This window comes from Brevibacillus agri, assembly GCF_004117055.1.
Lineage (GTDB): Bacteria > Bacillota > Bacilli > Brevibacillales > Brevibacillaceae > Brevibacillus > Brevibacillus agri.
Genome location: NZ_CP026363.1, coordinates 3,301,126 through 3,415,625, shown reverse-complemented (window position 1 = coordinate 3,415,625; position 114,500 = coordinate 3,301,126). Strand labels below are relative to the sequence as shown.

Annotated in this window: 114 protein-coding genes, 3 tRNA genes and 2 pseudogenes (2 of these 119 only partly in view); 99 read left to right on the top strand and 20 right to left on the bottom strand. The window is 54.8% G+C overall.

Annotation, left to right across the window (positions count from 1 at the left end; genetic code table 11):
• The 10 genes from BA6348_RS16680 to BA6348_RS16635 form a co-directional block, all read left to right on the top strand.
• Positions 1-498 carry the 3' portion of a zf-HC2 domain-containing protein gene (locus BA6348_RS16680; protein WP_051353869.1) on the top strand. It extends 153 nt beyond the left edge of the window, so only the last 498 of its 651 coding nucleotides appear in the window; its start codon lies beyond the left edge, outside the window; it ends in the stop codon at positions 496-498.
• Positions 499-600: 102 nt separating this feature from the next.
• Positions 601-1,545 carry a tetratricopeptide repeat protein gene (locus BA6348_RS16675; protein WP_122953150.1) on the top strand — a complete coding sequence of 315 codons (945 nt, stop codon included), beginning with the start codon at positions 601-603 and terminating at the stop codon, positions 1,543-1,545.
• A gap of 130 nt (positions 1,546-1,675) precedes the next feature.
• Positions 1,676-2,794, top strand: coding sequence for a hypothetical protein (locus BA6348_RS16670; RefSeq protein WP_005831257.1), 1,119 nt, complete (start codon positions 1,676-1,678; stop codon positions 2,792-2,794).
• A gap of 9 nt (positions 2,795-2,803) precedes the next feature.
• A complete protein-coding gene (locus BA6348_RS16665; protein WP_005831255.1) occupies positions 2,804-3,019 on the top strand; it encodes an IDEAL domain-containing protein in 216 nt (71 codons plus the stop codon).
• Between the two features lie 88 nt (positions 3,020-3,107).
• Entirely contained in the window at positions 3,108-3,533 is a 426-nt protein-coding gene (locus BA6348_RS16660; protein ID WP_005831253.1) for a DUF2487 family protein, read from the top strand.
• A 222-nt stretch (positions 3,534-3,755) separates the two neighbouring features.
• Positions 3,756-4,274 carry a Rieske (2Fe-2S) protein gene (locus BA6348_RS16655; RefSeq protein WP_005831251.1) on the top strand — a complete coding sequence of 173 codons (519 nt, stop codon included), beginning with the start codon at positions 3,756-3,758 and terminating at the stop codon, positions 4,272-4,274.
• A 1-nt stretch (position 4,275) separates the two neighbouring features.
• The gene (gene qcrB / locus BA6348_RS16650) at positions 4,276-4,947 is read left to right on the top strand and encodes a menaquinol-cytochrome c reductase cytochrome b subunit (protein ID WP_005831250.1); all 672 of its coding nucleotides are present in this window, start codon (positions 4,276-4,278) and stop codon (positions 4,945-4,947) included.
• Positions 4,948-4,976: 29 nt separating this feature from the next.
• Positions 4,977-5,774 (top strand): menaquinol-cytochrome c reductase cytochrome b/c subunit, encoded by a 798-nt coding sequence (locus BA6348_RS16645; protein WP_005831249.1) that lies wholly within the window; start codon positions 4,977-4,979, stop codon positions 5,772-5,774.
• Positions 5,775-5,849: 75 nt separating this feature from the next.
• Positions 5,850-6,449 carry a DUF1405 domain-containing protein gene (locus tag BA6348_RS16640; RefSeq protein ID WP_005831247.1) on the top strand — a complete coding sequence of 200 codons (600 nt, stop codon included), beginning with the start codon at positions 5,850-5,852 and terminating at the stop codon, positions 6,447-6,449.
• Between the two features lie 49 nt (positions 6,450-6,498).
• A complete protein-coding gene (locus tag BA6348_RS16635) occupies positions 6,499-7,314 on the top strand; it encodes a sporulation protein YpjB (protein WP_026557099.1) in 816 nt (271 codons plus the stop codon).
• Between the two features lie 90 nt (positions 7,315-7,404).
• On the opposite strand, the gene BA6348_RS16630 is transcribed toward BA6348_RS16635, so the two are convergent.
• On the bottom strand, positions 7,405-8,262 hold the full coding sequence (locus tag BA6348_RS16630; protein WP_005831244.1) for a YitT family protein: 858 nt from the start codon (positions 8,260-8,262) through the stop codon (positions 7,405-7,407).
• Between the two features lie 232 nt (positions 8,263-8,494).
• Between BA6348_RS16630 and BA6348_RS16625 the strand changes: the two genes are divergently transcribed.
• The 37 genes from BA6348_RS16625 (at position 8,495) to BA6348_RS16440 (ending at position 50,781) form a co-directional block, all read left to right on the top strand.
• Positions 8,495-8,842, top strand: a complete 348-nt coding sequence (locus BA6348_RS16625) for a nucleotide pyrophosphohydrolase (RefSeq protein WP_025843800.1) — start codon at positions 8,495-8,497, stop codon at positions 8,840-8,842.
• Positions 8,835-9,587: a 4-hydroxy-tetrahydrodipicolinate reductase gene (dapB, locus tag BA6348_RS16620; protein ID WP_005831240.1), complete on the top strand. Its 753-nt coding sequence runs from the start codon at positions 8,835-8,837 to the stop codon at positions 9,585-9,587. Before BA6348_RS16625 ends, dapB begins: the two co-directional genes overlap by 8 nt.
• 50 nt (positions 9,588-9,637) lie before the next feature.
• Positions 9,638-10,048, top strand: coding sequence for a methylglyoxal synthase (locus BA6348_RS16615; protein ID WP_005831238.1), 411 nt, complete (start codon positions 9,638-9,640; stop codon positions 10,046-10,048).
• Positions 10,045-10,746 carry a bacillithiol biosynthesis deacetylase BshB1 gene (gene bshB1 / locus BA6348_RS16610; protein WP_005831237.1) on the top strand — a complete coding sequence of 234 codons (702 nt, stop codon included), beginning with the start codon at positions 10,045-10,047 and terminating at the stop codon, positions 10,744-10,746. The genes BA6348_RS16615 and bshB1 overlap by 4 nt, the downstream gene beginning before the upstream one ends.
• Before the next feature lie 20 nt (positions 10,747-10,766).
• Complete coding sequence (gene bshA, locus BA6348_RS16605; protein ID WP_005831236.1) at positions 10,767-11,882, top strand: N-acetyl-alpha-D-glucosaminyl L-malate synthase BshA; 1,116 nt, start codon at positions 10,767-10,769, stop codon at positions 11,880-11,882.
• A gap of 158 nt (positions 11,883-12,040) precedes the next feature.
• Positions 12,041-13,270: a CCA tRNA nucleotidyltransferase gene (locus BA6348_RS16600; protein WP_122953151.1), complete on the top strand. Its 1,230-nt coding sequence runs from the start codon at positions 12,041-12,043 to the stop codon at positions 13,268-13,270.
• On the top strand, positions 13,260-14,243 hold the full coding sequence (locus BA6348_RS16595; RefSeq protein ID WP_122953152.1) for a biotin--[acetyl-CoA-carboxylase] ligase: 984 nt from the start codon (positions 13,260-13,262) through the stop codon (positions 14,241-14,243). The genes BA6348_RS16600 and BA6348_RS16595 overlap by 11 nt, the downstream gene beginning before the upstream one ends.
• A gap of 267 nt (positions 14,244-14,510) precedes the next feature.
• On the top strand, positions 14,511-15,365 hold the full coding sequence (gene panB / locus BA6348_RS16590) for a 3-methyl-2-oxobutanoate hydroxymethyltransferase (RefSeq protein ID WP_005831230.1): 855 nt from the start codon (positions 14,511-14,513) through the stop codon (positions 15,363-15,365).
• Positions 15,362-16,225: a pantoate--beta-alanine ligase gene (gene panC / locus BA6348_RS16585; protein WP_005831229.1), complete on the top strand. Its 864-nt coding sequence runs from the start codon at positions 15,362-15,364 to the stop codon at positions 16,223-16,225. Before panB ends, panC begins: the two co-directional genes overlap by 4 nt.
• A gap of 61 nt (positions 16,226-16,286) precedes the next feature.
• Positions 16,287-16,670 (top strand): aspartate 1-decarboxylase, encoded by a 384-nt coding sequence (gene panD, locus BA6348_RS16580; protein ID WP_007785399.1) that lies wholly within the window; start codon positions 16,287-16,289, stop codon positions 16,668-16,670.
• An 83-nt stretch (positions 16,671-16,753) separates the two neighbouring features.
• Positions 16,754-18,235, top strand: a complete 1,482-nt coding sequence (locus BA6348_RS16575) for a tetratricopeptide repeat protein (protein ID WP_122953153.1) — start codon at positions 16,754-16,756, stop codon at positions 18,233-18,235.
• A 92-nt stretch (positions 18,236-18,327) separates the two neighbouring features.
• Entirely contained in the window at positions 18,328-21,228 is a 2,901-nt protein-coding gene (gene dinG / locus BA6348_RS16570) for an ATP-dependent DNA helicase DinG (protein WP_122953154.1), read from the top strand.
• Positions 21,229-21,269: 41 nt separating this feature from the next.
• Entirely contained in the window at positions 21,270-22,160 is an 891-nt protein-coding gene (locus tag BA6348_RS16565) for a ComEC/Rec2 family competence protein (protein ID WP_025843805.1), read from the top strand.
• Between the two features lie 14 nt (positions 22,161-22,174).
• Complete coding sequence (locus tag BA6348_RS16560; RefSeq protein WP_005836584.1) at positions 22,175-22,798, top strand: redox-sensing transcriptional repressor Rex; 624 nt, start codon at positions 22,175-22,177, stop codon at positions 22,796-22,798.
• Positions 22,799-22,813: 15 nt separating this feature from the next.
• Positions 22,814-24,118, top strand: coding sequence for an amidohydrolase (locus tag BA6348_RS16555; protein ID WP_005834622.1), 1,305 nt, complete (start codon positions 22,814-22,816; stop codon positions 24,116-24,118).
• A 374-nt stretch (positions 24,119-24,492) separates the two neighbouring features.
• Entirely contained in the window at positions 24,493-25,188 is a 696-nt protein-coding gene (locus BA6348_RS16550; RefSeq protein WP_122953155.1) for a hypothetical protein, read from the top strand.
• A gap of 30 nt (positions 25,189-25,218) precedes the next feature.
• Positions 25,219-25,698, top strand: a complete 480-nt coding sequence (locus BA6348_RS16545) for a cell wall elongation regulator TseB-like domain-containing protein (RefSeq protein ID WP_025843806.1) — start codon at positions 25,219-25,221, stop codon at positions 25,696-25,698.
• Between the two features lie 159 nt (positions 25,699-25,857).
• Positions 25,858-26,385, top strand: coding sequence for a hypothetical protein (locus BA6348_RS16540; protein WP_007785387.1), 528 nt, complete (start codon positions 25,858-25,860; stop codon positions 26,383-26,385).
• Positions 26,378-27,892 (top strand): AAA family ATPase, encoded by a 1,515-nt coding sequence (locus BA6348_RS16535; RefSeq protein WP_025843807.1) that lies wholly within the window; start codon positions 26,378-26,380, stop codon positions 27,890-27,892. The genes BA6348_RS16540 and BA6348_RS16535 overlap by 8 nt, the downstream gene beginning before the upstream one ends.
• 181 nt (positions 27,893-28,073) lie before the next feature.
• Positions 28,074-30,512 carry a WIAG-tail domain gene (locus tag BA6348_RS16525; protein ID WP_242507366.1) on the top strand — a complete coding sequence of 813 codons (2,439 nt, stop codon included), beginning with the start codon at positions 28,074-28,076 and terminating at the stop codon, positions 30,510-30,512.
• A gap of 191 nt (positions 30,513-30,703) precedes the next feature.
• Positions 30,704-31,993 carry an asparagine--tRNA ligase gene (gene asnS, locus BA6348_RS16520; RefSeq protein ID WP_005834608.1) on the top strand — a complete coding sequence of 430 codons (1,290 nt, stop codon included), beginning with the start codon at positions 30,704-30,706 and terminating at the stop codon, positions 31,991-31,993.
• A gap of 116 nt (positions 31,994-32,109) precedes the next feature.
• Positions 32,110-32,793, top strand: coding sequence for a DnaD domain-containing protein (locus BA6348_RS16515; RefSeq protein WP_005834606.1), 684 nt, complete (start codon positions 32,110-32,112; stop codon positions 32,791-32,793).
• A 111-nt stretch (positions 32,794-32,904) separates the two neighbouring features.
• On the top strand, positions 32,905-33,333 hold the full coding sequence (locus tag BA6348_RS16510; protein WP_005834604.1) for a hypothetical protein: 429 nt from the start codon (positions 32,905-32,907) through the stop codon (positions 33,331-33,333).
• Complete coding sequence (locus BA6348_RS16505) at positions 33,314-34,492, top strand: glycosyltransferase family 4 protein (protein ID WP_122953156.1); 1,179 nt, start codon at positions 33,314-33,316, stop codon at positions 34,490-34,492. The genes BA6348_RS16510 and BA6348_RS16505 overlap by 20 nt, the downstream gene beginning before the upstream one ends.
• A 122-nt stretch (positions 34,493-34,614) precedes the next feature.
• On the top strand, positions 34,615-35,661 hold the full coding sequence (locus BA6348_RS16500; RefSeq protein WP_007785370.1) for a glucose-1-phosphate thymidylyltransferase: 1,047 nt from the start codon (positions 34,615-34,617) through the stop codon (positions 35,659-35,661).
• A complete protein-coding gene (locus BA6348_RS16495; protein WP_007785367.1) occupies positions 35,658-36,461 on the top strand; it encodes a glycosyltransferase family 2 protein in 804 nt (267 codons plus the stop codon). Before BA6348_RS16500 ends, BA6348_RS16495 begins: the two co-directional genes overlap by 4 nt.
• Positions 36,458-37,408 (top strand): NAD-dependent epimerase/dehydratase family protein, encoded by a 951-nt coding sequence (locus BA6348_RS16490; RefSeq protein ID WP_025843809.1) that lies wholly within the window; start codon positions 36,458-36,460, stop codon positions 37,406-37,408. The genes BA6348_RS16495 and BA6348_RS16490 overlap by 4 nt, the downstream gene beginning before the upstream one ends.
• 25 nt (positions 37,409-37,433) lie before the next feature.
• Positions 37,434-38,510: a glycosyltransferase gene (locus BA6348_RS16485; protein ID WP_005834594.1), complete on the top strand. Its 1,077-nt coding sequence runs from the start codon at positions 37,434-37,436 to the stop codon at positions 38,508-38,510.
• Between the two features lie 9 nt (positions 38,511-38,519).
• Positions 38,520-39,806 (top strand): UDP-glucose dehydrogenase family protein, encoded by a 1,287-nt coding sequence (locus tag BA6348_RS16480; RefSeq protein WP_122953157.1) that lies wholly within the window; start codon positions 38,520-38,522, stop codon positions 39,804-39,806.
• A 153-nt stretch (positions 39,807-39,959) separates the two neighbouring features.
• Positions 39,960-41,771 carry an oligoendopeptidase F gene (gene pepF, locus BA6348_RS16475; protein ID WP_007785361.1) on the top strand — a complete coding sequence of 604 codons (1,812 nt, stop codon included), beginning with the start codon at positions 39,960-39,962 and terminating at the stop codon, positions 41,769-41,771.
• A 255-nt stretch (positions 41,772-42,026) separates the two neighbouring features.
• Positions 42,027-43,250 carry an efflux RND transporter periplasmic adaptor subunit gene (locus BA6348_RS16470; RefSeq protein WP_005834589.1) on the top strand — a complete coding sequence of 408 codons (1,224 nt, stop codon included), beginning with the start codon at positions 42,027-42,029 and terminating at the stop codon, positions 43,248-43,250.
• Between the two features lie 3 nt (positions 43,251-43,253).
• On the top strand, positions 43,254-46,349 hold the full coding sequence (locus tag BA6348_RS16465) for an efflux RND transporter permease subunit (RefSeq protein WP_122953158.1): 3,096 nt from the start codon (positions 43,254-43,256) through the stop codon (positions 46,347-46,349).
• 130 nt (positions 46,350-46,479) lie between these two features.
• Positions 46,480-47,268, top strand: coding sequence for an SDR family oxidoreductase (locus BA6348_RS16460; protein ID WP_005834586.1), 789 nt, complete (start codon positions 46,480-46,482; stop codon positions 47,266-47,268).
• Positions 47,269-47,313: 45 nt separating this feature from the next.
• Positions 47,314-47,805 (top strand): YajQ family cyclic di-GMP-binding protein, encoded by a 492-nt coding sequence (locus BA6348_RS16455; RefSeq protein WP_005834584.1) that lies wholly within the window; start codon positions 47,314-47,316, stop codon positions 47,803-47,805.
• Between the two features lie 93 nt (positions 47,806-47,898).
• Positions 47,899-48,381 (top strand): hypothetical protein, encoded by a 483-nt coding sequence (locus tag BA6348_RS16450; protein ID WP_005834582.1) that lies wholly within the window; start codon positions 47,899-47,901, stop codon positions 48,379-48,381.
• A 119-nt stretch (positions 48,382-48,500) separates the two neighbouring features.
• A complete protein-coding gene (locus BA6348_RS16445; RefSeq protein WP_005834580.1) occupies positions 48,501-50,159 on the top strand; it encodes an AMP-binding protein in 1,659 nt (552 codons plus the stop codon).
• Between the two features lie 109 nt (positions 50,160-50,268).
• Positions 50,269-50,781, top strand: a complete 513-nt coding sequence (locus tag BA6348_RS16440) for a GNAT family N-acetyltransferase (RefSeq protein WP_025845614.1) — start codon at positions 50,269-50,271, stop codon at positions 50,779-50,781.
• Positions 50,782-51,009: 228 nt separating this feature from the next.
• On the opposite strand, the gene leuD is transcribed toward BA6348_RS16440, so the two are convergent.
• Entirely contained in the window at positions 51,010-51,603 is a 594-nt protein-coding gene (gene leuD / locus BA6348_RS16435) for a 3-isopropylmalate dehydratase small subunit (protein WP_122953159.1), read from the bottom strand.
• Positions 51,600-53,030 carry a 3-isopropylmalate dehydratase large subunit gene (gene leuC, locus BA6348_RS16430; protein WP_025845610.1) on the bottom strand — a complete coding sequence of 477 codons (1,431 nt, stop codon included), beginning with the start codon at positions 53,028-53,030 and terminating at the stop codon, positions 51,600-51,602. Before leuC ends, leuD begins: the two co-directional genes overlap by 4 nt.
• A 115-nt stretch (positions 53,031-53,145) precedes the next feature.
• On the opposite strand from leuC, the gene BA6348_RS16425 reads away from it, so the two are divergent.
• The 4 genes from BA6348_RS16425 to BA6348_RS16410 all read left to right on the top strand — a co-directional run bounded on the left by BA6348_RS16425 (position 53,146) and on the right by BA6348_RS16410 (position 56,590).
• On the top strand, positions 53,146-54,033 hold the full coding sequence (locus BA6348_RS16425; protein ID WP_007785346.1) for a LysR family transcriptional regulator: 888 nt from the start codon (positions 53,146-53,148) through the stop codon (positions 54,031-54,033).
• 93 nt (positions 54,034-54,126) lie between these two features.
• Positions 54,127-54,474: a thioredoxin family protein gene (locus tag BA6348_RS16420; RefSeq protein ID WP_005834571.1), complete on the top strand. Its 348-nt coding sequence runs from the start codon at positions 54,127-54,129 to the stop codon at positions 54,472-54,474.
• 29 nt (positions 54,475-54,503) lie between these two features.
• Complete coding sequence (locus BA6348_RS16415; protein WP_007785344.1) at positions 54,504-55,412, top strand: RluA family pseudouridine synthase; 909 nt, start codon at positions 54,504-54,506, stop codon at positions 55,410-55,412.
• Between the two features lie 59 nt (positions 55,413-55,471).
• Positions 55,472-56,590 (top strand): YheC/YheD family endospore coat-associated protein, encoded by a 1,119-nt coding sequence (locus tag BA6348_RS16410; protein WP_122953160.1) that lies wholly within the window; start codon positions 55,472-55,474, stop codon positions 56,588-56,590.
• Between the two features lie 124 nt (positions 56,591-56,714).
• Here BA6348_RS16410 and BA6348_RS16405 read toward each other — a convergent pair whose 3' ends face one another.
• From BA6348_RS16405 to BA6348_RS27030, 3 genes and pseudogenes are all read right to left on the bottom strand, one after another.
• A complete protein-coding gene (locus BA6348_RS16405; RefSeq protein ID WP_005834566.1) occupies positions 56,715-57,674 on the bottom strand; it encodes a carbon-nitrogen hydrolase family protein in 960 nt (319 codons plus the stop codon).
• A 457-nt stretch (positions 57,675-58,131) separates the two neighbouring features.
• Positions 58,132-59,022 (bottom strand): annotated as a pseudogene (locus BA6348_RS16400) (aminotransferase-like domain-containing protein); the annotation flags it as partial.
• 43 nt (positions 59,023-59,065) lie between these two features.
• A pseudogene (locus tag BA6348_RS27030) lies at positions 59,066-59,155 on the bottom strand (IS3 family transposase); the annotation flags it as partial.
• 308 nt (positions 59,156-59,463) lie between these two features.
• On the opposite strand from BA6348_RS27030, the gene BA6348_RS16390 reads away from it, so the two are divergent.
• Entirely contained in the window at positions 59,464-59,904 is a 441-nt protein-coding gene (locus BA6348_RS16390) for a hypothetical protein (RefSeq protein ID WP_100228564.1), read from the top strand.
• 861 nt (positions 59,905-60,765) lie between these two features.
• Positions 60,766-61,959 (top strand): transposase, encoded by a 1,194-nt coding sequence (locus BA6348_RS16385; protein ID WP_007787630.1) that lies wholly within the window; start codon positions 60,766-60,768, stop codon positions 61,957-61,959.
• Between the two features lie 485 nt (positions 61,960-62,444).
• Here BA6348_RS16385 and BA6348_RS16380 read toward each other — a convergent pair whose 3' ends face one another.
• Positions 62,445-62,894 (bottom strand): NUDIX hydrolase, encoded by a 450-nt coding sequence (locus tag BA6348_RS16380; protein ID WP_242507365.1) that lies wholly within the window; start codon positions 62,892-62,894, stop codon positions 62,445-62,447.
• An 86-nt stretch (positions 62,895-62,980) separates the two neighbouring features.
• Positions 62,981-63,433: a GNAT family N-acetyltransferase gene (locus BA6348_RS16375; RefSeq protein WP_122953446.1), complete on the bottom strand. Its 453-nt coding sequence runs from the start codon at positions 63,431-63,433 to the stop codon at positions 62,981-62,983.
• 278 nt (positions 63,434-63,711) lie between these two features.
• Here BA6348_RS16375 and BA6348_RS16370 point away from each other — a divergent pair, with 278 nt between their 5' ends.
• From BA6348_RS16370 to BA6348_RS16360, 4 genes are all read left to right on the top strand, one after another.
• On the top strand, positions 63,712-65,079 hold the full coding sequence (locus BA6348_RS16370; RefSeq protein ID WP_026557108.1) for a D-serine ammonia-lyase: 1,368 nt from the start codon (positions 63,712-63,714) through the stop codon (positions 65,077-65,079).
• A gap of 335 nt (positions 65,080-65,414) precedes the next feature.
• On the top strand, positions 65,415-66,071 hold the full coding sequence (locus BA6348_RS16365) for a helix-turn-helix transcriptional regulator (protein WP_005833544.1): 657 nt from the start codon (positions 65,415-65,417) through the stop codon (positions 66,069-66,071).
• Positions 66,072-66,286: 215 nt separating this feature from the next.
• Positions 66,287-66,445, top strand: coding sequence for a hypothetical protein (locus BA6348_RS26795; RefSeq protein ID WP_005833543.1), 159 nt, complete (start codon positions 66,287-66,289; stop codon positions 66,443-66,445).
• Positions 66,446-66,598: 153 nt separating this feature from the next.
• Positions 66,599-67,048 carry a hypothetical protein gene (locus tag BA6348_RS16360; RefSeq protein WP_005833542.1) on the top strand — a complete coding sequence of 150 codons (450 nt, stop codon included), beginning with the start codon at positions 66,599-66,601 and terminating at the stop codon, positions 67,046-67,048.
• Between the two features lie 134 nt (positions 67,049-67,182).
• Here BA6348_RS16360 and BA6348_RS26790 read toward each other — a convergent pair whose 3' ends face one another.
• The 3 genes from BA6348_RS26790 to BA6348_RS16350 all read right to left on the bottom strand — a co-directional run bounded on the left by BA6348_RS26790 (position 67,183) and on the right by BA6348_RS16350 (position 69,535).
• Complete coding sequence (locus BA6348_RS26790) at positions 67,183-67,353, bottom strand: hypothetical protein (RefSeq protein WP_157797561.1); 171 nt, start codon at positions 67,351-67,353, stop codon at positions 67,183-67,185.
• Between the two features lie 129 nt (positions 67,354-67,482).
• Positions 67,483-67,959 (bottom strand): GNAT family N-acetyltransferase, encoded by a 477-nt coding sequence (locus BA6348_RS16355; protein ID WP_122953445.1) that lies wholly within the window; start codon positions 67,957-67,959, stop codon positions 67,483-67,485.
• A gap of 166 nt (positions 67,960-68,125) precedes the next feature.
• Positions 68,126-69,535: an amidase family protein gene (locus tag BA6348_RS16350; RefSeq protein ID WP_423734674.1), complete on the bottom strand. Its 1,410-nt coding sequence runs from the start codon at positions 69,533-69,535 to the stop codon at positions 68,126-68,128.
• A gap of 181 nt (positions 69,536-69,716) precedes the next feature.
• Here BA6348_RS16350 and BA6348_RS16345 point away from each other — a divergent pair, with 181 nt between their 5' ends.
• Positions 69,717-70,421 (top strand): HAD family hydrolase, encoded by a 705-nt coding sequence (locus BA6348_RS16345; RefSeq protein ID WP_005833539.1) that lies wholly within the window; start codon positions 69,717-69,719, stop codon positions 70,419-70,421.
• On the opposite strand, the gene BA6348_RS16340 is transcribed toward BA6348_RS16345, so the two are convergent.
• The 3 genes from BA6348_RS16340 to trhO all read right to left on the bottom strand — a co-directional run bounded on the left by BA6348_RS16340 (position 70,379) and on the right by trhO (position 72,241).
• The gene (locus BA6348_RS16340) at positions 70,379-70,846 is read right to left on the bottom strand and encodes an NUDIX hydrolase (RefSeq protein WP_007779659.1); all 468 of its coding nucleotides are present in this window, start codon (positions 70,844-70,846) and stop codon (positions 70,379-70,381) included. The two genes, BA6348_RS16345 and BA6348_RS16340, sit on opposite strands and share 43 nt — an antisense overlap.
• Positions 70,847-70,864: 18 nt before the next feature.
• Entirely contained in the window at positions 70,865-71,068 is a 204-nt protein-coding gene (locus BA6348_RS16335) for a hypothetical protein (protein WP_005833535.1), read from the bottom strand.
• Positions 71,069-71,299: 231 nt separating this feature from the next.
• Complete coding sequence (trhO, locus tag BA6348_RS16330) at positions 71,300-72,241, bottom strand: oxygen-dependent tRNA uridine(34) hydroxylase TrhO (protein WP_005833533.1); 942 nt, start codon at positions 72,239-72,241, stop codon at positions 71,300-71,302.
• 220 nt (positions 72,242-72,461) lie between these two features.
• Here trhO and dut point away from each other — a divergent pair, with 220 nt between their 5' ends.
• Complete coding sequence (gene dut, locus BA6348_RS16325; protein ID WP_005833531.1) at positions 72,462-72,998, top strand: dUTP diphosphatase; 537 nt, start codon at positions 72,462-72,464, stop codon at positions 72,996-72,998.
• A 119-nt stretch (positions 72,999-73,117) separates the two neighbouring features.
• On the opposite strand, the gene BA6348_RS16320 is transcribed toward dut, so the two are convergent.
• Positions 73,118-73,420: a DUF3846 domain-containing protein gene (locus BA6348_RS16320; RefSeq protein WP_005833530.1), complete on the bottom strand. Its 303-nt coding sequence runs from the start codon at positions 73,418-73,420 to the stop codon at positions 73,118-73,120.
• Between the two features lie 128 nt (positions 73,421-73,548).
• Here BA6348_RS16320 and BA6348_RS16315 point away from each other — a divergent pair, with 128 nt between their 5' ends.
• From BA6348_RS16315 to BA6348_RS16285, 7 genes are all read left to right on the top strand, one after another.
• A complete protein-coding gene (locus BA6348_RS16315; protein WP_122953444.1) occupies positions 73,549-73,773 on the top strand; it encodes an oxidoreductase in 225 nt (74 codons plus the stop codon).
• 293 nt (positions 73,774-74,066) lie between these two features.
• Positions 74,067-74,522 (top strand): hypothetical protein, encoded by a 456-nt coding sequence (locus BA6348_RS27390; protein WP_242507364.1) that lies wholly within the window; start codon positions 74,067-74,069, stop codon positions 74,520-74,522.
• A gap of 162 nt (positions 74,523-74,684) precedes the next feature.
• A complete protein-coding gene (locus BA6348_RS16305) occupies positions 74,685-75,752 on the top strand; it encodes a sulfate ABC transporter substrate-binding protein (protein WP_007779654.1) in 1,068 nt (355 codons plus the stop codon).
• 40 nt (positions 75,753-75,792) lie between these two features.
• Entirely contained in the window at positions 75,793-76,629 is an 837-nt protein-coding gene (gene cysT / locus BA6348_RS16300; protein WP_122953443.1) for a sulfate ABC transporter permease subunit CysT, read from the top strand.
• A 12-nt stretch (positions 76,630-76,641) separates the two neighbouring features.
• Positions 76,642-77,508 carry a sulfate ABC transporter permease subunit CysW gene (gene cysW, locus BA6348_RS16295; RefSeq protein WP_005833522.1) on the top strand — a complete coding sequence of 289 codons (867 nt, stop codon included), beginning with the start codon at positions 76,642-76,644 and terminating at the stop codon, positions 77,506-77,508.
• The gene (locus BA6348_RS16290; RefSeq protein WP_026557116.1) at positions 77,505-78,620 is read left to right on the top strand and encodes a sulfate/molybdate ABC transporter ATP-binding protein; all 1,116 of its coding nucleotides are present in this window, start codon (positions 77,505-77,507) and stop codon (positions 78,618-78,620) included. Before cysW ends, BA6348_RS16290 begins: the two co-directional genes overlap by 4 nt.
• A gap of 377 nt (positions 78,621-78,997) precedes the next feature.
• On the top strand, positions 78,998-80,611 hold the full coding sequence (locus tag BA6348_RS16285) for an ABC-F family ATP-binding cassette domain-containing protein (RefSeq protein ID WP_005833515.1): 1,614 nt from the start codon (positions 78,998-79,000) through the stop codon (positions 80,609-80,611).
• Between the two features lie 102 nt (positions 80,612-80,713).
• On the opposite strand, the gene BA6348_RS16280 is transcribed toward BA6348_RS16285, so the two are convergent.
• Both BA6348_RS16280 and BA6348_RS16275 read right to left on the bottom strand, forming a co-directional pair.
• A complete protein-coding gene (locus tag BA6348_RS16280; protein ID WP_005833513.1) occupies positions 80,714-80,905 on the bottom strand; it encodes a hypothetical protein in 192 nt (63 codons plus the stop codon).
• A complete protein-coding gene (locus tag BA6348_RS16275) occupies positions 80,898-82,577 on the bottom strand; it encodes a PucR family transcriptional regulator (protein ID WP_122953442.1) in 1,680 nt (559 codons plus the stop codon). Before BA6348_RS16275 ends, BA6348_RS16280 begins: the two co-directional genes overlap by 8 nt.
• A 170-nt stretch (positions 82,578-82,747) precedes the next feature.
• Here BA6348_RS16275 and BA6348_RS16270 point away from each other — a divergent pair, with 170 nt between their 5' ends.
• The 17 genes from BA6348_RS16270 to BA6348_RS16190 all read left to right on the top strand — a co-directional run bounded on the left by BA6348_RS16270 (position 82,748) and on the right by BA6348_RS16190 (position 99,553).
• A complete protein-coding gene (locus tag BA6348_RS16270; RefSeq protein ID WP_005833510.1) occupies positions 82,748-82,951 on the top strand; it encodes a DUF3311 domain-containing protein in 204 nt (67 codons plus the stop codon).
• Positions 82,948-84,441, top strand: coding sequence for a sodium:solute symporter family protein (locus BA6348_RS16265; RefSeq protein ID WP_005833509.1), 1,494 nt, complete (start codon positions 82,948-82,950; stop codon positions 84,439-84,441). Before BA6348_RS16270 ends, BA6348_RS16265 begins: the two co-directional genes overlap by 4 nt.
• Positions 84,442-84,480: 39 nt before the next feature.
• Entirely contained in the window at positions 84,481-86,103 is a 1,623-nt protein-coding gene (locus BA6348_RS16260; RefSeq protein ID WP_025847584.1) for an amidohydrolase, read from the top strand.
• Complete coding sequence (locus BA6348_RS16255) at positions 86,100-87,368, top strand: M20 family metallo-hydrolase (protein ID WP_122953441.1); 1,269 nt, start codon at positions 86,100-86,102, stop codon at positions 87,366-87,368. Before BA6348_RS16260 ends, BA6348_RS16255 begins: the two co-directional genes overlap by 4 nt.
• A gap of 279 nt (positions 87,369-87,647) precedes the next feature.
• Positions 87,648-88,505, top strand: coding sequence for a carbon-nitrogen hydrolase family protein (locus BA6348_RS16250; protein WP_005833506.1), 858 nt, complete (start codon positions 87,648-87,650; stop codon positions 88,503-88,505).
• A gap of 27 nt (positions 88,506-88,532) precedes the next feature.
• Positions 88,533-89,201, top strand: a complete 669-nt coding sequence (locus BA6348_RS16245; RefSeq protein ID WP_005833505.1) for a GNAT family N-acetyltransferase — start codon at positions 88,533-88,535, stop codon at positions 89,199-89,201.
• A gap of 48 nt (positions 89,202-89,249) precedes the next feature.
• The gene (locus tag BA6348_RS16240; RefSeq protein ID WP_005833503.1) at positions 89,250-89,921 is read left to right on the top strand and encodes a GNAT family N-acetyltransferase; all 672 of its coding nucleotides are present in this window, start codon (positions 89,250-89,252) and stop codon (positions 89,919-89,921) included.
• 103 nt (positions 89,922-90,024) lie between these two features.
• Positions 90,025-90,270 (top strand): hypothetical protein, encoded by a 246-nt coding sequence (locus BA6348_RS16235; RefSeq protein ID WP_005833501.1) that lies wholly within the window; start codon positions 90,025-90,027, stop codon positions 90,268-90,270.
• Positions 90,267-91,568, top strand: coding sequence for a sigma-54 interaction domain-containing protein (locus tag BA6348_RS16230; RefSeq protein WP_005833500.1), 1,302 nt, complete (start codon positions 90,267-90,269; stop codon positions 91,566-91,568). Before BA6348_RS16235 ends, BA6348_RS16230 begins: the two co-directional genes overlap by 4 nt.
• Positions 91,569-91,719: 151 nt before the next feature.
• Positions 91,720-92,589: an energy-coupling factor transporter ATPase gene (locus BA6348_RS16225; protein WP_025847587.1), complete on the top strand. Its 870-nt coding sequence runs from the start codon at positions 91,720-91,722 to the stop codon at positions 92,587-92,589.
• The gene (locus BA6348_RS16220) at positions 92,586-93,446 is read left to right on the top strand and encodes an energy-coupling factor transporter ATPase (RefSeq protein ID WP_007779611.1); all 861 of its coding nucleotides are present in this window, start codon (positions 92,586-92,588) and stop codon (positions 93,444-93,446) included. The genes BA6348_RS16225 and BA6348_RS16220 overlap by 4 nt, the downstream gene beginning before the upstream one ends.
• 12 nt (positions 93,447-93,458) lie before the next feature.
• On the top strand, positions 93,459-94,295 hold the full coding sequence (locus BA6348_RS16215; protein ID WP_007779607.1) for an energy-coupling factor transporter transmembrane component T family protein: 837 nt from the start codon (positions 93,459-93,461) through the stop codon (positions 94,293-94,295).
• A gap of 61 nt (positions 94,296-94,356) precedes the next feature.
• Complete coding sequence (locus tag BA6348_RS16210) at positions 94,357-94,914, top strand: ECF transporter S component (protein WP_005833497.1); 558 nt, start codon at positions 94,357-94,359, stop codon at positions 94,912-94,914.
• A gap of 3 nt (positions 94,915-94,917) precedes the next feature.
• The gene (locus tag BA6348_RS16205; RefSeq protein WP_005833495.1) at positions 94,918-95,877 is read left to right on the top strand and encodes a P1 family peptidase; all 960 of its coding nucleotides are present in this window, start codon (positions 94,918-94,920) and stop codon (positions 95,875-95,877) included.
• 52 nt (positions 95,878-95,929) lie between these two features.
• Positions 95,930-97,147: a M20 family metallopeptidase gene (locus tag BA6348_RS16200; RefSeq protein ID WP_005833494.1), complete on the top strand. Its 1,218-nt coding sequence runs from the start codon at positions 95,930-95,932 to the stop codon at positions 97,145-97,147.
• Positions 97,148-97,420: 273 nt separating this feature from the next.
• Complete coding sequence (locus tag BA6348_RS16195; RefSeq protein ID WP_005833492.1) at positions 97,421-99,202, top strand: M3 family oligoendopeptidase; 1,782 nt, start codon at positions 97,421-97,423, stop codon at positions 99,200-99,202.
• 108 nt (positions 99,203-99,310) lie between these two features.
• The gene (locus tag BA6348_RS16190; protein ID WP_005833491.1) at positions 99,311-99,553 is read left to right on the top strand and encodes a hypothetical protein; all 243 of its coding nucleotides are present in this window, start codon (positions 99,311-99,313) and stop codon (positions 99,551-99,553) included.
• 65 nt (positions 99,554-99,618) lie between these two features.
• Here BA6348_RS16190 and BA6348_RS16185 read toward each other — a convergent pair whose 3' ends face one another.
• Positions 99,619-100,527: a C40 family peptidase gene (locus tag BA6348_RS16185; protein WP_025847594.1), complete on the bottom strand. Its 909-nt coding sequence runs from the start codon at positions 100,525-100,527 to the stop codon at positions 99,619-99,621.
• 187 nt (positions 100,528-100,714) lie between these two features.
• Between BA6348_RS16185 and BA6348_RS16180 the strand changes: the two genes are divergently transcribed.
• The 7 genes from BA6348_RS16180 (at position 100,715) to ppsA (ending at position 105,647) form a co-directional block, all read left to right on the top strand.
• Positions 100,715-100,791, top strand: a tRNA-Asp gene (locus BA6348_RS16180).
• 33 nt (positions 100,792-100,824) lie between these two features.
• Positions 100,825-100,900: transfer RNA gene (locus BA6348_RS16175), tRNA-Thr, on the top strand.
• A gap of 11 nt (positions 100,901-100,911) precedes the next feature.
• Positions 100,912-100,998 (top strand) — tRNA-Leu (locus tag BA6348_RS16170).
• Positions 100,999-101,170: 172 nt separating this feature from the next.
• Positions 101,171-101,452 carry a helix-turn-helix domain-containing protein gene (locus tag BA6348_RS16165; protein WP_005833488.1) on the top strand — a complete coding sequence of 94 codons (282 nt, stop codon included), beginning with the start codon at positions 101,171-101,173 and terminating at the stop codon, positions 101,450-101,452.
• Positions 101,413-102,204 carry an ABC transporter substrate-binding protein gene (locus BA6348_RS16160; protein ID WP_122953440.1) on the top strand — a complete coding sequence of 264 codons (792 nt, stop codon included), beginning with the start codon at positions 101,413-101,415 and terminating at the stop codon, positions 102,202-102,204. The genes BA6348_RS16165 and BA6348_RS16160 overlap by 40 nt, the downstream gene beginning before the upstream one ends.
• Positions 102,205-102,229: 25 nt before the next feature.
• The gene (locus BA6348_RS16155) at positions 102,230-102,730 is read left to right on the top strand and encodes an ABC transporter substrate-binding protein (RefSeq protein WP_242507363.1); all 501 of its coding nucleotides are present in this window, start codon (positions 102,230-102,232) and stop codon (positions 102,728-102,730) included.
• Positions 102,731-103,034: 304 nt separating this feature from the next.
• On the top strand, positions 103,035-105,647 hold the full coding sequence (ppsA, locus tag BA6348_RS16150) for a phosphoenolpyruvate synthase (protein WP_122953439.1): 2,613 nt from the start codon (positions 103,035-103,037) through the stop codon (positions 105,645-105,647).
• Between the two features lie 75 nt (positions 105,648-105,722).
• Here the strand turns inward: ppsA and BA6348_RS16145 are convergent, their stop codons facing one another.
• A complete protein-coding gene (locus BA6348_RS16145; protein ID WP_141333628.1) occupies positions 105,723-106,121 on the bottom strand; it encodes a hypothetical protein in 399 nt (132 codons plus the stop codon).
• A gap of 84 nt (positions 106,122-106,205) precedes the next feature.
• Here BA6348_RS16145 and BA6348_RS16140 point away from each other — a divergent pair, with 84 nt between their 5' ends.
• The 9 genes from BA6348_RS16140 (at position 106,206) to BA6348_RS16100 (ending at position 113,757) form a co-directional block, all read left to right on the top strand.
• The gene (locus BA6348_RS16140; protein ID WP_122953438.1) at positions 106,206-106,823 is read left to right on the top strand and encodes a VanW family protein; all 618 of its coding nucleotides are present in this window, start codon (positions 106,206-106,208) and stop codon (positions 106,821-106,823) included.
• A 149-nt stretch (positions 106,824-106,972) separates the two neighbouring features.
• Entirely contained in the window at positions 106,973-107,506 is a 534-nt protein-coding gene (locus tag BA6348_RS16135; RefSeq protein WP_122953437.1) for a hypothetical protein, read from the top strand.
• A gap of 72 nt (positions 107,507-107,578) precedes the next feature.
• The gene (locus BA6348_RS16130) at positions 107,579-108,205 is read left to right on the top strand and encodes a fumarylacetoacetate hydrolase family protein (protein WP_122953436.1); all 627 of its coding nucleotides are present in this window, start codon (positions 107,579-107,581) and stop codon (positions 108,203-108,205) included.
• Between the two features lie 283 nt (positions 108,206-108,488).
• The gene (locus BA6348_RS16125) at positions 108,489-109,394 is read left to right on the top strand and encodes a C40 family peptidase (RefSeq protein ID WP_122953435.1); all 906 of its coding nucleotides are present in this window, start codon (positions 108,489-108,491) and stop codon (positions 109,392-109,394) included.
• Positions 109,395-109,636: 242 nt separating this feature from the next.
• On the top strand, positions 109,637-111,217 hold the full coding sequence (locus tag BA6348_RS16120) for an acetate--CoA ligase (protein ID WP_007783498.1): 1,581 nt from the start codon (positions 109,637-109,639) through the stop codon (positions 111,215-111,217).
• Positions 111,218-111,328: 111 nt separating this feature from the next.
• Positions 111,329-112,174, top strand: coding sequence for a transglycosylase domain-containing protein (locus BA6348_RS16115; protein WP_051998912.1), 846 nt, complete (start codon positions 111,329-111,331; stop codon positions 112,172-112,174).
• A 133-nt stretch (positions 112,175-112,307) separates the two neighbouring features.
• On the top strand, positions 112,308-112,514 hold the full coding sequence (locus BA6348_RS16110) for a hypothetical protein (RefSeq protein WP_141333629.1): 207 nt from the start codon (positions 112,308-112,310) through the stop codon (positions 112,512-112,514).
• A gap of 38 nt (positions 112,515-112,552) precedes the next feature.
• Positions 112,553-112,795: a YuzF family protein gene (locus BA6348_RS16105; protein ID WP_005833474.1), complete on the top strand. Its 243-nt coding sequence runs from the start codon at positions 112,553-112,555 to the stop codon at positions 112,793-112,795.
• Positions 112,796-112,863: 68 nt separating this feature from the next.
• Positions 112,864-113,757 carry a manganese catalase family protein gene (locus tag BA6348_RS16100; RefSeq protein WP_005833473.1) on the top strand — a complete coding sequence of 298 codons (894 nt, stop codon included), beginning with the start codon at positions 112,864-112,866 and terminating at the stop codon, positions 113,755-113,757.
• A gap of 95 nt (positions 113,758-113,852) precedes the next feature.
• On the opposite strand, the gene xerS is transcribed toward BA6348_RS16100, so the two are convergent.
• Positions 113,853-114,500, bottom strand: the 3' portion of a protein-coding gene (gene xerS, locus BA6348_RS16095) for a tyrosine recombinase XerS (RefSeq protein ID WP_005833472.1). The gene runs 465 nt beyond the window's last position; the window shows 648 of its 1,113 coding nt (coding positions 466-1,113); its start codon lies beyond the right edge, outside the window; the stop codon is at positions 113,853-113,855.

The following is a 114,500-nucleotide window of genomic DNA, read 5'->3' as shown; positions in this document are numbered from 1 at the left end:
GCGATGGACAAGGAAGAGTACCATTCGGTTACGCCTTCCCGTTCCATTGTAGATGCGGTCATGGCCCGGATTTTGTCTGAGGAGCAGTGGGCGATCCCGATTGGCAGAAAAATTTTCAGCGTAACAGCCAGAATGCGACGTATGGGGGCAAGTGTAGCCGTACTTTTGCTGCTGTTGTTTACGTTTACGCTATATGTGAATACAAGCTCCACGGAACAGGCTAACGCCCTCGTCATTAACGGGGAAGTGATGGCGATGAACACGCCAAAGGCACAAGTCATCTCTTCTTCCATGCAAACAGATGATGGTACATACGTTGTAGAAGCACAGCCGCTCTCTTCCCAGGGAGATGCGCTTGCGAGTGCGACGGCTTCCATCGTTCCGCTGGATGGCAAGCCTGCGACAGCGGATGCAGCCAAGCCTAACTATTCGATCGTGCTCAGTGTTTTCGGGATTTTGATAACCGTGTTGACAATGAGCTGGCTTACTCGTGCATAATGGTATAAGATCATTAAGGAAAGAAAAGACCGTCCTCGGACGGTCTTTTGTGGCTATTCATCGAGAATACGGCCGAAGCAAAATACATATGAGGTGAACACGATGCCAAAAAAATGGCTGTATGTCATAGACGAGGCAATCAAGCGGATTGAAAACGACGAGGTGGAGCTGGGCTTGACCGCCCTGCAAAAAGTGCAGGAGCACGGATCTGATCTTCCGGATGTGATGATGTATTTGGCCGAGGTGTGGTACCGGCTGGGACATTTGGAAGTAGCGGGCAAGCTGTTGTCGGAGGTGCTGGAGAAAAATCCGGGCATGGAGCCTTCCTTGCGCAGAGAGTGCCAACTGTTGCTCGCAGAAATTGCCCTTGATTCCAGCGATTTTGAAACCGCGCAGCATTTGCTCTACGAATGCAAGGAATCGGGCTACGAAAGCATTCAGCTTGACCTGTTGCTCGCCGATTTGTACGCGCTGCAAGATTTGGATGAGGTGGCGGTGAAGTATCTGGAGCAGGCAAGGCAAAAAGAGCCGGACAACCAGGACATTTTGGCGGCACTCGGCAATCTGTACTTCCGCACCGGCGAAGACGACGTAGCGATGAAGCTGTTGGAGGAGGCAGGCCACGAGAGCCTCGATCTGCTGCTGACAAAAGGGCGCTCGCTGGCGCAAAGCGGCCAGTTTGAGCAGGCGTACCAGGTGTTCCGCCAGGCGTTGGTGCTCGATCGCTCGCCGGAAGTGCTGTACGGAGCAGCCTTGATGGGCTTCCATGTGGGACGTCTGGAGGAAGCCGTGGAGCTGGTGACCACCCTGCAGGCGATTGACGAGGAATACGTCGCCGCGTACCCTTTGGCGGCAGACATTTACTTGTCGCTCGGCAAAACCGAGCAGGCCATCGACGCCTTGAAGCAATACGTGACGCTGTCCGGCTTCGACCTCGACCAGATTCGCCGCCTGATTGCGCTTTTGACGCAGGCAGGACGGTACGACGAGGCGAAAGAATACCAGCAGTTGCACGACCAATGGGATCACGAAACAGACGAAGAATAGAGCGAAAAAAACGCTCGCGCATAAAAAAATCGACGAACAGGAAGTCACTCAGGTGGCTTCCTGTTTATTTTTCCGCTTATTGGCAAGAATGAGGGATACAAGAAAGCCATCGCAAAGAAGGGATGCACAGATGAACTTGGCTGAGATCTTGGTGTACACCGATATCCGGCAGCTCCATCAGATTGCCAATCACTACGGATGCGAATGCAACCCTCATTCCAAAAACGAGCTAATCACCTCGCTCTTGTCCAGCCTGCGCCATCGGTTGACAATCGCGCAAGAAGTAGCCCAGCTATCCTCGGCAGAAACGCATTTTTTGCTGCAACTGCTACTCGACAAGCGAACCGTCATGTCGCTGGAAGATTTGCTGGCCAAAGCGGGAGTAGCTCTGGAGAGTGCCAAAGAAAAAAAGCAGGAAGAAGCAAGAAAGTTCGTGGCCGCGGCCATGAAAAGAGGATGGATCTTCCCGGCGAAAAGCAAGACGATCGGGCAGTATCAAATTCCGCTCGACATCCGTGAGCCGTACATACAAGCCTGGCTCGATCAGTGGCGCGAACAAAACACGCTGGTCGTTCCGGGACCGGAAGCGTACAGGGATGAAGGAACGGCTCTCTGCGACGATATCATGCAATTTTTACAATTCCTTCAGCAAGAGCCTGTACCGCTTACGGCCGAAGGAGGCATGTACAAAAGGCATCAGCAGCAGTTGTTTCAATTTTTGTACGTGAAGGAAGAACCGCTTTTGCCGCAAAAATGGCGCTTTGGCTACGGACTTCACTTCGATGTGTACCCGGACCGGTTTTCGTTGCTCTACGATTTCTGCTACTACCACAAGTGGATTGAGGAAGCGGAAGGAAAAGTGGCGATTACGGAGGCGGGCCGCGAGCGGCTGGAGCAGCCGTACACCGATCAGCTCTACCACGATGTGATCCGTTTTTGGATGAGGTTGTACAAGCGGGCGATCCCGAATTTGCCGATGCTTGTCCAGTTGATTCCGCTGCTTGCAGCCGGTGGCTGGGTAAGGCAGGAATCGCTGATGAACACGCTGCTTGCGTGGATCAAGGAGTTTTACTACGATGCACCCGCAGATATTTTGGTCAATCGCGTCTGCAAAATGATGGTGCACCTCGGATTGCTTCGAGTCGGCCAAGACGAGCATGAACAGTGGTTGTACACTGCCACCTATGCGAGCCAGACTTGGCTTCGAAAATACAACGGCTTTACGGAAACGACTATTTTATTGAAGTGAGGGATGGGTATGGAGTGGCCAAATTTCTATTCCAACGCGTACGGAACGAACAATCAAATGGTATCCGGGTTGCTTTCTGAGATGGTAATCGACGAGCAAATGCGTCAATACCGCAAGCGGGCGCTTTACCAGGAAATCGATGAGGCGTTGGCTACGAAAAACAAAGAGCTGTTTATCCGCTTGACAGACGAACTGAAAGAAATCATGGCCTACGAAAAGGCCTGAACCTTAGCAGGAAGCGATATTGCGAGTCTCCGCTGATTCATGGTACGCTAGTTTCCGGAAATCTACGCGAAGAAGAGGAGACGACCCTATGCAATGGAATGTAAACGAGTTTGAAAATTGGGAGGAGCTGCGGCCTTATGTGGACACCGCGCTGCTCCCTCTTTATTTGTACCGGGACGGGATCGAGGTAAAAGAGCACGTGCTGCGCATGAACTACTTGCTGAATGTGGCGGCTGGCATCGAGCAGCGCCTGAAGGGAAGGATTCTGTTGTTTCCGCTCAGCTATCGCTTCGCCTGGGAGGAGCAGGAGCAAAAGACGCCGCCGGGCTTCGCTTTTTCCGTTGGACTGCATTTTTCCGGGGACAAAATCCGGCTTGGCGATCAGGGAGAGGCAAGTACGCTCATGCTTCCGGTAGGCGAGGAAGACTTGGATTCGTCGTTGCGCTTTGAAGTGACGGTCGATGTGCTGACCAAAGAAATTATTCGTTTGTGGCAGCAAAAGAGTGCGCAATAGAGAAAGCGTTTTCCGGTAATACTACAGGAAAACGGGAGGGACAAGGAGCAAATTTTGACAAAATGGCAACAATCTCTCCGCAGGCGGTGGTTGGGTTCAGACATGTCCACTGGACATTCTTGACATCTTTATAGGCGTTAGCTATGATTGGGATTGACCTAGTGTATATGTATGAAAACGCCATCGTAGCGCTATTTTACAGGATAAGGAGGGAAAAAAGAGATGGGAGACAAACGCGAAATTTCCAGACGTACATTTTTGAACTACGCACTCATGGGAACTGGCGGGTTCCTTGCTGCGGGTATGATTACCCCTATGATTCGTTTTGCGGTTGATCCTTTACTGCAAGGACATGCAGGTGGAGATAAAGTGGCTGTTGGTTCACCAGATGAGTTTGGTCCGGAACCAAAGCGCGTTGAGTTTAAAGTACATACCAAGGACGGTTGGTATGAATCTGAATCTACTTTATCTGCATGGATTACGAAGAATGACAAGGGTGAAATCCTCGCTCTGTCCCCGATCTGTAAGCACTTGGGCTGTACAGTAAACTGGAACGAAAGTGCCGATCATCCGAACCAGTACTTCTGTCCATGCCACTTGGGCCGTTATACCATTAACGGCGAACACATTCTGGGGACACCACCAACGGCATCTCTTGATGAGTATGAAACAGAAGTGAAAGACGGCAAGTTGTATTTGGGTAAAGTAAAGGCAAATCCTCGTCCGGGGGTGAACGGCTAAGATGTTGCAAAAAATGTATGATTGGGTCGATGAGCGCCTGAATATCACTCCAATGTGGCGTGACTTGGCCGACCACGAAGTACCTGAGCACGTGAACCCGGCACACCACTTCTCTGCGTTCGTTTACTGCTTTGGGGGCCTAACGTTCTTTATTACCGTTATTCAAATCTTGTCTGGTATGTTTTTGACGATGTATTACGTGCCAGACATTATTAACGCATACGAATCTGTCAAATACCTGCAGAACGAAGTAGCGTTCGGGGTAATCGTACGCGGTATGCATCACTGGGGCGCGAGCTTGGTCATCGTGATGATGTTCCTACATACGTTGCGTGTTTTCTTTACAGGTGCATACAAAAAGCCTCGCGAGCTGAACTGGGTTGTGGGCATGCTGATCTTCTTCGTCATGCTGGGACTTGGCTTCACAGGTTACCTCCTGCCATGGGACAACACCGCATACTTTGCGACAAAAGTAGGTCTGGAGATTGCAAACTCCGTTCCGATCATCGGTCCATATGCGAAAATGTTGCTGACAGGCGGAGACATCGTAGGGGCACAAACTCTTTCCCGCTTCTTCGCGATTCACGTGTTCTTCCTGCCTGGCGCATTGCTCGGCCTTTTGGGAGCACACTTTGTCATGATTCGTTCGCAAGGTATCTCGGGTCCACTATAATCGGTCTTCGATAAAAAGGAGGAAATAGCATGGCAAAACAAGACAAAGATGCTACCTTCGTCGGAGATTCCCGAGTATCGGCGAAGCGTATCCCTAACATTTCTCCATCCTACTCCGATTTTCCGGGAAAAAATGAGCCGTTCTGGCCTAACTTCCTGCTGAAAGAGTGGATGGTGGCAGCAGTTTGCTTGGTTGGCTTCCTCGTGCTGACGGTTTCCCATCCGTCGCCGCTGACAGACAAGGCAAACCCGAATGATACGTCATTCGTTCCATTGCCAGACTGGTACTTCCTGTTCCTGTACCAAATGCTGAAATACCCTTGGGCTGCGGGTGACTGGGTAGTCTTCGGGACCATCGTTGTACCAGGTATCGCATTTGGTGCTTTGCTGCTCGCGCCTTGGCTGGACACCAGCAAAGAGCGTCGTCCATCCAAGCGTCCGGTTGCTACAGGCTTGATGCTGACAGCTCTCGTAGGGATTTTCTACCTCACTTGGGCAGCCGATCATGAGCACTCCCTCAACCATCCGTCCAGCAAAGATGGTGGCGGTGCTGGTCACGGCGGCTCCAGCGCGGCTGCGCCTGCACCTGCTGATACCAGCTTTACAGCAGATGCAGTTTGGAAAGCGCAAACAAGCTGCATGGGTTGCCACGGCAAAAACATGGAGGGTGGCATGGGGCCAAATCTCCAGAAGATCGGTGAAAAATACGATGCAACGCAGATTGCCGACATCATCAAAAACGGGAAAGCACCTGGAATGCCAGGCGGCTTAATCAAGGATGATGCGGAAATCGCTAAGCTTGCTGAATACATGGCAACCTTGAAATAAGCTAATAAGGAAAAAGCTGGCTGACGATGCGGTCAGCTTTTTCTTTAGCGGCGTACACAGCGGGAGACGATAAACATGATCTGGATATGGGAGTGGTTTATACATTCTTTGGGGAAAAGATGGTTTCTATGGACGCTGTTTATCGTAAACCTGCTGGGAACTATATACGGATTCATCTGGTATAAAAACCAACTGGCAGAAACGCCAGCGTACTTGACTCCTTTTGTTCCAGACAGCCCGACAGGTAGTGGACTATTCACGCTGGTACTCCTTACTTATTTGTTGGGTCGCCATATCCCGGTACTAGAAGCGTTGGCAGGAATCACCAATTTCAAGTACGGTGTATGGGCCGTCTGCATCATCTTAGCGGGTTGGATGATGGGGAATGAAGTGCGTTGGACAGATGTGATGTTAATCTTTTCCCATGCAGGCATGGCGGTTGAATCAGTTTTGTATGCACGCTTTTACAAATTAAGCATCCTGCCAGTGGGGATCGCTGCCTTGTGGACACTGAACAACGACTTTTTGGATTACGTCATGGACATCCATCCGTGGTTGCCGAGTGTGCTTGACCCGTACGAAGGTTTTGTGGGACTGTTTACCGTGCTTCTCAGCCTGATTTCCATATCCGTCATCTGGCTCGTAAACACAAAGCACACGATAAACAAGGTCTAATCTTGTCCTCCTTTCCATAGGCTGTACTAGGGGAAGGAGGTTTTTTGCGTTGAAGAAAAACATCCGCTTTTTAATGTTTTTTCTCGCGATCGGGCTGTTTTTGTCGTGGCCGATCCACAGCCTGTACTCGAAGCTGAACCAGCCGATCGAGGAGCAGCAGCTAGTGGCACTGGATCAGATCGCGAATGAATTTTTGACCTACGCCAAAAAAGGGGATCTCGAAGGAGCGCAGCAGCGGATTATCCAACTGGCTGAGAAGTTTCCCAACCAGCATTTGACCTATCCGATTCGGATTGAAAGTCTGAACGCGGTTACCCAATCGATTTTGGCGGCTAAAAAAAGCTTTGCCTCCACGAACGTAAGCGAGCAGCAGTTGTTGTGGCACGCCACGCAGGTTCGTGTAGCGATTGACTCCCTGACGCACGAGCATCAGCCGATGTGGCGCAGCTATTATCCATCCCTTGTGACACAGGTGCAAAATTTGCAGCAATCCGCCGTGGAACGCAATTACAACCAGTTCCGCGAGCAGTTTGATGAAAACTACCGCCTGTTTTTGGCGATCAAACCGGGAATGAGCATCCAACTCCCCGAGGATCAGCTCGCTTCCATCTCTGCGGCGTATGACGTCATCTCCAAAGAGATGCGAAACGCGCAAATGGATTGGCAGCTCGTCAGGGAAGCTTTGCGCGATTTGAACGGCTCGATCCAGACAGCGTTTGTCGGCGAGGAGAAAAGTACGTTTGCCCGCCTGATGATGCGGCCTGACTCGCCACTGGCGATCCTGTTTTCGATCTCAATTGCGTTGGTCGCTGCCTTGGCGTACGTGGCCTGGAAAAAATACAACGGGGAAATCCGTTCTGCCTAATGAAGCGAAGCGCATACAAAAAAACCTTGCCGAAAAACAGGCAAGGTTTTATTTTTGGTGCAATGTCGGCCTTCCTTACTCGCGTCACGCTTAGTCATGCAAAGGCTTCTTGTTTTCATCAAGCGTAAAGCCTTCGCCGAGCACTTCGTGAACATCGTTGACGATGACGAATGCGTGCGGGTCGATCTCCTGCACGATCGTTTTGAAGCGCATGACCTCGTTGCGGCCGACGACGACGTAGATCACTTTCTTTTCTTCGCCGGAGTATGCGCCTTTACCAGCCAGGAGCGTTACGCCTCGGCCCAAATCGAGAATTTGCCGGGAGATTTCTTCTGCGTGGTTGGAAATGATCGTCAGCGCTTTTCCGGCATAGGCACCGTCCTGTAAAAAGTCGATGACGCGGGCGGCAATAAACACGACGACGAGCGTGTACATCGCGCTCTCCAGGTTCAAGTATACGAGCGAAGCGCCGATGACGAGGATGTCGCCGAAAAACAGCGTTCTTCCCATGCTCACGCCCATGTACTTTTGCAGCAATCGGGCGATGATGTCAACGCCGCCAGTCGTTCCGCCGTAGCGGAAAATAATGCCCAAACCGACACCGACAGCCACGCCGGCGTACAAGGATGCGAGCAGACGATCGTGCATCACGAGCGGCAGCACGCCATCAAACGCCGAGAGGAAGACAGAGAGCGAAACGGTCCCTAAAATAGTATAGAAAAAAGCAGTGCGGCCGAGAATTTTCCATCCTAAAATGAACAGCGGCACGTTCAGGGCGAAGAAGACGATCCCTTGGTCGATAGCGGGAAACAACAGCTTGAGTAAAATGCTGATCCCCGTGATCCCGCCCTCGGCAAGGTGGTTGGGGATATTGAAGGCGTTAATGCCGAATCCCATAATGGCAGAACCGATAATGATAGCGATGATGCTCTTCCAACGTATGTTCATAGTGTCCTCCTGTTTTGCCGGAGCGAAAAATGACGCTGTTGATCGTCCGACATGTTGTGCAGTAGTGCGGGCGAAATACTCAATACCTTAGGGCCATCCGAAAGCCATTATAAATGAACGATTATTTGATTGTCCATATGTTGGAAGACGAAGTATTGAGATTTGGCAAACGCAGCCTTTTTGTGTACGATAGGTGAAAGAGAGAAGGATGAAAAACAAAAGGAGTGGGCAGATGGAACGGCAAAAAACCATGCAGGAAATGCAGCAGGAAGTGGACCAATACATATCGCAATTCAAGGAAGGGTATTTCTCGCCGCTTTCCATGCTGGCGCGCATGACCGAAGAAGTCGGGGAGCTGGCGCGGGAGATCAATCACTTTTACGGCGAAAAGCCAAAGAAGAAAGACGAAGGCGAGAAAACCGTCGAGGAAGAGCTGGGAGACGTGCTCTTTATCGTGATCTGCTTCGCGAACTCGCTTGGCATCGACCTGCAGGAAGCGTTTGATCGTATTATGCACAAATTCAACACACGCGATAAAGATCGCTGGACAAGAATTGAGGAGAACAACCAACATGGATAAACAGATTCGCGTAGCGGTTGCAGGCGCAAATGGCCGCATGGGCCAGGAAGTAGTGAAAATGCTGGCGCAGGACGCGCAGTTGATCTACACCGGAAATTTGGATACTCGCCTTGGCAGCGAAGAAATCAACAAACAGATGGAAGAAATGAAGCCGGATGTGCTCGTCGATTTTACCACGCCGCACAGCGTCTACAAAAACATGGAGCTGTGTTTGGCCCATGGGGTGCGGCCAGTGGTCGGGACTACGGGCTTGACTCCAGAGCAGTTGCAGGAAATGACAGATCGCTACAAAGAGGCGGGGCTTGGTGCCATCATCGCTCCGAACTTTGCGATTGGCGCTATTTTGTGCATGAAATTTGCCGCGATGGCAGCCAAATATATGCCGCATGTGGAAATCATCGAGCTGCACCATGATCGCAAGCTGGATGCGCCGAGCGGTACAGCGTTGAAGACAGCGGAGATGATCGCCGCGGTACGCCAGGAGCTGAAGCAGGGGCACCCGGAAGAAGCAGAGACGATTCCCGGCGCACGGGGAGCGGAGTACGAAGGTTTCCGCATCCACAGTGTGCGCTTGCCGGGAATGGTCGCTCACCAGGAAGTGCTGTTCGGTTCGACCGGGCAAACGTTGTCCATTCGCCACGATTCGATCAACCGCGAGTCGTTTATGCCAGGCGTTAATTTGGCGATTAAGGCCGTCATGAGTATGTATGGCTTGATCTACGGTTTGGAACATCTGATTGATTAAACGTTTGATTAAAAAAGCGATCTCTATCGAGACATAAGGGAGAGTTTCTCGTGAAAATAGCATTGATTGCCCATGATCGAATGAAAGAAGAGATTGTCCAACTGGCCATGGCCTACGAATCCATCCTGGCGGAGCATGAGCTGTACGCCACAGGAACGACGGGCGGAAGAATCATGGATGCCACTTCGCTGAAACTCACCAGGTTTTTGTCCGGCCCATTAGGCGGCGATCAGCAGATTGGCGCGATGATTGCCAAAAACGAGATGGACCTGATTATTTTCTTGCGCGATCCGCTTACCTCCCAGCCGCACGAACCGGATATTATCGCGCTTTTGAGACTGTGTGATGTGCACAAAATTCCGTTTGCCACCAACCTTGGCTCTGCGGAGATTATGCTCAAGGCGCTGGAACGGGGAGAGCTGGCTTGGCGTGACGTGCTGCACAAGGAGAACGAAGCATGAGTACACGCGAACTCGACATTTTGGCGATTGGCGCCCATCCCGATGACGTGGAGATCGGGGCGGCAGGCAGCCTGCTATTGGCGGCAGCTTCCGGCAAACGGACAGCGATTCTCGACCTGACTTACGCTGAACTGTCGTCCAACGGTACGGTGGAGCGCAGACAGCAGGAAGCGGCTGCGGCCGACAAGCTGCTCGGAGTGTGTGCGCGCTACAATTTCGGATTGCCTGACCGCGGGCTGGAAGCTGTCAGGGAGCAAGCGATCGAGCGTGTGGTGAAGCTGATTCGGAAGACGCGTCCGCGCACCGTACTCGCCCCGTATTTTTCCGATCGCCATCCCGACCATGAGAGCGTAAGCCGCATCGTGCGCGAAGCCATCTTCAACGCGGGCATCCGCAAGTACATGCCCGATCCGGAGCTGCCGACGTATCGTCCCGCTCAATTTCTGTACTATTTTATTAATTCGACGGTAACGCCGCAGGTCGTGGTCGATATTACTACGGTTTTTCCGCAAAAAATGGAAGTCCTCCGTTGCTACCGCAGCCAGTTCGAGCTGGAAGAAGGCAGCGTGCAAACACCGCTCACGAACGGGTATCTCGAATCCGTCGAGTACCGCGAGCGGTTGTTTGGGCAGCAGGCAGGCGTCCGTTATGCCGAAGGGTTTGTCAGCGCTGCGCCGTATGTATTGACCAGCTTGTGAGAAGGAGTGACACCTAAGAAATGAAGATCGGGATTACGTGTTATCCATCGCTGGGAGGGTCCGGGGTCGTTGCGACGGAACTAGGCAAGCTGCTGGCGGAGCGGGGGCATCAGGTGCACTTCATTACGGGCGGGATGCCTTTTCGCCTCGGTGCCTTCCACCCGAACATTTTTTACCATGAAGTAGAAGTGAACCATTACGATGTATTCAAATACCCTCCCTACGACTTGACGCTGGCAAACCGGATGGCGCAGGTGGCCAAAACGGAAAACCTGGACTTACTGCACGTACATTATGCCGTGCCGCATGCGCTGTGCGCGTTTTTAGCGAAGCAGATGGTCGGGGATCATTTGAAAATCGTGACGACCTTGCACGGGACGGACATTACCGTTTTGGGCTATGACTCGAACCTGAGTGACATGATCCGCTTTGGCATCGAGCGCAGCGATCTGGTGACGGCTGTGTCCAAAGACTTAATCAGGCAGACAAAAGAGCTGCTGCACGTCGAAAAAGAAATCGTTCCCGTGTACAATTTCGTCGACAAGCGCCGCTACTATCCAAAAGAAGTAGAGAAGCTGAAAAAGGTGTTCGCGCCGAATGGTGAAAAAATTCTCATGCACATCTCCAACTTCCGCCCGGTCAAGCGTGTCCCGGACGTCATTGAGATTTTCGCGCGGGTCAAGGAAGCAATGCCTGCCCGGTTGATCCTGATTGGCGAAGGGCCGGAAATGGGGGCGGTCCGCAAGCAGATTGCCGAGCAAAATTTGACGGACGATGTCTGTTTTCTCGGCAAGCAGGAAGACGTCGCGGAAGTGTTGTCCATGGCCGACCTGATGCTGTTGCCGTCGGAAAAAGAAAGCTTCGGGCTCGTTGCGTTAGAAGCGATGGCTTGCGGCGTGCCTGTTGTGGCGACGGTTGCCGGCGGGATACCCGAAGTCGTGGTCGACGGCGTCAATGGCTTTTTGCGCCCGATTGGGGATGTCGAAGGCATGTCGCAGGCAGCGATTCGCCTGTTGCAAGACGAAGCGTTGTACCGCGAGTTTTCCGCAAACAGCATCGAGCGCTCCTGCAAAACGTTTTGTCACGAGACGATTGCCTCCCAGTACGAGGCTCTCTATACAAAGTTGCTCGGGTAAGCTTTTTTGCCGCAAACGGTCACGCTCACTGGCGGGACAGATTGCTTTTCGCCAGTTGATGCAGTTTGGATACGAAAATAAAGAGCCCATACAAAAATCTCATGCGTATCGCCTCCTTATGTAATCAGGTGAACCATGCGAGAAAGGGGGGAAGTGGCATGACGCTCCATCTGGCTAACCAGATTCTGGAAACGTTGGAGAAGCACGGCTTTGAAGCGTATTATGTCGGCGGCTGCGTCCGCGATTGGCTGTTGTCTCGGCCGGTGCACGATATAGATATATGTACGAATGCCCATCCTAGCGACGTCATCCGCTTGTTTCCCGATCACGTCCCGACCGGACTCAAGCATGGAACGGTGTCCGTGAGAATCGAAGGGCAGTTTTTTGAAGTGACGACGTACCGGACGGAAGGCAAGTATGAAGACTACCGCCGTCCTGCTGATGTCCAGTTCGTTTCCGAGCTGAGACTGGACCTTGAACGCAGAGACTTTACGATGAATGCGATGGCGATGAACCGCGCAAAAGAGCTGCAGGACCCGTTTGGCGGGCGGGCGGATATCGCGCAAAAGCTGGTGCGGGCCGTAGGCGAGCCGCTGGAGCGTTTTCGCGAGGATGCGCTGCGGTTGTTGCGGGCGGTACGGTTCGCCTCCCAGCTTGGCTTTTCCATCGAGGCGCAGACGCTTGCCGCTATGCAACAGACGGCTCCGCTCCTGTCGCATATCGCGGTGGAGCGCGTCCGCGAAGAGCTGAACAAAATGCTCGCCAGCGATTCGCCGCAAATCGGCTGCGCGTTGATTAACAAAACAGGGCTGTTCGGGTACGCTCCTGGCTTGCAGCGGCTGTTTCGCGATGCGGCTTCCGAGTTTTGGCGGGCTGTCCATGTGGAGAGTCTGGCGCAAAAATGGTCGCTTTTGCTCTATGCGGCGCGTTTTACTGCGGCGGAGTCCAAAGCGTTTTGCCAGTCGCTGCGGATGTCCAAACGGGAGACGGAGACGATCGTCGGCTTTGTGGAGCTGTTGGAGCGCATCCAGCCAAAATGGGACGCGCCCGAGACTGTCGAGTGGGGACAGTTGCTGCTTGATGCCGGCTGGGACACGTGCGAACAGCTTGCCGGGATATTGCAAAGCTGCTGGTGGAAGCAGCCAGCGCAGACGCACAGCCTGATGCAGACATTGGTCGAACAGTATCGGGCCATGCCTGTGAAAACGATGAAGGAGCTGGCGGTGACAGGGCTTGACCTGCAAGTCGCGCTGCAAAAGAAAGCGGGCGAGTGGATTGTCCACGTGCTTCGGGCGCTGCTTGCGCAGACAGCTCTCCACGGCTTGCCGAACACGCCGGAGGCTCTAATCGAAGCTGCAAAGAAAGAGGTAGCGCAAGATGAACATTAAACAGGTCATTCTTCAAGCATTTCGCGACCAGCCAGGGCGCTTTATCTCTGGCGAAGAATTGAGCCAGACGTGCGGCTGCTCGCGAACGGCCGTCTGGAAGCATATAGAAGAGTTGCGGCGGGACGGCTACGAGGTCGAGGCGGTTCGCAAGTCGGGCTATCGTCTGCTGGCCGCGCCGGATCGGCTGTCAGCCGCGGAAATTATGGCAGGGCTTGCCACGACAAGGATCGGACAGCACGTCATCGCCCACGACGAGGTCGTCTCGACGCAGCCGCTCGCGCATGAGGCGGCGGCAAAAGGGGCGCAGGAAGGCACGCTTGTTTTGGCGGAACAGCAGACAGGCGGCAAAGGGCGGCTGGGACGTCCGTGGCACTCTCCGAAAGGGACAGGCATCTGGATGAGTCTGATCGTCCGTCCTGCGATTCCGTTGCCGAAAGCGCCGCAGATGACCTTGCTGACGGCGGTGACCGTCGCGAGGACGATTCGGGAAGAAACCGGACTAACGGTCAAAATCAAATGGCCGAACGACATTTTCATTGGCGATAAAAAAGTGTGCGGAATTTTGACCGAGCTGAATGCGGAAGCAGACCGGGTCAACTATTTGGTTATCGGCATCGGGCTGAACGCCAACAGTGTACAGGCTGACTTCCCGGAAGAGCTGCTTTCGATCGCCACGTCGTTGCGAATCGAGTCGGGCACCCCGGTCAAGCGCGTCGCGTTCATCCAGCGCTTTTGCCAAAACTTCGAGGAAGAGTACGACCATTACTTGCAGGAGGGCTTCCAGCGGGTGAAAGACGAATGGGAAGCCAACTCCTACTCGATCGGCCGCTGGGTGACGGTGCAGACGATCTCGCAAAAGCTGGAGGGCCAGGCAATCGGCCTCGATGAAGAAGGCGTGCTGATGATCGAGGATCGCGCCGGACAAATTCATAAAGTGTATTCGGCCGACGTCAATTATCGTGCAAATGTGTAGATGATTTGCTATACTCCAAATGGGAGGCTGTATCTGTGGCAGAACGGTACTCCCGGAGTATTTTTGGCATGATTGGTGTATCAATAAGGCAATAGTGCAAGGACAAAAATCTGCTCAGAGCCTTTGTGGACCGAGACAGAAGGAATCCGTTTATGACAAGACAAGTATGTCTCTTTGGCATGGACAACCTTCTCCGCATTTGAGCGAGAAGGTTTTTTTGTTCCTCTCCATCCACGAAGCCTTGGCGCGAAAGAGGAGAAGACGCAAATGGCAAAACAAGTCACGACTTCCGACATCCGCAAAAAGAAAGAAGCGGGCATCCCGATTTCGATGGTGACAGCCTACGATTTTCCATCTGCGAAGCTGGTGGAAGAAGCAGGCGCGGACATGATCCTGGTTGGCGACTCGCTGGGGATGGTCGTTCTGGGCTACGATTCGACCGTGCCGGTGACGATGGACGACATGCTCCATCATACGAAGGCGGTCACGCGAGCGGCCAAGCGCGCTTTTGTCGTCACGGACATGCCGTTTCTCAGCTACCACGGAACGATTGAGGAAGCGGTGAAAAACGCGGGCAGACTAATGCAGGAGGGACTGGCGAAAGCGGTGAAGCTGGAGGGCGGAAGCGAGCTTGCGCCACTCATTACCCGTCTGGTGCAGGCAGGCATTCCCGTCGTCGGGCACATCGGCCTCACGCCGCAGTCCGTGCATCAGCTTGGCGGCTACAAGGTGCAGGGACGAGATTTGGAGGCGGCGAAAAAATTGCTGGACGACGCCTTGGCGATTCAACAGGCAGGGGCTTTTGCCATCGTGCTGGAATGCGTGCCGGAAGAAGTAGCGAAAATGATCGCCGAAAAACTGGAGATCGCGGTCATCGGCATCGGTGCCGGGGCAGGCTGCGACGGTCAGGTGCTGGTGTTCCACGACCTGGTTGGCTACGCTTCCCAATTGACCCCGAAATTCGTCAAGCGCTACGCGGACATCGGCACGTCCATCCGCGAAGCGGTCGCCGCGTATATTAAAGAAGTCGAGCTTCGGCGTTTCCCTGGACCCGATCACGTTTTCCACGCGTCCGAAGAAACGATCAAGGAGCTGTACGGGGAAGGAGTGACCCAGGCATGATTCAAACGATGCAGCAAATATCCACCATCGAGGAATTGCGCGTTCAAATAAAGGCAGCACGACTGCAAGGAAAAACGATCGGCTTCGTGCCGACCATGGGCTTTTTGCATGAGGGGCACCTCAGCCTGGTCAAAGCGGCCCGGGAAAAATGCGACCTGGTGGTCATGAGTATTTTTGTCAATCCGCTGCAATTTGGCCCAAACGAAGATTTTGAGCGCTATCCGCGCGATATCGAGCGCGACAGCCAAATGGCGGCGGGGGCGGGAGTCGATCTCTTGTTCACCCCGTCCGTGGAAGAAATGTACCCAAGGCCGATTTTGACGACGGTATCGGTCGCAAATGTCACGACACCACTGTGCGGCGCTTCCCGTCCGGGCCATTTTGACGGGGTATCGACGGTCGTACTGAAGCTGTTTTCCATCGTCCAGCCTGACTACGCCTTTTTCGGGCAAAAAGACGCCCAGCAGGTGGCTGTCGTCACGCAAATGGTCAACGATTTGTCCGTTCCAGTCGAAGTAATCCCGTGCCCGATCGTCCGGGAAGCGGACGGGCTGGCGATGAGCTCGCGCAACGTCTACTTGTCGGCGGAAGAGCGCGAACAGGCTCTCGTCCTCTCGCAAAGCTTGCGGCAGGCGGCGGCATGGCTGGAAGAAGGGCTGCCGCTGGAACAGATCAAAGCGCGCATCAGACAGATGATCGCAGACAAACCGCTCGCCGAGATCGACTACGTAGAGATTTTGCGCTATCCCGATTTGCAGCCTGTAGAAACCGAACTGCCGGGACAAGCGATTATCGTGGCGCTGGCCGTTCGCTTTGGCAAGACGCGCCTGATTGACAACCTGATTGCCGCGATCCGTTGACCGATAGGGACAGGCGATTAGCGGATACTTATTTTCGAGAACGCCAAAGGAGGAAATGCCTGTGTTTCGCACTATGATGAAGGCGAAAATTCATCGCGCTACCGTGACGGAAGCCAACCTCAACTACGTGGGCAGCATTACGATCGACAAAAATATTTTGGATGCACTGGATATTTTGCCGAACGAAAAAGTGCAAATCGTCAACAACAACAACGGTGCCCGCCTGGAAACGTACGTCATTGAAGGGGCGCCAGGCAGTGGCGTGATTTGCCTGAACGGCGCAGCCGCCCGTCTCGTGCAGGAAGGCGACATCGTCATCATTATCGCCTACGCCATGATGACAGACGAGCAGGCGCGCACGTACAAGCCGCGCGTGGCGATTATGGACGAGCACAACCGGATCAAGGAAATGCTCGGCGAGGAAGTGCACGGGACCATCGTCTAGGCGAGGGCCGCTTGTACGCATAGAGCCACCTGCCTTGTGAGACAATGAAACTACTCATGCCTCACAAGGGGGTGGCTTTTCGCGTGAAAATCGAAGACTGGTTTCAGACGCTGCGTACCAAAGCGCAGAGCATCGAAGAGCGGTGGAAGGAAGCCTCGGAACAGGAGCGGCTTCAGCTCGCCGACCAACTGTTTTACTTGCGCCAGGTCAGCGATACGGTCGTAGATCTGTGGCTGCAGTTTGAGGAAAAGTTGTCCAACGCCATCCGCCATATCAAGCAAATGGAAGGGCAGCTTCCGGCCGCAACGCAAGAGGAACAGGCCGAAACGGCCATGGCAAAAGAAGGGGAAGCACTCGTTCAGAAAGAGGCGGGCAAAACGGCTGCAAAAGAAGCGGGCAGTGAGGTCAAACACGGCAAGCTCCCGCAAGAAATGCACGCGTATGAGCCTGTCTTTCGCCGGGGAGAAGGCTTTTACCATTTGCGCATGTTTCAGGACGCCAAAAAATGCTTCGCCCAGCTCGTGCAGGAGTCGCCGGACTGGGAGAGCGGGCGGCTGTACTACGCTTACAGCCTGCTGTTTTGCGACGAGATGGAAACGGCTTTTCGCGAGTTTCGCCTGCTCGCCAAGTCGGCAAGCTCTCCGACCGTCGTCGCCATCAGCTACAATGCGATCGGCTGCCTACTCGCCGAGGAAAAGCAGTGGCTGGAGGCGGCGCAAGCCTTCAAAACCTCGCTGGAGGCAAAGCCCGACCAGGAAGAAGCCAGGTACAATCTCGCGCTCTGCTACTTGATGGACGGAGATGCCCAGGAAGCGCTCGATGAAATCGAAGGCTACCTGCAAAAGCACGAGCACGATTGGGAGGCGCAGTTGCTCTGGCTGCGCGCCGCCCATTTGCTGTTTCAGATGGACGAGACGGCTGAGCTTGCCCCGCCTGCCAGCCTGACGTTGCCGAATCGCGAGCTGGACAGCGAGACGCTGCAGGAAATGGCGCATCTGTACGAAGCGGTGGGCAATTATCACCGGGCGCAGATTTGCTATCATTTTTTGACCGAGCGCCTGCCAAAAGAAGGCTGGGTGTGGCACGGACTGGCGTGGAACACCTGGCTGATCGCAGGCAGCGAACGGGGGCTGACCTTGATGAAAAAAGCGATCAGCCTGGCGCCGGGGCAGGACGACTTCGTCTTCAGCTACGGCTGGATGCAGTTGTTTGACGGGAACATCCCCGGCGCCATCCTAGCGTTTCGCCACATGCTGGAAAAAGACAGCGAAAATCGCCTCGGCCAGTCGGGGATGATCTCCGCTTTTGAAAAAGTGGGAGAGACGCGGGAAGCAAAGCGGCTGGCCAAGCAGTTTCTGGACGATTCAGACCCGTATATCCGTTCCCTTGGCTATTTTCATTTAGGCAGACTGGCGATGATCGAGGAAAACTGGCGGCTGGCCGAGCAGTATTTCCAACGGACGCTTCCGCATGCCGACCAGTTCCGCGAAATCCCTATTTACTTGCAATTGTGCGCGAGCAAGCCCGGCGGGCAAGCGGCAGAAAGCGAGCTTGTGCAGCCGTAATTGCAGCCTGGAAGCAGGAATCATTCGCATCGTTGCCGAATGTGAATGAGTGCGGATGACAGGTTCCCGCTCAGGTTACGAGGTGACAACGCTTGAATCGATTACTTGTAGTAGATTTTGAAACGACGGGGAGCCATCCGCGGCAGGGAGACAGCATCATTCAGATCGGCGCTGTGGCCATCGACGACGGCCAGATCACAGAATGCTTCTCGACCCTGATTCATCCCGGACAGGACATCCCCCCTTTTATTACCCAGCTAACGGGAATTACTAACGAGATGGTGGCCGATGCCCCGACGTTGGAAGAGGTATTTCCTCAATTCTTGCGACTATTGGATGGACGGGTCTTTGTGGCCCATAATGCAAGCTTTGATCTCCAATTTTTACAAGAAGCCCTGCTGAGTCAGGGCTATTATGCGTTTGACGGATACGTGCTCGACACGGTGGAACTGTCCCGCCTGCTGTTGCCGATGCAAAACAGCTACAGGCTCGGGGAGCTGGCGTCAGAGCTGGCCATCGAGCACGACAATCCTCACCAGGCCGACAGTGACGCGCTGGCAACGGCCCAACTTTTTTTGCACTTGCTCGATATTTTGCAGCAATTGCCGCTCGTGACCATTCAACGGCTGCAAATGCTTGTTTCGTCGTTTCGCTCGGACATCCACGTCCTTTTGCGGCAAATGGAGATGGAAAAGCTCACGGAGCTGCCCGAGCTGGGGGCTGAGTCGGCAGAGGAAAACACGCAGTTGTGGGACATTTATCGCCAGCTCGCCATAAAAAAGCGCAAGGAAAAGCTGAAAGCGAGCTTCCAGCGGCCCGAGGGCGATCTGGTCCGGGCAAAAGCATTCGGCGAGCAACTGGAAAAGCTGATGGACGAGCAGGGACAGATACAGGTGAGCATGAGCGGCTTTCAGCGGCGGGAAGCCCAGGAAGCGATGATGCACGCCGTTTTTGACGCGATGCAAGACGGTGTGCACCTGTTGGTGGAGGCAGGGACAGGTACGGGCAAGTCGTTGGCCTACTTGTTGCCAGGCATCATCTGGGCGCACCAGAATCGGGAGCAGTTGGTGGTCAGCACGAACACGATCCAGTTGCAGGAACAGTTGTTCCATAAAGAGATTGCGACCTTGCAGCAATCGCTGCCGTTTTCGTTTACGGCTTCCACGCTGAAGGGCAGGGGCAACTATTTGTGTCTGCGCAAGTTCGAGCAGGCGCTGGAGGAGCCGGTGGAAGGCAGCAGCCAGGAAATGCGGCTGGCAAAAGGGCAACTGCTCACCTGGCTGACGCAGACCGAGACGGGCGACGTGGAGGAGCTGAGCATGCCGCCGAGCGGACAGCTTTTGTGGCAGCAAGTCAAAAGCGACACCAGCTCGTGCCTGAACCGCGCCTGTCCGTGGTTTAGCCGCTGCTACTACTTCCAGGCGAAAGAACGGGCAAAGGAAGCGGATGTCCTCATCGTCAACCACGCCCTGCTCATCAGCGACCTGCAAGCAGAGAACCGGATTTTGCCGCCCTATGAAGTTGCGATTATCGACGAGGCGCATCATTTGGAAGATGCGGCGACCCAGCATTTGGGCAAGCAGTTGACGACGACCCAACTGCTGTTTTTGCTCGACCGGGCTTCCGTAGAGGACGGCGGCGCGATCGCACGCTTCGCAGCGGAGCTGGAAAGCTGGCAGCCTGCAGTCGCACAGGAGCTGTCCGCGCACCTCTCCGAATGCAAGAAGCTGTCTGCTTCCTTGCGGGAGAAGGCCCAGCAGTGGACCCAGTTTTTGTTCGCATGGGCCTCGCAGCGCGCGGAAGAGACGACGGATGCCGGCCGAGAGACAGTGCGCTACCGCGTAGCTTCCTTCACCGGAAAGCATGAGAAAATCCGCAAGGCGACGAAAAAGCTGCTCGATGGCATGACGGCATTTGCTCTCCATCTGGAGCAAATGGTACAAAGCATTCCCCAGGAAGAGAAGCCGCCGTTTTCTATCCGCAGCCTGCAGACCGATCTGCTCGGGCTGGTGAAGGAATGGCAGCAGATGATGGAGCTTTTGCATTTCTTTTTACTCGTGCAAGACGAAGAATACGTCTACTGGATGGAAGTCGAGTCGCGCGCGGCGCGCAAGCAGGTGCATCTGTCTGCGGCCTTGCTGAACGTGGCCGATTCGCTCCAGGAACCGCTGTTTTCGCAAAAGCGCAGCCTGATTATGACTTCGGCCACCTTGACTGTCAAAAACAGCTTTTCTTACGTCATGAGCCGCTTCGGCCTGGACAAACTGCCGGCCGAACGGGTGCGCACGCTGTCGCTGCCTTCTCCGTTCCGCTACGAAGAACAGGGGCTGCTCTTGATCCCGTCCGATTTTCCGGCGCCCGGCAAAGAAAACGATCAGGCGTATCTCGATGCGATTGTCCAGGGCTGTGTCGATATCGTCGTGGCGTCGAAGGGCAGAACGTTGATCCTGTTCACGTCGCACTCGATGCTGCGGCTGGTGTACCAGGCCATGAAGGAGCGGCTGGCCGAGGAGGCAGAGCCGTACACGCTGTTCGGGCACGGCATCGACAGCAACAACCGCAGCAAGCTGGTGCGCCTGTTTCGGACGATGGAGAGAAGCGTGCTCCTTGGGACGAGCAGCTTTTGGGAAGGCGTGGACATCCAGGGCGAGTGGCTGAGCAGTCTGGTCATCGTACGGCTGCCGTTTACGCCGCCGAATCACCCTGTCTACCAGGGACGCGCCGAATCGCTCAAGGCCGAGGGGAAAAACGCGTTTATGTCGCTGTCGCTGCCGCAGGCTGTCATTTTGTTCAAGCAAGGGGTCGGAAGGTTGATCCGTCACCATTTGGACCGCGGCGTCGTGGTCGTGTTCGATACGCGTGTCGTCGAATCGCGCTACGGCCGTTCGTTTTTGCAATCGCTCCCGCCGTTCCAGGTCGAAACCGGCTCCTGGGCGACGCTGCGTGAGCGGATTGCGCCGTTCCTTAGTATGCAATCCTTGTCAGATTCATAAAATGAAGCAATAGTCTAGCAGGGATTTAGGTGATAAAATAAATGTTATGGAAAAAAAAGCGGGCCTGGCTGTTGCTCGTCACGTGTGTGGCTTTGCTGTGCTCGTGCTCGATCGACAACCATTTGCAGGAAGCCGTGAAGGTAGACGACCCGTTTGCTACCGAGCGCGTGGAGGAGTTTACGGGTCTTGTCATTACGTATTGGGCGCTTCCTCATGGCGAAAGCACGCTGGTGCGGATGCCGGGCGGAAAAACGATGCTGATTGATACAGGCAGCGCGGAGGATTGGAGCACGTTGTCCGCGCATCTGTCTGCCGCGAAGGTGACGCGCCTCGACTATCTCGTTTTGACGAACGATCAGCCCGAGTATGCAGGAGGATACCCTTTTTTAAGCCAGCAAATCATCATCGACTCGGTCATTTTGCCCAAGCTGATTTCGCCCTCGATCCGCCAGTTCGTCCCGCTCCACAAGGTTCCGAAGCAGAAAGAGCTGGAGGAAAATCAGGAGCTCATTCTCGATACCGACGTCACGCTGGAGGCTTTGTTGCCGAGCGAACCGCTGTTTTTGTCTCCGCAAAACAATTCGCTCGTCTTTTTGCTCAAGCACGGCCAATTGCGGTTTTTGTTTGCGAGCGGGATCAACGAAAAAGCCGAGGAACGCCTGATTGAGCGCCATCCGGACCAGCTCAAGGCGGAAGTGCTCAAGGTCGGCGACCAGGGGAGCAATCAAGGCACCTCTCAGCCGTTTCTGACGCGGGTCGACCCCCAGATTGCGGTCATCCAGACAGGCAAGGAGCGCAGCGAGGTCGGCCAGTCCGAGGTGCTGGAGCGGTTGGGCGAATCGTGGGCGGAGACGTATGTAACAGGCAGGGACGGCTCGATCGTCATTTTGTCCAATGGGAAAGATTACAGGGTATTCAAGCAAAAGAAATAGGGGGAAGACCGAACGTGGCTAAACACGAAAAGATTTCGGAAGCGGTCGTCCGCCGTTTGCCGATTTATCTGCGTTACCTCAGCTATTTGCAGCAAAACGAGGTGACCACTGTTTCCTCCCAGCAAATGGGCAAAAATTTGGATGTGAATCCAGCCCAAATCCGAAAAGACCTGGCTACCTTCGGCGATTTCGGGAAAAAAGGGATTGGCTACGACGTCAATTACCTGGTGGAAAAAATACGGCAGATTTTGAAGCTGACAGAGGAAGTTCGCGTCGCTCTGGTAGGAGCAGGCCATTTGGGGCATGCGATCAGCAACTACAACGCTTATTTAAAAGATAACATGCGGATTGCGGCCATTTTTGACAACGATCCCGGCAAGCTGGGAAAAGTAGTGGCGGGTATCCCGATCCAGCCCTTGCACGAGCTGGCGGACACGATCGCAGCAAAAGAGATCAAGTTGGCGATCATTACCGTCCCTGCGCCGGCAGCGCAATCCGTATGTGATCTGTTGATTCAAGCGGGTATCAAGGGAATCTTGAATTTTGCTCCTACGACAATTCGCGCGAAAAAAGATGTGCGCATTCACTATGCGGATGTGACATCCAATTTGCAGAGCCTGGCCTATTACTTAACGTAAGAATGGAGTGTAACCATGAAAAAAACTATCCTCATCCACGCAACAGTGATTACGGTAAACGAGCAAAATGAAGTGATCCACGACGGAGCGGTCGCTTTCGAGGGCGACAAGATCACGTATGTAGGACCGACGCCTGAGGATCTTTCCGACGCCGGCTACGATGAAGTCATCGACCAAAAAGGCGACTTCATCCTGCCAGGTCTGATTAACACGCACGGACACGCGGGCATGTCGCTTCTGCGCGGCTATGCCGACGATTTGCCGCTGCAGCAGTGGCTGGAAGAAAAAATGTGGCCGCTGGAAGCGCAATTTACCGCCGATTCCGTCAAATGGGGCACGCAACTGTCGCTGATCGAAATGATCCGCACAGGGACCACTACGTTCGTGGATATGTACGATCACATGGATGAGGTAGCCAAGGCTGTCGAGGCGTCCGGCATGCGCGCTCGCCTGTGCCGCGGCATGATCGGCCTGTGCTCCGAGGAAGAGCGACAAACCAAGCTGCGCGACGCGACTGCGTTTGCCAAAGAATGGCACAACCAGGCAGACGGCCGCATCACCGTCATGATGGCGCCGCATGCGCCGTACACGTGCTCGCCTGCGTTCATTACGCAAATTATCGAAAAAGCGGACGAGCTGTCCTTGCCGCTACACATTCATATGTCCGAAACTGCCTGGGAAGTCGGGCAAAACGAGAAAGACTACGGCCTGCGTCCAGTCGCTCACCTGGAGAAGCTTGGCATGTTCAACCGTCCTACGCTGGTTGCGCACGCCGTACATTTGACGGATGAAGAGATTGACATTTTGGCAAACTATCAAGTGAAAGTTTCCCATAACGTCGTGAGCAACCTGAAACTGGCGAGCGGGGTTGCGCCTGTGCCAAAAATGCTGGCAAAAGGCGTGAGCGTCTCGCTTGGCACAGACAGCTCGGCGAGCAACAACAACCTCAACCTGTTTGAAGAACTGAAGCTCGCGGCGATTTTGCACAAAGGTGTAAACAACGATCCGGTTGCGGTGCCAGCCGAGGAAGCGCTGCGCATGGCGACACGCTACGGCGCAGACGGCGTATTCCAGGCGGACACGCTCGGCAGCATCGAGGTAGGCAAGCAGGCTGACCTGATCGTTCTCGACAGCCATCAAGCCCATTTCCACCCGGCGCATGAGCCGATTTCCCATGTCGTCTATGCCGCAAATGGCCGCGACGTCAAAGATACGATTGTTGCGGGCAAATTTTTGATGCGCAACCACAAGCTGCTCACGATTGACGAGGAGCGGGCGATTTACGAAGCGAACCGCGTGTTCCAGCAGTTGAAACGGTAAAAGGCTCCTGTCTGGTGTGGGACAGGAGTAAGGGAGTGTAGGTGTAGGTAGGGGAATATGGGTACTACATGCCGTGCTCATTTTCGCCACAGCTCTGTCAGGGGATGATGGCGAAAATGCAGTGTGGGTGTGTGCGACAGTTGACGCAATGGAGAAGACAATCCAGCCCAGGAGACGCGGTATTCCTGTAGCAAAAACCCAAGTATGTCAGGAGATGCGTTTTGTTGCGGTGACTTCACGCGCTCACCTCCTTGCGGGTGTATAAGTAGTATGACCGCCCGGCCCCGAGCTATGATTAGCAACTTTTCCGTGTCGTTCTAAAACCTTCCCGTATAGCATAGGCTAGAGACAAAAATGGGACAGGGGGGACGGAGATGTACATCCGGCCCAAAAAGCTGTGGTGGCTTTTCCCGATCTTTCTCGGTCTGTTTGGTCTGGGGATGGCGCTCGGTTCTGCAGGTGAATGGATTCATTCGGCTGCCGGGACAGGGGGCGATCAGGTGTCGGCAGCCAAACAGGAGCCGTATTCGGTGCCGCAGTTGCTTGCGCAATTGACACAGGACGAAGAGCGGGCGTTTCTCGTTTACATGCACGACCAGGCATTGAACGGGCGCTATGTACGCGAGACGTTCAGTCTCGACGGGGAAATCGGGGGGCACAAGCTGGCCATCAGCCGTAACCACGAGCAGCCGGTTTCCGTAAGAATAGACGGACAGGTGCAGGATCACGCTGCCTTGCCCTACGCTTTGTTTACGCCGTATGAACATGCGACGCTGTTGAAAAGTGTGCTGCCATCCGTCTCGCCCCAGCCGATTGCGGATACGTCGGGCAGCGACTGGAGCGGCTATCGCCTGGCGGTGCCGCCGGAAAAGGTGACGTCGCTGCTTTCGATGTGGCTCGGACCGTCTTTTCCGATCGCTGACATCACGCCTGAGCTGGCGCGCGGGATCAGCATCGAGTACCAGCTATGGTATGAGCCGGATACAGGCACGCTTCGCCAGTTGGAGCTGGAAATGCAAATCAGGACGGCGGCTGGCGTCAGACAGGACCAGCTTCGCTTCCGTTTGTAATGTCAACCGCATAAAGGAGTTAACGGGAACGTGCTAGTGAGAATCATTGTGGGAGCGATCATCGCGCTTTTGGTGACAGGAGCGGGATTCGCCTATCATCTGACTGCTTCCGTAGCAGGAGAGCGCAACCAGTTCGAGGCGACTGTCCGCGAGTGGGTACAGGCGCGGACGACGATCGCCGAAATCGAGTCGATCGACGAATACCGCGGGACGGAGAGTTACGCGGTCGTCATCGGCAAAAACAACGCCGGTACGCCTGTCGTCGCCTGGATGACTGCGGAAAAAGTAGCGTTTGATCGAATGGATCTCGCTGTGCCGCGCAAAAATGTCGAGGAAGCAGTAAGCAAGGCGTTTCCGCAATCAGAGATTACCCATATCGTCCCCGGACTTGAAAAGGACAAGAAATTTTGGGAAGTCACGGTAAAAGACGCAAACGGCCGCTACCACTACTTGCACTACGATTTGTTCAGTGGGGCTTTGCTCGCTTCTTACGTATTGTCGCCTACATGATCGCTTCATAAAAAGAACGGAGGACAGGTCTTTTCCGCTGAGGAAAAGGCCTGTTTGGCATGCGATCCAACATCTGTATAAAAAATTGATATACCCATGTGATATACTGGTTTTGTTGACAAGAGAGAACAACGAGAACGCGATATGGGGGGAGTAGCAGTGCAGTTGAAAAAAAGTGCGATCGGATTGTCCTTGCTGGCGACACTTGCTCTCCTGTTCGGAGGCTGGTTCTTGTATCAGAAGATAGAGATTGAGGAGCCTATCCGCGCAGAAATCGGTCAGATGCAATCCGCCACCTTGGGCCATTTCCATGTGAGCAAAGACAAAATTCAAATAGATTTGAAAGTAACCAATCCAGAGACGTTTCCGGCGGAGTACCGCAACCTCGTTGCCAAAACGGAAAAGATTGCAGGCAACAAGCAGGTCGCGATCGTAGTCGCGAACCAGTCCGAAGCGATGACAGACATTTGGAAAAGCGGCCAGTTTGTGTTCACGGAAGCGATGGACTTGCACCAATACAGCCGCATCCCTTCTCTGATCGAGGAGTGGAAACAGGCGAACAAGCTGGATGAAGCGTCTGCTTTGATGGATGATGCAAACATTTACGTTTACTTGAAAAAAGGAACGGAAGATTTCTACACGATCATTCCCCGTTCCGAGGCAAAAGAGGTGACGGCACGTGGGTAAAGAGCTGCTGATCGGCGTCGTTCCTGCGGTGTTGGTTTTTCTCGTGTTTCTAGGGGTGAACATTACGCCCTTTGTGCTGTTCGCCGCTGTGCTGGGCGCGATTTACTTCCTCGTCGTTCGCCAGCAAAGCGGACAGGGAGGCAATGTCGCGCTCGGCGGCAAACGAAAGCAGAACAAGCACGAAATTCCGAAGTCGGACGTGCAGTTTGCCGACATCGGCGGTCAGGAGCGGGCCAAAAAAGAGCTGAAGGAATCGCTTGACTTTCTCGTGTACAAAGACAAGATCGAGCAGTACGGCATTCGCCCGATCAAAGGCGTGCTGTTGACCGGGCCTCCCGGTACAGGGAAAACATTGATGGCAAAAGCCGCAGCGAACTACACCAACTCGGCGTTCGTGGCGGCTTCCGGCTCCCAGTTCGTGGAGATGTACGTAGGGGTCGGGGCGCAGCGCGTGCGCGAGCTGTTTAAAGAAGCGAAGACGATGGCGGAGAAAAATGGACAGGACAGCGCGATTATTTTTATCGACGAGATTGATGTCGTCGGGGGAAAACGGGATGGTCAGCAGCAGCGGGAGTACGACCAGACCTTGAACCAGCTTTTGACCGAGATGGACGGGGTGGCGACGAGTGACAAGCCGCGCATTCTGGTCATGGCTGCGACGAACCGCAAAGACATGCTCGATGCAGCGCTGCTTCGACCAGGCCGTTTTGACCGTCACATTACCGTAGATTTGCCTGACAAGCCTGCACGCGAGCAGATTTTGACCATTCATACGGCGAACAAGCCGCTTGGACCAGATGTCGTTTTAGAAAAAGTGGCGCAAGAGACGTTCGGCTTCTCCGGTGCGCAACTGGAAAGCGTCGCGAACGAGGCAGCGATTTACGCTATGCGCGACAAAAGCGACAAGATCATGGCGAAGCATTTTGCCTACGCCGTAGACAAGGTCATGCTCGGCGAAAAAGTCGACCGCCAGGCTTCCGAGGAAGAGAAAAAGCGGGTAGCGCTGCACGAGCTGGGCCACGCGATCGTGAGCGAAGTGGTGCGCCCAGGCTCAGTCTCGCAAGTCACGCTGAGCCCGCGCGGCAAGGCGCTCGGCTACGTCCGGCAAAATCCGATGGAAGACCGCTATCTGTACACCAGAGAAGCGTTGGAAAACCAGATCATGGTCAGTCTGGCCGGAGCGGTTGCAGAAGAAATCTACTACGGCGGACGCAGTACCGGCTCCAAAAACGACTTCGAACAAGCGCTGGGCATGGCGCAGGAAATCGTTTCCAGCGGGATGTCCGACCTCGGGATCGTGCATTTGCAGTACGTCGACAAAAACCGGATTCACGACGAAGTGGATCGGCTGCTCTCCCGTCTGCTGGAGGATACGCGCAGCCTGCTCAGACAGTATGACGCTGTTTTCCAGACAGGTCTGGGCACGCTGATGGAAACGGAAGTCCTGCAAGGCGATGAGTTTAGAGCCCTTTTGTCCCAGACGAGACAGGAAGCGGCTGTGTCGTAATCAGAGCGTGATGCGTTACCCAAAACCTGCCAGCCAACGATTGCCGTTGGTTTGGCAGGTTTTTTGGCATGCGTGGCGAGCGCGCGTGGGGAAACAAATTTCGCGGAGCGGTGCCAAAAGCCTATGGGTTGAATATGTTACACAATGATACGGGAATGACATCAGGAGGCAAGGAGACTCTATGGCGAATGTGAACCGAAAAAAAACGAGCAAAGGTCTGGGAAAAACATTTCGGCAGACGCTGCATGAAATTCCGCTGATGCAAACTTCTTCTACGGTGGAGCGCGACTGGGTGGCTGATCTGGAACTGGAGCTGGAGCTTTCGGAGAGCGAACCTGTCAACAGCGCGAAGCCAAGCGCCCACGCAGCCAAAAGTCCACTGCAACAGCCGCTGCAGAAAATGCCCAAGCAGGGGGCGTCCTCGAATCAGACGACCTTTTCGAAAATTATCAAGGAGCGCAACGACGACAGGGTACAATCGTTTGTCTACACCGACGACTTGACGGATCAGTCTGTCACCACGGAGAAAATCGCCAATCGAGCTGTCGATTCCTCCAAAATCAAACCGGGGACGATTGATACCGCGCTGCTGAAAGATTACGCCGTGGACAGCACCAAGCTTGCGGACAAGAGCGTGACCTCGAACAAAATTGCGCCCGGCGCCGTTTTGGGCGAACATCTGGGGCGCCATGTCATCACGAGCGACAATGTGCAGGACCATTCGATTAGCGGTCAAAAGCTGGTCAACAACAGCATTACTTCCGAGAAGCTCGCTGACAAGACGATTGACTCGATGAAGTTTGCCGAAGCAGCGATCCAGACCAAGCATATCCAGGAGCAGGCGATTACGACAGAGCTGCTCCAGGACCAGTCTGTCACCTCGGATAAAATCAAGATGGGCAGCATTCAGACACGGAACCTCGCCAATTACGTGATTAACTCCGTCAAGCTGGAGGACGGCGCAGTCACGACGGACAAAATTCGCGACGGGGCGGTGACCTCGACCAAGTTGGAGGAAGATGCAGTCGAGTCCCAGCATATTCGCGAAAGGGCTATTTTGCGTCATCATCTGGCGGAGAACAGCGTGGATGGCGACAATATCGCGCTCGGCTGCGTAACGGACCAGCATATCGCCTTTCACGCCATCTACAGCCAGCATCTGCAGTCGGAGGCGGTCACCAGCGACAAAATCAGCCCGTATGCCGTCCTGACCGAGCATCTCGACCATGCGAGCGTCACGTCGGAAAAAGTCGCCAAAGAATCGATTGGCAGCGTACACATTCAGGCTGGCAGCATCCAGACGAGCCACTTGCAGGATGGGCAGGTGACCGCGCGAAAAATCGGGGAGCAGCAGGTCACGACAGGAAAAATCGCTGACAGGGCCGTCACGGTCGATAAATTGGCGAACAGAAGCGTGGGCGACCAGCAGTTGATCGAAGAGAGCGTCAACACGAGGCATTTGGCAGACGGGGCCATCTGCGCGGAAAAAATAGCGCGGCGCTCGATTGAAGAACAGCATTTGACCGATCGCGTCATCGGCAGCAACCATCTGCGGGATTACGCGATTCAAACCCAGCATTTGCACGAGCACGTCGTCACTACCTCGAAGCTTGCGCCGGAGTCCGTCTCGACAGACAAGGTGACCGATCTGAGCATCACCGCCAACAAGCTCGCCGATGCTGCTGTGACTGCCCCCAAACTGGCGAAAGACGCGATCAAGGCGAGGCATCTGGGCAAGGGAGCCGTCACGGGCGAGAAGATCGCGGAAAAAGCGGTGTCGTCCCAGCATCTCGCCAATCAATCCGTGCAGAACGAGCACATCCAGCCGAAAGCGATCTCGAAGGAAAAATTGCAGGAGGGCAGCGTCACCCGCGACAAGCTGGCCGATCACGCTGTCGACGGAAGCAAGCTGGATTTGCATGCGATCACAGGCAAGCATGTAGAAAAGGGCAGCCTGAACGGCGAGCATCTCGCGAAAGGAACGCTGTCTGGCGAACATCTCGCTGCGCAATCCATCGAGGGGCAGCATCTGCAAAAGCACGCTGTCAGCGAGGAAAAGCTGGCCGATCATGCGGTCACGAAAGCGAAAATTGCGCCGCGGGCGATTGCCGAAGAGCACCTTGCCGACAAGTCGATCACGCAGGAAAAGCTCGCTTTTCAAGCCGTAGAGACTCTAGGCCGCATCGGGACGACGTTGCAGCAATTCGGCTTTGTCCCGTTCCGCATCCCGGCGCAGCGCCAGACGGCAGATGTCACCGTGCGCGTGCCGCTACCGTATGCCGATACGCACTATTGCCTGGTGGCGATGACGAATCAGGCAGGAGTGTCGGTTTCGCTGAAGTACACAAAGCGCACGTCGGCCGTACTGACTGTTTTTCGCCATGAGACAGAGCAGGAAGACAGCGGAGTGCTGCAATGGATTGCAGTCGGGGAAAAGGGAGAGCCTGTGCACGATGAGGTTTCTGCCCTGCATCTGCACCGACACGAGGAAAACGTCCTGGAGGATGAGTGGGACGAGAGCGACGGCGAAGCCGATGAAGATCACAGCGAAGAAGAAGGGGGCGAACTCGACGGCGAAGCGGCTGGCGACACAGAGGATACAGACGACGTGAACGGCTAGCTTGCAAAACCGGAGGGCAGGGGAGGTCATTGGCGAGCAAGCCAGACGATCTCCCTTGCGCTTGTTTACATAATAAAATTATGGTAATCACCGGACGGGGAGACTTTCATTGAATTTGCCGTTCCCCAATAGTATAATTGTTGGGTACACTTAGTCTGTAGTGTGGCATGGTAAATGGAGGGAATTATTCGATGTTGACGACGATTGCCCGGGTAGGGCAGCATGTTGGACAAGAAGTGCGCATTGGATGTTGGCTGTACAACAAGCGCAGCAGCGGCAAGATTCAGTTTCTGCAGCTTCGCGACGGCTCCGGCTTCATCCAGGGCGTAGTAGTAAAAGCAGAAGTAGCGGAAGACGTATGGGAAAAAGCATCCCAACTGACCCAGGAAAGCTCTTTATACATAACCGGTGTTGTTCGCGCAGATGACCGTGCTCCAAGCGGCTTCGAGCTGACGGTAACAGGCGTGGAGATCATTCAGATTGCCCAGGAATACCCGATTTCGCTCAAGGAGCACGGGGTAGACTTCCTGATGGATCACCGCCATCTGTGGCTGCGCACTCCTCGTCAACGTGCGGTCATGGCGGTTCGCTCTGAAGTGATTCGCGCTGTTTACGAGTTTTTCCATGAAAATGGATTTGTCAAAGTAGACCCGCCAATCCTGACACCGACTTCGGCAGAAGGAACAACGAACCTGTTCCACACCAAATATTTTGATGAAGATGCGTATTTGTCCCAGTCCGGCCAACTGTACATGGAAGCGGCGGCAATGGCACTGGGCCGCGTGTACTCGTTTGGACCGACCTTCCGTGCGGAAAAATCGAAAACCCGTCGTCACCTGATCGAATTTTGGATGATCGAGCCGGAGATGGCGTTCGTCGACCACGAGGAAAACTTGCGCATTCAGGAAGCTTTTGTGTCCCACGTGGTGCAATCCGTCCTGAAAAACTGCCAGCAGGAGCTGAAAACGCTGGAGCGCGATACAACCAAACTGCAAAACGTGACGGGCTCCTTCCCGCGCATCACGTACGATGATGCGATCAAGCTGTTGCAGGAAAAAGGCAGCGAGATCAAGTGGGGCGACGACTTCGGTGCGCCGGACGAGACGCTGATCGCTGACCACTTCGACAAGCCGGTGTTCATCACGCACTATCCGACCGAGATCAAGGCTTTCTACATGAAGCCTCATCCAGAGCGTCCGGAAGTGGTGCTGTGCGCGGACATGATCGCCCCGGAAGGCTACGGCGAGATCATCGGCGGCAGCCAGCGCATCGACGATCCGGAGCTGTTGGCGAAGCGCTTCGCCGAGCATGAGCTGTCCGAGGAAGCTTATCGCTGGTACATGGACCTGCGCAAATACGGTACCGTTCCTCACTCCGGCTTCGGTCTGGGCCTTGAGCGGACGATTGCCTGGATTTGCGGACTGGATCACGTGCGCGAAACGATTCCGTTCCCGCGCATGCTGTACCGTCTCTACCCGTAAGGTTTTTCGTTTTTTCCATACACCCTGTTGCGAGAGGGCAGCAGGGTGTTCCTATTGTATGGCAGCGCGTTTTACGCCCTTCCTTTGTTAATCCAACCCAGAGGTGAACATGCGTTATGGATTCCCATATATTGCAACTGTTGCAAGAAGGTGCAACATCCGTCTCCAACCTTCTTCTGAAGATGTACAAACGAATGTCCCTGGCAGACGACGAAATGATGCTGCTCATTCATCTGCTTTCTTTTCAGCAGGAGGGGAACCGTTTTCCGACCTTGACTGAGCTGGAAGAACGCATGTCCATGTCCAGCATGAGATTGATCCAATCGCTGCAAAAGCTGCTGAAGGAAGACTGGATCAGCATCGACGAGTTTATCGACCCGCATACGGGGCTGCGCCACGAGCAGTACAATTTGACCCCGTTGTACAAAAAGCTGTACCAGACCTGGCGCGAGCAGCAGGCCGATCCGCGGATGCTGGCGCCGTTCAACGAAGCCGCGGCCACGGTAGATTCCGAGCCGGTGGCGATTTACTCCCGGTTTGAGCAGGCTTTTGGTCGGCCCTTGTCTCCTTTTGAATTGGAGAGCATCCACATGTGGACAGAGCAGGACGGTTATCAGGAAGAGCTGATTTTAACAGCATTGCGTGAAGCCGCAACCGTAGGCAAGCTTCACATTCGCTACATCGACAGAATCCTTCTGGAGTGGCAAAAACAGCAAATTACCACGGTCGAGCAGGCACGGCTGTACAGCCTGAACTTCCGCAGACAAAACCAATCCAAAGACTATCGACAACCGCTTTGATGCCAGCTATCAAGGCGGTTTTTTCTATTGTCTGTCTCCTATGTACACGTACCCATTTTCCGCGTTTGTCATAGCATATTACGTAGAAGCACGTTGCAGGAGGGAAGACTTATGGAAAAACGCAAAAAATGGGATCTGCCGCATTGGGTCACGCCAGGAGTCTTTTCTGGCCATTTTGTGGTCGATGAAGCGGTAGAGCGCATCTCGATTGTGAAACCCGGTGAAAAAGGACAGGAGGCCGCCGTGGAAAAAGCGACAGCGACGGAACAGACCGCTTGCGAGCAGCCCGCAGAGGCGCGAGAGCTGGTGCTGGAGCCGAAGTTCGAGATCATGATGAGAGAAACCGACGTGGTGACGACCGAGCAACTGGAGAAGCTGGAGCAGGAGGTTGCCGCCTTGAAGGAGTCGCTTGCCGCCTGGGAAAAACGGTGGAAAAAAGCCGAGGAAGAGCAGGCCAAAGAAAGGCAATATTTGTATCAGGTGGTTCTTTCCTTGAAAAAGGAGTGGGAGAGCGAGCGTAATGAACATCGCCATAATTAGCCCGGGGCCCTTTTCCGTGCCACCCGTCAAAGGCAGCTCGGTGGAGCACGACATCGACGAAGTGACGAAGATGATCGATCCCGAGCACAAAGTGACGATCTACACCCGACGCTGTACGACCTACCCAACGTCGTCCGTGGAGGACAACCGGGAGTTCATTCGCTTCCCCTACGATGGTCCAACGCCTTATTTGCGCAAGATCATCAAGCATATTCGCAAGCATAAACCGGATGTCATTCTCGTCGAAAATCGGCCGATTTACGTCTTGCAACTCAAAAAGCATTTTCCCAAAATTCCGGTTTTCGTCAACATGCATTCGCACGTCTACGGCTCTCCCGCCATGATTAGCAAGGAAAAAATGAAGCGGGTCGTCCGGCTGTCGTCCGGATTTATTACGAACAGCGAGTTTTTGCGCCAGCATTTTATCAAGGCGTGCAAAATTCCTCCACACAAAATTCACGCCGTGCATCTCGGGGTAGACGTGTCGCCGTACCAGGTGGCAAAGCTGCATTACACGATCAAAAAGCTGCGCAAACAGATCGGCCTAGCAGCGGATGACCGCGTTTTGTTTTACGCGGGAAGGCTCATGCGGGGAAAAGGCGTCCACATTCTCATCAAGGCGTTTCACCAGGTCAGCAAGCAAGACCCTCGCGCGCGGCTCGTCATCGTCGGCGGAACCGGCTACGGCAGCAATCGCTTAAATCCGTACGTGCGCGAGCTGAAACGGCTGGCGAAGCCGCTCGGCGACAAAGTACGCTTCGTCAATTTCGTCCCCAGCGCGCAGATGCCGCTGTATTACCAGATTGGCGATGTCGTGGCGACACCCTCGATCTGGAAGGAGGCCTTTTGCCGCGTCAACCTCGAGGCGATGGCATCGAGCAAGCCTGTCATTTCCACGACGCGGGGCGGGATCAAGGAGGTTGTCACCCATCAAGGCAGCGGGTTCCTGATTCCGCCCAAAGAGTGGGAAAAAGAACTGCCCGCCATCTGGGAGCTGCTCTGGAGCACGCCGCACGTGCGCACGGAAATGGGCAAACAGGCATTGCTTCGCGCAAAGCAATTCTCCTGGTACGCCACGGCGCAAGGCTATTTGAATGTGTTTGAAAGCGTGGTCGGCAAGAAGCCAAAAGAAAAGCAGCCGCTGCTCAAAACGGGATGATTCACTTGTCCAGCCGCTAGGTTATTGCCCTTTCTTTGTGCCAGGTGGACGTCTGCCCTGTCCAGATATCATGAGGCGCATACCTTATAAGTATCGCAGAGCACAACTGGGGAGTGATACTTGTGAAAGGGTTAATCTTGTGTGCTGGACGTGGTACGCGACTGCACCCCTTTTCCTATTCGCAACCAAAAACCCTCCTCCCTGTGGCCAATCATCCGGTATTACACTACTGCATCAGCAAACTGCGTGAAGTGGGTGTGCATGACATCGGCATCGTCATCCACCCTTCCCAAGTGCAGATTCCTCCCTTGGTGGGCAATGGTAGTCAATTTGGGGCTACCATTACTTTTATCGAGCAGGAGGTGCCGCTTGGAATCGCACATGCTGTCCATTTAGCGCACCCGTTCTTGCAAGACGAACCGTTTATCTTGTTACTTGGTGACAACTTGTTGATGGATTCGCTGCACGGGCTAATGCGTGCGTTTACCAGTGAAAAATCAGACGGTGTTGTGATGCTAAGTGAAGTGGAGAGACCACAGGATTATGGGATTGCCGAAGTACAGGAAGGGCGTCTGGTCTCCGTGGAAGAAAAACCTCGTCAGCCGAAGAGCAATCTGGCTGTCATTGGCGCATACCTGTTTACCCCACCCATTTTTGAGTCGATTGCTACACTGCAGCCATCCGCCCGTGGTGAATATGAAATCACGGATGCGATCCAGTCCATGATTGATCGCGGTTTTCATATTGCGCATGCACTTACGAGCGGCAAGTATTCCGATGTGGGAACCATTGATCGTTGGCTGGAGGCAAACCGTTGGATGCTGGCAAAAGATTTGGGTCAGACTCACCAGATTGGCCAAAGGTCCGTCGTCACAAACTGCGAGATTATCGGACCTGTGCTGATCGGGGAAGACTGTCACATTGAAAATTGCCGGCTCGGTCCGTACGTTTCGATTCAAAACGGGGTGCATCTGAAAAATTGTGCGCACATTGAGAACAGCATCCTGTTGGAAAACAGCTCGCTCATGGACGTCGCCTGGAGCGTTACGGACAGCGTTTTCGGAAGGTCGTCTCATTTGACAGGACAGTCAGCCAATTCGAGCGGTGTCTTCATTTTAAGCGACAAGTCATCGATTCGCATTCCAGCCGTGAAGAGGGAGGACACATGAACCCAACCTTTACTGTGGTCATCCCGACGTACAATCGCGCCAAGTTCATCCGCAAAGCGATCAACAGTGTCTTGAAGCAGACGACAAAAGACTGGAAGCTGTTAATCATTGACGATGCCTCTACCGACAAGACGAGGAAAAAGGTAGAGAAGTATTTGTACCATCCGAACATCATGTACTACCGGATGGAACAAAACTCCGGCATCGGAAAAGTGATGAATCAGGCCTTGTCTATGGTCGACACGCCATACCTTTTGCAGCTTGATTCGGACGATTGGCTGCCAAAACGGACGCTGGCTGTCATTAAAAAGTACATTCGCAAGAGTAAAAAAAGTACAGCGCTCTACTACGGCAACGTCAAAATATGGCGAGTGCGGCGCGGGAAATACTACAACCCGTTTCTCGTCAAGCACAAGCATTTTCGCAACAAATACCAGTTTTTGAAGTACAACCGCTGGATGGTGGCGCCGCGCTGCTATCGGGTCGAAGCGCTTCGGGAGGTCGGAGGTTGGGATACCTCCGACAAATACGAAGGCCGAATCATGGAGGATCGGCGCATCATTTTGCGGCTGATTGAAAAATACCGCGTCCGGTTTATCAATCGCAAGCTGTACAACCGGACGAAGCACAAAGGACAGCTTACCGACAACAAGATGAAGCGGAGACGCAATCATTTACGCAAAAAAACGTTCAATTATTACCTCAAACGCTGGGGCAACAAATACAAAGCGGTCTACGGCTACAAGGATGGCTATCTCGTCATTAAACGGTTGAAGAAAGTGAGGCGGCGGAAGCGATGACAAAAGCACTTGTCACCGGTTGTGCTGGTTTTATCGGGTCGCATCTGACCCAGCGCTTGCTAAATGACGGGGTGACAGTGATCGGCATCGACGGCTTCGTCGATAACTACGACGTTGCTGCCAAACTCCGCAATCTCGCAGAGATCGGGAGCCATCCCGCCTTTACTTTTCATTCAACCATGCTGCAGGCAGAGCGGTGGAAAGACTGGCTGGACGGAGTAGATGTGGTCTATCACCTGGCTGCGCTGCCCGGCGTGCGGAACAGTTGGGGCAAGGCATTCGCGGAGTACGTCAGTCACAATATTTTGGCTACCCAACTGCTTCTGGAGGCGTGCATGCAAAGGCCAAAACCGCCTGTCATCGTCGTCTCTTCTTCCTCTTCTGTGTACGGCACGATGCAAGGGACGCTAACGGACGAATCTGCTCCGCTGCGTCCCGTATCGCCTTATGGCGTCACGAAGGAAGCGATGGAGCAGGTGTGCTCCGTCTACGTCAAAGCGTACGGACTGCCGATCACGATGCTGCGCTACTTTACCGTGTACGGCCCGAGACAGCGGCCGGACATGGCTTTTCACCGCTTTTTCCGGCAAATGATGAAGGGAGATCCCGTCGTCGTTTACGGAGATGGGCAGCAATCGCGAGACTTTACCTACGTTACGGACGCCGTAGAGGCAAACATATTGGCGGGGCGCCACGCTGCACCCGGCGAGATATTCAATGTAGGTGGAAATCGTGAAGTAAAATTGATCGACGTGCTGAACATCATGGGCACGCTGATGAACATCTCGCCGAAAATCAGCTTTCAGCCCGGTCCGGCAGGCGACTCGCTGCGCACTTGCGCGGACATTCGGCTGGCTGAGCAGCGCCTGGGCTACCGTCCGCAAGTTTCCTTGGAAGAGGGGCTTCGTCGGCAGTTGGCGGATATGCGTTTTCAGCCGAGGAGCTAAAACTCGAAAATAGGAGGCCAGTTGCATGCATCGGGTCCTCGTCTATCGGAGAAAATTCCTGCCCCGAAGCGAAACCTTCATCTACGAGCAATTGCTTGGGCACCAGAGAGTCAAACCTGTCGTGCTGACCAGACAGCGGCCGTTCAACCGCAAACAGTTTCCGTACTCGCCGGTCTATGTGCGCAAGGCAATGGCGGGCCTCTCCGGGTGGCTGAAGCGAAAAAAGATCAAATGCTTGCATGCGCGGTTTGGCCCGGCTGGCCTGGAGCTGCTTCCGTACGCCAAAAAGGCGGGACTGCCGTTGATTACTTCTTTTCACGGCTTCGATGCGACCAAGCGCGTGCGGGAAAATCCGGGCTATCGCCGCTCGCTGAAGCGACTGTTTCGCAAAGGCAAGGCGTTTACCGTCGTCAGCAATCATATGAAAAAGCGGCTGATCCGCCTGGGCTGCTCGGGCGACAAAATCACGCTGATCCGCTCCGGCATTGATCTGCGCAAATTTCCGATGCTGCCGCCCCAGCCGGTCCACGATGGCGAGTACCGGCTGCTCAGCGTTGGCCGCCTGACGGAGAAAAAAGGCATGGACACGTTAATCCAGGCGTTCGTGCAGGTGCACAAAAAGCATCCGAAGGCCAAGCTGATTATCGTCGGCGACGGCGAGAAAAAGAAAAAGCTGCGCAGCATGATTAAAAAATACAAGCTGGAAAAGCAAGTCGTCCTCAAGGGCGCTTTGCCGCATCAAGCGGTGCAGCGCGAGCTGGCGCGATGCCATCTGTTTGTCATCGCCTGCAAAACGGCCAAAAACGGCGACCAGGAAGGCATCCCGAACGTGCTGATGGAAGCGATGGCGTCCGGCAGGCCCGTCATTTCGACGTATCACGCGGGCATTCCCGAACTGGTGGAGCACGGGGAGTCCGGCTATCTCGTCCCGGAGCGCTCTCCGGCGAAGCTCGGACGGATGATAAACCACGTGCTCGCATCCGCGCACGAATGGCCGGAAATGACGGCGCGGGCGAGGATGAAGGTGGAGAAAAACCACGATATTCACCAGCAGCGTCTCAAACTGGAGGAGCTTTATTTGCGTGTGATGAAAAAACGATGAGGTGAAGTGATGAAAGTTGCCGTTATCGGTACCGGCTACGTAGGGCTGACAACCGCTGTCTCCCTGGCCATGAACGGCCATCAGGTGATCGGCATCGATCTGGTCGAAGCCAAAATTGTCAAACTGAGGCAAGGAATCTCGCCCATCTACGAGCCCGGGTTGGAGGAAGCGCTGAAACAGGTGCTGGAAAACGGCACCCTCGCTTTTTCCACGAAGCTGCAGGAGGCAGCAGACGCGGACGTTTTCTTTGTTTGCGTCGGCACTCCGGAAGCGGCTGACGGGACCGCCGATTTGCGCTATTTGTACAGTGCCGTAGCTGCGATCGAACAGATGCATCAAGCCTCCCCGAAAAGGCGAGTCGTAGTCGTCAAAAGCACGGTGCCAGTGGGGACGGGCGACAAGGTTGCCGAGCTGCTCAGCGGCTGCAGGGAGCTGTCGGTCGCGTCCAATCCGGAGTTTCTGCGAGAGGGCAGTGCGCTGTACGACGCGCTGGCGCCTTCGCGGATTGTCATTGGAGCGGGCGAGCCGGAAACGAGAGAGGTCATGGAGGAGCTGTACAAGGGGGTGGACGCTCCGCGCGTGGTCACGACCCGCGCGAACGCCGAACTGATTAAGTACGCCTCCAACGCCTTTTTGGCGACGCGCATTTCTTTCATGAATGAGCTGGCGCGGCTGAGCGCGGCACTGGGAACCGATATCGTGACGATCGCGCACGGCATGGGGCTGGACAGCCGGATCGGGCCGGAGTTTTTGCGGGCGGGCGTCGGCTATGGCGGATCCTGTTTTCCGAAAGACACGATTGCCTTGCTGCAGCTCGCTGCGCAAAACGGCATCTCGCTCGGTATTTTGGAGCAAGTGCGCAAAGTCAACGCCACGCAGCCCGTCTGGTTTTTGCAGCAGTTGCAACCGTTCGTTCCGGACTGTCGCGGCAAGCGGATCGCGGTACTCGGATTGGCGTTCAAACCGGATACGGACGACATTCGCGAGGCGCCGTCCCTGGCCGTCCTGCAAGCGCTGGAGGAAAAGGGAGCTGCGGTTTTCGCCTACGATCCGATCGCAACCGACGCCGTGCGGCAGAAGTTTCCGAACGTTACGTACACCAAGACAGCCGAAGAAGCCGTGCAAGGCGCACATGCCGCGCTTTTAATTACCGAGTGGAAAGAGTGCGTGCAGCTCGATTGGGAACAGGTCTACCAAAAGATGGCCCAGCCCGTTTTGCTGGACGGACGCAATGCGTGGCCGGCCAAAATCGTCAAGGAAGCCGGATTTCGCTATGTGGGCGTAGGAAAAAGCTGACTTTTCCGCAGGAGAAGCTCAGCTTTTTTCTTTTGCCGCGAAAAAGCAGGTGCCAACTGTGCTAATGATTTGAACAAGATGGCATAATACGGTAGGATAGTCACATATGAATGATTTGACCATTCTTGTGCAAATGACGAGGGAGTGATCGCGGTGAACAAAAGCAAAACATTGCCAAAACGAAGTGACGTCCCCGCTGAATACAAGTGGCGGTTGGAGGATATTTACGCGACCGACGCGGACTGGGAAAAGGATGTGCAAAAGGCGAAGCAACTGACCGAGCAGATTGCCGCTCTGAAAGGGACGCTGGCGCAGTCCGGGAAGCAGTTGCTCGCAGCGCTGACCTTGCAGGACGAGCTGCTGAAGACGCTCGATACCGTGTACGTGTACGCGCGCATGCGCCGCGACGAGGACAATGCGAACAGCACGTATCAGGGACTGACTGACCGTGCCACCAGCCTCAGCACGCAAGTGTACGGGGCAATCGCGTACATACAGCCGGAGATTTTGGCGATCCCGACAGAAGAGCTGGAGAAGTGGATCAAGGAAACAGAGGGACTCGCGCATTACCGGATTTTGCTGGAAGAGATTACGCGCTTCAAGCCGCATACGCTTTCCGCGGAAGAAGAGGCGCTTCTGGCGAACATGAGCGAGCTGGCTTCTGCCCCGACCAAAATTTTTGGCATGCTGAACAACGCCGACATGAAGTTCCCGATGATTACGGACGAAAACGGCGAAGAGGTCGAGCTGACCAAAGGGCGCTACACGCAGTTCATGGAGAGCAAGGACAGACGCGTGCGCAAGGAAGCTTTCCAGGCGCTGTACGCCACGTACGGCAAGTTCCGCAATACGATCGCGGCGTCGCTGACTTCTGCGATCAAAGGCGACGTCTTCTACGCCCGGACGCGCAAATATCCGTCCGCGCTGTACGCGGCTCTTTTCTCGGACAATGTGGACTTGTCCGTGTACGACAATCTGATCTCGACGATCCGCGAGCATTTGCCGCTCATGCACCGCTACATCGCTCTGCGCAAAAAGCTGCTCGGCGTAGAGGAGCTGCACATGTACGACCTGTACGTGCCGATCGTGCCCGAGGTCGACATGAAAATCCCGTACGACCAGGCGGTAGCCACGATCAAGGAAGCGCTGCATCCGCTCGGCGAAGAGTACGGCCGCGTGCTTGCCGAAGGCTTTTCCAACGGCTGGATCGACGTGCACGAAAACGAAGGAAAGACGAGCGGGGCGTATTCGTGGGGCGCGTACACGACCCATCCGTACGTGCTCATGAACTACCAGGATAACGTGAACAACATGTTTACGCTGGCGCACGAGATGGGCCATGCGCTGCACAGCTACCACTCCAACCAGGCGCAGCCGTACACGTATGCGGACTACAAAATTTTCGTGGCCGAAGTGGCTTCGACGCTCAACGAAGCGTTGCTGATGCACCACTTGCTGCAGACCACGACAGACAAAAAGCAGCGGATGTACTTAATCAACTACTACCTGGAGCAATTCCGCGGCACCGTTTTCCGGCAAACGATGTTTGCCGAGTTCGAAAAGATCGTACACGAGAAGGAGGAGCAGGGAGAGCCGCTGACAGCCGATTCGCTCAGCGCGATTTATCGCGAGCTGAACGTCGCTTACCACGGACCGGAGATGGTCGTGGACAGCGAGGTGGACCTGGAGTGGGCGCGCATCCCGCACTTCTATCGCAACTTCTACGTCTACAAGTACGCCACCGGGTTTTCGGCCGCGACGTCCTTGTCCAAACAGATTTTGGAGGAAGGCCAGCCGGCTGTGGACCGCTACCTGCAATTCCTCAAGGGCGGCAGCTCCGACTATCCGCTCAATCTCTTGAAAAAGGCGGGCGTGGACATGGCTTCTCCGGCTCCGATCGCGGAAGCGTTGAGCGTGTTCAAAGGCTTGCTGGACGAAATGGAACAGCTTCTCGCAGAAAACTAAACAGCGTCACCGCATGAAAAGGCAGTCAAGCTATCGGGCTTGGCTGCCTTTTCCTTTTTTTTACAAAATCTTAGCGAGAAGTCCAAAAAAAGGTAACGGTCCTGCATATTGTTCGTATATACTTATGAACTGGTGGGGATTGTGTTCTCCGTCTCGGGGCTGAGGCAAATTTCCAACCGCTGACTGTTTTGCAGGAAAGGTAAAAACTGGCACAATTACGCAAGGGAATGATTGTGAACATTTGGAGGAATCATTGTGAAAAAACGGGCATCGATCATTATGGCCTCTCTCTTGCTGGTTACAGCCGGCTGCGGAGGACCGGCACCAGAGCCTCCGGCGCAGGTGGAAGCCAAAGCGAAAGTCGTGGAGGTCGTCAAAGTACAGAAGGGAGCACAACCTGTTTTCCTGCGGGTAACGGGAATGGTGGAAGCAAAGCGCGACGCGGAACTGCCCTTTGGCACTGGGGGAACGATTTCGGCCATCCAGGTGAGCAAAGGGATGAAGATTGCACAAGGACAGCTTTTGGCGACACTGGATTCGCGCTACTACCAAAAAGAAGTCGAAGCCGCTGCCAGCCAGGTAGAAGAGGCGGCCGCCCGCAAAACGAAAGCGCTGAAGGGCGCGACAGCAGAAGCGATCGAGCAGCAGCGCCTGCAAGTGCAAAGTGCCCAGAGCCGTCTGGAAAAGGCGAAACAAGACCTCGCAGCAGGCGAGAAGCTGTTCGCGGGAGGCGCTATTTCGCAAACCGAAATAAATGATTTGCGCCGCGCCCTGACCCAAGCGGAAATTTCCGCCCGCGACGCCCAGTTGTCGCTCACCGAGCTGCAACGCGGAGCGCAGCCAGAGGACATCGCGATGGCGAACGCTTCGATCAAGGCGGCAGCCGGACAGGTGGAGCGGGCGAAAAAGAGTCTGGATGATGCGAAAATTCACGCGCCTTTTGCCGGAACGGTCGTAGACGTTTACAAGCAGACTGGCGAGCAGGCTTCTCCAGGCGAGAAAATCGTCCATCTGGTCGACTTGACGGAAGTGAAGGTCACGCTCGACGTCACCAACGATCTCATCAGCCAGTTCCAGGAAAAGGCGAAGGTGCAGGCAGTATCTGACGACGGGAAAAAGAGCGAGGGCACGATTACCTTCGTCTCGCCTGTCGTGAGCAAGGAGACGGGCAAGTACCGCGTGGAAGTGACGATTCCGAACCCAGACGGCTTCTGGCGCGGGGGAATGGCTGCGACGATTGAGGCGCCGCGCAAAGTAAACGGGTTCCTCGTACCGCTGGAAAGCGTCGGAGTCAGCTCTACCCAGCATTACGTCATGGCGGTGGAAAACGGCCTGACCGTGAAAAAGGAAGTCAAAACCGGACAAATTGTCGACGATCAAATCGAGATTCTCTCGGGTGTCAAAGAAGGCGACCAGCTTTTGCGCAGCGGTATTACTTTCTACGTCGAGGGGCAAAAAGTAGAGGCGAAGGGAGAATAGCGCATGAACAAGATGATTCTCTTTTTGCTGAAGCGGCGCCTGATCGTCTATCTGTTTACCTTTTTGCTCGTCATCGCCGGTCTTGGCTCCCTGCTCAGCTTCAACGTTGAGTTGGTTCCGAAAACGAACTTCCCCGTGCTCTCCGTCAACATCTCAGGTGGGGCGCTGCCTCCGGAAGAGATGGAAGAGAAGATTACGAAAAAAGTAGAGCAGGAACTGAAATCGATTGCGGATATCAAAGAATATTCGTCTACGACAGGTACCGGCTACGTCAACGTGCAGATTACGGCCACGGAAGGGCAAGGCGAAAAAGTCAAGCAGGACGTGCAAAATGCCGTGAACCGCTTGCGCAACGGGTTCCCGAAAGCCGTTGACAGCGTCAGCGTGAACCAGATGAACTTCGGGAATGAACAAATGATCGACTACGCGCTGGTCGGAGCCGATCCGCAGGCGATGCTCAGCCTGGCGAAAACGACGATCAAGGACCGGATCGAGGAAGTGTCCGGGGTGAAGGAAGTCGCCGTATCGGACCGCAGCTTCGAAAACAAGATCGCCATCACTTTGCGTCCAGACAGGCTGAGTGCGTATCGGACTACCCCGTCAGAGGTGATCTCGCAGCTTCAGGAGACGAACTGGAAGCAAGCGATCGGCACGCTGGAAAACACGGGCTTTGACACCGTCGTCATGATTGACAACACGTTCAACTCGGTTCAGGAACTGAACGCGTTGCCGATTGTGACGCCAAACGGCACGGTTACGTTGGAACAGCTCGCGACGGTCGAGGACTTGCGTGGAAAAGTGAAAGATTCGGTAGCGCTGACGAACGGAAACGTATTCGTGCACTTGAGCGTTTCGCGCGCGGATGGCAGCGACCTGATTACGACCCAGCGCAAAGTCGAGGAAGTCGTCCGCGGGATCAATGCGGAAGCGAATGGCAAATACCAGATGAAAGTCATGTTCGAAGCCGTTTCGTACATCGAGCATGCGGTGACCAACCTCAGCCGTGACGTTTTGATCGGTGGCGCGCTGGCGATCATCATCTTGTTCGTGTTCCTGCGCAACTGGCGGGTGACGCTCGTCATCGCGACGACGCTGCCGCTGTCCGCGCTCATGACGTTTATCGCCATGAAAATCGGCGGCTACAACATCGACATGGTCAGTCTGCTCTCGCTTAGCTTGTCTGTCGGCCTGATTGTCGACGCCGCAATCGTCGTCCTGGAGAGCATTTACCACTTCCGGGAAAGAGGCGAGGAGCTCAAGCAGGCGATTATCAAAGGAACGCGAGAGGTTTTGACGCCGGTCTTCACCTCGCAGCTCACGATCATCATCGTCTTTTTGCCGCTCGTCTTTGCTGACTTTGAAGACTGGCTCAAACCGATTTTGGCGACGATTGCCTTTACGGTATCTTCCGCCATTATCGCATCGACCATCGCCGCTTTCTTTTTCGTTCCCGTCTTTTCCGATCGTTTTTTGCAAAAAGACAAACACGTCGCGCTGGAAGGCGAAGGAAAAGAGCATGTGGTTAATCGGTTGTTTAACAGCCTCTTGCGACTGGCCTTGCGCCACCGGGTCAAGACGATTATCGTCGCGCTCCTGATGTTTGTCGGCGCGGGCTTCCTCATGCCGCTCATGAAGATGGGGCAAGGCATTAACCCGAATGAAAACTTCATTTTTGCCACGCTGGAGATGCCTACCGGCTCCACCCTGGAGCGGGCACAGAAGGCGGCACTGACCGGAGAGGAAGCGCTGCGCGGCATCCCGGAAGTAAAAGACGTGTTCTTCTTCTCCTCCAGCACAGGGTCGGAGATTTTCATTTCGCTCGTGCCCAAATCAGAGCGCACGCGCGACAAAGAACTGTTGACGGCCGATATTAACGATCGCCTCAACTCGATCCCGGGCATTGAATCCATCTCGATGACGTTCGGGCAGCAAGGGGCTTCGGCGCCGATCCAGCTCGACATCATCGGGGATGATATGGAGCAAATGCGCAAAATCGCTACCGATGTGGAAGGCATGCTGTCCACCGTACCGGGCTTGACCAACATTCGCAACGACTTTAAAGAAGGCAAGGAAAAAGTAACGCTCATTCCGAAGCAGGAGGCGCTCGCCAGACTGAACGTCGACCACCGCTCCTTGCTCCAGCAGTTGAGCGTATGGATTGGCAGCCAGCAGATCACGTCGATCACGAAGGATGGAATCGAGGTGGATGTCGTCGCCCAAATGCCGGACGACTGGCTGAAGCACCCGGAACAGCTCAAGCAAATGATGGTGACAGCCAAGGACGGCGCCCAGGTGCCGCTGGCTGACCTCGTGGACTGGTACTACAGCAAGTCTCCGATTACGTTGATCCATGAAAAAGGCGAGCGGATCGTAACGGTATCTGCCGAGATGCAAGGAAGCGACTTGGGGACGGTTGGCCGTGAAATCAATGAGAAGCTGCCGGGCCTGGTCGTTCCTGCCGGGTACAAGGTGGAGATCGCCGGGAAGCTGAAAGAGCAAAGCGCCAACCTCGCGCAAGGGATTTTCGTCTTCGTCGGCGTGCTCGCGTTGATCTACGTCATCATGGTCGCGCAGTTTGGCCGTCTCTCGCAGCCGTTCATTATTTTGCTGACGATTCCGATGGCCTTGGTCGGCGTGGTGATGGGCTTCGTGCTTACACAACGAACGTTTGGCGAAATGGCGATGATCGGGATTATCATGCTGGTCGGGATCGTCGTGTCCAACGCGATTTTGCTGATCGACCGGATCAACCTGCTGCGCAATCGCGGGATGGCTACCGCCGAAGCGATTGTACAAGGCACGAAGGACCGCGTCCGCCCGGTTATCATGACGAAGCTGACGGCGATTCTGGGGATGCTGCCGATGGGACTGGCGATGGCGGAAGGCTCCGACCTGGAGGCACCGCTCGCGACAGCCGTAATTTCCGGCTTGATCTTCCACACGCTGGTGACGCTGGTGCTCGTGCCTGTGCTGTACTCGTTGTTTGAAGGAGCCAAAGAAAGACGGCTCGCCCGCAAGGCAGCGCGTCAGGCCAAACGAGAGGCAAAGCGCATCGCGAAGCAAAACAAAAACAGCAACACGTCTCACAAAGAGATGTAACGGCGAAAAAGAGAAGGGGAGTGTGCTTTTCCCCTTCTCTTTGCTTTTCGTTCGTCTGAAAGTTCTGTAGAATATAAAGCAAGGATGATACATACAAAACCAAAACCGTACCTCGAAAGGAGCGTTGAACATGGATCTTCAATTGCATGGCAGGACAGCCCTCGTGCTCGCCTCGTCAAAAGGCTTGGGCAAAGCGACCGCGCTCTGCCTGGCGCAGGAGGGAGCGAATGTCACCATTTGCGGCAGAGACGAGCAGGCGATGGAAGCCGTGCGCGCCGAAATTGAGCAGGCAGCGGGGCAGTCGCCTCTGGCCGTTCCGGTGGATGTCACCAAGCCGGGAGACATCGAGCGAGTCGTGCAGGAAACGGTTCGCCACTTCGGCAGCGTAGATATACTGGTCAACAACTCGGGCGGACCTGCGACGGGCAAGTTCGACCAGTTGACGGACGAGCAGTGGATTTTGGCCTTCGAGCTGAACCTGTTGAGCTACGTCCGGGCGATCCGCGCTGTTTTGCCGCACATGCGCGCCAAGCAGTTCGGGCGAATCGTCAACTTTGCGTCTTCCTCGTTCAAGCAGCCGCTGGAAAACTTGGTCTTGTCGAACACGTTTCGCACAGGGGTTCTGGGGCTGGCCAAAACGCTTTCCGCTGAGCTGGGGCCGGATGGCATTCTCATCAACACGATCGGCCCGGGACGAATTGCGACAGACCGGGTGCAGCAACTGGACGGGCTGAGTGCGCAGGGGCAAGGGATTAGCGCAGAGGAAGTCCGGCAAAACTGGGAAAAACAAATCCCGGTCGGCAGGTACGGCCAGCCGGATGAGTTCGCGCGCATGGTGACGTTTTTGGCATCGCCAGCCAACAGCTATATCACGGGGCAGTCTTTCCTCGTGGACGGAGGACTGGTTCGGGCGATCTAGCAGCGAAAAAACGCCAAACAGGCAAAAGCGAAGGAGGAACTACGCATGAGCAAGGAAAGCTCGTTTGACATCGTTTCGAAAGTAGACTTGGCCGAAGTGAACAACGCCATTCAAACCGCCTTGAAGGAGATCGAGAACCGCTTCGATTTCAAGGGGAGCAAGAGCAGCATCAAACTGGAAAAGGACGAGCTCGTCCTCGTTTCCGACGACGACTTCAAGCTTAGCCAGGTCAAGGACATTTTGCTGGGCAAGCTGGTCAAGCGCGACGTGCCGATCAAAAATTTGGACTACGGAAAAGTCGAGCCGGCAGCGGGCGGCACCGTGCGCCAACGGGTGAAGCTGGTGCAGGGCATCGACAAGGACAACGCCAAAAAGATCAACGGCATTATTAAGGATGCCGGCCTGAAGGTGAAGACGCAAATTCAGGACGATCAAATTCGCGTGACAGGCAAAAGCAAGGATGATCTGCAGCAAGTCATCAGTGCGATTCGCAAGGCGGATTTGCCGCTCGAGGTGCAATTTATCAACTACCGCTGACGGCTATAGCAAAGTTTTGCTTCTACCTCTCTTTCCTCTCGCATATGCATGTACAAATAAGTGACAAGCACTTGCGAAAGGGAGAGTAGAGACATGAAGGTCTTTATTATCAGTATGCGCAATCTCATTTTGGGCGGAATCGTCTTTCTGGTTGTTCTGGTGGCGGGCATCGTGCTATTGGTCAAAGATCCGTTGCACGTCTCTGACTCCTATCGTCCAGGTGACACGAGTGTTCCGGCCACGACCAATGCCAGTGCTCCGTTGACCCAGCCGGAAGGGGCAGCCAAGCCGTCGTTGAACATGGATATACAGGTGGATGGAACGACAGCGGAAGTATCGCTTTTGACGCAAAACTTCGAGTTCGTGCAGGAAAACGGCGAGCTTGGGCAAACGCCGGTGTATGGAAAAGGCCACGCCCATCTGTACCTCGATGGCGAGTCCAAAGGAATGATCTACCATCCGGAGTTCATGCTGAAAAAGTTGCCGAAGGGCGAGCATGAGATTCGCGTCGAGCTGAACTACAGCAACCATCTGCCGTACAAGGTGGAAGCGACGCAAAAAATTGTCGTGAAGTAAACGGGAAGCGTTCCGATTGGGGGACGCTTTTCTTTTTTCTATCGAGAAGGAATATGATGGGAAGGAACGAATCCTAGTTAATAAAGATGGAATAGTCTGAATGTTTTGGAGGTGCTTGTATGCTGCGAATGATTACGATTGGCAACTTGCTGGATGAGGCAGCCAGACTGTATCGGGACAAGGAAGCGTTGGTCTATCAGGAGCGATCGCTCCGCTATTCGTTCGCCCAGTTTCAGGAGGTGTGCAACCGGGCGGCACGAGGCTTCATGTCGCTCGGGATTCAAAAAGGCGAAAACATCGCCATCTGGGCCACCAATGTACCGGAGTGGGTCATTTCGCAATTTGCGACGGCCAAGATGGGCGGGGTGCTGGTGACGGTCAACACGAGCTATCGCGTTCACGAGCTGGAATATTTGCTGCGCCAGTCGGAGTCGACGACATTGCTTTTGATCGACGGCTATCGCGACGCCAACTACCTGGAGATGATCCGGGAAATTTGTCCGGAGCTTGCGACGTGCGAGCCCGGCGCTCTCGTGTCCAAGCGGTTGCCGAACTTGCGAAATGTCGTCTACTTGGGCGAAGAGCGCCAGCCCGGCATGTTTTTATGGAAAGACTTGCTGGAGCGAGCCGAGCTGGTCAGCGAGGAAGAACAGCGTTTGCGCCAGGAGTCGCTGTCTTTCGATGACGTCATCAACATGCAGTACACGTCCGGCACGACAGGCTTTCCGAAAGGCGTCATGCTGTCCCACGTCAACATCGTCAACAACGCGATCAAGGTCGCGGAATGTCAGGGACTGGGGGTAGACGATCGCGTCTGCATCCCGGTGCCGTTTTTCCACTGCTTCGGCTGCGTGATGGGCACGCTCGCCTGCGTTGCGACGGGAGCGACGATGGTTCCGGTCATCGCCTTTGATCCGGGGCTGGTGCTGTCGATTGTCGAAGCCGAGCGCTGCACGGCGCTGTACGGGGTGCCAACGATGTTCATCGCGGAGCTGAACCATCCGACTTTTGAACAGCGCGACCTCAGCTCGCTGCGCACGGGCATTATGGCCGGGTCCTTGTGCCCGATCGAGGTGATGAAAAAAGTCGTGGACAAAATGGGCATTCGCGACATTACGATCGCCTACGGACAGACCGAGTCTTCGCCTGTCATCACCCAGACGCGGCCGGAGGATTCCATCGAGCGCAAGGTATCGACCGTCGGCCGGCTGCACGAAGGGGTCGAGGCGAAAATCATCAACCCCGCTACGGGAGAGATTGTCCCCCCTGGTGTACAGGGCGAACTGTGCACGCGCGGGTATTTGGTGATGAAAGGCTACTACAACATGCCGGACCAGACGGCAAAGGCGATCGACGAAGAGGGCTGGCTGCATACCGGAGACTTGGCGACCGTAGACGAGGAAGGGTATTACCGGATTACAGGCAGGCTGAAGGACATGATTATTCGCGGCGGCGAAAACATCTACCCGCGCGAAGTCGAGGAGTTTTTGTACACTCATCCGAAAATATTAGACGTCCAGATCGTCGGCGTGCCGGATGCCAAATACGGCGAGCAGGTGCTGGCCTGCATCCGCGTCAAGCCGGGAGAGACATTGACCGAGGAGGAAGTGCTGGCATACTGCGAAGGAAAAATCGCCCGCTTCAAGACGCCGCGCTACATTCAGTTTGTGGACGAATACCCGATGACGGCGTCCGGCAAAATTCAAAAATTCAAGCTGCGTGAACAGGCGCTGGCGACGTTTGGCCTCACAGATCCCGCCCAGACCGAGCTAGCGTAAGCAAACGAAGCGCCAGGATATTTTCCTGGCGTTTTGTTGTGGCAATCCTTTACAACCTAGCAACTCTTTACTATGATGAGTGGAAATGCTAGGAGAGGGGAAGCAAAAGATGGAAGTTCGACGATTGGGACCAGAGGATACAGAAGCGTTCGTCAAAGTAAGGTTGGAAGGGCTGCAAACCGACCCGGACGCGTTCGGCGCCACCTATGAAGAGGAAATCAAGCGCCCGATGGCCGAATGGCAGGAACGGCTTTCCCAGGGGCCTGAGGGCGACAGCGGCTATTTCGGCGCTTTTGTCGGGGGCGAGCTGGCGGGCATCATCGGCTATTTCCGGCACCGCGGACTGAAAGCGAGACACAAAGCTTCCGTCGTATCCATGTACGTCCGCGAAGCGCATCGCGGAACAGGTGTTGCGGCCGCGCTGATGCAAGAAGAGCTGGCCTATTTGAGACAGCGGGGCGACATCGACCAGGTACAGCTTGCCGTTGTCACGACAAACCCCGGCGCGGTGCGCTTTTACGAAAAAATGGGCTTTTTGCCGTACGGCTTGGAAAAACGGGCGTTGAAAACAGGGGAGCGCTACGTCGACGAGACGCATATGTACATGCTGTTGCACGATTGACAGTTGCCGTACGTGATGACGGCACGCCGAAGCGGCCGCGCGGGTCGCATGGCCCCGTGCATGTGACAGTCTCCCCCCATCGGTTGGTGGAGGCGGGGGGATGCGAACCTCCGTCCGACCTTGGTGCCCCATCGGGGGAAAACAGCGGATCCAAGCAAAAAAGCGAAGGCATGAACAGCTTGCATGCCTTCGCTTCGCTATGAGACGGACTTTTTTTCGTGGGCCAGCTTAACGAGCTTGACGGCTTGCCTCGTAAGCGGCGATTTTGTCTTCGTACTGCAACGTGATGCCGATATCGTCGAGGCCGTTCAGCAGGCAGTAGCGGCGATACGGATCGACCTCGAACGGGTAGGACAGACCTTCGCTGTCGCGCACTACCTGCTCCTTAAGGTCAATGGTCAGCTCGTAATTTTCGCGGCTTTGCGCGCGCTGGAACAGTTCATCTACCTGTTCTTCGCTGAGCTTGATCGGCAGGATGCCGTTTTTGAAGCAGTTGTTGTAAAAAATGTCCGCAAACGACGGAGCGATCACACAGCGGAAGCCGTAGTCCAGCAAGGCCCAGGGAGCGTGCTCGCGCGACGAGCCGCAGCCGAAGTTGTTGCGAGCGAGCAGCACGGTCGAATCTTTGTACGCTGGCGTGTTCAAAATAAACGAGTCAATCGGCGTGCCATCGGCCGCAAAGCGCCATTCGTAGAACAAAAACTGGCCAAAGCCGCTGCGTTCGATGCGCTTGAGGAACTGTTTCGGGATGATGGCGTCTGTATCTACGTTGACACGGTCCAATGGTGCGACCAGTCCGGTATGGACGACAAATGGGTTCATTGGAATACCTCCTTGCTTACGCTCTCTCTTTTCCATTCACGTACGTCTACGAAGTGGCCTGCAATCGCTGCCGCTGCCGCCATTTCCGGGCTGACCAGGTGCGTGCGTCCGCCGCGGCCCTGGCGGCCTTCGAAGTTGCGGTTGGAGGTAGAAGCGCAGCGCTCTCCTTCCGACAGGACATCCGGGTTCATCGCGAGGCACATGGAACAGCCGGATTCGCGCCAGTCAAAGCCGGCTTCCTGGAAGATGAGGTGCAAGCCTTCTTCTTCTGCCAACTGCTTGACAGCCTGGGAACCAGGGACGACCATGGCGTGCACGTTAGGGGAGACTTTGCGTCCTTTTGCCACTTCCGCTGCTTTGCGCAAGTCTTCGATCCGACCGTTTGTACAGGAGCCGATGAAGACGCGGTCGATCTTGATTTCGCTCATCGGCGTGCCTGGAGCCAAATCCATGTAGGCGAGCGCGTCTTGAGCCGCTTTGCGTTGTGCCGCTGTTTCAAAAGACTCGGGGTCTGGAACGGTGCTGGTAATGTTGGTGCCCATGCCAGGGCTTGTTCCCCAGGTCACTTGCGGCGCGATGGTAGCCGCGTCGATTTCGACACAGGTGTCGTAGGTTGCGCCTTCATCGGTGCACAGTTGCTTCCACGCTTCTACGGCTGCGAGGAAATCTTCGCCTTGCGGAACGTAGCGTCTGCCTTTCAGGTAGTCGAACGTCGTCTGGTCCGGAGCGATCAGCCCGGCGCGTGCTCCACCCTCGATCGTCATGTTGCAGACGGTCATGCGCTCTTCCATCGTCAGCTTGCGGATGGCTTCGCCCGTATATTCCACGACATAGCCGGTAGCAAAATCAGTTCCGTATTTTGCGATAATCGCCAAAATTAAGTCTTTTGCGCTGACGCCAAAGGGCAGCTCGCCGTTCACGCGGACTTCCATCGTTTTTGGCTTCAACTGCGGCAGACACTGTGTCGCGAGAACGTGTTCGACCTCGCTCGTTCCGATTCCGAAGGCGAGAGCGCCGAAAGCACCGTGCGTAGAAGTGTGGCTGTCGCCGCACACGATCGTTTTGCCGGGGTGGGTCAGGCCAAGCTCCGGGCCGATGACGTGGACGATCCCTTGGTCCGGGCTGTTCAGGTCAGCGAGCGTAATGCCAAATTCGCGGCAGTTTTCGGTCAGCGTCTCCATTTGCTGGCGGGAGATCGGGTCTTTGACATTGAAGCGGTCCGCTGTCGGCACGTTGTGGTCCATGGTGGCAAAAGTCAGCTCAGGACGGCGTACTTTGCGGCCAGCCAGGCGGAGTCCTTCAAACGCCTGCGGGGAAGTGACCTCGTGCACCAGGTGCAGGTCGATGTACAACAAGGTCGGCTTGCCGGCTTCCTCGTGAATCACGTGATTGTCCCAAATCTTTTCAAACATCGTGCGGGGTTTCATCAATGATTTCCTCCTTCGTGCGAAAACTCTTAACAAGGTTGTATCATGGCAAAGGAAATAGTTCAAAGATATAATAATTATGAGAAGGATAGCTTTTGCCTATCGGGAGGTTTTTATGGAGTTACGACAGATTCGTTATGTGCTTGCGGTTGCGGAGGAACGCAGCTTTTCGCGGGCAGCCAACCGTTTGCATCTGGCTCAGCCGTCGCTTAGCCAGCAGATTGCCAAACTGGAAAAAATACTCGGGGTCAGCCTGTTCCATCGTTTGCCCCAGCATGTGGAGCTGACGGATGCGGGCCAACGGTTCGTGCAGGTCGCGCAAACGCTCGTGGACATGTCCGAAGGGCTGGAGCGGGAGATGCGCGCTTATGCGGTCGGAGAGAGCGGACGGCTTTTGGTAGGCAGCCTGCCGATTACAGGCGCGTATGTGCTGCCGCGCGTACTGCCGACGTTTACCAAGCAGTTCCCGGGAGTCGAACTGCAACTGATGGAGGAAACGTCCAGCCATCTGGAGCAATTGCTCGTGCGGGGCAAAATAGATGTCAGCCTGCTGACGATGCCGATCAGCGATCCTTCGCTTGCGATCATCCCGGCCATCAATGAAGAAATTTTTCTCGCGGTTCCACCGCAGCATCCTTTGGCGGGCAAAAAGGAGGTAGACCTGGCGGAGATTGCGGATCAACCGTTTATTTTGCTCAAGGAAGGCCAAGGCTTTAGGACGATCTCTCTGCGGCTGTGCGAGCAGGCTGGCTTCCGTCCGCGCATCGTGTTTGAGAGCACCAACATCCAGACAGTCCAGTCGCTCGTGGCGGCGGGGATGGGGCTGTCGTTTGCGCCGAAAATGATTACGCTCGCGCCGGGCACGCTGGAGCCGCCTGTTTACGTGCGGCTTGCGACAAGGCCGTATCGGACGCTCGTCGTCGCCTATCGCAAGGACAAGCCGCTGTCTCGCCCGGCAGAAGCGTTTGTGCGATGTTTGGTGGAGCAGGGCGGCGCCCTGTAGCTTACAGGAGAAGTGTCGGCCTCGTGCGACAAACGCGCATTTTTTGTGCTACACTATTGCCAAATCATTCTAGGTAGGAAGGAAGATCCCGAAATGAGAGAAATCAAGACAGAAGCAGAATTTGAACAGGCGATTGCTTCCAGCAAGCCCGTTGTGGTGAAGTTTTTCACCGATTGGTGCCCGGATTGCCACCGGATTGATCCGTTCATGCCGGAAGTCGAAGAAAAGTATAAAGACCAGTTGGACATGGTTGCGGTCAATCGCGATACGCTGCCAGACCTGTCGCAGAAATACGATGTGTTCGGAATCCCCAGCTTCATCGCGTTCAGCCAGGGCAAAGAACTGATCCGCTTCGTCAGCAAGCTCGGAAAAAGCCGCGAGGAGATCGAGCATTTTCTCGACCGCGCCGTTCAGGTGAATAGCGGACTCACAGAGGCGTGACAGCACGAACACAAGGCAGGAGATTGACCATGCGATCGATGAAAAAGGAAGGAGAATGGCTCGTTGCCCGCTTGCAGGCGGACGACGACGCCATCCCGATCGGGAACCTGCTGCGCGAGGTGTGGAAGTTGCCGCGCAAGCAGGTCCATCTTTTGTTTCAGCATAAAGAAGTGCTCGTAGACGGCGCACCTGTCGCCCAGCATGTGCCGGTAAGAGAGGGGCAAGAGATTCGCCTGCGAATGTGTCCGCCGGAGCCGCTGGGGCTTGCGCCTGCCAGCGAGTCGCTGCAAGTGTTGTATGAAGACGACCATCTGTTAATCGTAAACAAGCCTTCGGGCATGCTGTTGCATCCAACCGAGCCGCACCATCATCTGACGCTGGACCATCTGGTGTCGGGGCATTTTTTCCGGACGGGGTTGCAAGCGAAGGTGCGCCACGTCCACAGGCTCGATCAGGATACGTCCGGGGTGGTGCTGTACGCCAAGCACGCCTGGGCGTCTGCCTTGCTGGACGAAATGCTGCGCGAACGCAAAATCAAGCGGACGTATATCGCCTTCGTCTCGGGGCAAATGGCCAAGGGCAGCGGAAAGATCAACGAGCCAATCGGCAAGGACAGGTATCATGCGACACGCAGACGAGTGGCTCCAAACGGCGACCCCGCGATCACCCATTACGAGGTCAAGGAGCGCTACAAGACCGCGACAAAGGTGGAGTGCAGGCTGGAGACGGGACGGACGCACCAGATTCGCGTCCACATGAGCCATCTCGGCCATCCGCTGCTCGGCGACGAGCTGTACGGCGGCAAGCGCGATCTGGTCAAAAGACAGGCGCTGCACGCGGCCGTTCTCACGCTTGCGCATCCGTTTGGAGGCGAAGCCGTGGAAGCGTACGCGCCGCTTCCGCTCGATCTGCTCGCCTTGGAAAAGAAGCTGCGATAAGCGCCATTTGCCCCGCTGCTGAATAAACTGCCAAGGAGGAAACGAGAGAGGGTGGAAGAATGAAACGACCCACAATCGGCATCTTGACTTGGCGGGAGGGCAAACGCTTCGCAGAGCCGACCTATTTCCGGCGACTGCTCAAGGCAGGACAAGAACTGGGCTGCACCGTTTTTTTGTTTTCGCCCAAGGATGTACTGGCCTCGGGCAAGCAGGTGAGAGGATACGTCCTGGATGCGCAGGGCAAATGGCAAGGACGCCTGTTCCCTCGCCCGGACGCCGTGTTCGACCGCTACCGCTATACGCCGACGCAAGCGTTCAAAGACTACGTCGCTTTTCGCCGCACCAGCGATTTTTTATACGCAAACAATCGGTTGGCAAACAAGTGGCGCGTCCACGAAGTGCTGCACCGCGATCCGCGCATGCATCGCTGGTTGCCGGAAACTGTGTTATATAACAGAAAAAACCTCGTCCAAATGCTGGGCAAACATTCGTTTCTGTACGTCAAGCCGCTGAACGGGACGGGCGGGCGCAATCTTTTTTCCATCGAGAAGCGCGGGGGCGGCTATCGGCTGCTGGGACGCGACAAGCAGCGGGCGAAGGTCCAGAGCTTTTTCACGGACATTTCCGCCGTCCAGCGCTGGGCCGATCGCTGGACGCGACAGGAAAAGTTTATCGTCCAGCAGGGGCTGCATCTGCAACTGGTGCCATCGCGCGCCGTGGACATGCGGCTGTTGATCCAGAAAACCGGGCAAGGCGAGTGGAGCATCACCGGGCATGGCATCCGTGTGGGCGGGGAGCGCAGCGCGACCTCGAACCTGCACGGGGGAGGCAAGGCGGTTCCGGTGTTTAATTTCTTGCGCCCGCGCTTCGGCGAGGACCACGCTGCCCGGATTGTCCGCGACTGCGAGGAGCTGGCCTATCAGACAGCGTTGACGCTGGAGGAACATTTTGGCCGCATGGTCGAGTTTGGGCTGGATATCGGGATTGACGTGGATGGACGCGCCTGGCTGATCGAAGTGAACCCAAAGCCCGCGCGGGAAATTTTTCGCGAGATGGGCGCGACCGAGCAGTACAGACAGGCGATCCGGCGGCCGCTGGAGTACGCGCTCTATTTGGTAAAAACGCAGGGGCGCGAAGGACGGGAGCCTTTTTTGAAGCGTAAAGTGGCAAGTCGGTAGGGAAGACGGAAGAGAAGGAAACAGCCGAGCTGAGAAAGCATCGGCTGTTTGGTGTGCGTGTGGGGGGAGGCAGTAGGAAGTTTTTGGGAGAAATCTCCAAAAATTCTTTCCAAACAGTATGCCGTCACTCATCCATTTTTGAAACCCGAACAATGTCCTGTTTTTGACGATTGACGATTAATTGGAATACATCAGGACGACTGTAATGGCCTACCACATCGAAATCATATCGGCTTTGCGTGACCAAGGAAAGATCCAGATTTGCAATCAGAATGCCTTCCTGATTATAAAGAGGTTCCACAATATATTCCCCAAGTGGTCCAACGATGGCGCTGCCCCCTCTGCATAAAATGTCGGGGTCCTGCCTAATGTCATCGTAACAAGCCAAGTCTGTCGGATACGTATCTTTAGTCACGAACTGGTTGCAGGAAATAACAAAGCAACGCCCTTCACAGGCAATATGCTGTATAGTGGCCTGCCAGGTGTCTCGGGCATCTGCCGTAGGAGTAATAAAGATGTCAATCCCTTGAGCGTACATGGCTGTTCGAGCAAGCGGCATGTAATTTTCCCAGCAAATCAAACCGCCAATTCTTCCGAAGGGAGTATCGATGACCGTTAGCGTGCTTCCATCCCCTTGCCCCCATAACAGTCGCTCAGAACCTGTTGGCACGAGTTTTCTGTGTTTGCCCAGAACATTCCCGTCCGGGCCTATATACACAATGGAATTGTATAAAGTTCCTCTACTGAATTCCCGATCCCGTTCCACGACGCCTATAGCTAGATAGACTCCGGTCTCTCTGGCAAGCTCACCTAGAAGCTCCGTTTCTACGCCAGGTACGTCAATCGAATTTTCCCAGTATCGTTCCCAGTCACTTCGTCCAGCGGTATTCCGGCTCCCGACACGTGTACCAAAGTATAACCCTCTCGGATAACCCGGCAAGAAAACTTCCGGAAAGACAACTAAATTCGCTCCTTTTCCAGCAGCTTCCTTCGTCATCCTTACAATTTTGTCCAAGGATGATTGCTTGTTAAAAAGAATAGGTGCGGATTGGACAACTGCTACACATATAGCTCTTCTATTCATTTTAGTAAGTTCCCCTTATTTTTAAATTTTTTCAGAGTAATAATGGGAAAGCGTTGCAATCATGGCATCCATTCGTTTTCATGGGCTAATATTCGCCTGAGCCCTTCCTCCTTCCATGCTTCGGCCCGCCAATATCCTTCTTTAATCTCCAGATAATAACCGTTGTTTCTAGCAAATTCGAAATGCAGTAACAACTCAGGCTGAGCACCCTCTGGTCGTTTGAGCATTTTGATCTTGGATTCTTTTTTGTCTTAAATAGTCAAGTACGATCACTCCTCAATGAATCCCGACTTGCTATCTATGATAAAAGAAAAAGTATGAAAACAAACCATCCAATGTTATATCGATTAAACCATCCACTGCAATCACAACCTACCTGTTCAACAAAGCGATAAAGAAAATGGCTGCTACCTGCCAGTAGAAAACCTGCTTTTGGGCAGCCCTTGCTTATGAGATATCATTTGCCTTTTTTGAAACTACGTAATGCATCTGCAAAGCGAGAAATTGCTTCATGTATATGTTCTTCCTTAGCTCGGCCGAATGTAAAGCGAGCATATCCTTTCTGTGTCCCGAACACACTTCCAGGTACATAAACAACTCCTCTTTTGATTGCCTCCTTAAATAATTGTTGTTCGCTAACGTCTTCCTTCACTTTGCACCAGATATGAATGCCTCCCTCAGGTATTAGAAACTCTACCTGGTCATCAAGTTGGTCATATAACGAGAAAACGATTTTGTCTCTATTCAATGCGAGTGAGTCACGAAGCTTGTGCATATGTATCGAGAAATCCTCAGACGATAAAAACTGGGTTGCGATCCATTCAGGAATAATGCTATGTCCAAAATCGATTTGTTGTTTTGCATCCGCCAAGCGTTCAATTACTGTTTGTGGGCCAAAAATCCATCCGATTCGCAATCCTGACGCGACGATTTTGCTTAGAGAACTGACGTAGAGAACGGTACCATTTTGGTCCATGGATTTTAACGTTGAAACATGTGTTTTATCAAAAGCAGTTAAACTATATGGATCATCCTCAATAATCGGTATTCCGTAGTAAGACGAAATTTCCAGTACCCTTCTTCTACGTTCCAGGTCGAGTAACGACCCATTGGGATTTTGAAAATTGGGGTTAAGAAATACCATTTTTATGCGATGCTGCTTATGCAATTGCACGATATCATCCGGATTAATCCCATGATTATCAGCAGGTAACAAAAAGGGTCTTAGTCCAGCTGATTTAAATAAGGGCAGCGAATAGCAATATGAAGGATCTTCAATCGCAACTGCATCCCCTGGTTGAAGCAAGCACTGGACAATTAAATATAGAGCCTGCTGTGCTCCAGAGGTGGATTGTCAACAGCAAATCAGACAATTTTTTTAGGGCTTCTTGGCGATACTGAACAGGCGTCATGTAGTCTAAGGTTTCGTGAATGCGATGCTTGTTAAACCAGTTCACGTAATCGTATAATTCCAGCTCCAGATGACGGAGATTCTGCGAGTTCATCTGATTCACAAACTCTGTTTCTGAGGTAAAGGTACGTCGTCGTTGTTTTGGCATTGTAGAGTTCCGCTCCGTAACATGATAGGTTTATTCTCCAAGCCCTTATTTTTCTATCCAATTTAGTGTAGCTGATCCACTTTTTTCATTAAACAAGTGTGCATCGGCCTTGCGCTAAACTTTCATTTTTTAGCCAGAGTGAGCGTTTTTTATCTGATGAAAAATCCAACTTTTGGATGTATAATCAAACTAATTACTGCAAAAAAATCGTGAAAATGCTGGGGGTAGTCATGAAACCTGTAAAACTAGTAGCAATTGGTGGTAAATACTCCTCAAATTTATTTGATGGGAAGTTATATCATTCAATCGAAGTAAATTTGAGCCCATTTGAGCTGGAAGGAAATGAATGTATAGATAACCCAATACATACAAAGATCAGTATTGATTTTCGTGAATTGCCAGGTGTTCGGAGTTGGAGGGATTTGGAGAATAAGGCTTACGAGTTTACCGACGTCGCTTTCGAGGATTACGAAGTTCCTATGCCTGATGCGTCAATTTATTTGTCCTATTACCATAGTCCAGTCTGCGTTACTAACATGGAATTCGGGGAGAGAACGGATCGCTCCATAAGAATGTCGATGAAATGTGAAGTGGATTTTGAGAACGAAGTACATGGTATTCAGTCTTATGAACTTTCCTGTCTACTTGAGATTGAGGATTACGTTGGATGATTATAAAGAGACTTAAATCATTCGTAATTTTCTATTTAACGTAATTAATCAAGATGTTTCTGGAGAGAAATTATTATTCCCTCACAAAATTGAATACAATAAAAAACAAGCTAAGAATAACAGAAGAATTGAAAAGGCTGCCTAAGTTTTAACGGCAGCTTTTGGTTAGTTAACTGGATTCGATAGTTGAAGATAGTAGTGCCAAATATTCAAGCCCCGAAATTTGATTTGAGTCATCCCCCCTTATCTTGTCAAGCTGTATCTTCACCCTTATCCATTTGGATAACATCTGTGAATGCTAATCAAAAAGTTGACCATTTTTGGAGCAAACGCTCATCTTCGAGTTGACCACCTACGATGCTTTTTTTCACACAAAGTAGCATTTTATTTCCTGCACCAAGGATCGTCAAGGATAAAGGGTAAACCCCTTGCTACGCAAGCCCTTGACGATCCTTGGCTCAGTAAAAACATTTGCAATTAGGTGTGAAAATGATGACGTGTGCTCAAACTGTCAGGTGGGTAACTTTATGATGAGCAAAGTGGTCAACATTTTGGTGAGCGTTCACAAACATCCTTGGAGAATGGATATGGAAAGGTAGTAATATCAAGAATTATTTACTCGATAGTGCTGAATTTAATCGACCGAATCATGGAATCGATAACTTTTTCGTATGTTTCATATTTCGTTTGTTCACCTGTATAAGTGAACATAAATCATTTTCCATTTTTAAAAATGAGCATTTTGCAGAAATCTGAGCCCTTGAGACACAAGGATTTCTAGGGATAAAAAAGGGACTTCACCCCAATTTGGAGAAGTTTTTCGGTGACCAAACCAAAAACGCCCAAAAGGAGGAAGTCACCTTGTATATTCTTCAAGAAAGTCTGTTTTCCTTCGAGGAACTGCAAAAACTTGAATCCAAAGAACGATTGCCTATCTTTTTCAGCGCTCTTGACCTACGTCCTTACGCCAAAGAACTGAGAAGCCGTTCCCCCCGAGGCGCTGACGGTCACTGCAGACAAGGAATCCTTCGGGCTTTGCTTGCAGCTCCGCTTGAGAATATCAGTACGTTCACTGGCCTACATCGCCGGCTGGATATGGATCTTCGTTTTCGCTATCGATGCGGACTTCGGCTTGATCGGAAAGCTCCTTCCGTGGCAACGTTGAGCCGCGTCTTTGCCGAGCTTACGAGCAAAGACCTGGTCAAGCGACTTTTTGAGGATCTGGTCACACGCTGCAAGCAAGAAGGCATCGTCGATGGAAGTCATGTGGCCATCGATAGTGCCGCGATCCATGCCTACGAGAAGAAACAGCCGAAACGTAAAAGCGAGCTCACAGGCAATGCAAACTGGGGTGCCAAGTTCGACTCCTTCGGCAATAAGGTGAAGTGGTTTGGCTACAAGCTTCATCTCGCCGTCGATACCAAAAGCGAACTGCCGATGGCGCTCGCCGTGACACCGGCTCATGTCCATGACGGCGATATGGCGCCAGATCTGATGGAACAAGTCGCGGCAAAAACCAAAGTCAGCTTCTTTGTCCTCGATGCTGGGTACGACCAACTAAAAAACTATGAGGCTGCCCGGAATTTGAAAGCACAGGCGATCATCCCGATGAATCTTCGCAATGAGAAAGAGCCGCCTGCCGGCATGACATCAAACGGAACGCCTTGCTGCTCCATGGGTTTTCCGATGACCTATTGGGGAGCGGATGGCGATGTTCTGAAATTCCGCTGTCCCCATGCTACAGGCAAGGTAGACTGCCCGCTCGGAATGGCCGCTTGTTCGTCTTCCAATTATGGGATGGTCGTTAAGGTGGATACAACCAGTGATCTGCGCCGCTACTCCACACCGCATCGGGAGAGCAAGCGTTGGAAAGAACTGTACAACGAAAGAACTAGCGTGGAACGATGCAATTCCCGCTTGAAAACCTATCTAACAGCCGATGCGATGCACGTTTGGGGAATTCAGAAAGTCACAACGCACCAGTACCTTAACGCCATTGTATTGCTGGCTTCTGCACTAGCCATGGTTAAGCATTCAAGCAAAGCCGCAGCTTAAATTTTTCAGCATAGACGAAAATTCTGCAGGTCTGCCCATTTTTCCAAAGCCATCACATCACGACATTGAAACCAACCACAGGCCATATAAATCTGTTGTCTTTTTCTCGAAAATGGAATTATGCAAAGTGCTCAAATAGCAACTTGTATCATATCAAGTTGAAAAGAGCCAATATCTTTTACATTAATGGAGATGTTTTCGATAAATTCATCATTCTCATGTTCTTTTTTTTGACTTAAACCTAACAAGACAAGTTGGATCATTTATCAATCTCAAGTTCAGGTGTGTATTGGAGGGTTATCCCGAATTCAGGATTTGAATACTCTTTATATTTGGGGGTATCAGTTTCCTCTGGATTTGAAGGTGAGCAGCCAAGGATGCCCAAAGTAATAGCTAAGAACAAACCTGGTTTTAGCTTAAGCAAGCAAATTCGTCTTCAGCGATAGTATAGGGATATTCTACCATCTAGGCTGTGGTTAAGGGAATCAACCAAACAGGTATGGAGATAATTCCAGAAGCGAAACCCGCTCGTAGTCAATCACCCGGCCGCCTTCATATGTAAATGCGTGCTCGACAGGCTCGTCGTTTTCCAACATATACGGTAAAAAACGCGGGACATTTTCCGCAATTCCTTCGTTGTCCGGGTGCAAGATCCAGTCCAGCGTCACCCAGTCCAGAATGCCTTCCTCGACTCGCCGGGGCGTGTCAAAACGCTCCCATGCATCCGGCAGCTCGGCTACGAAAGCGTACATTCCGCCAAGTACCGTCCTGTCGAGCTTCCACGAGACGATTCCTTTGTAGCGGGCGGAGGTCAACGGAATGCCGGTTTCTTCGAATACTTCGCGGAGAACGCAGGCAAGCGGTGACTCGTTTGGTGCGAGCTTGCCGCCGACGCCGTTCCAGCGGCCCATCAATGGCGGTTTGCGCCGATTCAACAGCAGAAACTCGTTTTGATGCATAAGAAAACAGATTGTGTATGTATACATGGGAATCCTTTCTGATATGGCGATATGCGCAGTATTCAAATATCTTGGGAGAATCGGACCATATCGGTCAATGGAATGCCGTTTTCGATGATCGCTTCTTCGTAATGGCGGAGAAAAAAGTCGCGGTCGATCCAGGTCATGCGAAACCCGCATTTCTGGTAAAGGGCGAGCTGATTCAGGCTGGAATTGCCTGTGCCGACCTCGATCGTTTTGTATCCGGACGCCTTTGCCACCTCGATGGCGTGCAAAACGAGTTGTTTGCCGATGCCTTTTCCTTGATGAGCTTCATCCACCGCAATATTGACCAGCTCGATCGTGTCCGGGCGGGTAGGGATCAGGACGTAGACCCCGACGACGGCCGCGTCCTGGACGGCGACATAGCACTGCCCCCTTTTCAGGTAGTCTTCCACCAATTTTGGCGAAGGATCTGCAAGCAATAGCAGGGGCATGGGGGCCTCCTCGTGCGGAGCCAGCTTTCTGATTTCCATTTTGTTCTCTCCTTTTGGCTGGGGTTTAGTCTGCTTTTGCAGCACAGACCTGCCAGCTTCCAGCCGTTGCTTGCTATTGGCAAGCTTTGTATTTGTGCTATTATAACAATCGTTAAAAAAGTTTGCAAAATGTGCCAATCGCGATACGGATACGGGCGAGCTGGTAAAATATGTACAGTCACGATGCGATGCGAACGAGCAAGTATACCACACCAGTCGCATCACCGGGCGAACAAGCAACCTGACGAGCAGCAGGAACAAAAATGGAGGCGATTGCGATGGAAAACAGTGTGAAAGTAGCAGGAAAATCAATCGAGCAGTGGAAGCGGGAGTATCCGTTATTGTCCGAAATGATGGCGACGAAAGAAGTATTTTGGACAAATCCGGGCTATGCCCCCATCGCCCGTGCGGCTCTGTCGGTTACGGCCGATGAGGTGCGCGAGGCGGAGGAACGTTTGCGCCGATTCGCGCCTTTCATTCAACGCGCATTTCCGGAAACGGCCGAGGCAGGCGGACTGATCGAGTCGCCGCTCGTCTCCATCGGCAAAATGCAAAGCGAACTGGCGGCCCGCTTCGCACAGGAAATTCCGGGGCGGCTCCTGCTGAAGTGCGATAGCCACCTGCCAATCGCAGGCTCTATCAAGGCGAGAGGCGGCATCTACGAGGTTCTCGCCCATGCGGAGGAATTGGCCGACAAGCACGGTCTGCTGCCTGTTGACGGGGACTACGCCGTGTTTGCCTCTGATTCGTATCGCGAGTTGTTTTCCCGCTACTCCATCGCTGTAGGGTCGACGGGCAATCTCGGGCTGAGCATCGGTGTGATGAGCGCGAAGCTCGGCTTTCAGGTGACGGTACATATGTCCGCCGATGCGAAAGCGTGGAAAAAGGAGCTGCTCCGCGCTAAGGGCGTGCAGGTGCTCGAATACCAGTCCGACTACGGCAAAGCGGTGGAAGAGGGCAGAAAACAGGCGGAAGCCGATCCGCAGTGCTATTTTATTGACGATGAAAACTCCCAGCGGCTGTTTCTCGGCTACGCCGTGGCCGCTGAACGAGTGAAAAAGCAACTGGAGGAACAGCAGGTTGTGGTCGACAGCGAGCATCCGCTCTTTGTGTACTTGCCGTGCGGGGTAGGCGGCGGCCCGGGCGGCGTCGCCTACGGCTTGAAGCTCGTCTACGGCGATCACGTCCACTGCTTTTTTGCGGAGCCGACACATTCGCCTTGTATGCTGCTCGGCCTGATGACTGGCCTGCATGACCAGGTAGCCGTGCAAGACTTTGGCATCGACAACAGGACAGAAGCGGACGGACTGGCCGTGGGGCGGCCTTCCCGTTTCGTCGGCAAGGTGATGGAATCGCTGCTCAGCGGCGTTTACACCGTGGCTGACGAGGAGTTGTACCGGCTGCTGCGGGCGCTGCGCGACAGCGAGTCTGTGCGGCTGGAGCCGTCTGCTCTCGCTGGCATGCCGGGGCCAGTCCGCCTGCTTTCGACCGAGGCGGGGCAGCGCTACATCGAGCAGCAAGGGCTTGCCGACAAACTGGCAAACGCGACCCATATCGTCTGGGCGACCGGAGGCAGCATGGTTCCGGCGCACATCCAGGAAGCGTATTATGCCAAAGGCATGCAGTACGACCAACGCAACATCTAGTCGCGCAACAGAGCGCCGTCGGTCTGGGGGATCGGCGGCGGTTCTTTTTGAGTTTTTTTAGCTGCAAGTTTGTAGAAAAAAGTATAAACTTAGAAAGAAAAAACGAAGAGGCTCTCGTATATAATTTTTTCTCGGCGCTTCTTTCCGCAAAGGACCAATAGCCCAGGAAGTGTGGAAGATTCATCTTTTTGCGGCTGTCTACCCAGTTCGATAAGAAAATCTCTTTTTTCGAATTTCATAGAAAAAATTATGCTATTACCTTGAAAAAATATACATGCAAATAAAATGAGGGCTAACAAGCCGCAACGCCAGCATGGACGAAAGGAGCGGGAAGCATGGGGAAATACGGGGAGGAATTAAAGCGTTACATTCCGATTGCGGACGCCATGGCCCAGACTTTCGGGAAGAACTGCGAGGTTGTAATTCACGATTTAAGCTCGCCGCAATCTTCGGTTATTTACGCAGCCAACAACCATGTAACAGGAAGGGCTATCGGCCAGTCGTTCCATCAGCTCATCACACAGGTGCTTTTGTCCCAAAAGCTGCAAAATGACGTCGTAGCCAATTACCGGACCGAGACGGAGGACGGGCGGACGATCAAGTCGACGACTGCCCTGATCCGCAATGCCGAAGGGGAAGCGATCGGCGCTTTTTGCATCAACATCGACATCCAGCCGCTTGTCAGCACACGGGAGTTTATCGAGGACTTCATCCGCATGGGCGGGGAGCCGCTGGAGCGCGAAGGAGCGGAAGTTGTGCAAAACGTGTGGGAGATCGTGGAAAAGCTGATTGCCCAGACGATCTCCGAGAAAGACGTGGAGAAAATCGACAAAAACGAAAAGCTGCAAATCGTCCAGTTCATGGACCAAAAAGGCGTGTTTTTAATTAAAGGCGCACTGGAGAAGGTGGCGGCCGAATTGAAAATTTCCAAGGTGACGTTGTACAGCTATCTCGATGAGCTGCGCAAAAGCCAAAAGCCGGAGCAAGACTGACCCGATGAAGCTGATCGGAAATAGCGCGGACGAACTGGTCACGCCGCTCTGCCCAGTGTTCTGAACCGCATGGAGTACAAGTTGCTACAGAGGCAGTCGCTCTAATGCAGAAGGGGCTGCTCTCCGGCCTGCGATCAAGCCGCATACGATGTTCGGATATTGCCCACAGGCAGATCGCGATTGCCGAGCGGCGGGAATAACCGTGGCACAGTACCGTGGCACAGCTCGGTGAAGGCATGGCCGCCCTTGAGCTGACAGACATTTTTATCGCGAAGAAAATCACCGGGAAGCAAAAGCTGGCAAGGCTTGCGACGCATGCCGCTTCGCGGTTTTTACGCCCGGGGGCAGGACTCTTGGCCCGGATTGTCGAATGATGTTAAGGCTTGGGAAGGCCAGGCAAACATGTCCGTCCGCACATCATGCGGCGGTTTTTTCTACTTTTCCAAAACAATCGCCATTTTCTCGCCGGTTGTTGATTAACGACCGCCCATTTTTGGCGAGAATGGGATGGTGAAGGAGGGGTGAGGATGGAGCAAGTTCTTCAACTCGTAAAAGATTACTGGCCCGTCGCGGTTTGTATCATCGTGGTGATTTTGGCGGCACAATGGGTCGTGCGCAGCCTGATCCGGATCATTTCGCTCGCTGCCATTATCGGCGTGGTGCTGGTGCTGTTTTTCCAGTTCAGCCCGGAGGAAGTCATTCAGATGGGGCGGCAAGCGGTGGTGGCAACCCAGGAAGTGGTGGACAAGACGATCACCCCTGTGCTGGACAGCGAACTGAAGGATGCCGACATTACGTTTCAGCCGGATGGCAGCTATGAAGTCAAGACGGCCAGCATTCGCATCGTGGGCAAAAAGGGAGAGACGAAGGCTACTGTCTACTACAAGGACGAAAAATGGGAAGTAGACATCGGCCAACTCGGCAAGCTGTTCCAGGACAGACTGGGCAAAGCGGAACAAGAAACGACGACGATGTAAAAAAACGCATGAACCTGTAGCGGTTCGATGCGTTTTTTTATGGGCTGCTGGAGCAGGAGAAGACGTCTTTTGCGCCACGAGCGGAAAAGCTGTCCGTACGCCGCTCTCCGCTCGCGTCGAAATCTTCGATGCGATCAGCTTTTCCACCAATAGCCGCTCCAGTAGATCACGCCACTGATGACAACGAGGGAAAGAAAAAAGACAAGGCGAGTTCGCCATTTGCCCATCGCAGGCTCCAAAAGCACCTCCGCCCCCGCCCAGGCAAACAGCAAAACCGCTACCAACACGTTGGAGACTACAGCCATAATTTTTTCCCTCCTGTGCAAGCAGACTCGTTCTCTCGGATATCCGATTGGAAGATACTAGAAGTTTCAGCGTAGCGGGAAAATCGGCGCGCAGCACACGGTCACGCCTGTTGCTGCATCCCGGCTCATTCAAGCTTCTCGCCGCATGATAAACTCTTCAACCTCGCTGCCGCGCGCAGCGGAAAACCCTTTGTCCTCCCCAACGGTCTGAAAACCGCACTTTTGCAGGACGCGAATCGAGCCGACATTGTCCTTGGCGACGCGGGCGTAGACGGGACGAGCGGGGATGAGCTGCAAAAATGTTTGCAGCACCGTCGTCGCGATGCCCTTGCCCCAGTATTCCGTTCCGAGCCAGTAGCCGACGGAAGGATGGCCGAATTGCTCGAAGTGCACGATGTAACCAGCGATCTTTTCATCCGCAAGCACGGTCATTTTGTGAATGGATTCATCTGCCAACAGCTTGTTCCAATGCGCTGCAAACGGTTCGCGGTCGCTCGGGTTCTTGGCCGTGAAGGCGGCCATGCGGTTTGCTTCCGGGTCAAGCTGTTGGGCGTAAAATGTGGGCAAATCGTCTGCTGTTGTCGGACGTAAACGAATGTGGCTCAAGGCAAAAGTCCTCCGATTCATTTGTCGGCTGTTTGGTTGAGAGGAAAGCCAGCTTGCTTCATCATGTCACGATCTGGACATGCTGGCAAGCTACAGAAAAAGGCCAACCGGAATATCAGCGGTTGGCCTTGCCAATGGGTGGGATGAATCAGGTGCGGCAGGCGGCTCAGGCCTTGTCCGACAATACGGGTGGCACGCGCAGCAACGTTGCTTGCTCGTAAGCGTAAGCCAGACGAAGCAGCACCGACTCGGTGAAGGCCAGTCCGGTCAGCGTGATCCCGAAAGGCTTTCCTTCCGACGTGTAGCCCGCAGGTACTGTAATGGACGGATAGCCCGCTTTGGCAGGAATGGCGTAGCCTGTGCTGCCGGGGAAGAGCAGGGCGTCCAGCGCGTGTTCGCTGACGGCGGCATCAATCCCTTGGCGCTGCGACATTTCGAGATCGTACAGCCGCTGGCGCAAATAGGCCGGCTCGGTCAACGTGCCGCTCGTCTCTTCCGACTGCTCCAGAATGTCTTGTCCGTAGCGAAGCGCTCTTGCTTCGTGCTCGCGATTAAAGGCGATAATGTCCTTCAAGGTGCGAAGCGGATAGGTTGGCGCAAAGTTTTTCAAATACGCCTGGATGCCTGCTTTAAACTCGTGCATCAAAACGTGGGAGCTCCACTCCGCGTCTTCTGTCGGGATGCGGACAGGATCAATCAGCGTCGCGCCAGCCTCTCGCAGTTGCGAAAGAGCCGCTTCGTAAAGCGCGACTTCTTCCTCAGAGCATTTTGCCAGAAAGCGGGAGCGGACGACGCCAATTCGCGCGCCTTGCAGACCGTTCGCATCGAGGAAGGGGAGGTAATCGCGCTGCGCGATGCCAACGCTTTTTTCCGTCGCCGGGTCTTTGGGATCGACTCCTGCGAGAGCGCCCAGCAAAATCGCTGCGTCGGTGACGCTTCTGGTCATCGGCCCGGCCGTGTCCTGGCTGTGGGAAATCGGAATAATGCCGCGGCGGCTAATGAGGCCGACCGTTGGTTTGATCCCGACCAGCGAATTTTTTTCCGCAGGGTGCAGGATGGAGCCGGATGTTTCCGTTCCGACCGCCGCGACGGCGAAGCCTGCTGCAATGCTTGCCCCCGAGCCTGAACTGGAGCCGCCTACATCAAACGTGCCGGGGCCGTACGGATTGCGGACTTGTCCGCCGCGCGAGCTGTAGCCGTTTGGCATCAGGTCGGCCATGAAGTTCGCCCACTCGGTCAGGTTGGTTTTGCCCAAAATGACGGCTCCCGCTTCCCGCAGCCGCGCCGCGACAAAGGAGTCGGCCGCCGCGTAGGAATCGGCCAGTGCCAGCGAGCCGGCTGTCGTGTGCATATTGTCTTTGGTCGCGATGTTGTCCTTGATGAGAACGGGGATGCCGTGCAGCGGGCCGCGACTGCCCGAGACGGCGCGCTCCCGGTCGAGTGCTTCGGCAATGAACAGGGCGTCCGGATTGATTTCGCTGATCGCGTTGATATAAGGCCCCTGTTTGTCGTAGGCCGCGATTCGCTCCAAAAAGGAAAGCGTCAGCTCCCTCGAGGTGGTTTTTCCTTCTTCCATTGCTGCTTGCCATTCGAGAATGCTTGCTTCATAATTTGGTGACACGAGTTTTCACCTTTTTCTGATGGATTTGACCATTCTTATTTTACCAAAAGCAGGGAAGCGGGAAAATGGCAGAGAAACAGAAGCGGGTGTAACGGGTAGCGCCCGCAAACCAAAAAGAAGACAGGAGTGCTTGGGCATGACGATTCAGGCTGTGCTTTTTGATTTGGACGGCACTTTGCTGGACCGCGACACGTCTCTTCTGCGATTCGTACACGATCAGTACGAGCGAATTGGCGCGCTGCAGCTTGTCCAAAAGGATGTCTTTTGCGAGCGTTTTATCGAGCTGGACCAGCACGGGTATGTATGGAAAGACAAAGTGTACGAGCAGCTTGTCGCGGAGTTCGCCATTCCCGATCTGGACGCTTCGTTTTTGCTGCAAGACTATATCAGCCAGTTTCCGCAACATTGCATTGCTTTTCCTCATCTGCACGAGACGCTTGGACAACTGCAACAGCAGGGCATCAAGCTCGGGCTGATCTCAAACGGGTTTGGACAGTTCCAGTACGCCAATTTGCAGGCGCTCGGCATCGCGCATTTTTTCGAGGCGGTACTGATTTCGGAATGGGAAGGATTGCGCAAGCCCGACCCGGCGATTTTTCAACGGGCGCTATCCAAGCTGCGCGTACCGCCGGAGCAAGCGATATACGTGGGCGATCATCCGGAAAACGACGTGCGTGCCAGCCGAGCCGTCGGGATGAAAGCGGTCTGGAAACGCAGCGATCAGTTTGCTGCGGCTGCCGAGGCGGACGCCGTCATTGCCGATCTGGCGGAAGTGATCGGAATCGCGCTCCCGGCTGTTCAGCTTCGGCGGCAGGCGAGCCGGGACCTGGACTTTATTTGACAATTGGCGTTGTTGCGCCGTTTGCCCAGTCCAGAATGAACGGAGCCTGATGAGGATTCAGGCTGTCCGGTACTCTCTTCATTGGGATGGACGGTGCCTGTGTAGTCGGTGACATGAAAAATGAGCTGAACGCTAAACACCTTGTCCCCATTGGCGTACTGGGCAAAACCGTTTTTCCCGGAGTAGATGCCAAACAGTTGCATTGCTTTGACGATGAGGTTCGTTTCCTCAAGCACTTCGCGGTGGATCGTCTCCGCAAACGTCTCGCCGATTTCCAACAGGCCGCCGGGAATGCCCCATATCCGGTTGTATTTTTGCTGCAACAAAATGCGTCCCTGGTCGTCTTCCAAAATAGCGCCGCAGCCTACTGTCAACAACGTCTCGTGACCGATGAGCTTGCGCATGGTCGAAATATAGTTATTCATGGGCGTTTCCTCCGCTTATCAGCTTGAGCGCATCGCTCGCCACGCGTCGAAAATCAGCGTCAGGCCGCAGATGAGGGTGCTGAGCAAGCCGATCAGCTTCACGGCAAGCCGCACAGGCTCGGGCTTGATCCCCAGATCGAACAGGAAATTATAGTCGATCTCGTAGTTGACGAAAACAAGTCCGACCAAAAAACCGATGACGATGCTTATCTTCTTTTCCATAGCACCTCCCAAGCAAAAAGAACGAAATGTAGCAAAAGGATGAGATTTCCATTTTTGCGAACACTTTGTTTATTATGAAGGAGATTGCGTTTGGAGACAACCGAAAAGATCGGCTGAATCAAGGTGCATTTCGAAACGACAGCATCTTATTTATCCGCACCGGGACGAGAGGCGCAAAAAAACAAGCTGACTACCACAAGGGACAGTCAGCTTGCTTTGTTTTTCGTTTGCTTATGCGTTCGCTCCGGCAGCTTGCAGCTTCGCTTTTTCTTCTTCGACGAAGCGGTTGCGCGGATGCTCGCGGCATTCGTCGGAGCAGGAACGCTTGTATTTTTGCTCGCATTCCGGGCAGCAGAAGTGCTGCTTGTTGCAGAAAGGATTGGCGCAGTTCACGTAGCGGTCTTCGACAGTACCGCAGTAGTAGCAGCGGCCGATCACCACGTCTTCTTCGGTGTGGTTGATCGGTACGGAGATGCGCTCGTCGAACACGTAGCATTTTCCGTCCCACAGGCGGCCTTTTACTTCCGGATCTTTTCCGTAGGTGACGATTCCGCCGTGGAGCTGGTACACATCTTTAAAGCCTTGTTCCAGCAGCACGCCGGTCAGCTTTTCGCAGCGAATGCCGCCTGTGCAGTAGGTGAGGACTTTTTTGTCCTTGAACTGGCTCATGTTTTTCGCGATCCACTCAGGAAACTCGCGGGAGGAATCGACTTCCGGACGGATCGCGCCGCGGAAGTGACCGAGGTCGTATTCATAGTAGTTGCGGCCGTCGAGGATCACGACGTCCTCTTGCTGCATCATTTCGTAAAATTCTTTCGGGCTCAAGTATTTTCCTGTTTTGACGTTCGGGTCGACATCTTTTTCCAGGCGCCAGGTCACCAGCTCTTTTTTCGCGCGAACGAACATTTTTTTGAACGCGTGCCCGTCCGCCTCATCTATTTTAAACCACATGTCGGCAAAACGCGGGTCTTTTCTCACATACTCCATGTAGGCGTCTGTCTGCTCGATGGTGCCGGATACGGTTCCGTTGATGCCCTCGGGAGCGACGATAATCCGTCCCTTCAGTCCAATCTCCTTGCAAAATTGCAAGTGTTCAGCAGCATACTCCTCATAGTTGTCCACTGGAGTGTACTTGTAGTAAAGCAAAATACGGTATGGTTTTTGTACTTGCAAGGTACAATTCCACCTTTCTTGTTCAATTGTAGTTTATGACGCAACGGTGATTATATCACAACTCGCCAGCAAAAGCGTAGAAAAAGAAAGGAATTTGTGAGCTTTCTATGAAAATGTGCAAAATAGTAGTGAAAAAGCGGCGAACTTGCTGGATGCAGGTTCATCTTGTACACTATGGAAGGACATTAGCTGTAGAGGCGATAGACGAGGAGAGACTTGGATGAATACGACAAATGAGCGCCTGGTTGCCCAGGTGAAACTTAAAAAACTGCACCCGGATGCCGTCATTCCGCAATACGCGCGCGCGATGGACGCCGGATTCGATCTGGTAGCGGTAGAAGATACGATTATCGCTCCGGGGGAGTCTGCCAAAATTCCGACCGGACTGGCTTTTGCCTTGCCGGAAGGGTTCGAGCTGCAAGTGCGCCCGCGTTCCGGGATAGGCGCGAAGACAAAGCTGCGCCTGTCGAATGCGCCGGGGACGGTCGATGCGGGGTATCGCGGAGAGGTGTGCGTGTTGATGGACAACATCCGCATTCCTTCTGGCAAGCTCGGCAAAGTGTGTCTGGATGCAGGCGAAAAACAGGTGGAGGTGGCTGAGGAAGTCGACGCGCACAGCTACTTCATTAAAAAAGGCGACCGGATCGCGCAAGGTGTGATCGGTCTGGTGCCTGTCGCCCGCTTCGAGGTTGTCGACGAGTTGGATGAGACGGAAAGAGGAGCGGGAGGCTTCGGCAGCAGCGGGATCAACGGCTAGGCCGATCTGCCCAACAAAGAAAAGACCCCTGGGAAGCAGCGTGTGCAGAAACAAACGGCACATCGCGGGCAGATCAGGGGTCTTTTCGCTGTACGCTCGCTGCAACGAGCAAGCTGCTTTTACACTTTGGCCGCAAGGAAGCGGTCGATCCGGCTGATGTCCTCCTCCGTGAGCGAACGGCCGTCGGCTTTGACGAACACGCACGGACCGTAGACCCAGTCCAAATAGCCGTCCGAGGTGATCGGGAAGTTGTTCCCCAACACGCCGCGCCCATCTTCATTCACGATCAAGGAAATTCCTTCCAGATGATCGTCGGCCACCACTTCAAAGTCGCCGTCCACCAGGTCGCTCAAGGAGCTGGTATCGGCAATGTCGAGCTTTTCCGCCTGTTCATGCGGACGTTTTACATAGACGGTAATCACGTTCCTTCACTCCTTTGTCCCTTCATCATAACCGAAAGCGAAAAAATGCGCGAGACGGATGTCAACGCTTCTGTTGGTTATGCTATGGGTTAGCTGCTACACCAACCAATGCCGAGGGGAATTGCCGCATGGATTTAGTGAATGGCAAACTGTATTGGTCGCATACTTTTCCCAACCCGCCACGCTATCCTGCCATTTCGGACGATTTGCGCTGTGATGTGGTGATCGTCGGCGGAGGCAGCAGTTGTGCCAACACAGGGCTGCTGCAGTTCGCCAATGACAAGTTGCTTGCCGCCAGCATCCATTCTTTTGGCGAGGAACAGGGCGTCCGTTTTTTTATGTTTTTTTGGTAGATTGGATATTTTAGGTATACTATTTCAAGCCAGACAAGAATGGGTCGACTCCTTATACGGTTTTGAAAAAAATGAACGTGGGGGTTTGTTTATGAATAAATATTCGTGGACATTGCTCGGCGTCGTCATCGTGGCCGGAATTTCGTTGGCTACGTGGCGAATGCCATGAACCAAGGCGACAAGGAAGCGCTGGCTGCTACAAAAAGATGGAACAGGCCCGTAACAAAGACAGCAAATTTTTCAGCAAATGAAAAAGCAACGTAAGCTTGTCCGGCTTTTCCATTCCGGGAGCTGTGCTGCCGGAAGCGGAGGAAATACGCTCCTATGACGGCCGTTCTATGCAGGATTGGCTATCTCCTACGGATGAGAAGCTCTCGTTCATCATGGAAGGTGGGGGGGCCAAAGGAATCGTCATCGCGACCGATACAGAGCCGATCCTGGCTGGCGGCGAGAAAAGTGGCCCGGAACTGTTTGCGCTTTACGAAAAAATCAAGGAAACGGGCCGCTACTTTTTTAGAGCTCCCGGCGCACACGCCGCTCGAAGCGCAAGAGGTCGTGCAACAGATTCAAGCGGCAGCAGACGACAGAACCGGGGAGTAAAGTTTATGAATAAATCGAATCCGCATTCATGGGGGACAGCGCCGGTTGCTGTCTTTTTTGTTTTGGACCAAAAATGCTCTGGGAAGCGGCGCGATACGTTTGCGCAAGGGAAAAATTCAATGGAGCGGTCGCCGCAACTGATGCGATAAAGATCATCTGCACGGCTGCCCGCGCTCACCTCGCCCGCCCATGGGGCATAAAGTGGATGGGAATATGATTGACAGCGATAAATAGGCGGGTATAATCGTAAATAACTAAGTATTCCGAGTAAAATAGTATAGATTAAAAAACAGGGAGTGAAGGTTACCAGTATGAACACCACAAAGGGCAAGATCCATTCCAGCCTGCAACGCATCGGCATCGTCGCTTTGGCTATCGCTTTGGGCGGATGCTCCGCTGCGTCGACAGGAACGGGAACGAGCGGGACAGAGGCGGGGGGCAGCGCCCAGACTGTAGAGCTGCTCAATGTCTCCTACGACCCGACGAGAGAATTTTACCAGGAGGTTAACGCGGAATTTGCCCAGGAGTGGAAGGCAAAAACCGGACAATCGGTCACGATCAAGCAGTCTCACGGTGGTTCCGGCAAGCAGTCCCGCTCCGTCATCGACGGTCTGGAGGCGGATGTCGTCACATTGGCGCTCGCCTACGACATCGACGCCATTGCCGAGCGCGAGCTGATCCCGGCCGACTGGCAAAAGAAGCTTCCGGACAACAGCTCGCCGTACACCTCGACCATCGTTTTTCTGGTGCGCAAAGGTAATCCCAAGCAGATCAAGGATTGGGACGATCTGGTCAAACCGGGCATCTCGGTCATCACGCCGAATCCGAAAACGTCCGGGGGAGCCAGATGGAACTACCTCGCTGCCTGGGGCTATGCGCTCAAGAAAAACGGGGGCGACGAGGCGAAAGCACAGGAGTTCGTGGCAGCGCTGTTCAAAAATGTCCCGGTGCTCGATTCGGGCGCGCGCGGATCGACGACTACTTTTGTCGAGCGCGGCATTGGCGACGTGCTGATCGCCTGGGAAAACGAAGCGTATCTCGCGGTGAACGAGCTGGGCAAAGACAAATTCGAGATCGTCAATCCGTCTATCAGCATTTTGGCGGAGCCGCCTGTCACCGTCGTCGACAAGTACGCGGAAAAGCACAAGACTAAGGAAGTCGCCGAAGCGTACCTGCAATTCCTCTACACGAAAAAAGGCCAGGAAATCGCGGCGAAGCACTACTACCGTCCGCGCTCCGAAGAGGTGCTCAAGGCACATACACCTGCGTTTCCTGAAATCGAAATGTTCACAATAGACGAACTGTTCGGCGGTTGGACGAAGGCGCAGCAAATCCATTTCTCCGACCAGGGCGTCTTCGATCAGCTTTACAAACCGTAATCGCCCATAAACATATCTTGCCATCAGAGGAGTTAGCTCCATGAGAAAACTATTTTCGCGCAGGGGGTTTTTGCCGGGCTTCGGGATCACGATGGGCTACACCATTGTTTACTTGAGCCTCTTGGTGCTGATCCCCCTGTCCGTCCTGTTTTTAAAAGCTTCCACCTTGAGCTGGGAGCAGTTCGTAGGCACGATTCTCGATACGCGCGTGCTCGCCTCGATACGCGTCAGCATTCTCACTTCCTTTTTTGCCGCCTGTGTCAATGCGGTATTCGGCGTGCTGGTCGCTTGGGTGTTGACCCGCTACCAGTTTGCCGGAAAACGTATTATTGACGGCATTGTCGATCTTCCGTTTGCCTTGCCGACAGCGGTAGGCGGGATTGCGCTCACCTCGATCTACGCCGAAAACGGGTGGATCGGGCAGTATTTGGCGGAGTGGGGGATCAAAGTGGCGTACACGCCGATCGGCATTTGGGTGGCGTTGACGTTTATCGGTCTTCCGTTTGTCGTGCGGACGGTGCAGCCTGTTTTGCAGGACTGGGATTTGCAGATGGAGGAAGCAGCCGCGACGCTGGGGGCGACACGCTTTCGCACGTTTACCCGCGTCATCTTGCCCCATTTGCTCCCGGCGATCATCACCGGCTTTGCCCTCGCTTTTGCCCGAGCGCTCGGCGAGTACGGTTCTGTCGTCTTTATTTCCGGCAATATGCCGCTCAAGACAGAAATTGTGCCGCTGCTCATCATGACAAAGCTGGAGCAGTTCGACTACGCGGGCGCGACGGCGATCGCGACGGTCATGCTCGTCGCCTCGTTTGTCATGTTGCTGATAATTAACTACATGCAATGGAGGATTAACAAATTCGATGCGGCACGATAGAGGGTGTGACCAATGAAGCATGTAACAGAGCCAGCCTACGTGCGCTGGAGCTTGATCGCAGTTGCTTTTCTGTTTCTCGGCCTGTTTCTCATCCTGCCGCTGATTGCCGTGTTCACCGAGGCGTTCAAGCAAGGGGCAGACGTGTTTTTCGCCGCCATTTCCGACCCGGAAACGCTGTCGGCGGTCAAACTGACGCTATTGGTCGCCGCGATCAGCGTGCCGTTGAACGTCACGTTTGGCATCGCTGCCGCGTGGGCGATCGCGAAGTTTTCGTTTCGCGGCAAAAATGTGCTGCTGACCCTGATTGACTTGCCGTTTGCGGTGTCGCCTGTCATCGCCGGGCTGATTTTCGTTCTTCTGTTCGGCAGCCAGGGAATTGCAGCGCCGTGGCTGGCTGCGCTTGACCTGAAAATCATCTTCGCCGTGCCGGGCATCGTGCTGGCGACGACTTTTGTGACGTTTCCGTTTGTCGCCCGCGAGCTGATTCCCGTGATGGAGGCGCAGGGCAAGGACGAAGAGGAAGCGGCCGTGTCGCTCGGGGCGAGCGGCTGGAAAACGTTTTGGCGCGTCACGATGCCGAATGTGAAGTGGGGCATTTTGTACGGCGTCATTCTCTGCAATGCCCGGGCGATGGGCGAATTTGGCGCTGTCTCGGTCGTTTCCGGCCATATTCGCGGCATGACCAACACGCTGCCTTTGCACGTGGAGATTTTGTACAACGAATACCAGTTCGCTGCGGCTTTCGCGGTCGCGACGCTTCTCGCTGTGTTGGCACTGGTTACGCTCGTTTTGAAAAGCGTGATTGAGTGGAAAACGGAGCGACAGTCCGAGGGGGAAGAGGAACATCACTTTGACGTGTCAGGAGAGAGGGCAGGATGAGCATTGAGGTTGTCAACATTACGAAGACATACAAAAACTTTACCGCGCTGCAAAATGTCAATTTGCACATACCCGAGGGCGAGCTGGTTGCGCTCTTGGGCCCGTCCGGCTCCGGCAAGACGACCTTGCTCCGGCTGATCGCCGGACTGGAGCAGTCGCAGCAGGGGCGCATCCTGTTCAACGGCGAGGACAATACGGACCGGGACGTGCGCGAGCGCCAGGTGGGCTTTGTGTTCCAGCATTACGCCCTGTTTCGGCACATGAACATTTTCGACAACCTCGCTTTCGGTCTTACTGTCCGTCCCCGCAAAACAAGGCCGAGCAAAAGAGAGATTCACGAAAAAGTGCATTCCCTGCTCCGGCTGGTTCAATTGGAGGGGCTTGCCCATCGCTATCCTTCGCAGTTGTCCGGGGGACAGCGGCAGCGTGTCGCGCTGGCCAGAGCGCTTGCGGTGGAGCCGAAATTTTTGCTGCTGGATGAGCCGTTTGGCGCATTGGACACGAAAGTCAGGCAGGAGCTGCGGCGCTGGCTGCGCCATTTGCACGGAAAGCTCGGCTTGACGATTTTGTTTGTGACGCACGACCAGGAAGAGGCGATGGAGCTGGCAGACCGCGTCGTCGTCATGAACGAAGGCAGAGTGGAGCAGGTAGGCTCCCCCGAAGAAATTTACCACAAGCCCGCCAATCCGTTTGTCTACAGCTTCCTCGGCCGCGTCAATCTGTTCCACGGGCGGATTCAAAACGGGCGGATCAAGCTGGGGGAAGCGGAGTTCGAGGCGGAGCACGATGTCGGCGAGGGGCCAGCCGTCGGCTACATGCGTCCGCATGACGTGGAAGTGTCGCTGCATCCGCCAAAATCGTCCGCAGCGACAGCCGTTCAAGCGCAAACCGAGCGGATTACCTTGCTCGGGCCGATCGTCCGTCTGGAATTGAAGCGGCTGGATACGAAGGAAGTGTTTGAAGCGGAAATGAGCCGGCAGCGGTTTTTGGAACTGAACGTCGTCGAAGGCGGAACCGTGTACGTGACGCTGCACAACGTGTCCATTTTTGTGGACAACGCGCCAGCGATCAAGCCAACGCGGGCGTACGTCCCGCAGCAAGTGAGCATTTGAGCGGTAGTTGCGCGACAAAACGAATGCGAAACCGGCTTGCCCAAACAGGCAGGCCGGTTTTCGCTGGGAAGGGCACGGTTATTCGCCGCGTTGCTTGGAGCGCGTCTCTTCTTTGCCCACTGTTGTCGAAGAACGCGTCTGGGAAGGATTTTCTTTTTTGCCCATCTCGTTTTTGACTCCGTTGTGCTTGGACATCGTCACGACCTCTTTCTTCGTTAGGATGGACGTACAGTGGTAGCTTTCCCGCTTCCGCCGCAATCCATGTGGGGGAGTCCGTTTTGGCCGCGCTTCGCGGCATCTGCTTTTCTTTTGCAATATGAGGCTATCTCTGGTAAGATAAGTGTTTGAACGATTCAAAAAAGGCAGGTATTGCGACGATGATAAGCACTCAGAACGTGACGCTGCGCTACGGCAAACGCGCACTGTTTGAAGATGTATCCATTAAGTTTACCCCTGGTAACTGTTACGGCCTCATCGGTGCGAACGGTGCGGGGAAATCTACGTTTCTCAAGATCCTCTCCGGAGAGATCGAACCGACGAGCGGACACGTTTCGGTGACACCAGGCGAGCGTATCGCTGTGTTGAAGCAGAACCACTTCGAGTTTGACGAGTACGATGTACTGAAAACAGTCATTATGGGTCACAAGCGCCTGTACGAGATTATGGAAGAAAAAACGGCGCTCTACATGAAAGAAGACTTCTCCGAAGAGGACGGCAACCGCGCCTCTCAACTGGAAGGCGAGTTTGAAGAGCTGAACGGCTGGATGGCGGAAGCGGATGCGGCGAGCCTTTTGATCGGTCTGGGCATCCCGACCGACCTGCACGACAAGCTGATGAAAGACCTGTCCGGTACGGAAAAAGTACGGGTACTGCTCGCGCAAGCGCTGTTTGGCAACCCGCACATCCTGCTTTTGGATGAGCCGACAAACCACTTGGATATCGAGTCGATTCGCTGGCTGGAAAACTTCCTGGCCGATTATGAAAACACCGTCATCGTCGTTTCCCATGACCGTCACTTCCTGAACAAAGTGTGTACGCACATTGCGGATATCGACTTCGGCAAAATTCAAATGTACGTAGGGAACTACGACTTCTGGTACGAATCCAGCCAGCTCGCGCTGAAGATGGTTCGTGAGCAGAACAAGAAAAAAGAAGAAAAGATGAAGGAGCTCCAGGAGTTCATCGCGCGCTTCTCCGCGAATGCTTCCAAGTCGAAGCAAGCGACCTCGCGCAAAAAGCTGTTGGAGAAAATTACGCTGGAAGACATCCGTCCGTCCAGCCGCAAATATCCGTTCATCAACTTCAAGCCGGAGCGCGAGGCGGGCAAAAACTTGCTGGCGATCGAAGGCTTGAGCAAGACCGTAGAAGGCGAAAAGCTGTTTGAAAACCTCCATCTGGTCATCAACAAAGGCGACAAGGTAGCGTTTGTCGGACCAAACGAGCTGGCGAAAACGACCTTCTTCCAAATTTTGATGGGCGAAGTACAGCCGGACAGCGGCTCTTTTGAATGGGGCGTCACCACTTCCCGCGCGTACTTCCCGAAAGACAACGCAGAGTACTTCGACACCGATTTGAGCCTCGTGGATTGGCTGCGTCAATACTCCAAGGAGCAGGACGAGACGTTTATTCGCGGATTCCTCGGCCGCATGCTGTTCTCCGGCGACGAAGCGCTGAAAAAAGCGAACGTGCTGTCCGGGGGCGAAAAAGTTCGCTGCATGCTGTCCAAAATGATGCTGGCTGGCGCCAACGTGCTGATTATGGACGAACCGACGAACCACTTGGATCTGGAATCGATCACAGCGTTGAACAACGGCTTGATCGACTTTGAAGGAACACTGCTGTTCGTCTCCCACGACCATCAGTTCGTGCAAACCATCGCCAACCGGATCATCGAGTTCACTCCTAAGGGCGTTATCGACAAGATGATGACCTACGACGAGTACCTCGACAGCGAAGAGATCAAGCGCCTGCGCGAAGAGCACTACGCGTAAAAGCGACGGTTTCTTACGTTCACAGGAAAACGCAAAACCCGTGTCCTATGCACCATTCGTTGTGCCGGACACGGGTTTTTTGGCGTGCGAAAAAGCACACTGTTACGGGGCGGGCGGCTCGTCCTCCAACAACTCCACTTTGCTCAAAAACGACTCTTTGCTCGAAAAGATAACGCGTTCCTTGCGCGGAGCCGTAAAAAAGACCACGATGTACTGGTCGTCGATGTATTCGACGATTCCGCGTTTTTTCGGGCGTTCTCTCGTTTTCACAGGCTTGTTCAACCACTCATCCATGCAAATTCCCCCTACGTCTCACTTTTGCCATTATACCAGCTTCCGCTTGCGGATACCCGATCGATTGCACTGTCATGGCGATGCGCAGCAGCAGTTGGTCATGGCCGTTTTCCGGGTTCAGCCCGGACAGCTCGCGGATGAGCGCCAGCCGGTACTTGATCGTATTTTTGTGGACGAACAACTGCGCGGCTGCTTCGGCATGATTGCCGTCCGCCTGCAAAAAGACTTGGAGCGTCTGCAAGAGCTGGCCGTTTTTCTCCCGGTCGTACTCCCTGATCCGGCCCAAGTATTCTCTAGCCAAAGAGGATGCTTCCGTGCCGGGCTGCTCCGCAAACAGGATGCGCTCCAGCCCGAGGTCGTGGAAGTCGACGACGACGGTGTTGGCCGCGGCGGATGCGGAACTGCCGCGCAGCGCCGTCCGAAAGCTGATTTGCGCCTCGCGGTAGCTCTGGACGATGCCTGCTCGTCCAGAATGAAAGCGGCCCAGCCCGACGAACACAGGCTGCTGCCAGGCAAACGAGCGCACGGCTTCGAGCACTTGCCGCATGCTGCCTACAGCCTCTGCGGTTTCTGCTGCGGTCGGCACGAGCAAAACGACGCGATTGTGCTGATCGAGCCCGAAGAGGATCGCCAGGTCGAGAGAAGACAGGAGAGGGCGGAGAGTTTCCAGCAAACCGTGATTTTCGGTCCAGTTTTCGATGCCTGTGCGCTCGTGCGGGGACACTCCCATGACGACGACGGTATAGTGGTCCGCGAGCTTCCAGCCGACCTCATCCGCTTTTCGCGTAAGCACGTCTTGCGCATGAGTCTCGCCGCCGAGAAGAAGCTGCAAAAAATCGTTGCGGAAGCGCTGATACGTCTCGGCGACAGAGCGCATGCGCTCCATTTCCAGCGACAGCAAGGCCGCGCTTTGCTCGATGGCGACCTTTTCCCACGCGTGCAACTCCCGGTCCATTTGCCCCACAACAATCGCGCCCTGCACCTTCTGCTCGTGCAGCAGCCAGCGGATGGGATAGCCATTGGCGCTTTTGGCGAGCGGGTGCATGCCCAGATGGCGGGAGGCGGTTTGTCCAAACTTTTGGCCGATCTCCGAGTCGGCGGGGAATGCTTCGGGCGGCGACTCCCACTTCCATTTGCAGCCAGGCACTTGAATGGAGACGGGGGCTTGCAACAGGTCGTGCAGCAGTTCAGCCAGCTTGGAAACCGGATCTCCGGCGGTCAGGTGGCGATGAAACCGCTCGTAAATGGCGTGTGTGCGGTTGAGCTCGATGCGCTGTTTGTCGTTGATGTATTGCACGACGGGCACGATGACATCTGACCATGCTTTTTCCATCGGAAAAGACAGGATCGGCATTTGCCTGTTTTGCGCGTGGGCGAGGACGGCAGGCGGCAGGCTCTCGATGTAGCGGCCGAGCTTGATCGCAAGTCCCGGCGTTCCCGTCTCGACCAGTTCGTCGATCAGTCGGGTCAGCCCTTCCTCGCATGAATCTTTTTGCGTCAAAAACGGGAAGCCTGTCGTCAGCACAAATTCGCCGGGCCGCAGCCAGCGGTGCCCGTCGGGAGAGTCAAACGAAGTAACCCCGAGCAGCTCTCTGTCGAGAAACTCTTCCCCCGCCAGCACGGCGTTTTTTGCAAAGCCCCCAACCTGTATCAGTTCACGGACTGTTATCACGCTACTTCCCCCCCCCCCCGGTGTTCCATTTTTTATCAGCACAAACAAAAGCTTGCTCTGTTTTCTGGTCATTTGCACAAAGGAGAAAATTGAATTTTTCGATAATAATAGAGTACATGTCCAAAGCGCGCGCAGGCAATGGGACAAATCGAGTAAACAGGGGGATTTGCATGAAAGCAAGAGATTGGCTTGGGGTCGTGCCGTTTGTCGGCATGCTTGGCGGGATACCTTTTGTCAACCGGGTGGAGCCGTATGTGCTTGGGATGCCATTTGTCCTGTTCTGGATTGTGTTGTGGGTGGTGCTGATCTCTGTCGTCATGGCGATTTTGAACAAAATCGATCCGGCGACAAAAGAGGAGGAGAGCTCATCATGAACAGCGCCCTCTTGATTATTTTTGCCTTTCTGCTGCTGGCGTTCTACTCCGGGATTCGCGCGCGCCAAGGAAAAGACATGAACATGGAGCAATGGACGGTTGGCGGCAGAGGCTTTGGCTCTATCTTTATTTTCCTGTTGGTGGCGGGGGAAATTTATACGACCTTTACGTTCCTTGGCGGAAGCGGCTGGGCCTACTCCAAAGGAGCGCCTTCCTACTACGTCCTGTCCTACATCTCGCTTGCCTACGTCATTTCCTACTGGCTACTGCCTCCGATCTGGCGCTATGCCAAAGAACACAGACTCGTCTCCCAATCCGATTTTTTTGTGAGCAAATACAACAGCCCGATCCTGGGCATTCTCGTGGCCGCCGTTGGCGTCGTCGCGATCATCCCGTACCTCGTGCTGCAATTTAAAGGGCTTGGCATTATCGTCTCGGAAGCTTCTTACGGGACGATCTCGCCAGCAGCCGCTGTTTGGCTCGGCGTGATCGCGGTCACTATCTACGTGATGCTGTCCGGCATTCACGGCTCGGCCTGGACGGCAGCGATCAAGGACATCATGATCTTTTTCGTCGTCGTCTTTCTCGGGATTTACTTGCCGTACCACTACTACGGCGGCATTCAGCCGATGTTCGAAGCGGTGCAGGCGGCGAATCCGGGCTTTCTGACCTTTCCGGAAGAAGGGCTCAGCATTTCCTGGTACATTTCCACCGTACTCATTACGGTTTTCGGCTTTTATATGTGGCCGCATACGTTCGGCTCGGTCTTTTCGGCCAAGAATGAAAATGTTTTCCGCAAAAATACGATCATGCTGCCGCTCTACACCTTGATGCTCTTGTTTGTGTTTTTCGTCGGCTTTACCGCGATCCTGCAAGTTCCCGGCTTGCAAGGGGCAGACGGGGATTTGTCTTTGCTACGGCTGTCGCTTACAACGTTTGACCCGTGGATCGTCGGCATCATCGGGGCGGCGGGGCTGCTGACGGCGCTCGTGCCCGGCTCCATGCTGCTGATGACAGGGGCGACGCTTTTGGCGAAAAACGTGTACAAGGTGATGGCGCCTGCCACGACGGATGCCCAGATCGCGAAGACGGCAAAACTGCTCGTGCCAGTTATCTCTCTGGTTTCTCTCTACTTTACGCTCGGCGGCGGCGACACGCTCGTAACCTTGCTGTTGATGGGCTACAGCCTGGTGACCCAGTTGTTCCCGGCGCTGTTGTTCAGCTTGCCGAAGCAGCCCTGGGTGAACAAATACGGGGCGTTCGCCGGCATTCTCGCAGGGGTGGCGACGGTGGCTTATGTCACGGTGGCGAACGTGACGCTGGCGACAATGTTCCCGCATTGGCCGTCCGCGATTAAAGATTTGAACATCGGGGTAGTGGCGCTGCTCGTCAACATCGTCGTCATGTTTGCCGTGACAGCGGTAACGAGAAGCATGGCTGTCGGTGAGCATCAGGCGGCGAAAGCAGAAGGGACGCCTACGCTGGAATAGCGCGCAACGCAACGTGAAAAAACGAATGGGGGAAGCAACATGGCAGATACCGTTTTTCTCAATGGACATGTGGTGACCGTGGATGCGCAGGACCGGATCGCAGAAGCGGTCGCGATCAAAGGCAACCGGATTGTCGCTGTCGGCACAACCGAACAGATCAAAAAGCTGATCGAGCCAGAGACAAACATCATCGACCTGCAAGGCAAAAGCCTTTTGCCCGGCTTTATCGACGCGCACTTGCACATCACGATCTACGGCACGAACAAGCTCGGCGTGGACTGCAAGGCGCGCGGCATCCGCTCGATCGAGGAACTGCTCGCGGCGCTCAGGGAGCGGGCGGAAACAACGCCGGAGGGCGAATGGGTGAGAGCGTGCGGGTTCGACGAAAACTTGATGATCGAGCAGCGCTATCCGACCCGTGCCGAACTGGATGCGGTGTCGGGCAAGCATCCGATCTTCGTCATGCGGACGTGCGCCCACCACAGTGTCGCAAACAGCCGGGCATTGGAGCGCGCCGGCTACGACAAACAGACGCCGGACCCGCAGGGCGGCCGGATCGACCGCGATGGGCAGGGCGAATTGACAGGCTTTTTGGTCGAGACGGCCCACATGAAAATGTTTGAGCTGGCCGCTTTTTCCGAAGCGGAGTACAAAGAGGGGCTGCGCCTCGCCTCCGAAGACTTTGTGGCGGCTGGCATCACCAGCGTTCACGACGCAGGCGGGTACGGGCCGGATAACTATCGGGCGATGCAAAAGGCGGTGCAGGCAGGCGACGTCAAGGTGCGCATTTACGCGATCATTTGCGCCCTGAATCAGTCGGAGGACTTCGTGCGGCGGATGATCGACGCGGGAATGGTCACGGGAACGGGCGACGAGCGCTTTCGCATCGGCCCGGCGAAGGTGTTTACCGATGGAGCGAGCATTGCGCCGACGATGGCGATGCGCGAGCCGTTTGACAGCCGTCCCGGCGATTGCGGAATTCTCTACTACGAACAGGACGAGTTGAATACGATTTTGGGAGAGGCACATGCCAAAGGCTTTCAGATTACCGCGCATGCCCAGGGGGATCGCGCAATCGACATGCTCTTGACCTGCTTTGAAACCGCGCTGGCCGCGCATCCGCGTAAGAACCACCGCCACCGGATCGAGCATGCGGGCGTCTCGTCGCCGGACTTGCTTGCGCGAATGGCCCGACTGGGCGTTGTGCCGATCCCGAACCCGGCGTTCATTTACGATCACGGCGATTCGTACGTCAAAAACATCGGGGAACGGGTCGGGCACATGTTTCCCGCGCGCGGGCAGGCTGATCTTGGCATCATCGCGGCAGGGGCATCGGACTGCCCGGTGACCGATTTCAACCCGCTGATCGGCATTCACGCCGCGGTCAACCGCCGGAGCAAAACAGGCCAGCCAGTCGGGACCAACCAGCGCGTCACCGTCATGGAAGCGATCCGCATGTTCACCTGGAACGGCGCGTACGCCAGCTTCGAGGAGGGGATCAAGGGCAGCATTGAGCCGGGCAAGCTGGCCGATCTCGTGGTGCTGAACGGCAACATTTTGTCCCACCCGCACGAGCGCATCAAAGAACTGAAGGTCGAACAGACGATGATTGACGGCAAGATCGTTTACCAAAGTCAGGATGAGGAGGTTTTGAAGGCATGAACGTAAAAGCGAGAGTGCTTACGATCAACGAAGAGCGGCTGCGAAAGCGGATCGAAGCTTTGGCCCAGATCGGGAAAATCGGCGAGACGGGCGTATGTCGGCTGGCCCTGTCCCCGGAGGATCGCGCTGGCGTGGAGCTGGTGCGCTCCTGGATGGAGGAAGCGGGGCTGTCTGCCCGGCTGGACCACTTCGGCAACCTGATCGGGCGACTGGCTGGCCAAAACCCGGATGCGCCCGTCCTGATGATCGGCTCGCATATTGATTCCCAGCCGTACGGCGGCAGGTATGACGGCGTAATCGGCGTATTGGGCGGTCTGGAGGTCGCCCAGACGCTGCGCGAGCAAGGCATCGTCCCCAAGCAGCCGATTGAGGTAGTGGCGTTTTGCGACGAGGAAGGCTGCCGTTTTCAAAAAGGCTTGTTCGGCTCAAAAGGAATCCTCGGGCAGCTCGACCCGCAAGACCTGGAGCGCACCGACAAAAGCGGCGTGACGCGCAGGGAGGCGCTCGCAGCGTTCGGCTGCGACCCCGAGCGCCTGGCCGAATCGGTCTATCCCGCAGGCAGCATCGGCGCGTATCTGGAGCTGCACATCGAGCAAGGGCCAGTTCTCGACGATGCCAACGAGCCGATCGGCATCGTGTCGGCGATCTCGGGCCCGCTGTGGTGGACGGTCGAGTTGACGGGCTTTGCCGGACATGCCGGATCGGTGCCGATGCCGATGCGCAAAGACGCGCTGGTCGGAGCGGCCAAAGTCATTCTCGCGGTAAACGAGCTGGCCCGGCTAGACCCGGAGGCGCCGACGGTAGGCACGGTAGGCCACCTGGAGGTGTTCCCGGATTCCCGCAACATCATCCCTGAGCGGGTGCGCTTTTCCGTCGATTTGCGCGACATTGATCTCGTGCGGCGGGACGAGCGGGAAAAAGCGCTGCGCGAGGCGATTGCTCGTGCGGCGGCAGAGGGCGGCTTGCAGTACACGATTACGGAGGACACGAACAGCGACCCGCGCTATTGCGCGGACTGGATCAAGGCGATCATGCACGAGGAGAGCCGTGCGCTGGGCATTTCCGCCCGCGAACTGATGAGCGGCCCGTTCCACGATGCGCTGGCTCTTTCGTACGTGTGCGACTACGGCATGATTTTTGTCCGCTGCAAGGACGGGATCAGCCATAATCCGCAGGAATTTTCCACCTATGAAGACATCGCGCTCGGGACGGAGCTGCTGTACAAGACGGCCTTGCGCATGAGCGGCACGAACAGCGGCATGTAAAAAGCTTCTGCCGGTACTCGCGCGCAACTCCCAGCGGGACGGTGTTTCGCTGCATGAAGGCGGTCAGTCGCCCGGTCACGAAGTACATTGCTGCACCCCCGTTTTTTTTGGCGAGAGCATTTCCGCGTTTGTTGACCGAAAAAGAGTCGCCTGTCCGAAGGGGCAGGTGACTCTTCTGTTGCCTTTGGCCAAGTTTGCTGTGCGGCATATTGCAAGAGAGACTTTCTCGATCATTTTTGATATATTTTAGGCATATGGAAAAAAGGAAGGAAGAATGCCATGAAAATGCGTGTCTCAGCAGTGCAGTACCATCTGCATACGATACATAGCTTTGAAGATTTTGCAAATCAGGTTGAGCACTACGTCCGAAACGCCCAGGAGTACGACGCCGAGTTTTTGCTGTTTCCTGAATTGTTTACTACCCAACTCATGTCCATCGGCGACGAACACGGAAATGCTTTGCCGATCACGGCACTGCCGTCGTTCACCGAGCGGTATGTGCAGTTGTTTTCTTCCCTCGCGGCCAAGTACGACATGCACCTCATCGGCGGCACGCACATTATCGAGGAAAACGGCAAGCTGTACAACACCGCCTTTTTGTTCTATCCGGACGGACGGGTGGGCCAGCAAAAGAAAATCCACATCACGCCATGGGAAGTCAAAGGCTGGAACATGGGCGCGGGCGACTCGCTGCAAATTTTCGAGACCGACAAAGGCAAGGTCGCGCTGATTATTTGCTACGACATCGAGTTCCCCGAGTGGGTGCGCATCGCCAAGGCGCGCGGAGCGGACGTCATTTTCTGTCCGTCCTGCACCGACGACCGCCACGCTTTCCACCGCGTGCGCTACACGAGCCATGCGCGCACGATCGAAAACCAGGTGTACGTCGTTCTGACAGGGACGGTAGGCTCGCTGCCGACCGTCGACTTTATGCGTGCCAACTTCGGGCAGGCCGCGATTTTGACGCCGAACGATGTGCCGTTCCCGCCTCGCGGAGTGCTCGCCGAGGGCGAAATCAACCAGGACATGCTCGTGACCGCCGATCTCGACCTGTCGCTTTTGTACGAGGTGCGGGAAAAAGGCTCGGTCACCACCTGGCGCGACCGTCGCACAGACCTGTATCCCGATTGGAGCTAGCATACCGCGAACGGACGGAGGATGGATATGTACCGCAAAGAGCTGTATGTGTTTGAAGGGGACAAGCCGCGCAAGGCCGTCATCCGCAACTACAACCGCTCCGACTTTTTCGAGCTGATCCAGATTCAGGCGGAAAGCTTCCCGCCGCCGTTTCCATCCGAGCTGTGGTGGAACCAGGAGCAGCTCACCAACCACATTACGCTGTTTCCCGAGGGCGCGATTTGCGTGGAGGTGGACGGCGTGCTGGCCGGCTCGATGACCGGGCTGCTCGTGCCGTTCGATCCAGCGCACCCGGAGCACCAGTGGGCGGATGTGACCGACAACGGCTACATCCGCAACCACGATCCGGACGGGGACACGCTGTACATCGTCGACATTTGCATCCGGCCGAGTCACCGCAAGCTCGGACTCGGACAGCTCATGATGCAGGCGATGTACGAGCTGGTCGTGCAAAAAGGCTTGAAGCGGCTCTTGGGCGGCGGCAGAATGCCTGGTTACGGCCGCTACGCTGGCGAGTGGACGCCAGAGCAATACGTCGAGCGCGTGGTCGCCGGAGAGGTCAAAGACCCGGTGATCACGTTTCTCATGCGCTGTGGCCGTGTGCCCGTGCAAATTGTGCCGAACTATTTGGAGGACGAAGAGTCCCGCAACTACGCCGTGCTGATGGAGTGGAAAAACCCGTTTCTGGCACGCTAGGCGACAGACGATACACCGATTTTCTCACGCTCAGGAGGATGGATCCCGATGGAATTTGTACGCATTCAACATATTGACAACCCGCTGTTTGCGAAAATGCACCGTTTGATGCAGGAAGTTTTCCCGCCAGAAGAGGTTTTGGACTACGACCTGTGGAAAGAGCCGCTCGAAGACCCGGGCATTCGCGTGTTTGTCGCGGTACATGAAGGAGAAGTAGTCGGAGCCACCGAATACCGTTACTATCCCGACCTGAACGTCGCGATGACCGACTTTACGATTATCGGGCGGGAAGGGCTTGGCGTAGGCCGTTTTCTGGCGAGAGAGCGGCAAAAAGACCTGCTCGCGCTTGCAAAGGAAAACGGCAAGGAGCTGTACGGCATGTTTGCCGAAATTTACGATCCGTACCGCGTGGAGGAGCACAGCTTTGGCGGCATCAAGCCGATGGACCCGTTCGTGCGCCGCGAAGTTCTCTCCCACCTGGGCTACAAGCGCACGAATATCGCCTATGTGCACCCATCCTGGCAAAACGATGGCGAGGCCGTATCGGGGCTGGACCTTGGCTTCATGCCGACGAATGAAGAGCAGACGAGCCTGGAGGCAGAGTTGATCGTCACTTTCCTCAAACGCTATTACGCCGTGCTGCCGCAAAAGCCGCAAGCGTGGCTGGACATGGTGGCAGAGCTTGAGAGCAAGGAAAGCGTAGAGCTTCTCCCGATCTAAACGAATCAGACAGCACGAACCGACACTCCTGTGGAGCTACTCATCCTGGCTTCACGGGAGTTTTTCTTCTCCCATCCGATAAGGCCAGACAGGAGTGACAAGAGTGAACGCGCAAAATCTCGCATCGATTCTTCTTTACATGGCCGTCCTGTTCCATCTGCTCGGCATGAGCGGCTGGGTCCAGGCGAAGCTGTCCCAGCCGATTCAGCTCGCGACGCTCGGACTCATGCTTGCGGCTTTGTTTGCGCTGCGCAAAAAGAAGCGCAAGACGAGACGCCGGGCGAGAAAGCCGCCAGCCGAAGTGGCTGTCATGCTGGACCGGGCGGAGGAAGGGGAGGCAGGAAAATGATCGGCGACATTCACATTCAGGCGATCCTCGACGCCTCGCATGACGGCATTATCGCGGTCGACCACGACTATACGATCATTTGGGTCAACCAGAACGCGACGGAAATACTCGGCTTGCCGCCAAACGTCGTCGGGGAGAAAATTACCCGCTACATCCCCAATTCGGACATGCTGCGCATTTTGGCAACCGGAAAAAAAGAAATCGGCGACATCGCCACCGTCCTGAATCGGCAAATCATCATCAACCGACTGCCGATCGTGGTGGAAGGAGAGGTCGTCGGGGCCGTCTCGACGTTCAAGGAAATTACGGACATCCAAAAGATGGAGCTGCGCATCCGCAAGCAAAGCATGGAAAGCGGGCTGGAAGCCAAGTTTCGGCTGGAGGATATCGTCGGCCAGTCCAAAGCGATGCGCGAGGCGAAGGAATGGGCAGAAACTTTCGCCAGAACGGATGCCACCGTGCTGATCCAGGGCGAGACCGGGACGGGCAAGGAGCTGTTTGCGCAGGGCATTCATTTGAGCAGCCAGCGGGCGACAGGCCCGTTTATCGCGGTCAATTGCGCCGCGCTCCCCGGAAACCTGCTGGAAAGCGAGCTGTTCGGATACGAGGAAGGGGCGTTTACAGGCGCGCGCAAAGGCGGGAAGCCCGGCCTGTTCGAGCTGGCGCACGGCGGAACACTGTTTCTCGACGAGATCGGGGAAATGTCGATCACGATCCAGGCGTTGCTGCTGCGCGTCCTCCAGGAGAAAAAGGTGCGCCGGATCAGCGGCGAGCGGATCGTCCCGGTCGATGTGCGGATTATCGCGGCGACCAACCGCAATCTGGAACAACTGATGGCGGAAAAGCTGTTTCGCTCGGACCTGTACTACCGCCTGAACGTGCTGACGCTGGAGCTGCCGCCGTTGCGCGAGCGCACGGAAGACATCCCGCTGTTGATGGAGGCGATCATGGAGGAAATCGCGCAGCGCGGCGACAGGCGACTACAGGGAGTGGACGAGTCTGTGTACCGGTTTCTTGCGCAATACGACTGGCCGGGCAATGTCCGCGAACTGCGCAATGTGGTCGAACGCATGGTGCTGCTGTGCAAAAGCGACCGTCTCGGACTGGAGGACACGTTGTTTTTGGCGAAAAAGCTCGCCCAGCGCAACGCCTTCCGGCAGCAGGAGCAAGACGAAGCAGAGGTAATCAGGAAGGTTTTGGAAATGACAAAAGGAAACAAGGGCGAGGCAGCGAAGTTGTTGGGGATGGATCGCACGACTCTGTGGAGAAAAATGAAGAAATATGGCGAAGTAGACTGATGTTGCAACAGCAACGAAAATGATGCGGATTGCAACAGAAGATTCATCTTTGAAGTCTGAAATTTACAGAAAATTAAAAACATAATGACTTGGCACGGGAGTTGCTTGCATATGGCTATAAGACGCACACCCGTGGAAAGGGAGGGAACACATGTCTACACAACCGATCATCCGTGTCGAAAACGTTTCGTTTGCCTATCAGGTGAGCCAGGATCAGCAGATTCCGGTGCTGCAAAACGTCTCCCTTGAAGTGTATCCCGGCGAGTATGTCGCCATTATCGGGCACAATGGGTCCGGGAAATCGACGTTGTCCAAACACCTCAACGGCATTTTGACGCCAAAGGAAGGCAACGTCTTTGTCAACGGCATCAATACGAAGGAAAAAGAGCGGATTCACGAAGTGCGAAGCCGCGTGGGAATGGTCTTTCAGCATCCGGATAACCAGATTGTCGCCACCATCGTCGAGGACGACGTGGCCTTTGGGCTGGAAAACATCGGGACGAGTGCGGAGGAAATGCGGGAACGGGTCGATTTTGCGCTGGAGGCAGTCGGAATGAGCGCCTTTCGCCATCGGCCGCCGCACCATCTGTCGGGCGGGCAAAAGCAGCGGATCGCGATTGCCGGCATTCTCGCCATGAAACCGCAATGCCTCGTTCTCGATGAAGCGACGAGCATGCTGGACAGCTACGGCAGGCAGGACATTCTCGCCGTCGTCCGCAAGCTGCACCGCGAAGGAATGACGATCGTGACCGTCACGCACCACATGTCAGAGGTGACGGAGGCGGATCGGGTCATCGTGATGGAGGGCGGCAAAATCGTGCTGGAAGGTACGCCGCGGGAAGTGTTCGCGCATCAGGACAGGCTGCGCGAGCTTCACCTCGACGTGCCGGACGCAAGCCGAATAGCCGCGCTCGTCCATGCCGAGCTGCCCGCTTTTTCCCCGGACCTGATCCACAATGCAGAAGTGGTGGCAGAGGTCGACCGTTTGTACGTCAGACAGGCGGAGGCGAGCGGCTCATGACGCAACCGATTGTCGATGTGCAAAAGCTGTCGCATGTGTACATGCAAGGAACGCCGCTCGCGCACGCGGCGTTGCAGGAAGTCAGCCTGCAGGCGAACGCGGGCGAATGCCTGGCGATTATCGGGCATACGGGTTCGGGCAAGTCGACCTTGATCCAGCATTTCAACGGGCTGATCCGCCCGCAGTCAGGGACGGTCATCGTGAACGGCATAGACGTATCCCAGCCGAAAATAGACATCCGGGCGCTGCGCAGGCAAGTAGGGCTGGTGTTCCAAAACCCCGAGGACCAGTTGTTCGAAAAGCTGGTCGGAGACGATGTCGCCTACGGCCCGTTCAAGATGGGACTGCCGCTGGAAGAGGTGAAAAACCGGGTAAAATGGGCGATGGACCTCGTCGGCCTGGACTTTCAGGAGATGAAGGATCGTCCCACCTACGCCCTGAGCGGCGGGCAAAAGCGCAAGGTCGCGCTCGCTGGCGTCCTGTCGCTGCAGCCGAAGGTGCTGGTGCTCGACGAGCCGACAGCCGGACTGGACCCGCGCTCCCGGCTGGAGCTGCTGGAGCGGATCAAACGGCTGAATCGCGAAGAAGGGCTTACCGTCATCTTCGTCTCGCACAACATGGAGGAAGTCGCGCAGCTCGCTGACCGCGTGTACGTCATGGCTAACGGGCAAGCCGTTTGCGAAGGGACTCCGCGGCACATTTTCGGCAATCAGGAGCTGTTGCGCGAACACCATATCGGCACGCCGGAATCGGTCGATATATTGTACCGCTTGCGCGAACGCGGCTACCCGATTGATCCGAAAGCCTACTTGCCGGAAGAGACTGCGTATGAAATCTTGAAGCTGATCCAGCGCTAGGGAGGGGAGCACATGTCAGCGGAATTTGAATTGACGCGCAATATTACCATCGGACAGTATTTGCCGACTGCTTCTGTCGTGCATCGGCTGGACCCGCGGTTCAAGCTCGGCGCTTTTGCCATCATGATCGTCGCGATCGCCATCTGCAATACATATGTGGGCAACCTGTTTGCGCTGGCGATCTGCCTGTGGCTGTTCCACGTATCGAAAATCCCGCTGCACTACGGCATCTCCGGGATCAAGCCGGCCGTTCCGTTCATCGTTATTTTGGCGATCATGCAGCTTTTGTTTTACGGCGAGATCGCAAACGGCGGCACGATCTACTTCCAGTACGGCTTCATCACCATATCGAGCGAGAGCATCCGGCTCGTCATCGTCTCCGCCATGCGCTTTGTCGAGGTGATTTTTCTCTCCAGCGTGCTGACGCTCTCCACCTCGACGACGGAACTGACGCACGGGATGGAGCGGCTGCTCGGTCCGTTGGAAAAAGTCAAGTTTCCGGTCCATGCGTTTGCGCTCATCATCACCATCGCCATTCGCTTCGTCCCGACGTTTGCGATGGAGATGGAAAAAATGATGAAGGCACAGGCGTCCCGCGGCGCCGACTTCGGCACAGGCGAGTGGTGGCGGATCGTGCAGCGGACGAAAGACATGTTTCCGATCATCATCCCGTTGTTCAACGTGGCGCTGTCCAGAGCCGAAGACCTGATTTTGGCGATGGAAGCGAGATGCTATACGCCAGGTGCGGCCCGGACGCGCTATACCCAGTACAAGGCGAAAGGCGGCGATTATGCCGCACTGCTGGCAAGCGTGGTCATTTCCGCAATCATGTTGGGAATACCGTGGTAGTAGGCGGGAGTTCTCCCTTCTGGGGATTCCATATATCGCTTGGCAAAAAGGAGGAGTAGGCATGGAAAAAGGATTGACCGTACGCAAGATCGTCATTGCAGGGGTGCTCGGAGCGATCGCGATTTTGCTCGGGGTCACGCGGCTCGGCTACATCCCCGTTCCGACGGCGGCTGGCAACGCCACCATCATGCACATCCCGGCCATCATCGGCGGCATCATGGAGGGCTGGGGCGTCGGTATGATTATTGGTCTCATTTTTGGAGTATCTTCCTTCCTGAACGCCACTGTGCCGCTGTTCAAAGATCCGCTGGTCGCGATCCTGCCGCGCCTGTTTATCGGGGTGACGGCGTACTTGACCTACGTCGGCCTGCGAAACGTCAACCAGTACCTGGCGATTGGCGCAGCCGGCTTTATCGGGGCGCTGACCAACACGATTCTCGTTCTCGGGATGGCGGTCATTCGCGGGTACATGCCGTTTGGCGTCGCGGCGACGGTTGCCGTGACAAACGGCTTGCCGGAAGCGGTCGTCTCGGTCATCGTGACGTTGGCGGTAGTCGCGGCGTGGAAAAAGCTGGGAAGCTCCGGGAGACAAAAATCGAAAATTTCAGGAGACTTGTAAGCCATGACAGGAACCATTGTCGATGTGCCCGGCATTCGCGTCGGGCATGCGCAAAATGAAGCAGCGCTGACGGGTTGCAGTGTCGTGTTGCTGGAAAAGCCGTCTGTGTGCGGCGTGGATGTCCGGGGCTCTGCCCCGGGCACCCGCGAGACGGATTTGCTGGACCCGCTCAATCTGGTCAGCGTCGTCCACGCCATCTGCCTGTCCGGTGGCAGTGCCTACGGCCTGGACGCGGCCTCAGGCGTGATGCAGTATTTGGAGGAAAAGGGCATCGGGCTGGACGTAGGCTACGGCGTCGTCCCGATTGTCCCGGCCGCCGTCCTGTTCGATTTGGCAGTCGGCGATTACCGGGTGCGGCCGGATCGGCAGATGGGCTATCAGGCGGCGCTGGCAGCAAGCTCGGAGACTGTCGCCCAAGGGAATGTCGGCGCGGGTACGGGCGCTTCCGTCGGCAAGCTGAACGGGTTTGCCCATGCGATGAAAAGCGGCCTCGGCAGCGCGTCGCTGACTTTGCCGAGCGGACTGGTCATCGGCGCACTGGTCGCGGTCAATGCGGTCGGTCATGTCGTGGAGCCGAAGACAGGGGTCATTCTCGCCGGGCCGCGCGATGAGCGGGGGGAGATTCGAGACAGCATGGACATGATGCTCCAGCATGCTTTTTCGCCGATTCCTCCGGGCACGAACACGACGATTGCCGTCGTCGCCAGCAATGCGAAGCTGACCAAGGCCCAGGCGCAAAAGGTTGCGCAAATGGCGCACGACGGGCTTGCCCGCACCATTCGCCCGATTCATACGATGTACGATGGCGACACGATTTTTGCCGTCGCCACCGATGAAGTAGGGGCGGCGGTCGATCTCGTCGGGGCGCTGTCGGCGGATGTGCTTGCCGAGGCCGTGATTCAGGCTGTCAAGGCGGCAAAGGAAGCGGGCGGCCTTCCGGCGTGGAGCAGTTACGACAGTTGACGCTTCGGCAGCTTTCTTTTCCACACATAGGAACGGATGGGAGGACGGGCAGATGAGTCAAGTAATATCCTTTGTTGACGAGCAAGAGGTTGTGCGTTTGACGCAGGAGCTGGTGCGGATTCCGAGTGTGTTTCGCCCGGAGCAGGCCGGGGCGAACGAGGAGCGGGTCGCCTTGTTTGTGGCCGACTATTTGCGCAAGATGGGGCTGCAAGTTTTTTATGAGGAAGTCGTGCCCGGCAGGCCCAACGTCATCGCTTTTTACGACTCCGGGAGACCGGGGAAAACGCTGCTGTTCGAAGCGCATACCGATGTCGTGACCGAAGGCGACCGGGATGCCTGGAGCTACGATCCGTTCGGAGCAGCCATTTCCGGCGGCCGCATCTACGGACGTGGCTCTTGCGACACAAAAGGAAACCTCGCTGCCGCCATTTGCGCGGTCAAGGCCATCCAGCGCTCCAAGGAGGCGTTCGCCGGAAAAATTTTGCTGTGCATCCCGTGCGACGAGGAAGGCATGATGATCGGGATCAAAGACTTTATCCGCAAAGGCTGGGCGCAAGGGGTTGACGCCGCGATCATCTGCGAGCCGGAGGAAAACCAGCTTTGCGTCACGCAAAAAGGAGCGATGCGGGCGATCTTGCGCACGTACGGCAAAATGGCGCACGGAGCGATGCCGCTGACCGGAATCAATCCGAACACGCGGATGGCCCGGGCGATCGTCGCCCTCGAGGAGCTGGAGCGGAGGGAAATGGCGCGGCTTGGCGAACACCCGATGCTTGGCTGGCCGAGCATCACGCCTACGATTGTGCAGGCGCCTGTCAAGGGCGATGCCCAGATCAACGTCGTGCCGGACCAGTGCATGACGACGCTCGATATTCGAACCGTCCCGGGTCAGGACCACGAGCAGTTGCACGGCGAAATGCAGGCGATCCTCGAAGCGCTGGCCCGCGAGGACGACAAGTTCAGGGCGACGCTGGAAGTGATCGAGGAGCGGCCGTGGACGTTGACCGGAATGGAGGAGGAAGTCGTGACTTCGGTAGCCAGCGCGTATCGGGAAATTACGAAAAGAGAGCCTGTCTACAACGGCGTGCCCGGCGCGACAGACGGCACCTTTTTGCACAAGGCCGGCATTCCGATCTTGACGACGGGGGCGGGTGATCGCCACATTCCCCATCATGCCGACGAGTACGTGGACATTGACCAGTTGGTCGAATCGACGCAACTGTTTGCCTTGTCTGCCCTGACGTTTTTGACGCAGCCTGTCCGGGCGTGACGGAAAAGACGGACTTTGCCCAAGCGCGCGGCAAAGTCTTTTTTCGCGTGCAGGCACTTAAAGAAGCACGGGAGCAAGCCTGTCTGCCTCGGCTCTTGGCTTGGCAAAACTTGCAGTCACGGCGCAAAGACTGTAACTTTTCCCCTGCAAGTCGCGTCTTACCATTTTGTGAGAGCATTGTTTTTATAAAAACTTGCTTAATCTATCCAAATTTTTTTACAATAGAGTCTGTTACATAGAATACATAGGCAAGATGAGAGGGAGGCCGGACCCATGAATATGCGCTGGAACTTGGACGTTTTGTACACGTCGTTCGACTCGCCAAAGTGCAAGCAAGACTGGGAAAAACTATGCCGGGAGATGGACGAGGTAAAAAGCTGGGCAGCCTCAAGCCTGCAAACGACCGATGACGCCGTCCAGAAAATGGAGGCGTACATTACCCGGATGACTTCGATTTTGCAGACCCAATACCGCCTGTACGCGTTTGGCGAGCTGACGGCAAGCGTGGACGCGAAAAACGAAAAAGCGCTGCAATTCATCGAAAAAGTGCAGGAGCAGTCCGTCGAGCTGGTAGAGCCGGGCGTGCTGTTCCAAAAATGGCTCGGCCAACTGGACAATTTGAGCGAGCTGATTTGCCAGTCCGAGCTGCTGGAAACGCATCGCTTCATGCTGACCGAATTGTCCGAGAAGAGCAAGTACATGCTCAGCGAAAAAGAAGAAATCATTTTGGCGAAAATGAAAAACACAGGCTCCAACGCCTGGACGAAGCTGCAGGAAATGCTGACCTCGACGCTCTTGGTAGACATCACCATCGACGGAGAGGCCAAACAGCTTCCGCTGCCTGTCGTGCGCAACATGGCGCATGAAAAAGACGCCGAGCTGCGCAAGGCGGCTTACGAGGCAGAGCTTGCCGCTTACAAAAAGATCGAGGAATCGTCAGCGGCGAGCTTGAACGGGATCAAGGGAGAAGTCATCACCGTAGCCAAGCTTCGCGGCTATGAGTCGCCGCTGGAAAAAACATTGCTCGACTCGCGCATGGACAAGGCGACGTTGGACGCGATGCTTGCCGCGATGAAGGAAAGCTTGCCGGCCTTTACGAAGTACTTCCGGGCAAAAGCAAAGCTGCTCGGACACGAAAACGGCTTGCCGTTCTACGACCTGTTTGCTCCGGTGGGCGAAGCCGACATGCGCTTTACGTATCAGGAAGCGCGCGACTTTATTGTCAAGCACTTTGGTAGCTTTAGCGAAAAGCTGGCGAATTATGCCGCCCGCGCTTTTGACAACCAGTGGATTGACGCCGAGACTCGCGAAGGCAAGCGCGGCGGAGCGTTTTGCTACAACCTGCACATGGTCGGGGAGAGCCGGATCATGGCGAACTACACAGGCAGCTACAACGACGTCAGCACGTTGGCACACGAGCTGGGACACGGCTACCATGGCGAATGTCTCGTGCAGGAAGCGTTCTACAACAGCGATTACCCGATGCCGATCGCGGAAACCGCGTCGATTTTGTGTGAGACGATCATTGCCAAGGCCGCTTTGGCCCAGGCGACCCCAGAGGAAGCCTTTTCCATTCTGGAAAACGACATCTCCGGCGCAAGCCAGGTCATTGTCGATATTTACAGCCGCTACCTGTTTGAAACGGCCGTCTTTGCCCGCCGCGCAGAAGGCTCCCTGTCTGTCAACGAGCTGAAGGAACTGATGCTGCAAGCGCAAAAGGACGCCTACGGAGAGGGGCTTGACCATGCTGTGCTGCACCCGTACATGTGGGTGTGCAAGCCGCATTACTACAGTGCCGATTTCAACTTCTACAACTTCCCGTACGCCTTTGGCTTGCTGTTCGCAAAAGGCTTGTACGCCGAGTACGTGAAGCGCGGCGAAGCGTTTGTCCAGCAGTATGACGAGCTTTTGTCTGTCACAGGCAAAATGAGCATTGCCGATGTGGCCGCGATCATGGACGTCGACGTGCGCTCGGTTGACTTCTGGCGCAACTCGCTTGCGCTGATTGCCAAAGATATTGATACGTTTGTGGAGCTGGCCGCTGCGCGTGCGTAAAGCCCACAGCCCACAGGAAAAAACGTCCGATCGTCATGTCGGGCGTTTTTTTGCGCATAGCAACGAACCGACCGGGAGAAAGTAAGAAAAAACAAATGAGGTGATTACGTGGTAAACGGATTGCAGTTACTCGACCTACTACGGGAAACAGAGAACAAAATGCTGCATCTACATAGAGCCATAGACAGAGTCAGCAGCGAACCTGATTTCAAAGAGTCGGTCAGCGTTCTCACCGTAGTTGTGCGCGATTACCAGCTTCAGCTCGACAAGATGAAGCAGGCCTTGGGCAAAATCGAAATTGGGGCCAACCAGACACCTCCCCAGGCCGGACACAACACGGAAATTCATTGATCCGAACTCACAGGAAAACAGCCCACAACCTGGTGACAGGTGTGGGCCGTTTTTTCGGGGGATTGCTACTGGAATTCGGCGTAGCGCTTGACGCCGTAGAACGGATACAGCTTGTGCATGTACTCCACCTTGCCGTAGCGAACGTCTTCGCCGTTTGCATGGACGATGGTGCCATTGCCCAAGTAGATCGCTACGTGGGACACGCGTCCTTTTCCGAGCGAATCGTAAAACAGCAGGTCGCCCGGCTGCGCTTGCTCGAGCGGAATGGATACGCCCCCGCGGAATTGATCCTCGGATGTACGCGGAAGTGTAACCCCGAGGCGGCTAAATACGTATGAAGTAAAGCCGCTGCAATCAAATCCGTCCGGTGTGGTTCCTCCGAGCACATACGGAGTTTTGAGCAGTGGTTCAAAGATCGATTCGAGACGGTGCAGGCTTGCGGAATCGACATCGCCTGCGAACGCAACGTCAGGGGCGAGCTTTGGACTCAAGTAAGCGGAGAAGACGTAGGCTTCATCATCTTCGAACTCGATTTTGGTCCACTCGCTGCCAGTCTCGACGACTTCAACCACGTCACCGAACTTCAGCTTGCCTAAAATTCTCGCATCCGTCGACGCTTTTTTGCGCACATTCAGCACGTCTACCGTCACGCGCGCTTTTTCGCCAGCCGTCAGTTCTTCCGGCTCGTTGTTGGCGGAGTCAATCGAGGCGGCTACGACATCGAGAGGGACGTCGGCTGCACCGCCTGTCGACAGGCTGCCTTCAGGCAAGGACAAAGTCTGGCCAATCGACAGTTGATCGCTTTTCAGTTGGTTCACTTGCATGAGCTGGCTGACCGTAGTCTGGTGCTCACGGGCAATTTTGCTCAACGTGTCCCCTGCTGATACTACATACACTCCAGAGGCGGCGTGAGCAGCAGTAGGCAGCAGAGTGAAGAGGGCGAGGGAGGTGAGTAGCTTCGAAGTAAGTTTCATATCATCGTCTCCACCAATCTACTATTTTCTGCATATCTAGATAAAATTCTAGCGGATTTTCAATGGTAAATCTATGAAAAAATGATGTAGAAAAAAAGATTTCAAAAACTATTGCAAAGTTGGTAGAAGACATGCTATATTACAGAAGTGCCCACGAGAGTGAGCAAAAGTTGGAAATAAACCACATGGAGCTGTGGTGAAGTTGGAGTTCACGCCGGTCTGTCACACCGGAGGTCGCGGGTTCGAGTCCCGTCAGCTCCGCCATTCTTCGATACACGAATGGCGAATATTATCTATGCCGGTGTAGCTCAATTGGTAGAGCACCTGACTTGTAATCAGGGGGTTGTGGGTTCGATTCCTATCGCCGGCACCACGTTTTCATTTGCGGTCGTGGCGGAATTGGCAGACGCGCTAGATTCAGGTTCTAGTGGTGGCAACACCGTGGAGGTTCAAGTCCTCTCGACCGCACCATACCAGTAAACGACAGGCTTTTGGGCTGCTTTTTCCGGCAGAACAAAAGCCTTTTTGCTATTCATGATCTGGATTAGGCTGACACTGCTGGCAGCGGCAGGCTTGTCCCGCTTCCAGCTACACGCAAGCGAGCGGCTGCGACTCCGGCCGCCCCGCCGCCTGGGAGACGGGCGTGAGCTTCGTCGAATACCTGGGCCGGGTCCGAATCCGCAAAGGCCAGGAGCTGCTCCAGTTGTCGGACAAAGATTTGCATCTGATTGCGCAGGAAACCGGGTTTGCCAACGATTATTATTTCAGCCGAAAGTTTAAGCAGATTGTGGGCGTTCCGCTGACGGTGTACAGAAAGCAGCCGAAACGAATCGCCGTCCTGATGCCGCACGCCACAGTATGCCTGCTGGCCTGGGGATCGTCCCGGTGTTTGGCGTCGTCGGCTTGTGGATGGAGCCGTGGCTGACTGCTCATTACCGGGAGCGGCTCGACTGCTCAGGTTTCAGGCAAGGGGAGTGGTACAGCGACAAAACCGTCCAGTGGCTCGCGGCGAATCCGCCCGACCTCATCATGGTGTATCGGGAAGAGTACACCGAGAGCTTGTGGGAGATCGCCCCGGTGTTCACGATTCCCGAGGAATGCAGCGATTGGCGGGAGGAACTGCTCGTGCTCGCGGCAGCCGTGGGGCGTCGCGAACAGGCAGAACGCTGGCTCCTGCTGTTTGACGAAAGAGCTTTGGCGGTAAAAAACAAGCTGGTCGTCCAGCGTGCCCGAGGCGAGACGTTTTTGATCGAGAAAATCGTCTCGGGCAAATGCTACGTTTACAGCAACATGACGAGCATGGGCGGGTGTCTGATATACGATGTGCTGGGCTTGCAGCCGCCGACTGCCGTGCAGCGGAACATGATCGAAAAAGGGCTGCTGAACATACACGTCCCGCTGGACGATCTGCCCGATTACTCCGCCGATCACATTTTTTTGTTCCTCTATCATTCGCATTGGCCCCCCGCCGAGTGCGAGGTATTGGAGTCGAGCGTGTGGCGCGGTCTGCCGGCAGTAAAAAACGGCCGCGTGTACGAGCCGGACCCGAATGTTTTTTACGGGTACGATCCTTTGGCGATGGAGAAGCAATTGGACTGGCTGGAGGAAAATGGTCCAGTCACATTTCGGCTGAATTTTCGTCATTTGTCTGCATGGACAAACTTTCTGCCCTCTTGATACGCTTGATTCGATAATAATTCTCATGAATGCGACCGCGACACTTGTTCATCCGAACGGAAAAGAGCTTGCCGTGCTCGGCGACAACTTCGGGCGGGGCGGGGAAGCGATCTACCATGCGATCGGCTTCAAGGCCAATGAGCGGGTGCAGCGTGAAGTGATCGACAGCGGCGCACAGTACCAGGCGATTTCGCTTGAGCTGCTCCAAGAATACGCCGACGCAGACATCGTGTTTCTCTGCTCATGGGACCAAACGACCGAGGAAGAGCTGAAGGCGGTTGTCGATAGCGGAGTGTGGAGGCAGCTTCCGGCTGTCCGGGAGAATCGCGTCATCGTCCTCGATTACAAAACCTTTTTCTACTTTGACCCGATATCCGTCCTCGGCCAGATCGAGGCGTTGGCCGACGTGATCGAGCGCACAACGGGGCGAAACAGAAGCAGTGAGGTCCGAGGTTTCTGGCACGATGGGGGGGGCGGGCCAGTCCTAGAAATTTCTTTGACATGTCTAGTTTTTATGATACAATAGCAAAGGCGATTGAGATTTGAACAGTCGTGATTGTTCCAACATTCGCATTCTCTAACAGATTGCCTGGACGCGTTCCAGGTTTTTTTATATGCTTTTCAGCTTGGAGCGGCATGAATGAAAAGAACCTGGCAAAACTGCCCAGGTTCTTTTTGATTGCGCCTAAAAAGACACGATGATATAATCAGAGCACACGAGTGTACTCAATTTTATGGTTAGTGGTATCTCATTTTACACTTTAATTGTATCACCCGCACAAACACCTGTCAAATGCTTTTTCACAATGGAATGGTTAGGGGAGATCGGAATGAGTGCTTTGGTCCTCGGTTTTCAGGAAATGGAAAAAACAGCGCGGTTGCTCGTTGGCGGCAAAGGGATCAATCTGGGGGAGCTATCGAAAATCCCCGGCATACAAGTCCCGGAAGGATTTTGTATGACCACAGCGGGCTATCAAAAAGCCATCGAACAAAACGAGACGTATCATGCTTTGCTGGATCGACTGGCGAGGCTGAGCGCAGAAGACCGGGAGCCAATTGGTGAAATCAGCAGGCAGCTTCGGCAAATTATCAGGGAAGCCGAAATTCCCGCCGATGTGGTCGAAGCCGTGACGCACTATCTCTCCCGCTTTGGAGCGGAACACGCTTATGCCGTGCGCTCGAGTGCGACTGCGGAAGATTTGCCGCACGCTTCTTTTGCTGGTCAACAGGACACCTATTTGAACATCATCGGCATAGAAGCCATTTTGCAGCATATGAGCCAATGCTGGGCGTCGCTGTTTACGGATCGCGCGGTCATTTACCGGATGCAAAACGGATTTGACCACCGCCATGTTTCTTTATCCGTCATCGTACAAAGGATGGTTTTCCCTCACGCTTCCGGGATTTTGTTTACCGCCGACCCGATTACAGCCAACCGGAAGCTGCTGTCTATCGACGCCAGTTTTGGACTTGGCGAAGCACTCGTCTCTGGCCTCGTATCCGCCGATTGTTATCGAGTAAAGGACGGGGACATCGTCGACAAAAGGATCGCAACCAAAACGTTGGCGATTTACGGACGAAAAGAAGGCGGGACGCAGACGGAGCAGATCGAGCCTGAGCGGCAAAAGGCGCAAACTCTTACCGACCCGCAAATTTTGCAACTGGCACGCATCGGCAGACAGATCGAAGCTTATTTGGGCTGCCCGCAAGATATCGAATGGTGTTTGGCTGACGATACGTTTTACATTGTCCAGAGCCGTCCGATTACGACTTTGTACCCCATCCCGGAAGCGAACGATCAAGACAATCACGTCTACGTATCGGTGGGCCACCAGCAAATGATGACCGACCCGATGAAGCCTTTGGGCATGTCTGTTTTTCTGTTGACGACGAATGCCCCCATGCACAAAGCCGGTGGCAGGCTGTTTGTCGATGTGACAAAGATGCTCGCTACACCTGACAGCAGGCAAATGCTGATAAATACATTGGGACAATCCGACCCGCTCATAAAAGACGCGCTGCTGACGATCATCGAGCGAGATTTTATCCGATTGTCACCAACAGATGACAAAGAACAGTCCCCCGGCAACAGCAATCCAGATAGGCTGCCCGCCAGTTTGGAAACACCGATCGAAGACGATCCGGCCATCGTCGCTGAGTTGATTGCGCGCAATCAAAACGCGCTCGAACAGGTAAAGCAAACCATCCAAACGAAATCCGGGCCTGATTTGTTTTCCTTTATTCTCGAAGACATCCAGCAGTTAAAGCAGGTGTTATTTGTCCCGAAAAACTTGGGCGTGATTATGGCTGCGCTGAATGCTTCGGCATGGATCAACGAAAAAATGAACGAGTGGCTGGGTGAAAAAAACGTAGCAGACACGCTTTCCCAATCGGTGCCAAACAACATTACGTCGGAAATGGGGCTGGCGCTCCTTGATGTTGCTGATGCGATTCGCCCTTATCCAAAGGTCATTGACTATTTGCAGCACGCACAAGCAGATCACTTTTGGGAGGAACTGCTCAAACTGGATGGCGGACAGGAAGCGCATGACGCGATCCAGGCGTATCTCGAAAAATACGGAATGCGCTGTGCCGGAGAAATTGATCTGACGAGAACGCGTTGGAGTGAAAACCCGCTCACGCTCGTCCCCATGATTTTGGGCAACATCAAAAACTTTGAGCCGAACGCTGGCAAGCGGAAATTTGAGCAAGGGCGACAGGAAGCGCTTAAAAAAGAACAAGAGATCATCGAGCGAGTAAAGCAATTGCCGGACGGGGAACAAAAAGCAAAAGAAACGAAACAAATGATCGACCGCATCCGAAACTTCATCGGTTATCGCGAATATCCCAAATACAGCATCTTGAATCGCTACTTCGTCTATAAGCAAGCTTTGCTGAAAGAAGCCGAACAACTCGTACAAGCGGGTGTTCTTCGCGAAAAAGAAGACGTGTACTATCTCACTTTGGAAGAGTTTCACGAAGTGGTGCGCACGAACAAGCTGGACCAGCAGGTCATCAGCCAACGAAAAGAAGACTACCAATTTTTCGAAAAGCTGACACCGCCGCGTGTCATCACGTCTGATGGTGAAATCATTGCGGGCAAGTACAAGCGGGAAAGCTTGCCCGCCAATGCGCTTGCAGGTCTTGCTGTTTCTGCCGGAGTGATCGAGGGGCGGGCGCGTGTCATTTTACACATGGAAGAGGCGAACCTGGAAGAAGGGGATATACTGGTCACCTCCTTTACTGACCCGGGCTGGACACCTTTGTTTGTATCGGTCAAAGGTCTGGTCACCGAAGTGGGCGGACTGATGACCCACGGGGCAGTAATCGCGCGTGAATACGGCTTGCCGGCCGTTGTCGGCGTGGAAAACGCCACCCGTCTCATAAAAGACGGGCAACGCATTCGCGTGCACGGAACAGAGGGGTATGTGGAGATTTTGTGATGGCTGAAGCCGTCAAGCTCGCGAGCGAGTCGAGTAGATGAGCGGTTGCCTTTGGTTGCAAGGCAGGACGAGCGATCAAAGAAAGTTTTTCGACCAAGGAAGGTTGAAGAACTTTCTTTTTTTCGCTACAATCAGAATGATGATAATGAATTTCATTTTCAAAAATAAAAGCTTCATGCCTGAAACACCGCAGGCTGTTCCTGACCTGGCGTGAAGCATAGCGCCATTTTGTCCAGAAGAAAACGAGAAAAACCGGGCGGGGCGCTCGGCGTGATCGGCGAGAACGATGCAGAATGGCGACTTAGAGACAGACCGCAGCAGCAAGGACGGTCTGCCTTTTTGCGCCAGAAAAAGCGCAGGCGGATGTCCACCGTCCGGCTGCTCACCTGTTCCTTGAAAACTGTCCAAGATTTGCGGGTTGCTCGCCGCGTCAAGCGTGGGATACAGTAGAGTGGCGAGCATTGTGATCGACACGTTGCAGGCTTGCAGCATTCGCAAGCTTTTTTGCGCGAGCCGAAAAAAGAGACAGCACGAATGAAAGCGAGGGAGTAGAGGAGCATGAACAAATTCCGGTTCATAGGCATCAGTGTGATGACAACAGCCTTCCTGTTTTCAGCGTGTACGGCAGTCCTTCCCACACCTGCATCTGCCCTGGGCACAGCAGAGCTTTCCCCTGCAGAGCAGCGCGAAGCTTTTTTGGACAAAATGGACATCAAAGACAAAGAAGTCCTCGGCTTTTACCATACGACGATGGAAGGCAGCTCTGACGCGCGCAAGCACAATATCAAGAAGGCGCTGAAAAAGATCAACCAGGAAAAAATCAAGCCGCAAGCTGTTTTTTCTTTTAATGAAGAAGTAGGCAATTCCAACATAGAGGAAGACGGCTGGGAAAAGGCAGGGACGATCTTGAACGGGCAGCTTGTCGACGACTTCGGCGGCGGGATTTGCCAAGTATCCAGCACGCTGTACAATGCGACAGCGGAAGCCGGGATGACGATCGTGGAGCGGCACAATCACAGCAAGTCGGTGGGCTACGTGCCGGCAGGCCAGGACGCAACGGTAGCTTACGGCGTCCTCGATTTTCAGTTCCAGAACCCGTACGACTTTCCTGTCAAAATAAAAGCGAAAGCGTACAACGAAAACGATGTAGTCATCGCCATCGTCCGCGCATCATGACAACAACGCAAAAGCAGGGGGACATCAAATTGGGATGTACCTCCTGTTTTTTTTGTCTGCTATAAATGTAAAATAATGGATGTACCGAAACATTATTTGGTTTTGAGGCAGGCATTCCTGACCATACTGTGTGAAAAGGAGGTGCCGTGATGTACGTACAGGTGACAGGTGACCCGCATAATCAGCGCGTGGTCGTCATGGGCGAGCCTTTGGGCTCTTGCCAGGAGGATGGCTACTATCTTTTGCCTGGTCGGCTTGTCGCAGCGCTAAAGCCGGAAGATTTGCCTGTCGGGATGGCATTCAGACTCCAGGGCGCCCTTCCTTCGGGGTATGGATTTTATCGGGAGGACTCGGTTGTCTTTCGCAGGAGAAACGATTCCTCCGCACTTTGGATCGAGGTAACTTCCACCTATGTCATCTCGGAATGGGATGGCTTGTTTTCGCTGGACGCGACCGTTCAGGCGCGCCGAGCGGTCATTGAGCAGCACCCGCAGCTCGCGTTTGTCCTCTGCGAAAAAAAAGAGCAGGTCGTGCGCCTTCGTTACGGGTTCATGTGGAGCTCGGAGGAGGAGACGGATTTGGAGAGCGCGCTGGAAGCGATTTGCGATACAGTGTTTGAAGTGGAGGCGCGCGGCAACGCCAGGCTCTGGCCGGGCTATGACAACTGCTTTGACGAGTATTGACCGGCTGTTTTTCGTCCTCTTTCCCATGATATAGTAAATGGGAGCGACAAGCTTTCATAAGGAGAGGACAAAATGGAACAGATCCGCAATATTTACTGTGTGGGCCGCAATTACCGGCTGCATGCGGCCGAACTGGGGAACGACGTACCGAAAAAACCGATGATTTTTGCCAAGCCGACACACGCTCTGGCTGTGACGAACGGACAGGAGATCGAGCTGCCTGGGACGCGCGGAGAGCTTCATTATGAAGCGGAGCTGGTCGTGCATCTGGCACGGCCGTATGAACCGGGCTGCACGCTTGCCGAGCTGGTCGACAAGATCGCCCTTGGCATTGATTTTACTTTGCGCGATGTGCAGAGCGAGCTGAAGAGTGCAGGCCATCCGTGGCTGCTTGCCAAAGGCTTCCCTCATTCCGCGATCTTGACGCCGTTTCACCCGTTTCCAGGGCTTGCGGCGATGCAGCAGACAGACTTTTCCCTGCTCAAAAACGGCGAGCAGGTGCAGCGGGGAAATATTCGCGATGTGATTTTTAATCTGGAGACGATCATTGCTTACGTCGCGGAGCATTTTGGCTTGGGTCAGGGCGATGTGATTTACACGGGGACTCCTGCGGGTGTCGGACCGGTCGCCGATGGCGATGTGCTGACCCTCAAATGGGGCGACGAAGAGTGGGGCCAGTTTACGGCCAAACTGAAATAAAAACGGGCAGTTATGCCGGGTGAAAAGACCCATCTTCTGACAGGATCAGGCAGAAGATGGGTTTTTGTTTGAAAAAGCGCCATTGAAACCGATTCTCAACTGTGTCTGGTTCTATGGAACTAAAAGGCAGGAATGGCCTGTTGTGCGCCTTGTTTTCTGATTAGTCCGATGCTACTAATTCCATGATTGGTAAATTTTACGGTCTTATCCTCCCGTTTCCTCCTGGGGTAATCTGTCCATGTACCCACGACGGGTGCCACAACATGACAAGGAGGAAAAGAAAGTGACGAAACGAGATTGGGTAATGAAGTCAACAGTAGCAGTCATGCTGAGTACGTCCCTGTTAATGGGTGGTCAAGTTGGACAGGCGGCCGCTAAGACGCAAGATTCGAAACAGTCTGATGTTGTACAGATCGCGACATCTTTGATTGGGAAAGATTATGAATATAAAGCAAAAGGTCCAAAACAGTTCGGGTCTGCAGAGCTGGCTACGTACACGTACAAGCAAATCGGCATTTCCATTGGCAGCACGATTTCGAGCTTGTCCAAAGCAGGCAAAAAAGTCTCCCAAAACAGCGTAGAGCCGGGAGACCTGGTGTTCTTCTCGTCCAATGGAACAGGAAGCCCCACATTTATGGGCATATACATAGGCAATGACCAATTTGTCTACTCCTCTCAAAGCGAGGATGCCGTCGTCCTGAAAAGCTATTCGGAATACAGCAATAAGTTCGTCGGCGCACGCCGCATTTTGGATGAGACAAGCTCTTCCGACAATTCCGGCAGCAAGCCGGAGCAACCGGCAAGCAATCTGGCCGACAAGGTCATCAAGATCGGCGAGAAATACATGGGCACGAAGTACAAATACGGCTCCAGCAGCAGCACGACCAAGACGTTTGACTGCTCGTCCTTTACCCAGCGCGTCTTCAAGGAAGCGGGAATCACGTTGCCGCGCGACTCCCACCAGCAATCGACCGTAGGGACGACTGTGTCCAAGAAGAACTTGCAAAAAGGCGACCTGGTCTTCATGAAGGCTTCTGTCAACAGCTCTTCTGACCGGATTACGCACGTGGCGATCTACGCCGGAGACGGCAAAATTTTGCACACGTACGGCAGCCCGGGCGTGACGTACTCCAAGTTCGACGGAACGAACTGGGAGAAGCGCGTGGTCAAAATCAAACGCGTCCTGTAGCCGCTAAAGGCTCCCCTAACTGCATACGGTAAACACCGTTCAGTCGGCTCTCGTGCTCGTGTGCATGAGAGCCTTTGTTATGTTTGACGCAGAACGCCGCGAATTGTTACGGGTGCGGCGCTTGCCAATTTTTGCAATGCTCCACGGATAAATTTTTGTTAGAATAGACAGTAAAGAGGAAATATTGAGAAAATGTAGAACTTCTATATTCTACATACTTAAAAAGCGTGGGGGTGTTTCACTTGCAATTGAACATGCCAGCAAAATACAATTTCGCCGTACAAGTGGATGAGTGGGCCAGAAAAAATCCGGAGAGACGCGCTGTCTGGGAGCTGGACGAGCAAGGGAACGAACGAGTTTTGACCTATGAGGAGCTGCGCCGCTATTCCAACCGGATCGCGAATGCGCTTAGTTCCGTCGGGATTGGGGAAAAGGACCGGGTGCTTGTGCTCGTCTCCCGCGGGACGCTCGCCTACGGGCTGTACCTCGCTTTGCTGAAGCTGGGCGCGGTCATTTTGCCCGGCTCGGAAATGTTGCGCTACAAGGACATCGAGTACCGGGTGAACCACGCCAAGGCCAAGGCTGTCATCAGCTTCGAGGGCGTGCTGGACGAGGTCGATCAGACCCGCGGCAATTGTCCCAGTCTGGCGCACTACATTACGACAGGCGAAGGGAAAGAAGGCTGGGTAGCCCTGGCGGGAATCATGGAAGGGCAGGCCGAGGAATTTACGGCAGTAGATACGGATGCGGACGAACTGGCATTTTTGTCCTATACGTCCGGGACTACGGGCGGTCCGAAAGGGGTTATGCACGTCCACGGCTGGCCGTTCGCGCATTTGGCGGTGGCGGCAAAGCAGTGGCTCGACGTGCGCGAAGGCGACCTGGTGTGGGCGACAGCAGGCCCTGGCTGGGCCAAATGGATCTGGAGTCCGTTCGTCTCGACATTGGGGATGGGAGCGACGGCGTTTGTGTACAAAGGGCGGTTCGTTGCGGAAAATTATTTGGCGATTTTGCAAAAATACCCGGTGTCCGTCCTCTGCGCGACTCCGACCGAGTACAGGCTGATGGCCAAAGTATCCGATCTGGGCGAGTACAAGCTGCAAGCGCTGCGCTCGGCATGCTCGGCAGGGGAGCCGCTCAACCGCGAAGTGATTGATACGTTCCGCCGCGAGTTCCAGTTGACGGTGCGCGATGGCTACGGACAGACGGAAAGCACGCTGTTGGTCGGGACCTTCGTCGGCATGGAGCCAAAGCCCGGCTCGATGGGCAAGCCTTCGCCGGTCGTGCGCATCGCGATTATCGACGAGGAGGGCCACGAGCTGCCTGTCGGCAAGGTCGGGGATATTGCGATCGACCGCAACCTCGTGGCGCTGTTCAAAGGGTACCTGGACGATCCTGAGCGCACTGCGCGAGCGTTCCGGGGCGACTGGTACGTCACCGGCGACCAGGGCCGCATGGACGAGGACGGCTACATCTGGTTCGAGGGCCGCTCGGATGACATCATCATTTCCGGCGGGTACACGATCGGGCCGTTCGAGGTGGAGGACGCGCTGGTCAAGCATCCGGCAGTAGCCGAATGTGCGGCGGTCGCAAGCCCCGATCCCGAGCGCGGACACGTTGTGAAAGCGTTTGTTATTTTGAAAAAGGGCCATGCCCCTTCCGACGGACTCGTCTCGGAGCTGCAAGATCACGTGAAAACGTTGACAGCCCCGTACAAATACCCGCGCAAGATCGAATTTGTCCAGGAGCTGCCGAAGACGACCTCCGGCAAAATCAGGCGCATCGAGCTGCGCCAGCAGGAAGCGAAGACGCTCCGCTCTTAAAAAAAACGTGCGCCTTACGAAATTGTAAGCTTGCTGTAAGTGGATTCGATGGGAGAAAACATGCGCATTCCCTACAATGGAGTTGTCAGAGAAGGCAAGGGGGAATGCGGCATGAACCAGCTTTCCGTTCCGGTAGGAGGAAATGCGAAACCATATACAGCAACAGCAGCAACGGCCAGGGAGCGCTCGCAAAAACGGAGCGTTTCCTGGAGAAAAAGAGCGGGCATCGTGCTTGTCGCGATGCTGGTGGCGGCGATTCTGGCCCCGCTGTTGCTCACCTGGGCAGGAAACCTGTGGATTGACGAGCAGAAGCTGGCGGCTGTCCAGCATCCGGCAAAGGGCGTCTACGTCAAGCTGGATGAGATGCCCGACTACGTGTGGAAGGCGTTTGTCGCGATTGAGGACCATCGCTATATGCAACATCCCGGGGTGGACCCGTACGGTCTGGCCCGCGCGATCTGGGTAGATGTGCGGGAAGGCGCCTACGTGCAGGGCGGAAGCACGATCACGATGCAATTGGCCCGCAACCTGTTTTTGACCCATGACAAAACGATGGGCAGAAAAATCAAGGAAATGGCGATCGCCTTGCAACTGGAGCAGCGCTACAGCAAAAAAGAACTGCTGGAAATGTACCTGAACGTCATCTACTTCGGGCATGGGCACTACGGCATCGGCGAAGCGGCCGAGTTTTACTTCGGCAAGCCGGTCGCAGCGCCGGGCGTTGGCGCCTCCACCTCGCTGACCATGGGAGAAACCGCGATTCTCGCTTCTTTGCCGAAAGCGCCGGAGGCCTACTCGCCCGTAAAGCATTGGGAAAAGGCCAAAGCGCGTCAGCAGGTGGTGCTGGACCGAATGGCCGAACTGCACGTCATCGACCAGGAGACGCTCAAGCAGGCGAAGCAGGAGCAAGTCGTGGTCAAGGCACAGAGCGGGCTGAAGCCAGCTTTGAAGCAGTAACAAGCGAAGAGTGTCCTCTGTCGATAGGGCAGGGGACTTTTTTCGTTTGGGTCAAAAGCGGGCTGACAGGTTGTGAAACAGACCTTGCGCGCAACGCCATGCTGTCCGCTTCCGGCGCATGACGGCGTGGGGTATGCTGCCAGTCGGTTCGGATGGGGTGACGCGGTGCGTGACGCTGATGGAGCGTCACGGATTGCAAGGGGAGGCGTTGCATGCGCTGCTCGAGCGGACAAAAGTCGCAGGGCGACGCAGTACACGCTCCATCGACATCAATCGCCACGGGCCTGTGATACCATCCCGGACAGCCTGGGCACTCACCCAAGCGCCACGCGCTGCATAAGGTAAAGTGAGGAACTACAGGAAGGAGTCCAGAACGTCATGAGTGCGTATCCTTACCAACCCCAGTCGGGATCGAACACCCCTTCGATGTCGACGTTGATCGACCCGTTTCTGTATCAAACCTTGCTCGGCGTGGTACAGCGTGATGTCGTCATTCAAACGACCCAGGGAAACCTCCGTGGCAACGTCGTCAACGTCATGCCGGATCACGTGGCTTTGCGCGTGGGCGGCTCTACGTTTTTGGTGCGCATCCAGCAAATCGTCTGGGTCATGCCGGGTTAATGGCATGATACAACCCTGCCCCGACATAAAACAGTAAAGGTAGGAGTATGACGGGGGAGGGAATCGCGTTGTTTACACGGATCAATAGATTGGCTATCGAGCTTCCTGAGCCGGAATACGGAGACGCCAACGCCGCTGCGGCCGTCCAGGAGCTATTGGGCGGTCGTTTTGGCGAGATGTCGACATTGAACAACTACTTGTACCAATCGTTCAATTTTCGCGGCAAGCGCAAGCTGAAGCCGTTTTACGACCTCGTCGCAAGCATTACGGCGGAAGAGGTAGGACACGTCGAACTGGTGTCCAATGCGATCAATTTGTGCATGAAAGGCATTACCCGGCCAGGTGATCCGGATACGACACCGCTGTCCAACGGCTTGAACAAACGCAATACGTATCATTTCATTGCTTCGGCACAGACGGCGCTGCCCGGGGATTCCATGGGAAAATCGTGGACGGGTGATTACGTTTTCACCAGCGGCAACCTCGTCCTCGATCTGTTGCACAACTTTTTCCTCGAATGCGGGGCGCGGACGCACAAGATGAGGGTGTACCAGATGACCGATCACCCGACGGCGAGAGCCATGATCGGCTACTTGCTGGTCAGAGGCGGCGTGCACATCGTCGCCTACGCCAAAGCGCTGGAAATCGCCACAGGGGTAGACCTGACGAAAATGCTCCCCATCCCCGATCTCGACAATGACCAGTTTGACGCCACCCATCCGTACATTGCCATGGGGCTGAACCGCAAGCTGTTTACGTTCAGCTATCAGGATTACCAGGATATCGCCTTGATCTGGCGCGGTCCATTGCCGGACGGCGGCACAGCCGAGGTCATTCAGGGCGTTCCCGATGGCGGCCCGGTTCCAGACCTCGATGAGTTGCCGGAGGAGTTTGCGCCGGGCGTGTCGCGCGAAGATTTTATCGAGATTGCCAAACGTCTGCAACGATCAGCCGGGTTGTAGGAGCACAGGAGCATGAACGGCACAGAAAGCAAAACGACCAATCAGCTATGGCGCAGGGGCGAAAGCTGATTGGTCATGTTTGTTTGTTCGCATTGTCAGGTCGTGCGGTTGACCGCTTTTTCCAGCGCGTCTTCCAGGACGTGGGCGTACTGCATCGTCGTTTCGATTTTCGAGTGCCCAAGCTGGGCTTGCAACTGATGCGGGTCCGGGTTCAGCCGCAAAAACTGCGTGGCGAAGCTGTGGCGCAGCTTATGTACGGACAAATCGGGAATCCCGAACGCTTTCGCATATTTTTTGACCAGCTTTTGCACGGAGCGGATTTCGATGCGGTGGCCGTGTGGCTTCGTTGGCGATACGGCGAGGAAAACGGCCGTTTCTTGCGGGGCAGGATGGTATTTGTCGCGCAAGGCAAGGTAACGGGCCAAATGCTCCTTGCCCCAGTCGCTGAAAAAGGGAGCGTCCTCTTTTTTTCCTTTGCGCACCATTTTCAGTTGGTTTTTTTCCATCACGATGTCGGACAAGTCCAGACTGACGATCTCGGAGACGCGAAAGCCGCCGGAGAGGATCAGCGCGATCATGGCGGTATCGCGGTCGCGGTTTTGCAGGTGGTACTGCCGCTTCTTTTCGGTGTTGCAGTGGGCCAAATAGCCGTTGTAAACGAAGTCGACAAACTGGTAAATTTCCTCGTCGATCAAAATTTTTGCGCGGATGGCGTGAGCGCGGGCCAGCGGCGTCAGCTCAGT

Excerpts from the sequence above, each read along its gene's own strand:
- dut (WP_005833531.1), top strand. The coding sequence starts at position 72,462 with ATGAATACGACAAATGAGCGCCTGGTTGCCCAGGTGAAACTTAAAAAA.
- BA6348_RS16370 (WP_026557108.1), top strand. The coding sequence starts at position 63,712 with ATGGAAAACAGTGTGAAAGTAGCAGGAAAATCAATCGAGCAGTGGAAG.
- BA6348_RS16480 (WP_122953157.1), top strand. The coding sequence starts at position 38,520 with ATGAAAGTTGCCGTTATCGGTACCGGCTACGTAGGGCTGACAACCGCT.
- BA6348_RS16645 (WP_005831249.1), top strand. The coding sequence starts at position 4,977 with ATGGCAAAACAAGACAAAGATGCTACCTTCGTCGGAGATTCCCGAGTA.
- BA6348_RS16140 (WP_122953438.1), top strand. The coding sequence starts at position 106,206 with ATGAACAAATTCCGGTTCATAGGCATCAGTGTGATGACAACAGCCTTC.
- BA6348_RS16625 (WP_025843800.1), top strand. The coding sequence starts at position 8,495 with ATGGAACGGCAAAAAACCATGCAGGAAATGCAGCAGGAAGTGGACCAA.
- asnS (WP_005834608.1), top strand. The coding sequence starts at position 30,704 with ATGTTGACGACGATTGCCCGGGTAGGGCAGCATGTTGGACAAGAAGTG.
- BA6348_RS16360 (WP_005833542.1), top strand. The coding sequence starts at position 66,599 with ATGGAGCAAGTTCTTCAACTCGTAAAAGATTACTGGCCCGTCGCGGTT.
- qcrB (WP_005831250.1), top strand. The coding sequence starts at position 4,276 with ATGTTGCAAAAAATGTATGATTGGGTCGATGAGCGCCTGAATATCACT.
- BA6348_RS16210 (WP_005833497.1), top strand. The coding sequence starts at position 94,357 with ATGGAAAAAGGATTGACCGTACGCAAGATCGTCATTGCAGGGGTGCTC.
- BA6348_RS16195 (WP_005833492.1), top strand. The coding sequence starts at position 97,421 with ATGAATATGCGCTGGAACTTGGACGTTTTGTACACGTCGTTCGACTCG.
- BA6348_RS16205 (WP_005833495.1), top strand. The coding sequence starts at position 94,918 with ATGACAGGAACCATTGTCGATGTGCCCGGCATTCGCGTCGGGCATGCG.
- panC (WP_005831229.1), top strand. The coding sequence starts at position 15,362 with ATGATTCAAACGATGCAGCAAATATCCACCATCGAGGAATTGCGCGTT.
- BA6348_RS16675 (WP_122953150.1), top strand. The coding sequence starts at position 601 with ATGCCAAAAAAATGGCTGTATGTCATAGACGAGGCAATCAAGCGGATT.
- BA6348_RS16595 (WP_122953152.1), top strand. The coding sequence starts at position 13,260 with ATGAACATTAAACAGGTCATTCTTCAAGCATTTCGCGACCAGCCAGGG.
- BA6348_RS16390 (WP_100228564.1), top strand. The coding sequence starts at position 59,464 with ATGAAACCTGTAAAACTAGTAGCAATTGGTGGTAAATACTCCTCAAAT.
- BA6348_RS16290 (WP_026557116.1), top strand. The coding sequence starts at position 77,505 with ATGAGCATTGAGGTTGTCAACATTACGAAGACATACAAAAACTTTACC.
- BA6348_RS16460 (WP_005834586.1), top strand. The coding sequence starts at position 46,480 with ATGGATCTTCAATTGCATGGCAGGACAGCCCTCGTGCTCGCCTCGTCA.
- BA6348_RS16485 (WP_005834594.1), top strand. The coding sequence starts at position 37,434 with ATGCATCGGGTCCTCGTCTATCGGAGAAAATTCCTGCCCCGAAGCGAA.
- BA6348_RS16440 (WP_025845614.1), top strand. The coding sequence starts at position 50,269 with ATGGAAGTTCGACGATTGGGACCAGAGGATACAGAAGCGTTCGTCAAA.
- BA6348_RS16375 (WP_122953446.1), bottom strand. The coding sequence starts at position 63,433 with ATGGAAATCAGAAAGCTGGCTCCGCACGAGGAGGCCCCCATGCCCCTG.
- BA6348_RS16280 (WP_005833513.1), bottom strand. The coding sequence starts at position 80,905 with ATGGATGAGTGGTTGAACAAGCCTGTGAAAACGAGAGAACGCCCGAAA.
- BA6348_RS16445 (WP_005834580.1), top strand. The coding sequence starts at position 48,501 with ATGCTGCGAATGATTACGATTGGCAACTTGCTGGATGAGGCAGCCAGA.
- BA6348_RS16270 (WP_005833510.1), top strand. The coding sequence starts at position 82,748 with ATGAAAGCAAGAGATTGGCTTGGGGTCGTGCCGTTTGTCGGCATGCTT.
- BA6348_RS16350 (WP_423734674.1), bottom strand. The coding sequence starts at position 69,535 with ATGGAAGAAGGAAAAACCACCTCGAGGGAGCTGACGCTTTCCTTTTTG.
- BA6348_RS16135 (WP_122953437.1), top strand. The coding sequence starts at position 106,973 with ATGTACGTACAGGTGACAGGTGACCCGCATAATCAGCGCGTGGTCGTC.
- BA6348_RS16185 (WP_025847594.1), bottom strand. The coding sequence starts at position 100,527 with ATGAAACTTACTTCGAAGCTACTCACCTCCCTCGCCCTCTTCACTCTG.
- BA6348_RS16665 (WP_005831255.1), top strand. The coding sequence starts at position 2,804 with ATGGAGTGGCCAAATTTCTATTCCAACGCGTACGGAACGAACAATCAA.
- BA6348_RS16215 (WP_007779607.1), top strand. The coding sequence starts at position 93,459 with ATGTCAGCGGAATTTGAATTGACGCGCAATATTACCATCGGACAGTAT.
- BA6348_RS16455 (WP_005834584.1), top strand. The coding sequence starts at position 47,314 with ATGAGCAAGGAAAGCTCGTTTGACATCGTTTCGAAAGTAGACTTGGCC.
- BA6348_RS16415 (WP_007785344.1), top strand. The coding sequence starts at position 54,504 with ATGCGATCGATGAAAAAGGAAGGAGAATGGCTCGTTGCCCGCTTGCAG.
- BA6348_RS16250 (WP_005833506.1), top strand. The coding sequence starts at position 87,648 with ATGAAAATGCGTGTCTCAGCAGTGCAGTACCATCTGCATACGATACAT.
- BA6348_RS16655 (WP_005831251.1), top strand. The coding sequence starts at position 3,756 with ATGGGAGACAAACGCGAAATTTCCAGACGTACATTTTTGAACTACGCA.
- BA6348_RS16245 (WP_005833505.1), top strand. The coding sequence starts at position 88,533 with ATGTACCGCAAAGAGCTGTATGTGTTTGAAGGGGACAAGCCGCGCAAG.
- bshA (WP_005831236.1), top strand. The coding sequence starts at position 10,767 with ATGAAGATCGGGATTACGTGTTATCCATCGCTGGGAGGGTCCGGGGTC.
- BA6348_RS16405 (WP_005834566.1), bottom strand. The coding sequence starts at position 57,674 with ATGAATAGAAGAGCTATATGTGTAGCAGTTGTCCAATCCGCACCTATT.
- ppsA (WP_122953439.1), top strand. The coding sequence starts at position 103,035 with ATGAGTGCTTTGGTCCTCGGTTTTCAGGAAATGGAAAAAACAGCGCGG.
- cysW (WP_005833522.1), top strand. The coding sequence starts at position 76,642 with ATGAAGCATGTAACAGAGCCAGCCTACGTGCGCTGGAGCTTGATCGCA.
- BA6348_RS16450 (WP_005834582.1), top strand. The coding sequence starts at position 47,899 with ATGAAGGTCTTTATTATCAGTATGCGCAATCTCATTTTGGGCGGAATC.
- BA6348_RS16640 (WP_005831247.1), top strand. The coding sequence starts at position 5,850 with ATGATCTGGATATGGGAGTGGTTTATACATTCTTTGGGGAAAAGATGG.
- BA6348_RS16550 (WP_122953155.1), top strand. The coding sequence starts at position 24,493 with ATGTACATCCGGCCCAAAAAGCTGTGGTGGCTTTTCCCGATCTTTCTC.
- BA6348_RS16365 (WP_005833544.1), top strand. The coding sequence starts at position 65,415 with ATGGGGAAATACGGGGAGGAATTAAAGCGTTACATTCCGATTGCGGAC.
- BA6348_RS16110 (WP_141333629.1), top strand. The coding sequence starts at position 112,308 with ATGCTGCCAGTCGGTTCGGATGGGGTGACGCGGTGCGTGACGCTGATG.
- leuC (WP_025845610.1), bottom strand. The coding sequence starts at position 53,030 with ATGAAACCCCGCACGATGTTTGAAAAGATTTGGGACAATCACGTGATT.
- BA6348_RS16410 (WP_122953160.1), top strand. The coding sequence starts at position 55,472 with ATGAAACGACCCACAATCGGCATCTTGACTTGGCGGGAGGGCAAACGC.
- BA6348_RS16115 (WP_051998912.1), top strand. The coding sequence starts at position 111,329 with ATGAACCAGCTTTCCGTTCCGGTAGGAGGAAATGCGAAACCATATACA.
- BA6348_RS16105 (WP_005833474.1), top strand. The coding sequence starts at position 112,553 with ATGAGTGCGTATCCTTACCAACCCCAGTCGGGATCGAACACCCCTTCG.
- BA6348_RS16505 (WP_122953156.1), top strand. The coding sequence starts at position 33,314 with ATGAACATCGCCATAATTAGCCCGGGGCCCTTTTCCGTGCCACCCGTC.
- BA6348_RS16130 (WP_122953436.1), top strand. The coding sequence starts at position 107,579 with ATGGAACAGATCCGCAATATTTACTGTGTGGGCCGCAATTACCGGCTG.
- BA6348_RS16495 (WP_007785367.1), top strand. The coding sequence starts at position 35,658 with ATGAACCCAACCTTTACTGTGGTCATCCCGACGTACAATCGCGCCAAG.
- BA6348_RS16345 (WP_005833539.1), top strand. The coding sequence starts at position 69,717 with ATGACGATTCAGGCTGTGCTTTTTGATTTGGACGGCACTTTGCTGGAC.
- BA6348_RS16265 (WP_005833509.1), top strand. The coding sequence starts at position 82,948 with ATGAACAGCGCCCTCTTGATTATTTTTGCCTTTCTGCTGCTGGCGTTC.
- BA6348_RS16565 (WP_025843805.1), top strand. The coding sequence starts at position 21,270 with ATGTTATGGAAAAAAAAGCGGGCCTGGCTGTTGCTCGTCACGTGTGTG.
- BA6348_RS16155 (WP_242507363.1), top strand. The coding sequence starts at position 102,230 with ATGAATGCGACCGCGACACTTGTTCATCCGAACGGAAAAGAGCTTGCC.
- leuD (WP_122953159.1), bottom strand. The coding sequence starts at position 51,603 with ATGAACCCATTTGTCGTCCATACCGGACTGGTCGCACCATTGGACCGT.
- BA6348_RS16555 (WP_005834622.1), top strand. The coding sequence starts at position 22,814 with ATGAAAAAAACTATCCTCATCCACGCAACAGTGATTACGGTAAACGAG.
- BA6348_RS16425 (WP_007785346.1), top strand. The coding sequence starts at position 53,146 with ATGGAGTTACGACAGATTCGTTATGTGCTTGCGGTTGCGGAGGAACGC.
- BA6348_RS16420 (WP_005834571.1), top strand. The coding sequence starts at position 54,127 with ATGAGAGAAATCAAGACAGAAGCAGAATTTGAACAGGCGATTGCTTCC.
- BA6348_RS16220 (WP_007779611.1), top strand. The coding sequence starts at position 92,586 with ATGACGCAACCGATTGTCGATGTGCAAAAGCTGTCGCATGTGTACATG.
- dapB (WP_005831240.1), top strand. The coding sequence starts at position 8,835 with ATGGATAAACAGATTCGCGTAGCGGTTGCAGGCGCAAATGGCCGCATG.
- BA6348_RS16340 (WP_007779659.1), bottom strand. The coding sequence starts at position 70,846 with ATGAATAACTATATTTCGACCATGCGCAAGCTCATCGGTCACGAGACG.
- BA6348_RS16200 (WP_005833494.1), top strand. The coding sequence starts at position 95,930 with ATGAGTCAAGTAATATCCTTTGTTGACGAGCAAGAGGTTGTGCGTTTG.
- BA6348_RS16490 (WP_025843809.1), top strand. The coding sequence starts at position 36,458 with ATGACAAAAGCACTTGTCACCGGTTGTGCTGGTTTTATCGGGTCGCAT.
- BA6348_RS16230 (WP_005833500.1), top strand. The coding sequence starts at position 90,267 with ATGATCGGCGACATTCACATTCAGGCGATCCTCGACGCCTCGCATGAC.
- BA6348_RS16335 (WP_005833535.1), bottom strand. The coding sequence starts at position 71,068 with ATGGAAAAGAAGATAAGCATCGTCATCGGTTTTTTGGTCGGACTTGTT.
- panB (WP_005831230.1), top strand. The coding sequence starts at position 14,511 with ATGGCAAAACAAGTCACGACTTCCGACATCCGCAAAAAGAAAGAAGCG.
- BA6348_RS16525 (WP_242507366.1), top strand. The coding sequence starts at position 28,074 with ATGGCGAATGTGAACCGAAAAAAAACGAGCAAAGGTCTGGGAAAAACA.
- BA6348_RS16225 (WP_025847587.1), top strand. The coding sequence starts at position 91,720 with ATGTCTACACAACCGATCATCCGTGTCGAAAACGTTTCGTTTGCCTAT.
- BA6348_RS16670 (WP_005831257.1), top strand. The coding sequence starts at position 1,676 with ATGAACTTGGCTGAGATCTTGGTGTACACCGATATCCGGCAGCTCCAT.
- bshB1 (WP_005831237.1), top strand. The coding sequence starts at position 10,045 with ATGAGTACACGCGAACTCGACATTTTGGCGATTGGCGCCCATCCCGAT.
- BA6348_RS16255 (WP_122953441.1), top strand. The coding sequence starts at position 86,100 with ATGAACGTAAAAGCGAGAGTGCTTACGATCAACGAAGAGCGGCTGCGA.
- BA6348_RS16260 (WP_025847584.1), top strand. The coding sequence starts at position 84,481 with ATGGCAGATACCGTTTTTCTCAATGGACATGTGGTGACCGTGGATGCG.
- BA6348_RS16465 (WP_122953158.1), top strand. The coding sequence starts at position 43,254 with ATGAACAAGATGATTCTCTTTTTGCTGAAGCGGCGCCTGATCGTCTAT.
- BA6348_RS16630 (WP_005831244.1), bottom strand. The coding sequence starts at position 8,262 with ATGAACATACGTTGGAAGAGCATCATCGCTATCATTATCGGTTCTGCC.
- cysT (WP_122953443.1), top strand. The coding sequence starts at position 75,793 with ATGAGAAAACTATTTTCGCGCAGGGGGTTTTTGCCGGGCTTCGGGATC.
- BA6348_RS16305 (WP_007779654.1), top strand. The coding sequence starts at position 74,685 with ATGAACACCACAAAGGGCAAGATCCATTCCAGCCTGCAACGCATCGGC.
- BA6348_RS16285 (WP_005833515.1), top strand. The coding sequence starts at position 78,998 with ATGATAAGCACTCAGAACGTGACGCTGCGCTACGGCAAACGCGCACTG.
- BA6348_RS16510 (WP_005834604.1), top strand. The coding sequence starts at position 32,905 with ATGGAAAAACGCAAAAAATGGGATCTGCCGCATTGGGTCACGCCAGGA.
- BA6348_RS16600 (WP_122953151.1), top strand. The coding sequence starts at position 12,041 with ATGACGCTCCATCTGGCTAACCAGATTCTGGAAACGTTGGAGAAGCAC.
- BA6348_RS16315 (WP_122953444.1), top strand. The coding sequence starts at position 73,549 with ATGGATTTAGTGAATGGCAAACTGTATTGGTCGCATACTTTTCCCAAC.
- BA6348_RS16240 (WP_005833503.1), top strand. The coding sequence starts at position 89,250 with ATGGAATTTGTACGCATTCAACATATTGACAACCCGCTGTTTGCGAAA.
- BA6348_RS16660 (WP_005831253.1), top strand. The coding sequence starts at position 3,108 with ATGCAATGGAATGTAAACGAGTTTGAAAATTGGGAGGAGCTGCGGCCT.
- BA6348_RS26790 (WP_157797561.1), bottom strand. The coding sequence starts at position 67,353 with ATGGCTGTAGTCTCCAACGTGTTGGTAGCGGTTTTGCTGTTTGCCTGG.
- BA6348_RS16515 (WP_005834606.1), top strand. The coding sequence starts at position 32,110 with ATGGATTCCCATATATTGCAACTGTTGCAAGAAGGTGCAACATCCGTC.